At 71.2% G+C, this 109,668-nt stretch carries 118 protein-coding genes and 2 pseudogenes (1 of these 120 only partly in view); 41 read left to right on the forward strand and 79 right to left on the reverse strand.

Annotated elements, in window-relative coordinates; genetic code table 11:
* Window positions 1-210 precede the first annotated feature (210 nt).
* Window positions 211-417 (reverse strand): hypothetical protein, encoded by a 207-nt coding sequence (locus ACIA5D_RS17685; RefSeq protein WP_396031014.1) that lies wholly within the window; start codon window positions 415-417, stop codon window positions 211-213.
* A gap of 151 nt (window positions 418-568) precedes the next feature.
* On the opposite strand from ACIA5D_RS17685, the gene ACIA5D_RS17690 reads away from it, so the two are divergent.
* On the forward strand, window positions 569-883 hold the full coding sequence (locus ACIA5D_RS17690) for a phosphotransferase (RefSeq protein WP_396031015.1): 315 nt from the start codon (window positions 569-571) through the stop codon (window positions 881-883).
* On the opposite strand, the gene ACIA5D_RS17695 is transcribed toward ACIA5D_RS17690, so the two are convergent.
* Window positions 852-1,163, reverse strand: a complete 312-nt coding sequence (locus tag ACIA5D_RS17695; protein WP_396031016.1) for a hypothetical protein — start codon at window positions 1,161-1,163, stop codon at window positions 852-854. The two genes, ACIA5D_RS17690 and ACIA5D_RS17695, sit on opposite strands and share 32 nt — an antisense overlap.
* A gap of 395 nt (window positions 1,164-1,558) precedes the next feature.
* Between ACIA5D_RS17695 and ACIA5D_RS17700 the strand changes: the two genes are divergently transcribed.
* Window positions 1,559-1,687 (forward strand): hypothetical protein, encoded by a 129-nt coding sequence (locus tag ACIA5D_RS17700; RefSeq protein ID WP_396031017.1) that lies wholly within the window; start codon window positions 1,559-1,561, stop codon window positions 1,685-1,687.
* 226 nt (window positions 1,688-1,913) lie between these two features.
* On the opposite strand, the gene ACIA5D_RS17705 is transcribed toward ACIA5D_RS17700, so the two are convergent.
* Together ACIA5D_RS17705 and ACIA5D_RS17710 are read right to left on the reverse strand one after the other, a co-directional pair.
* Entirely contained in the window at window positions 1,914-2,732 is an 819-nt protein-coding gene (locus tag ACIA5D_RS17705; protein ID WP_396031018.1) for an alpha/beta hydrolase, read from the reverse strand.
* Window positions 2,729-4,024, reverse strand: coding sequence for an MFS transporter (locus ACIA5D_RS17710; RefSeq protein ID WP_396031019.1), 1,296 nt, complete (start codon window positions 4,022-4,024; stop codon window positions 2,729-2,731). The genes ACIA5D_RS17705 and ACIA5D_RS17710 overlap by 4 nt, the downstream gene beginning before the upstream one ends.
* Before the next feature lie 122 nt (window positions 4,025-4,146).
* On the opposite strand from ACIA5D_RS17710, the gene ACIA5D_RS17715 reads away from it, so the two are divergent.
* On the forward strand, window positions 4,147-5,091 hold the full coding sequence (locus ACIA5D_RS17715) for a LysR family transcriptional regulator (RefSeq protein ID WP_396031020.1): 945 nt from the start codon (window positions 4,147-4,149) through the stop codon (window positions 5,089-5,091).
* Window positions 5,092-5,233: 142 nt separating this feature from the next.
* Here the strand turns inward: ACIA5D_RS17715 and ACIA5D_RS17720 are convergent, their stop codons facing one another.
* The 32 genes from ACIA5D_RS17720 to ACIA5D_RS17875 all read right to left on the reverse strand — a co-directional run bounded on the left by ACIA5D_RS17720 (window position 5,234) and on the right by ACIA5D_RS17875 (window position 22,424).
* Window positions 5,234-5,926: a site-specific integrase gene (locus tag ACIA5D_RS17720; RefSeq protein ID WP_396031021.1), complete on the reverse strand. Its 693-nt coding sequence runs from the start codon at window positions 5,924-5,926 to the stop codon at window positions 5,234-5,236.
* A 638-nt stretch (window positions 5,927-6,564) separates the two neighbouring features.
* A complete protein-coding gene (locus tag ACIA5D_RS17725; protein WP_396031022.1) occupies window positions 6,565-8,169 on the reverse strand; it encodes an AAA family ATPase in 1,605 nt (534 codons plus the stop codon).
* A gap of 20 nt (window positions 8,170-8,189) precedes the next feature.
* Window positions 8,190-9,146 (reverse strand): hypothetical protein, encoded by a 957-nt coding sequence (locus ACIA5D_RS17730; protein WP_396031023.1) that lies wholly within the window; start codon window positions 9,144-9,146, stop codon window positions 8,190-8,192.
* Between the two features lie 34 nt (window positions 9,147-9,180).
* Window positions 9,181-9,507, reverse strand: a complete 327-nt coding sequence (locus tag ACIA5D_RS17735; protein WP_396031024.1) for a hypothetical protein — start codon at window positions 9,505-9,507, stop codon at window positions 9,181-9,183.
* Window positions 9,504-9,677: a helix-turn-helix domain-containing protein gene (locus ACIA5D_RS17740; RefSeq protein ID WP_396031025.1), complete on the reverse strand. Its 174-nt coding sequence runs from the start codon at window positions 9,675-9,677 to the stop codon at window positions 9,504-9,506. The genes ACIA5D_RS17735 and ACIA5D_RS17740 overlap by 4 nt, the downstream gene beginning before the upstream one ends.
* Window positions 9,674-10,252 carry a hypothetical protein gene (locus tag ACIA5D_RS17745; protein WP_396031026.1) on the reverse strand — a complete coding sequence of 193 codons (579 nt, stop codon included), beginning with the start codon at window positions 10,250-10,252 and terminating at the stop codon, window positions 9,674-9,676. Before ACIA5D_RS17745 ends, ACIA5D_RS17740 begins: the two co-directional genes overlap by 4 nt.
* Complete coding sequence (locus tag ACIA5D_RS17750; protein ID WP_396031027.1) at window positions 10,249-10,620, reverse strand: hypothetical protein; 372 nt, start codon at window positions 10,618-10,620, stop codon at window positions 10,249-10,251. Before ACIA5D_RS17750 ends, ACIA5D_RS17745 begins: the two co-directional genes overlap by 4 nt.
* Window positions 10,617-10,868, reverse strand: coding sequence for a hypothetical protein (locus ACIA5D_RS17755; RefSeq protein ID WP_396031028.1), 252 nt, complete (start codon window positions 10,866-10,868; stop codon window positions 10,617-10,619). The genes ACIA5D_RS17750 and ACIA5D_RS17755 overlap by 4 nt, the downstream gene beginning before the upstream one ends.
* Window positions 10,868-11,146 (reverse strand): hypothetical protein, encoded by a 279-nt coding sequence (locus ACIA5D_RS17760; protein ID WP_396031029.1) that lies wholly within the window; start codon window positions 11,144-11,146, stop codon window positions 10,868-10,870. The genes ACIA5D_RS17755 and ACIA5D_RS17760 overlap by 1 nt, the downstream gene beginning before the upstream one ends.
* Complete coding sequence (locus ACIA5D_RS17765; protein ID WP_396031030.1) at window positions 11,146-11,388, reverse strand: LexA family protein; 243 nt, start codon at window positions 11,386-11,388, stop codon at window positions 11,146-11,148. The genes ACIA5D_RS17760 and ACIA5D_RS17765 overlap by 1 nt, the downstream gene beginning before the upstream one ends.
* Before the next feature lie 13 nt (window positions 11,389-11,401).
* On the reverse strand, window positions 11,402-11,911 hold the full coding sequence (locus ACIA5D_RS17770) for a single-stranded DNA-binding protein (RefSeq protein ID WP_396031031.1): 510 nt from the start codon (window positions 11,909-11,911) through the stop codon (window positions 11,402-11,404).
* A 2-nt stretch (window positions 11,912-11,913) separates the two neighbouring features.
* Window positions 11,914-12,189 carry a hypothetical protein gene (locus ACIA5D_RS17775; RefSeq protein ID WP_396031032.1) on the reverse strand — a complete coding sequence of 92 codons (276 nt, stop codon included), beginning with the start codon at window positions 12,187-12,189 and terminating at the stop codon, window positions 11,914-11,916.
* Window positions 12,186-12,311 (reverse strand): hypothetical protein, encoded by a 126-nt coding sequence (locus tag ACIA5D_RS17780; RefSeq protein WP_396031033.1) that lies wholly within the window; start codon window positions 12,309-12,311, stop codon window positions 12,186-12,188. Before ACIA5D_RS17780 ends, ACIA5D_RS17775 begins: the two co-directional genes overlap by 4 nt.
* Window positions 12,308-13,222 carry a RusA family crossover junction endodeoxyribonuclease gene (locus ACIA5D_RS17785; protein WP_396031034.1) on the reverse strand — a complete coding sequence of 305 codons (915 nt, stop codon included), beginning with the start codon at window positions 13,220-13,222 and terminating at the stop codon, window positions 12,308-12,310. Before ACIA5D_RS17785 ends, ACIA5D_RS17780 begins: the two co-directional genes overlap by 4 nt.
* On the reverse strand, window positions 13,222-13,368 hold the full coding sequence (locus tag ACIA5D_RS17790; RefSeq protein WP_396031035.1) for a hypothetical protein: 147 nt from the start codon (window positions 13,366-13,368) through the stop codon (window positions 13,222-13,224). The genes ACIA5D_RS17785 and ACIA5D_RS17790 overlap by 1 nt, the downstream gene beginning before the upstream one ends.
* Window positions 13,365-13,640, reverse strand: a complete 276-nt coding sequence (locus ACIA5D_RS17795) for a hypothetical protein (RefSeq protein ID WP_396031036.1) — start codon at window positions 13,638-13,640, stop codon at window positions 13,365-13,367. Before ACIA5D_RS17795 ends, ACIA5D_RS17790 begins: the two co-directional genes overlap by 4 nt.
* Entirely contained in the window at window positions 13,637-13,990 is a 354-nt protein-coding gene (locus ACIA5D_RS17800; protein WP_396031037.1) for a hypothetical protein, read from the reverse strand. Before ACIA5D_RS17800 ends, ACIA5D_RS17795 begins: the two co-directional genes overlap by 4 nt.
* Window positions 13,984-14,184, reverse strand: a complete 201-nt coding sequence (locus ACIA5D_RS17805; RefSeq protein WP_396031038.1) for a hypothetical protein — start codon at window positions 14,182-14,184, stop codon at window positions 13,984-13,986. The genes ACIA5D_RS17800 and ACIA5D_RS17805 overlap by 7 nt, the downstream gene beginning before the upstream one ends.
* Window positions 14,181-14,411: a hypothetical protein gene (locus tag ACIA5D_RS17810; RefSeq protein WP_396031039.1), complete on the reverse strand. Its 231-nt coding sequence runs from the start codon at window positions 14,409-14,411 to the stop codon at window positions 14,181-14,183. The genes ACIA5D_RS17805 and ACIA5D_RS17810 overlap by 4 nt, the downstream gene beginning before the upstream one ends.
* 353 nt (window positions 14,412-14,764) lie before the next feature.
* Complete coding sequence (locus ACIA5D_RS17815) at window positions 14,765-15,166, reverse strand: hypothetical protein (protein WP_396031040.1); 402 nt, start codon at window positions 15,164-15,166, stop codon at window positions 14,765-14,767.
* Entirely contained in the window at window positions 15,163-16,347 is a 1,185-nt protein-coding gene (locus ACIA5D_RS17820; protein WP_396031042.1) for a hypothetical protein, read from the reverse strand. Before ACIA5D_RS17820 ends, ACIA5D_RS17815 begins: the two co-directional genes overlap by 4 nt.
* 11 nt (window positions 16,348-16,358) lie before the next feature.
* Window positions 16,359-17,414 carry a hypothetical protein gene (locus ACIA5D_RS17825; RefSeq protein WP_396031043.1) on the reverse strand — a complete coding sequence of 352 codons (1,056 nt, stop codon included), beginning with the start codon at window positions 17,412-17,414 and terminating at the stop codon, window positions 16,359-16,361.
* Window positions 17,414-17,653, reverse strand: a complete 240-nt coding sequence (locus ACIA5D_RS17830) for a hypothetical protein (RefSeq protein WP_396031044.1) — start codon at window positions 17,651-17,653, stop codon at window positions 17,414-17,416. Before ACIA5D_RS17830 ends, ACIA5D_RS17825 begins: the two co-directional genes overlap by 1 nt.
* Window positions 17,650-17,829 (reverse strand): hypothetical protein, encoded by a 180-nt coding sequence (locus tag ACIA5D_RS17835; protein ID WP_396031045.1) that lies wholly within the window; start codon window positions 17,827-17,829, stop codon window positions 17,650-17,652. The genes ACIA5D_RS17830 and ACIA5D_RS17835 overlap by 4 nt, the downstream gene beginning before the upstream one ends.
* 26 nt (window positions 17,830-17,855) lie before the next feature.
* Window positions 17,856-18,389, reverse strand: a complete 534-nt coding sequence (locus ACIA5D_RS17840; RefSeq protein WP_396031046.1) for a hypothetical protein — start codon at window positions 18,387-18,389, stop codon at window positions 17,856-17,858.
* Window positions 18,386-18,757, reverse strand: a complete 372-nt coding sequence (locus ACIA5D_RS17845) for a hypothetical protein (protein WP_396031047.1) — start codon at window positions 18,755-18,757, stop codon at window positions 18,386-18,388. The genes ACIA5D_RS17840 and ACIA5D_RS17845 overlap by 4 nt, the downstream gene beginning before the upstream one ends.
* Window positions 18,754-19,602, reverse strand: coding sequence for a hypothetical protein (locus tag ACIA5D_RS17850; RefSeq protein ID WP_396031048.1), 849 nt, complete (start codon window positions 19,600-19,602; stop codon window positions 18,754-18,756). Before ACIA5D_RS17850 ends, ACIA5D_RS17845 begins: the two co-directional genes overlap by 4 nt.
* A complete protein-coding gene (locus ACIA5D_RS17855; protein WP_396031049.1) occupies window positions 19,599-20,435 on the reverse strand; it encodes a hypothetical protein in 837 nt (278 codons plus the stop codon). Before ACIA5D_RS17855 ends, ACIA5D_RS17850 begins: the two co-directional genes overlap by 4 nt.
* Window positions 20,432-21,562, reverse strand: coding sequence for a hypothetical protein (locus tag ACIA5D_RS17860; protein ID WP_396031050.1), 1,131 nt, complete (start codon window positions 21,560-21,562; stop codon window positions 20,432-20,434). The genes ACIA5D_RS17855 and ACIA5D_RS17860 overlap by 4 nt, the downstream gene beginning before the upstream one ends.
* Window positions 21,563-21,784 (reverse strand): hypothetical protein, encoded by a 222-nt coding sequence (locus ACIA5D_RS17865; RefSeq protein ID WP_396031051.1) that lies wholly within the window; start codon window positions 21,782-21,784, stop codon window positions 21,563-21,565.
* Window positions 21,781-22,155, reverse strand: a complete 375-nt coding sequence (locus ACIA5D_RS17870) for a hypothetical protein (protein ID WP_396031052.1) — start codon at window positions 22,153-22,155, stop codon at window positions 21,781-21,783. Before ACIA5D_RS17870 ends, ACIA5D_RS17865 begins: the two co-directional genes overlap by 4 nt.
* On the reverse strand, window positions 22,152-22,424 hold the full coding sequence (locus ACIA5D_RS17875) for a helix-turn-helix domain-containing protein (RefSeq protein WP_396031053.1): 273 nt from the start codon (window positions 22,422-22,424) through the stop codon (window positions 22,152-22,154). The genes ACIA5D_RS17870 and ACIA5D_RS17875 overlap by 4 nt, the downstream gene beginning before the upstream one ends.
* A gap of 143 nt (window positions 22,425-22,567) precedes the next feature.
* Between ACIA5D_RS17875 and ACIA5D_RS17880 the strand changes: the two genes are divergently transcribed.
* Complete coding sequence (locus tag ACIA5D_RS17880; protein ID WP_396031054.1) at window positions 22,568-23,053, forward strand: hypothetical protein; 486 nt, start codon at window positions 22,568-22,570, stop codon at window positions 23,051-23,053.
* Here ACIA5D_RS17880 and ACIA5D_RS17885 read toward each other — a convergent pair.
* Window positions 22,977-24,374 carry a tyrosine-type recombinase/integrase gene (locus ACIA5D_RS17885; RefSeq protein ID WP_396031055.1) on the reverse strand — a complete coding sequence of 466 codons (1,398 nt, stop codon included), beginning with the start codon at window positions 24,372-24,374 and terminating at the stop codon, window positions 22,977-22,979. The two genes, ACIA5D_RS17880 and ACIA5D_RS17885, sit on opposite strands and share 77 nt — an antisense overlap.
* Before the next feature lie 156 nt (window positions 24,375-24,530).
* Between ACIA5D_RS17885 and ACIA5D_RS17890 the strand changes: the two genes are divergently transcribed.
* Window positions 24,531-25,526, forward strand: coding sequence for a TIGR03617 family F420-dependent LLM class oxidoreductase (locus ACIA5D_RS17890; protein ID WP_396031056.1), 996 nt, complete (start codon window positions 24,531-24,533; stop codon window positions 25,524-25,526).
* 321 nt (window positions 25,527-25,847) lie between these two features.
* Here ACIA5D_RS17890 and ACIA5D_RS17895 read toward each other — a convergent pair whose 3' ends face one another.
* The gene (locus ACIA5D_RS17895; RefSeq protein WP_396031057.1) at window positions 25,848-26,291 is read right to left on the reverse strand and encodes a hypothetical protein; all 444 of its coding nucleotides are present in this window, start codon (window positions 26,289-26,291) and stop codon (window positions 25,848-25,850) included.
* 183 nt (window positions 26,292-26,474) lie between these two features.
* Between ACIA5D_RS17895 and ACIA5D_RS17900 the strand changes: the two genes are divergently transcribed.
* On the forward strand, window positions 26,475-27,476 hold the full coding sequence (locus ACIA5D_RS17900; protein ID WP_396031058.1) for a sulfotransferase family protein: 1,002 nt from the start codon (window positions 26,475-26,477) through the stop codon (window positions 27,474-27,476).
* 92 nt (window positions 27,477-27,568) lie between these two features.
* Window positions 27,569-28,468 (forward strand): annotated as a pseudogene (locus ACIA5D_RS17905) (ABC transporter permease).
* Here ACIA5D_RS17905 and ACIA5D_RS17910 read toward each other — a convergent pair.
* The gene (locus ACIA5D_RS17910) at window positions 28,455-28,835 is read right to left on the reverse strand and encodes a DUF427 domain-containing protein (RefSeq protein WP_396031059.1); all 381 of its coding nucleotides are present in this window, start codon (window positions 28,833-28,835) and stop codon (window positions 28,455-28,457) included. The pseudogene ACIA5D_RS17905 and the gene ACIA5D_RS17910 overlap by 14 nt on opposite strands.
* Before the next feature lie 47 nt (window positions 28,836-28,882).
* On the opposite strand from ACIA5D_RS17910, the gene ACIA5D_RS17915 reads away from it, so the two are divergent.
* From ACIA5D_RS17915 to ACIA5D_RS17925, 3 genes are all read left to right on the forward strand, one after another.
* Window positions 28,883-29,401, forward strand: a complete 519-nt coding sequence (locus ACIA5D_RS17915) for an aminoacyl-tRNA deacylase (RefSeq protein WP_396031060.1) — start codon at window positions 28,883-28,885, stop codon at window positions 29,399-29,401.
* Between the two features lie 130 nt (window positions 29,402-29,531).
* The gene (locus ACIA5D_RS17920) at window positions 29,532-29,882 is read left to right on the forward strand and encodes a UBP-type zinc finger domain-containing protein (RefSeq protein ID WP_396031061.1); all 351 of its coding nucleotides are present in this window, start codon (window positions 29,532-29,534) and stop codon (window positions 29,880-29,882) included.
* 136 nt (window positions 29,883-30,018) lie between these two features.
* Window positions 30,019-30,489, forward strand: a complete 471-nt coding sequence (locus ACIA5D_RS17925; protein WP_396031062.1) for a hypothetical protein — start codon at window positions 30,019-30,021, stop codon at window positions 30,487-30,489.
* Here ACIA5D_RS17925 and ACIA5D_RS17930 read toward each other — a convergent pair.
* Together ACIA5D_RS17930 and ACIA5D_RS17935 are read right to left on the reverse strand one after the other, a co-directional pair.
* Entirely contained in the window at window positions 30,393-30,914 is a 522-nt protein-coding gene (locus ACIA5D_RS17930; RefSeq protein ID WP_396031063.1) for a DUF6114 domain-containing protein, read from the reverse strand. The genes ACIA5D_RS17925 and ACIA5D_RS17930 overlap by 97 nt on opposite strands.
* Window positions 30,914-31,549 (reverse strand): DUF6230 family protein, encoded by a 636-nt coding sequence (locus ACIA5D_RS17935; protein ID WP_396031064.1) that lies wholly within the window; start codon window positions 31,547-31,549, stop codon window positions 30,914-30,916. Before ACIA5D_RS17935 ends, ACIA5D_RS17930 begins: the two co-directional genes overlap by 1 nt.
* A gap of 325 nt (window positions 31,550-31,874) precedes the next feature.
* Between ACIA5D_RS17935 and ACIA5D_RS17940 the strand changes: the two genes are divergently transcribed.
* The 3 genes from ACIA5D_RS17940 to ACIA5D_RS17950 all read left to right on the forward strand — a co-directional run bounded on the left by ACIA5D_RS17940 (window position 31,875) and on the right by ACIA5D_RS17950 (window position 35,521).
* Window positions 31,875-32,552, forward strand: coding sequence for a Tat pathway signal sequence domain protein (locus ACIA5D_RS17940; protein WP_396031065.1), 678 nt, complete (start codon window positions 31,875-31,877; stop codon window positions 32,550-32,552).
* A 120-nt stretch (window positions 32,553-32,672) separates the two neighbouring features.
* Window positions 32,673-34,886, forward strand: a complete 2,214-nt coding sequence (locus tag ACIA5D_RS17945) for a glycoside hydrolase family 9 protein (RefSeq protein ID WP_396031066.1) — start codon at window positions 32,673-32,675, stop codon at window positions 34,884-34,886.
* 44 nt (window positions 34,887-34,930) lie between these two features.
* Window positions 34,931-35,521 carry a DUF2087 domain-containing protein gene (locus ACIA5D_RS17950; protein WP_396031067.1) on the forward strand — a complete coding sequence of 197 codons (591 nt, stop codon included), beginning with the start codon at window positions 34,931-34,933 and terminating at the stop codon, window positions 35,519-35,521.
* On the opposite strand, the gene ACIA5D_RS17955 is transcribed toward ACIA5D_RS17950, so the two are convergent.
* Entirely contained in the window at window positions 35,514-35,819 is a 306-nt protein-coding gene (locus ACIA5D_RS17955; RefSeq protein WP_396031068.1) for a DUF1996 domain-containing protein, read from the reverse strand. The genes ACIA5D_RS17950 and ACIA5D_RS17955 overlap by 8 nt on opposite strands.
* Between ACIA5D_RS17955 and ACIA5D_RS17960 the strand changes: the two genes are divergently transcribed.
* Both ACIA5D_RS17960 and ACIA5D_RS17965 read left to right on the forward strand, forming a co-directional pair.
* On the forward strand, window positions 35,803-36,771 hold the full coding sequence (locus tag ACIA5D_RS17960; RefSeq protein WP_396031069.1) for an ABC transporter ATP-binding protein: 969 nt from the start codon (window positions 35,803-35,805) through the stop codon (window positions 36,769-36,771). The two genes, ACIA5D_RS17955 and ACIA5D_RS17960, sit on opposite strands and share 17 nt — an antisense overlap.
* A 65-nt stretch (window positions 36,772-36,836) precedes the next feature.
* Window positions 36,837-37,631: a M15 family metallopeptidase gene (locus ACIA5D_RS17965; RefSeq protein ID WP_396031070.1), complete on the forward strand. Its 795-nt coding sequence runs from the start codon at window positions 36,837-36,839 to the stop codon at window positions 37,629-37,631.
* Here the strand turns inward: ACIA5D_RS17965 and ACIA5D_RS17970 are convergent.
* Together ACIA5D_RS17970 and ACIA5D_RS17975 are read right to left on the reverse strand one after the other, a co-directional pair.
* Window positions 37,618-38,304, reverse strand: a complete 687-nt coding sequence (locus ACIA5D_RS17970) for a tetratricopeptide repeat protein (protein WP_396031071.1) — start codon at window positions 38,302-38,304, stop codon at window positions 37,618-37,620. The two genes, ACIA5D_RS17965 and ACIA5D_RS17970, sit on opposite strands and share 14 nt — an antisense overlap.
* A gap of 24 nt (window positions 38,305-38,328) precedes the next feature.
* On the reverse strand, window positions 38,329-40,842 hold the full coding sequence (locus ACIA5D_RS17975) for a YfhO family protein (protein WP_396031072.1): 2,514 nt from the start codon (window positions 40,840-40,842) through the stop codon (window positions 38,329-38,331).
* Window positions 40,843-40,961: 119 nt separating this feature from the next.
* Between ACIA5D_RS17975 and ACIA5D_RS17980 the strand changes: the two genes are divergently transcribed.
* From ACIA5D_RS17980 to dhaK, 5 genes are read left to right on the forward strand one after another with little or no spacing between them, the layout of a single operon-like run.
* Window positions 40,962-41,954 carry a GAF domain-containing protein gene (locus ACIA5D_RS17980; protein WP_396031073.1) on the forward strand — a complete coding sequence of 331 codons (993 nt, stop codon included), beginning with the start codon at window positions 40,962-40,964 and terminating at the stop codon, window positions 41,952-41,954.
* A 19-nt stretch (window positions 41,955-41,973) separates the two neighbouring features.
* Window positions 41,974-42,834, forward strand: coding sequence for a class II fructose-bisphosphate aldolase (locus ACIA5D_RS17985; RefSeq protein WP_396031074.1), 861 nt, complete (start codon window positions 41,974-41,976; stop codon window positions 42,832-42,834).
* On the forward strand, window positions 42,828-43,601 hold the full coding sequence (locus ACIA5D_RS17990; protein WP_396031075.1) for an HAD-IA family hydrolase: 774 nt from the start codon (window positions 42,828-42,830) through the stop codon (window positions 43,599-43,601). Before ACIA5D_RS17985 ends, ACIA5D_RS17990 begins: the two co-directional genes overlap by 7 nt.
* The gene (gene dhaL, locus ACIA5D_RS17995) at window positions 43,598-44,218 is read left to right on the forward strand and encodes a dihydroxyacetone kinase subunit DhaL (RefSeq protein WP_396031076.1); all 621 of its coding nucleotides are present in this window, start codon (window positions 43,598-43,600) and stop codon (window positions 44,216-44,218) included. The genes ACIA5D_RS17990 and dhaL overlap by 4 nt, the downstream gene beginning before the upstream one ends.
* Before the next feature lie 12 nt (window positions 44,219-44,230).
* Window positions 44,231-45,226 (forward strand): dihydroxyacetone kinase subunit DhaK, encoded by a 996-nt coding sequence (gene dhaK / locus ACIA5D_RS18000; RefSeq protein ID WP_396031077.1) that lies wholly within the window; start codon window positions 44,231-44,233, stop codon window positions 45,224-45,226.
* Window positions 45,227-45,231: 5 nt separating this feature from the next.
* Here dhaK and ACIA5D_RS18005 read toward each other — a convergent pair whose 3' ends face one another.
* Entirely contained in the window at window positions 45,232-46,056 is an 825-nt protein-coding gene (locus ACIA5D_RS18005; RefSeq protein ID WP_396031078.1) for an SAM-dependent methyltransferase, read from the reverse strand.
* A gap of 128 nt (window positions 46,057-46,184) precedes the next feature.
* On the opposite strand from ACIA5D_RS18005, the gene ACIA5D_RS18010 reads away from it, so the two are divergent.
* From ACIA5D_RS18010 to ACIA5D_RS18020, 3 genes are all read left to right on the forward strand, one after another.
* Window positions 46,185-47,354: a PP2C family protein-serine/threonine phosphatase gene (locus tag ACIA5D_RS18010; protein ID WP_396031079.1), complete on the forward strand. Its 1,170-nt coding sequence runs from the start codon at window positions 46,185-46,187 to the stop codon at window positions 47,352-47,354.
* A 109-nt stretch (window positions 47,355-47,463) separates the two neighbouring features.
* Window positions 47,464-50,847 carry a galactose oxidase-like domain-containing protein gene (locus ACIA5D_RS18015; RefSeq protein ID WP_396031080.1) on the forward strand — a complete coding sequence of 1,128 codons (3,384 nt, stop codon included), beginning with the start codon at window positions 47,464-47,466 and terminating at the stop codon, window positions 50,845-50,847.
* 178 nt (window positions 50,848-51,025) lie between these two features.
* Window positions 51,026-52,219: a glycoside hydrolase family 6 protein gene (locus ACIA5D_RS18020; protein ID WP_396031679.1), complete on the forward strand. Its 1,194-nt coding sequence runs from the start codon at window positions 51,026-51,028 to the stop codon at window positions 52,217-52,219.
* Here ACIA5D_RS18020 and ACIA5D_RS18025 read toward each other — a convergent pair.
* Window positions 52,191-53,072, reverse strand: coding sequence for a sigma-70 family RNA polymerase sigma factor (locus ACIA5D_RS18025; protein ID WP_396031081.1), 882 nt, complete (start codon window positions 53,070-53,072; stop codon window positions 52,191-52,193). The genes ACIA5D_RS18020 and ACIA5D_RS18025 overlap by 29 nt on opposite strands.
* Before the next feature lie 65 nt (window positions 53,073-53,137).
* Here ACIA5D_RS18025 and ACIA5D_RS18030 point away from each other — a divergent pair, with 65 nt between their 5' ends.
* Window positions 53,138-55,885: an AAA family ATPase gene (locus ACIA5D_RS18030; protein WP_396031082.1), complete on the forward strand. Its 2,748-nt coding sequence runs from the start codon at window positions 53,138-53,140 to the stop codon at window positions 55,883-55,885.
* A gap of 35 nt (window positions 55,886-55,920) precedes the next feature.
* Here the strand turns inward: ACIA5D_RS18030 and ACIA5D_RS18035 are convergent, their stop codons facing one another.
* On the reverse strand, window positions 55,921-56,640 hold the full coding sequence (locus tag ACIA5D_RS18035) for an alpha/beta fold hydrolase (RefSeq protein WP_396031083.1): 720 nt from the start codon (window positions 56,638-56,640) through the stop codon (window positions 55,921-55,923).
* A gap of 484 nt (window positions 56,641-57,124) precedes the next feature.
* Here ACIA5D_RS18035 and ACIA5D_RS18040 point away from each other — a divergent pair, with 484 nt between their 5' ends.
* Entirely contained in the window at window positions 57,125-57,373 is a 249-nt protein-coding gene (locus tag ACIA5D_RS18040; protein ID WP_396031084.1) for a hypothetical protein, read from the forward strand.
* A 49-nt stretch (window positions 57,374-57,422) separates the two neighbouring features.
* On the opposite strand, the gene ACIA5D_RS18045 is transcribed toward ACIA5D_RS18040, so the two are convergent.
* The 5 genes and pseudogenes from ACIA5D_RS18045 to ACIA5D_RS18065 form a co-directional block, all read right to left on the reverse strand.
* A complete protein-coding gene (locus ACIA5D_RS18045) occupies window positions 57,423-58,982 on the reverse strand; it encodes a methyl-accepting chemotaxis protein (protein WP_396031085.1) in 1,560 nt (519 codons plus the stop codon).
* A 212-nt stretch (window positions 58,983-59,194) separates the two neighbouring features.
* On the reverse strand, window positions 59,195-60,268 hold the full coding sequence (locus ACIA5D_RS18050; RefSeq protein ID WP_396031086.1) for a CaiB/BaiF CoA transferase family protein: 1,074 nt from the start codon (window positions 60,266-60,268) through the stop codon (window positions 59,195-59,197).
* Window positions 60,265-62,274, reverse strand: coding sequence for a 3-hydroxyacyl-CoA dehydrogenase NAD-binding domain-containing protein (locus ACIA5D_RS18055; RefSeq protein WP_396031087.1), 2,010 nt, complete (start codon window positions 62,272-62,274; stop codon window positions 60,265-60,267). Before ACIA5D_RS18055 ends, ACIA5D_RS18050 begins: the two co-directional genes overlap by 4 nt.
* Window positions 62,274-63,488 (reverse strand): acetyl-CoA C-acetyltransferase, encoded by a 1,215-nt coding sequence (locus ACIA5D_RS18060; protein ID WP_396031088.1) that lies wholly within the window; start codon window positions 63,486-63,488, stop codon window positions 62,274-62,276. Before ACIA5D_RS18060 ends, ACIA5D_RS18055 begins: the two co-directional genes overlap by 1 nt.
* Window positions 63,478-64,594: pseudogene (locus tag ACIA5D_RS18065) on the reverse strand (acyl-CoA dehydrogenase family protein). The gene ACIA5D_RS18060 and the pseudogene ACIA5D_RS18065 overlap by 11 nt, the downstream one beginning before the upstream one ends.
* A 63-nt stretch (window positions 64,595-64,657) precedes the next feature.
* Between ACIA5D_RS18065 and ACIA5D_RS18070 the strand changes: the two are divergent.
* From ACIA5D_RS18070 to ACIA5D_RS18090, 5 genes are all read left to right on the forward strand, one after another.
* Window positions 64,658-65,260, forward strand: a complete 603-nt coding sequence (locus ACIA5D_RS18070) for a TetR/AcrR family transcriptional regulator (protein WP_396031089.1) — start codon at window positions 64,658-64,660, stop codon at window positions 65,258-65,260.
* A gap of 111 nt (window positions 65,261-65,371) precedes the next feature.
* The gene (locus tag ACIA5D_RS18075; RefSeq protein WP_396031090.1) at window positions 65,372-66,496 is read left to right on the forward strand and encodes a S8 family peptidase; all 1,125 of its coding nucleotides are present in this window, start codon (window positions 65,372-65,374) and stop codon (window positions 66,494-66,496) included.
* A 76-nt stretch (window positions 66,497-66,572) separates the two neighbouring features.
* Window positions 66,573-67,127, forward strand: coding sequence for an RNA polymerase sigma factor (locus ACIA5D_RS18080; protein WP_396031091.1), 555 nt, complete (start codon window positions 66,573-66,575; stop codon window positions 67,125-67,127).
* On the forward strand, window positions 67,124-67,576 hold the full coding sequence (locus ACIA5D_RS18085; RefSeq protein WP_396031092.1) for a hypothetical protein: 453 nt from the start codon (window positions 67,124-67,126) through the stop codon (window positions 67,574-67,576). Before ACIA5D_RS18080 ends, ACIA5D_RS18085 begins: the two co-directional genes overlap by 4 nt.
* A gap of 92 nt (window positions 67,577-67,668) precedes the next feature.
* Window positions 67,669-70,518 carry a CHAT domain-containing protein gene (locus ACIA5D_RS18090; protein WP_396031093.1) on the forward strand — a complete coding sequence of 950 codons (2,850 nt, stop codon included), beginning with the start codon at window positions 67,669-67,671 and terminating at the stop codon, window positions 70,516-70,518.
* Window positions 70,519-70,527: 9 nt separating this feature from the next.
* On the opposite strand, the gene ACIA5D_RS18095 is transcribed toward ACIA5D_RS18090, so the two are convergent.
* The 4 genes from ACIA5D_RS18095 to ACIA5D_RS18110 all read right to left on the reverse strand — a co-directional run bounded on the left by ACIA5D_RS18095 (window position 70,528) and on the right by ACIA5D_RS18110 (window position 71,848).
* A complete protein-coding gene (locus ACIA5D_RS18095; RefSeq protein ID WP_396031094.1) occupies window positions 70,528-70,734 on the reverse strand; it encodes a PilZ domain-containing protein in 207 nt (68 codons plus the stop codon).
* Window positions 70,683-70,907 (reverse strand): methyl-accepting chemotaxis protein, encoded by a 225-nt coding sequence (locus ACIA5D_RS18100; protein ID WP_396031095.1) that lies wholly within the window; start codon window positions 70,905-70,907, stop codon window positions 70,683-70,685. The genes ACIA5D_RS18095 and ACIA5D_RS18100 overlap by 52 nt, the downstream gene beginning before the upstream one ends.
* A gap of 115 nt (window positions 70,908-71,022) precedes the next feature.
* Window positions 71,023-71,208, reverse strand: coding sequence for a DUF1918 domain-containing protein (locus ACIA5D_RS18105; RefSeq protein WP_396031096.1), 186 nt, complete (start codon window positions 71,206-71,208; stop codon window positions 71,023-71,025).
* 112 nt (window positions 71,209-71,320) lie between these two features.
* Complete coding sequence (locus ACIA5D_RS18110; RefSeq protein ID WP_396031097.1) at window positions 71,321-71,848, reverse strand: hypothetical protein; 528 nt, start codon at window positions 71,846-71,848, stop codon at window positions 71,321-71,323.
* A 36-nt stretch (window positions 71,849-71,884) separates the two neighbouring features.
* On the opposite strand from ACIA5D_RS18110, the gene ACIA5D_RS18115 reads away from it, so the two are divergent.
* Both ACIA5D_RS18115 and ACIA5D_RS18120 read left to right on the forward strand, forming a co-directional pair.
* A complete protein-coding gene (locus ACIA5D_RS18115; RefSeq protein WP_396031098.1) occupies window positions 71,885-72,454 on the forward strand; it encodes a TetR/AcrR family transcriptional regulator in 570 nt (189 codons plus the stop codon).
* 49 nt (window positions 72,455-72,503) lie between these two features.
* The gene (locus ACIA5D_RS18120; protein ID WP_396031100.1) at window positions 72,504-73,898 is read left to right on the forward strand and encodes an acyl-CoA synthetase; all 1,395 of its coding nucleotides are present in this window, start codon (window positions 72,504-72,506) and stop codon (window positions 73,896-73,898) included.
* Between the two features lie 241 nt (window positions 73,899-74,139).
* Here ACIA5D_RS18120 and ACIA5D_RS18125 read toward each other — a convergent pair whose 3' ends face one another.
* The 4 genes from ACIA5D_RS18125 to ACIA5D_RS18140 form a co-directional block, all read right to left on the reverse strand.
* Window positions 74,140-75,291, reverse strand: coding sequence for an alpha/beta hydrolase-fold protein (locus ACIA5D_RS18125; RefSeq protein WP_396031101.1), 1,152 nt, complete (start codon window positions 75,289-75,291; stop codon window positions 74,140-74,142).
* A 142-nt stretch (window positions 75,292-75,433) separates the two neighbouring features.
* Entirely contained in the window at window positions 75,434-76,825 is a 1,392-nt protein-coding gene (locus ACIA5D_RS18130) for an NAD(P)(+) transhydrogenase (Re/Si-specific) subunit beta (RefSeq protein ID WP_396031102.1), read from the reverse strand.
* Entirely contained in the window at window positions 76,822-77,106 is a 285-nt protein-coding gene (locus ACIA5D_RS18135) for an NAD(P) transhydrogenase subunit alpha (protein ID WP_396031103.1), read from the reverse strand. The genes ACIA5D_RS18130 and ACIA5D_RS18135 overlap by 4 nt, the downstream gene beginning before the upstream one ends.
* Window positions 77,103-78,329 carry an NAD(P) transhydrogenase subunit alpha gene (locus tag ACIA5D_RS18140; RefSeq protein ID WP_396031104.1) on the reverse strand — a complete coding sequence of 409 codons (1,227 nt, stop codon included), beginning with the start codon at window positions 78,327-78,329 and terminating at the stop codon, window positions 77,103-77,105. Before ACIA5D_RS18140 ends, ACIA5D_RS18135 begins: the two co-directional genes overlap by 4 nt.
* Before the next feature lie 60 nt (window positions 78,330-78,389).
* On the opposite strand from ACIA5D_RS18140, the gene ACIA5D_RS18145 reads away from it, so the two are divergent.
* Together ACIA5D_RS18145 and ACIA5D_RS18150 are read left to right on the forward strand one after the other, a co-directional pair.
* Window positions 78,390-79,388 (forward strand): zinc-dependent alcohol dehydrogenase family protein, encoded by a 999-nt coding sequence (locus ACIA5D_RS18145; RefSeq protein ID WP_396031105.1) that lies wholly within the window; start codon window positions 78,390-78,392, stop codon window positions 79,386-79,388.
* A 20-nt stretch (window positions 79,389-79,408) separates the two neighbouring features.
* Window positions 79,409-80,149, forward strand: a complete 741-nt coding sequence (locus ACIA5D_RS18150) for an acetoacetate decarboxylase family protein (protein ID WP_396031106.1) — start codon at window positions 79,409-79,411, stop codon at window positions 80,147-80,149.
* Between the two features lie 69 nt (window positions 80,150-80,218).
* Here the strand turns inward: ACIA5D_RS18150 and ACIA5D_RS18155 are convergent, their stop codons facing one another.
* From ACIA5D_RS18155 to ACIA5D_RS18165, 3 genes are all read right to left on the reverse strand, one after another.
* Entirely contained in the window at window positions 80,219-80,908 is a 690-nt protein-coding gene (locus ACIA5D_RS18155) for a M15 family metallopeptidase (protein WP_396031107.1), read from the reverse strand.
* The gene (locus ACIA5D_RS18160) at window positions 80,889-81,053 is read right to left on the reverse strand and encodes a hypothetical protein (RefSeq protein ID WP_396031108.1); all 165 of its coding nucleotides are present in this window, start codon (window positions 81,051-81,053) and stop codon (window positions 80,889-80,891) included. The genes ACIA5D_RS18155 and ACIA5D_RS18160 overlap by 20 nt, the downstream gene beginning before the upstream one ends.
* 178 nt (window positions 81,054-81,231) lie before the next feature.
* On the reverse strand, window positions 81,232-84,720 hold the full coding sequence (locus tag ACIA5D_RS18165; protein WP_396031109.1) for a hypothetical protein: 3,489 nt from the start codon (window positions 84,718-84,720) through the stop codon (window positions 81,232-81,234).
* 322 nt (window positions 84,721-85,042) lie between these two features.
* Between ACIA5D_RS18165 and ACIA5D_RS18170 the strand changes: the two genes are divergently transcribed.
* Window positions 85,043-86,590, forward strand: coding sequence for a methyl-accepting chemotaxis protein (locus ACIA5D_RS18170; protein WP_396031110.1), 1,548 nt, complete (start codon window positions 85,043-85,045; stop codon window positions 86,588-86,590).
* A gap of 56 nt (window positions 86,591-86,646) precedes the next feature.
* Here ACIA5D_RS18170 and ACIA5D_RS18175 read toward each other — a convergent pair whose 3' ends face one another.
* The gene (locus ACIA5D_RS18175) at window positions 86,647-88,167 is read right to left on the reverse strand and encodes a methyl-accepting chemotaxis protein (RefSeq protein WP_396031111.1); all 1,521 of its coding nucleotides are present in this window, start codon (window positions 88,165-88,167) and stop codon (window positions 86,647-86,649) included.
* Between the two features lie 134 nt (window positions 88,168-88,301).
* On the opposite strand from ACIA5D_RS18175, the gene ACIA5D_RS18180 reads away from it, so the two are divergent.
* The gene (locus ACIA5D_RS18180; RefSeq protein ID WP_396031680.1) at window positions 88,302-90,191 is read left to right on the forward strand and encodes a propionyl-CoA synthetase; all 1,890 of its coding nucleotides are present in this window, start codon (window positions 88,302-88,304) and stop codon (window positions 90,189-90,191) included.
* A 48-nt stretch (window positions 90,192-90,239) separates the two neighbouring features.
* Here the strand turns inward: ACIA5D_RS18180 and ACIA5D_RS18185 are convergent, their stop codons facing one another.
* The 9 genes from ACIA5D_RS18185 to ACIA5D_RS18225 form a co-directional block, all read right to left on the reverse strand.
* Window positions 90,240-91,388: an RNA polymerase sigma factor gene (locus ACIA5D_RS18185; protein ID WP_396031112.1), complete on the reverse strand. Its 1,149-nt coding sequence runs from the start codon at window positions 91,386-91,388 to the stop codon at window positions 90,240-90,242.
* Complete coding sequence (locus ACIA5D_RS18190) at window positions 91,381-91,719, reverse strand: YciI family protein (protein ID WP_396031113.1); 339 nt, start codon at window positions 91,717-91,719, stop codon at window positions 91,381-91,383. Before ACIA5D_RS18190 ends, ACIA5D_RS18185 begins: the two co-directional genes overlap by 8 nt.
* Window positions 91,716-92,135 (reverse strand): VOC family protein, encoded by a 420-nt coding sequence (locus ACIA5D_RS18195; RefSeq protein WP_396031114.1) that lies wholly within the window; start codon window positions 92,133-92,135, stop codon window positions 91,716-91,718. Before ACIA5D_RS18195 ends, ACIA5D_RS18190 begins: the two co-directional genes overlap by 4 nt.
* A gap of 255 nt (window positions 92,136-92,390) precedes the next feature.
* Window positions 92,391-93,230, reverse strand: a complete 840-nt coding sequence (locus tag ACIA5D_RS18200; protein WP_396031115.1) for a hypothetical protein — start codon at window positions 93,228-93,230, stop codon at window positions 92,391-92,393.
* Between the two features lie 51 nt (window positions 93,231-93,281).
* Entirely contained in the window at window positions 93,282-94,649 is a 1,368-nt protein-coding gene (locus ACIA5D_RS18205) for a transaminase (protein WP_396031116.1), read from the reverse strand.
* 58 nt (window positions 94,650-94,707) lie between these two features.
* Window positions 94,708-95,658: a nucleoside hydrolase gene (locus ACIA5D_RS18210; protein WP_396031117.1), complete on the reverse strand. Its 951-nt coding sequence runs from the start codon at window positions 95,656-95,658 to the stop codon at window positions 94,708-94,710.
* Complete coding sequence (locus tag ACIA5D_RS18215; RefSeq protein WP_396031118.1) at window positions 95,592-97,250, reverse strand: sulfatase; 1,659 nt, start codon at window positions 97,248-97,250, stop codon at window positions 95,592-95,594. The genes ACIA5D_RS18210 and ACIA5D_RS18215 overlap by 67 nt, the downstream gene beginning before the upstream one ends.
* Window positions 97,251-97,270: 20 nt before the next feature.
* Window positions 97,271-98,542 (reverse strand): RNA polymerase sigma factor, encoded by a 1,272-nt coding sequence (locus ACIA5D_RS18220; protein WP_396031119.1) that lies wholly within the window; start codon window positions 98,540-98,542, stop codon window positions 97,271-97,273.
* A 35-nt stretch (window positions 98,543-98,577) separates the two neighbouring features.
* Window positions 98,578-99,018, reverse strand: a complete 441-nt coding sequence (locus ACIA5D_RS18225) for a YciI family protein (protein ID WP_396031120.1) — start codon at window positions 99,016-99,018, stop codon at window positions 98,578-98,580.
* Window positions 99,019-99,193: 175 nt separating this feature from the next.
* Here ACIA5D_RS18225 and ACIA5D_RS18230 point away from each other — a divergent pair, with 175 nt between their 5' ends.
* The 3 genes from ACIA5D_RS18230 to ACIA5D_RS18240 all read left to right on the forward strand — a co-directional run bounded on the left by ACIA5D_RS18230 (window position 99,194) and on the right by ACIA5D_RS18240 (window position 102,775).
* Window positions 99,194-101,551: a phosphoketolase gene (locus ACIA5D_RS18230; RefSeq protein ID WP_396031121.1), complete on the forward strand. Its 2,358-nt coding sequence runs from the start codon at window positions 99,194-99,196 to the stop codon at window positions 101,549-101,551.
* 197 nt (window positions 101,552-101,748) lie between these two features.
* Window positions 101,749-102,273, forward strand: a complete 525-nt coding sequence (locus ACIA5D_RS18235) for a pyridoxamine 5'-phosphate oxidase family protein (protein WP_396031122.1) — start codon at window positions 101,749-101,751, stop codon at window positions 102,271-102,273.
* Between the two features lie 109 nt (window positions 102,274-102,382).
* The gene (locus ACIA5D_RS18240; RefSeq protein WP_396031123.1) at window positions 102,383-102,775 is read left to right on the forward strand and encodes a hypothetical protein; all 393 of its coding nucleotides are present in this window, start codon (window positions 102,383-102,385) and stop codon (window positions 102,773-102,775) included.
* Here ACIA5D_RS18240 and ACIA5D_RS18245 read toward each other — a convergent pair.
* On the reverse strand, window positions 102,770-103,744 hold the full coding sequence (locus ACIA5D_RS18245; protein ID WP_396031124.1) for an aldo/keto reductase: 975 nt from the start codon (window positions 103,742-103,744) through the stop codon (window positions 102,770-102,772). The two genes, ACIA5D_RS18240 and ACIA5D_RS18245, sit on opposite strands and share 6 nt — an antisense overlap.
* Between ACIA5D_RS18245 and ACIA5D_RS18250 the strand changes: the two genes are divergently transcribed.
* Window positions 103,743-104,702, forward strand: a complete 960-nt coding sequence (locus tag ACIA5D_RS18250) for a LysR family transcriptional regulator (protein WP_396031125.1) — start codon at window positions 103,743-103,745, stop codon at window positions 104,700-104,702. The genes ACIA5D_RS18245 and ACIA5D_RS18250 overlap by 2 nt on opposite strands.
* A 54-nt stretch (window positions 104,703-104,756) precedes the next feature.
* Here ACIA5D_RS18250 and ACIA5D_RS18255 read toward each other — a convergent pair whose 3' ends face one another.
* The 5 genes from ACIA5D_RS18255 to ACIA5D_RS18275 all read right to left on the reverse strand — a co-directional run bounded on the left by ACIA5D_RS18255 (window position 104,757) and on the right by ACIA5D_RS18275 (window position 109,355).
* Window positions 104,757-105,803 (reverse strand): phosphotransferase, encoded by a 1,047-nt coding sequence (locus tag ACIA5D_RS18255; protein WP_396031126.1) that lies wholly within the window; start codon window positions 105,801-105,803, stop codon window positions 104,757-104,759.
* Window positions 105,804-105,895: 92 nt separating this feature from the next.
* Window positions 105,896-106,354 (reverse strand): hypothetical protein, encoded by a 459-nt coding sequence (locus ACIA5D_RS18260; protein ID WP_396031127.1) that lies wholly within the window; start codon window positions 106,352-106,354, stop codon window positions 105,896-105,898.
* A 191-nt stretch (window positions 106,355-106,545) separates the two neighbouring features.
* Window positions 106,546-107,334, reverse strand: coding sequence for a universal stress protein (locus tag ACIA5D_RS18265; protein WP_396031128.1), 789 nt, complete (start codon window positions 107,332-107,334; stop codon window positions 106,546-106,548).
* 228 nt (window positions 107,335-107,562) lie between these two features.
* Window positions 107,563-108,660: an acyl-CoA dehydrogenase family protein gene (locus tag ACIA5D_RS18270; protein ID WP_396031129.1), complete on the reverse strand. Its 1,098-nt coding sequence runs from the start codon at window positions 108,658-108,660 to the stop codon at window positions 107,563-107,565.
* Window positions 108,657-109,355 (reverse strand): alpha/beta hydrolase, encoded by a 699-nt coding sequence (locus tag ACIA5D_RS18275; protein ID WP_396031130.1) that lies wholly within the window; start codon window positions 109,353-109,355, stop codon window positions 108,657-108,659. Before ACIA5D_RS18275 ends, ACIA5D_RS18270 begins: the two co-directional genes overlap by 4 nt.
* A gap of 126 nt (window positions 109,356-109,481) precedes the next feature.
* Here ACIA5D_RS18275 and ACIA5D_RS18280 point away from each other — a divergent pair, with 126 nt between their 5' ends.
* A protein-coding gene (locus ACIA5D_RS18280) for a class I SAM-dependent methyltransferase (RefSeq protein ID WP_396031131.1) crosses the window boundary here: on the forward strand, window positions 109,482-109,668 show its 5' portion. It continues 686 nt past the right edge of the window; the window shows 187 of its 873 coding nt (coding positions 1-187); it begins with the start codon at window positions 109,482-109,484; its stop codon lies off the right edge, out of view.

Below are 109,668 nucleotides of genomic sequence, written 5' to 3' on the forward strand. Positions count from 1 at the left end.
GTCCCTCCCCCGTTTCGGGACGGCTGCGGGCAGGGAACTGTCGCAGCGTCGATCCCGGGTGTCAACCACCCATATCGCGATATGTCAGAAACGGGTTTCGTGTCGCAAGGCGCGTCAACGGGAGAGCTCCACCCGGTCGTCGCGGTGGTTCCGGATACGTAGGCGCGCTCCCCGATGCCGGCCCACGAGAGCCTGCACCAGCACGGTGGTTCAGGACAGCGGCCGTCCCTGCGCTATCTCGACGAGGGTGGGCAGCCCGATCAGCGAGTTGACCAGGGGCGCAGTGGACACTGTGCTCATCGGCGTGTCCAGCGGGAGCAACTCGTTGCGGACGAAGCCTTCCCGCGCGCCGGATCGCCGCCATCGCGCCCACCGGCCCGAGGGCCAGCCGAGCGCCCACCACGTGCCGTGCGGCACCGCGTCCAGCACCTCCAGTCGGGCGAGGGCCAGCGTCGATCAGAGCGCGGCCAGCACGCCCGTAAGATGTGGCCGGTTGGGGGGTGCACTCGGGCAGTGGGGTGAAGACGTCGCTCGCGTCGAACCGCTCGCTGGCGGAGTCGCCAACGACATGTGGAGCGTGCGCGTCAACGGGCAGCTTGCAGTCGGTCGTCTCGGTGCCAGGAGCGACGCTGATCTCGCATGGGAGACCGAGCTCCTCGTCCACCTCGACCGTGAAGGTCTGACCGTGCCGGTGCCGATCGCGACGGCGGACGGCCGGCTGTTCGCCGACGGTCTGGTGGTGATGACCTGCCTAGATGGCGGACCGCCCGAGACACCGGACGACTGGCGTCGCGTGGCCGGCGCGCTCCGCGAGCTGCATCGGTTGACGCAGGGCTGGCGGGTCCGGCCGGTCAGTTGGTGGTGGCCGGGTCTTGCTTCTTGAACCGGCTGATCCAGCCGTGCGCGGTGTAGCGGGGCACGCCGTAGTGGTCGGCGACCGCCGCGGCACTGCCGGCCTGCCGGTACACGGCGGCGAAGTCGGCGGGCATCCTGCGGTACACCCGTTCGGTGCCGGAGTCCTCCGTGGCGGTCGCTTTCTTGCGGGCCGCCTTTGCCGGTGCTGCTTTCTGGGGTGCTGGCTGTTGGCGGCTGGGGCGTGTCTTGCTCGACGGTGCGGGCGCGCTGCCCGCGATGCGGGCCGCGCGGGCGCGGCGTGCGTCCAATGCGGGCAGGCCAGCGGCCTGCCCGTTGACCGCTGCTCGCCGAGGGCCGCAGAGGCCCGCGGTCAAGGGCGGCCGGGTTGTGGCCGCCGCAACGCGGCGCGTAGCGCCCTTGACCGGGCGGGCGGCACGGACATCATGCACGCCGCCGCACGTGCTGTTCCCGCCGCGGCGGTTCTGGAAACGGCAGGCGAGGCGGATCCGGCGCGAACGACTCCAGCGGCGCGACCTGACCGCGCGGCAGGTCCAAGGACGCGATCGACGACGAGCGGGCCCGGGACCCGTACGTGTGGATCGAGTGGAAGGGACCCGACCGGCGAGGCGATGCGGGAGTGGCACGCGGACCTCACCGGCGCGAAGGCCGGCCGGGAGGCCGCGGCGTGGGCGGCGATCACGGGGTGACTGTCGAGCCAATCGTGTGGCGTCCGGGCGAGTTGGAGAAGCTGCGCTCGTCGCGGTCGAGCGGCGGCTACGGCGCGTCGAGCAGCTACTGGAGCCCGTCGGGCAGCTTCGGCACATCATTCTGAGAGCACGTCGTCGTGAGCACGTCGTCCTGAGAACGCGCCGTCCTGAGAACACGAGCCTGCGCAGCGCCCGGACGTGCGGGGCGAGCTCGAACAGTGTGAGCCCGGCGACGCCGGCGGGTTTGAACGCCAGCGTGAACACGGCGCCGTGCTCGGGGCGCAGCAGGCCGGTCCGACCGGTCGGGTGCGAACCGGCACCGCGCGCCGGCCCGCACCCCCGCCGTCCGGGCTACCGCAGCGCCGCGTGCAACGCCTCGGCGAACGCGCCCGGGTGGCCGACGAAGCCTGTGTGTTCGCCGGGGTAGTCGACCGGCGTGCCCCCGAGTCCCTCGGCCAGCGCGATGGACGTGCGGTACGTCAACAGCTTGTGCGACTCGGCACCGAGCCCGACCACGACCCGGACCGGACCGGCGGCGAGGGCCGCGACGTCCAGCCGGTAGCTCGTGGTGTGCCACAGCTCGTGGGCGAAGAATCGGGTACCGTCGGCGAGATCCTGCTGCGAGGGTTCGTATCCGCCGGCGCCCTCTTCTGTGTTCTCCTCGGGGTGCTCGTCGTGGTAACCGGCCTGCTGCATGAACCGCTGCCACGCCGCACCGAGCCCGTCGCGGTGCAACGCCGCGACCGTGTCCTCGACCGCGGCCAGTTGCGCCGTCGCGTCCGGCAGCAGCCGCAGCAGCGGCGGCTCGTGCGCCACGAGCGTCCGCAGCCGCCCCGGTTGCCGCACGGCCAGCGCGAGCCCGGTCACCGCGCCGCCGCTGGTGCCGAACATATCGGCCGTGTCGGCCTGGAGCGCGTCCAGCAGCGCGGCCACGTCGTCGGCGCGCAGGTCGGGCGTGGAGTCCTGGGTCGGGTCGTCCAGTGGGCTGCGCCCGATGCCGCGCGGGTCATGGGTGACGACGGTGTATCGGTCCGCCAGCGCGTCGGCCATCGGCGCGAACGCGTCGGCGCCCATCGGTGAGGCCGCCAGCAGCAGCAATGGTCCGCTGCCGCGCACCTCGTAGTGCAGCCGTCCACCGGGCACGGTCAGGGTTCGAGTGGTGGTGGTCATCGTGTGGATCCCTTCATGTCGATGCGGTGTTCCCGCAGGACCGGTCGGGTTTGCGGGGCTCGCTGCCGTTGTGGGTCTGGTTGGTACGGCAGGACCGGCCGGCGTGGCACGCGCGGGTGCGGCTGGTGGCCCCGCATGGTCGCGGCGAGCACGGCGGGTGCGCCGACGGCGATCGCGATCACCAGCGCGGCCGGAATGAGCAGCGCGGCCGGCAGCGATGCACGGGCGGCGACGAACCCGAGCAGCGCCGGAGCGACCAGCCCGCCGCCGTAGCTGATCGTGGTGACGGCCGATAGTTGCCGGGCCGGACCGCCGGTGGCACCGAGGGCGCTGGCGACCATCGGCCAGACGACCGCGACCCCGGCACCGGTCAGCGCCCAACCGGCCAGTGCGCAGCCGACCCGCGCCGAACCGTCGGTGTGCAGCTCGCCGGCCAGGAGTACGAGACCGAACCCGGCGGTGGCGGTGCAGCCGGCGAACCGGATCGTGCGGCCGGCGCCGAGCCGCGACCGGGCGGCGTCACCGACGAAGCGGACGGCGGTCATCGCGGCGAGGAACAGCGTGTACGCGAACGAACCGGTGGCTGCGCCGGCGCCGAGCACCCGGGTGGCGTGGAACCCGGCCCAGTCCGTGGCCGCCGCCTCGGCGACGAACGCGGCGGCACCCAGCAGGCCGAGCGCGACGAGGAGCGTCGGCCGGATGGGCACCGGATCCGCTGTTGCTGTTGCTGCCGTCGCTGTCGCCGGCGCAGGCGCGTCGACAAGTCCACGGCCGGCCGCCGCCATCCCCGTCGCCAGGGCCACCGCCCCGGCCATCAGGAACACCCGCACGCCCGCACCGGCCCACTGCCCGCCGGCCATCGCCCCGCCGCCGGCGACCGCGCCGAGCGTCCAGATCCCGTGCATCGTGGTCATCACCGGCCGGCCGGCCACGCGTTCCACCGCCGCCGCCTGCACGGTCAAGGCGACGTTGAGCACGCCGAGCAGCATGCCCAGACCGACGGCGGTGATCGCGAGCGTCGCGGCCGAGCCGGCCAGCGCCGGACCCGCCAGTGCCAGCGCCGCTGCCGGTGCGCTCAACCGCAGCAGCCGCCGCCCGGTCCACCGGTCGGCCAGCCGGCCGGCGACCGGCATGGTCACGAGCGCGCCGACGGCGAGGGCCATGAGGATCGCGCCGAGCCGGGCCGCACCGAGGTCGAGCCGGGCGTCGAATGCGGGCAACGCCGCGCCCCACAACGCGGTCAGCGTGCCCGCCGCCGCGTACTGCAACGCCACCGCGCCTCGTGCACCCATCGCGAACCACCTCGATCATCATTTGCCGATGATCCGATCGTGGCCCGGGCGGCGGTCCGAACTCCAACACCTGTTCGAGGCGCATTGACGCACTGTGGTTGTGAATGGGGTACAACGGACGTGTGCCCGAAGATCTCGACATCCGCCTGTTGCGCCACTTCATCGTGGTGGCGGAGGAACTGCACTTCAGCCGCGCCGCGCGGCGGCTGTTCCTGGCGCAGCAGGCGCTCAGCCGCGACATCCAGCGGCTGGAGGACCGGGCCGGGGTGCGCCTGCTGGACCGCACCACCCGGCGGGTCGTGCTGACCCCGGCCGGGCACACGCTGCTGCGCCGGGCGCGGGAACTGCTCGCCCTGCACGACACCACGCTGCGCGAGCTGCACCGCGAGCCTCGCTCGCTGACCGTCGACGTCGTCGGCGCCGGACTCACCCCGGCCCTCGTCCTGGCGGCCGCCCGGCACCGCGCCCCGCAGGTGGAATACTTCGCCCGCTTCCACACCGGCACCGATGACGCCGTGCCGTTACTGCTCGCCGAGCGCCTCGACGTCACCTTCGGCCGGGTCCCGCACCACACCGACTTGCTACGGCACCGGCCGGTCCGCAACGAGCCGCTCGCGGTACTGCTGCCCGCGGACCATCCGCTCACCGCACACGACGCCGTCCCCCTCCACGCGCTGCGCGGCGCCGGCGTGTGCTTCCGCGCCGGCAGCCACGCCACCCCGGGCTGGGAACACGCGATGCTGCAATTGCTCGCCCCGTTCGGCATCGAGGCGGCCGGCGCCCACCCGCACGTCCACGGCATCGACGAGCTGGCCCAGCACCTGGTCGGCCGCAGCGGCCCGATCCTGGTGATGAGTACCCAGCCCGCCGTGCCCGGCGGGGTGCTGCGCCCGATCGTCGATCCGGTCCCGCTGTTCCCCTGGGCGATGATCTGGCGCGTCGACGCCGACGATCCGGGGCTGCGCGCCCTGCACGCGGCGGTGGACGAACTGGCCCCCGGCTGGCCAGCCGTGCCGGCGGATCCGCGCACAACCTGGCTGCCGGCGCCGGAGTCCGGCTCGCCCTGACCCCGCTCGGCGCCTGTGGTGAGGGCCTCGTGCAGGATGCGATCTTGCCGGATGCGGTCGATGGTGATGCCGAGGCTGCGCATCTGCCCCTGGAGATACACGTGGCTGACCGGGGTCGTCGCGATGGCGGTTCGCTCAGAGATCAGCACGTGCCGATTCGGGCTGTTCGGCCAGGCGATCTTGCGGTGCTTGAGCCAGGCACGCAGCGCGCGTAGCGCGAGTTCGGGAGTCGTTGGGGGTGCCCGGCGAGGGTGATCCGGCGGTTAGGCAGATCGAGATCGTCGAGGGTGAGCTGCCGGATCGCCGCGGCGCGGGTGGCGTGGACGACGGCCAGTGCCACGATCAGCCGTTGTGCCGGGTTCACAGCGGCGACCTCGATTGCGTGGATCTCGTTGTCGGTCAACGGAATCAGGGCGGCCTCGACGGTGGTTGCCTTGAGGCGGGTGGTCGGGTTGACGAACACGAGACCGCGCTTCTTGGCGAACCGGAACAGCGACCGCAGCGCGGCGACCGTGCTGCTGTGCTGGTACCCGCGAAGCGGCTTGAGTACGGCGCCGACATCCTCCGCCGTGATCTCCCGAAGATGACCACGGTTGACGGCCAACTGGTCGATGGCCGGCCTGACGACCGAGAGGTAGACGTAGATGGTGCTGGGCGAGCGGCGCCGGCCGGAACCGGCGCCGGATGGGCCGTCAATTCGGCCGCGTTGCGAACGAGCAGGTCCGCGAACCAGGCCCGGCACGGCGGCTTCGAACAAGCGCCAACCGTGTGCCGCCGGCCGGTCAGCGGGTCGGTGCGACGCCGCTTCTGATCCCACGATGCCGAACGCCCGCATAATCCCTCCCGGCGCAGCATCGGCCGGCCGCACGTCGTCGACCAGCGTGATCCCCCGTCCCCGGCCGCCGTGGCCGAGTAGCGGCGCCGATCCTGGAAGAACACGTCCAGGATGCGCCTGCGCGGATGTGAGTCGCCGCGTGCCGTCCGGTCGGGTAGGAGCACGTCGTCGGTGAGGTAGTAGCGGCCGTACACGGCGTACGCGATCGGCTTGAGCGGCATCGACTCGCCGGCGGGCCACTGCGGGTCGCCCAGGTCAACGCAGCGGGCCATGCCCATGCCGACCAGCAGCAGCTCGCCCACGCAGTCGGGGTCGGCGAGCATGCCGCGGAGGCGCTTGTCGTGGGCGCGGAGCTGGGCGCCGCTTGGTGAGCTCATGTTTCCCCTTTCGAATCGTGGCGCAGGATGTGGGCAGGGGAGCGGAACGCCCGTAACGCTCCGCTCCCCGTCGGAGTCAGGCTGCGATGTTGCGACTCAGGATCGTTGTTGGCTGGGGCGGGCACTCGGCATGCCCGCAGTGGGGTGGAACCTCAAGGCGCTGGCTGTCGCGAACAGCCCACCGCCGTCCATCGGGTGTCACCTCCAGCCGGAAGCCATGCTGGACGAAGAAGTCCACGGCCAGCCAGGAATCGCACACGATCACGATGTGGCTCCCGTCGCCCGCTTCTGCCGTTGGGCGTCCTGCGGGCTCCCGAGCGCGATCTTCCAGGGCCATTTACCGGGATCACCCCAGGTGAGCCAGTTCGGCCATTCCCGCTGATCGCGCTGGCCACGCCAGTGCCGCACCTCAACGGTGCTCAGCGCGCCGCCCGACTCGGTCGTCCCGCACGGGACGATGCCGATGCCGAACTCGGGCCAGCGCATCAGCAGGGACGATCCGGTCGGCCGCACCGAGCGCTTCAGTCCCTGTTCGCCGTGGCCGGCGTGAGCCTCGATCAGCATTGCGCAGTTCGCTGCGACCCGCGCCTTGTCGAGCACCGCAACCGTCGCTCGGGCTGGACCCTCCTCGTTGATGTTGGCGTTGTGCAGCCGGTAGAACGGCCCGATGACGAGCAGGTCGGGCTGGTGTGCGGTGACGCGCTCGAGGAGCCATTCGGCGTCCTCGCGGGTGGTCAGGTCGATTCCGTCGGTGCGGTGGATAATCCGCCACATCCCGGGCTCGACCTTGAGCCCATAACCGTGGGCGATGTCCCGCAGCTCGCGGTACTTGCGACGGTTCTGCTGCTCCGAGTTCTCGCAGTCGATCACCAGCACCCGCCGCGGGGGGATGTTGATCGCATGCTTGAACGGGTGCACTCCGGCGGCGATGCAGATTGCCATCTGGCGCGCCAGGACCGACTTCCCGAGGCCTTCGAATCCCGTGAGGATGATCCGGTCCCCGCGCTCGAGCAGACCTTCGACCAGCCATTCGTACGGCTGGTCCTCGACCGCGAGGAACTCGTCGAGATCCGGGGCGAGGACCGGGGTCGCCGGCTTGTCGTTCGTCCAAGTGATCTCCACGTCATCGATGGCGAAGCCCGCTGCGAGGTGGTCGGAGGCATCCTTGCCGGCCTTGCCCTCAACGACCTCGATGAGTGCGCCGACCTCAAGCAGCGAGTCGCGAACCTTCCGCGCGTGCTCCTGACCAGGCGCATCTTTGTCGGCGAAGATCGTCACATAGGCGTCACGGAAGAACTCGGAGTATTCCGGTCGCCACTTTCCGGCGCCGCCGGGGTTGCAAGTGGCGAAGTAGCCAGCTTTGCGGATGTTCTCGACGTCCTTCTCGCCCTCGGCGATGTAGACCAAATTTCCGTCCTTGACCGCCTCGATGACCTCGGGCAGCCGGTACAGCACACGCCGCGTGTCGCCGAGACTCCAGGTCCAGCCGTCCTTGGCCGCGGGATCAGGCCGACGCTGCCGGAACTTCTTGTCGGCTGTACGCAGGACCTGGAACAGCAGGTTTCCTTGTTCGTCGGCGTAGTCGTACTGCGCCACGAAGCCACCGATGCCAAAGGGGCGGCCGTCGCGCCGGGGCTGGCGGATACGGTCGTCGACCTGGGGATCGCGGGGCCGGGTGACCGCCTCCCAGTCAAGGCCGAGTGCGGCGAGCACGTCCTCCGACTGGCAACCGGCATGGCAGTGCATGACGACCGGGTGATCTTTGCCAACGCTGAGCGAGAGGCTGGCCGAGCTGTCGTCGTGTACCGGGCACCGGGCCATGTAGCCGCCACCCGACGGCCGGACGCCGTCGAGCTTGGGCAGCACGAGTTCCGTGAGCGCGCTCATCAGTTGTTCCAGAACTCTTCGAGGTTGCGGGGTTCCTCCGGAGGTTGCGCGGTCTCCTGGTCGTAGTTCTTCCAGGACTCGGCGTTCAGCCAGGTCGCCGCGTTCTTGGTGTAGTCAGGCTTGCGCCTGGGATCGTTGCGGTACTTGGCGGCGCCGTCCACGAGATCGGCGGGGTCGGCCTTCTTGTCACGTAGCGCCCTGAGCCAGGCCTTGCGTGCCGGCGGCTTGTCGGCGGACTTCGGGTAGATCTTCCAGAAATCGATCCAGAGCGGGTCGGCGTCGATCTGCGCTTCGGTCCAGGACAGATTGGGGTGCGTGGAAGGGAGCCTCGGCTCTTCTTCGTCGACTTCGTCGGCGTTGCCGGACGGGTCGCCTTCGGTGGTCTCACCGTATTGGTCATCCGCGCTGGCCGACTCAGCGTCGCTGAAGTCGGGGTCGCCTCGATCGGCGTCAGTGTGCGAAGCGGCTCCTGCCGCGTCAGCAGTTACATGCTCCATGCTCCATGCCCCATAAAGAAGCGACATCTTCTCTGCGCGCCGCGCGGACAAGTCCGCGCGTGACTCGGACCGGCATGCGTCGATCAGCGCCCTGGGCGACAACGTCTTGGAGTCCGGCCCGCTCGGGTCGGGAAGTTTCGACGCGACCTTCTCAGTTTCCAGCCGCTGGTGCCGCGCCAAGTTGGGAAGGAACAGGTAAATGCCAGCTTCCGTTTGGTACGGAATGACCTTGCCGACCAACGCCAGCTCCGCCAGGAACATGGTCACGGCATCCACGGACAGGTCGTCGTCGTACGGGAATACCCTGCCCCTGACGAAACGCGCATCGCCGCGCAGCCGGCCGTGTTCGTCGGCGAGGTTCCACAGGCCGATGTACAGCAGGCGGGCATCCCGCGACACCTGCTCGGCAAGCTCCTGGTCGTCCCAGAACTCGGGTTTCACAGAGCGGATGCGAGCCATGGACACCTCCTCTATGTGGTGTTTCGGTGGGGGATCAGCTGTTGACGGCCAGGTTGGGCCACTGGCCGGCATCGAATTGGGCCATGAACATGGCGACCGGATCGGGCAGCGGTACGCAGACCTCATGCTCGTAGGCGTTGGACTGGCAGACGTATCCACGGCCGTTCCACGCGACCTCCGGTTCACGTACTCCGTACCTGGCCAGGAAGTTCGTGAGCGGGTTGTCCGCGGGGTTGTTGGCGATCCCGCGGCAGCCGTAGGTGCGCAGAATCTCGGCCACCGCGGCTGAGTCGTTGCCGATGGTCAGCAGCGCACCCGCGATGGTGTGGATCGCTCCGGTGGCGTCGGGTGGTGTGCTCACCGGCCGGCACCAGCCTGCCTGTGAGCCCGGTACCGCTCCACGGTCCGTACGCTTACCCGCAGCTCCCGGGCGATTTCCCCGAGCTTCCAGCCGCGTTTGGTGAGCCACGCCGCCTGCCGGCGCCGCTTGGCCACGCTGGCAGGGTGCAGGTTCTTGCCGGTGGTGCTCACGCGTCCATCTCCGCGATGATCGGCCTGATCTGCTGGTTGAACTCGGCGACGATGGCCTCGACGCAGGCCAGGGCGTGCCGGTACCGCGCCTCACCGGCCGGCGGCACCTCGGAGATCCCGGGCAGGGTGCTCTGGGACAGCTGCCAGAGCACCTGAACCTCCGTAGTCAGGTACGCCGCGCCCTCCAACTCCCGCCCGTCGACGCCTTCGTACCGGCCGGTCCAGGAGTCAAGGCTGAGGTCGCGGTACCAGCCGCCGTCCGGCGTCCGCGCGTCCGTGAGCGATCGGGGGCGGGGCGCGACGAGCCGGACGGAGCCGACCATCTGCCCGTTCCAGTCGCTGCGCAAAGCTGACGCTTCGACGACCCGCAGGTGGTGACGGACCAGTCCCGGCGCCATGATCGGGCCGTTGGCGACCCGCCAGGCGATCGCGGCGAACTCAACGGTCGGGTCGTCCGCCCAGATCTCGGCGAACGCCGCTGCTGCGTCGTCGAGGTAGTGCGCGTAGCGGGAACGGCCGTTGCTGGCGTACTCGCGGTCATAGTCCCGGTCGATCCAGAACGGGTCGGCGGTCATCGTGCTCCCGCCTCTCCCGGCCATCGCCGCGCCTTGGTGATGCTCCGGCGCCGCCTGTCGCAGGCGGCAGCCAGGAACGGGTACAGGTCGTCGGTCGAGTCGCAGTGCTCGATGACGCGCCGGAGGATTTCGGAGTCCGGCGGGATGCGGTTGTTCTTGTCGAGCGGCCCGCCGATGCCGGTGCGGCCGTCGAGGTTTCCGCTCTGGTAGCCGAGGACGTAGCCCATGACGGCGGCCTCGCGGAGGATGCGCCGCTCGTAGGAGCGAAGGGTTTCAAGCGCGGTCTGGGCGCGAGCGGCACGGCGTTGCTGCCCGGCGGCAAGCATGCGAGCAAGGCCGGCCATCAGTTCGGAGTCGACGTCGCTCATGTGATTGCGTCCTCGTCACGCCATTCGGCGACGGTGCTCACACTGTCGCTGCCCCTATGGGTGCCGCCGTGGCCGGGCGACAGACAGCACAGCCACGGCGACTCGTGGGGTTCGTCGGTCGGGCCGCGCCATTCCGAATCACAAGCCCGGCCGTCGCCGTCGTTTGGGGTCTTGGCCGGGAGTTCGTCGAGATTGCCGTCGTTGGCGGCGATGACGCAGGCTTCGTCCAGCCAGGCGTCGGAATCCATCACGCCGCCTCGAAGCGGATGTCGCCCGGGTCGCAGCCGACCACATGAGCGAGCGCGGACACGTCGTCATCCCGCCGCTGCGCGGATGCACCAGTGCGCCGGCCGAACCATTCACCGTCCGGGTCGCCGACCACCTTGGGAAAGGCGTGCCCGGCCGTTCCGTCTGGCGTCTTGACGAACCAGCCGCGCAGCCCGTCCGGGACAGCCCAGAACCGGCCGGGCAAAATCGGCCGCGGCCGCGGCGCCTGCACGAGCGGGGCGGGGAACTGGCGGGCCATCACGGGCGTCCAGTCGCCGGGTCCAGCACGACCAACGCCCGCGACCGGTTCGGCGCCCGGCGGATCCAGCCCGCCTGCCGCAGCTCGCCCAGTTGATACTGCACCGACGACGGGGCCATGCCGACCAGGTCGGCGAGTTCCCGGACGGTCGGTGCGTAGCCGTGCCAAGTGTGGAAGTCGCGGATCGCGGCGAGGATCCGGCGGCGCGGCGGGGTGAGGATCGTGGTCACAGGCGCGGTCATGACTGGGCCGCCTTTAGAACGGAGGCTCGTCGGATGTGGCGGCGGCCTGCCTGCCACCGACCCCGCGGTCCGGCTGGCCACCCTGCGTCGCCCACGGGTCGTTGAAGTTGTCTCCGCTGCCGCCGCTGGACTGCCGCGCGCCGTCCCCGCCGCTCGAGCGCTTCATGCGCTGCACCTTCGCCGTGGCGTACCGCAGCGACGGGCCGATCTCGTCGACCTCAAGCTCGTAGACGGTGCGCTTCTCTCCCTCGCGAGTCTCATAGGAGCGCTGCCGCAGCCGGCCCTGCACGATCACCCGGGCGCCGCGCTGCAGCGACTCGGCGACATGCTCGGCGGCGTCCCGCCAGATGTTGCAGGCCAGGAACAGGGGCTCTCCGTCCTTCCACTCGTTCGCCTGCTTGTCGAAGGTGCGCGGTGTGGACGCGAGACGGAACTTTGCGACCGCGGCGCCGTTCGGGGTGAATCTGAGTTCTGGATCATCGGTGAGGTTGCCGACGACGGTGATGACGGTTTCTCCGGCCATGGTCAGGCCGCCTTTCTGCTGATGGAAGCTGTAGAAATGCGCGCGATGACGGGCGCTTCGCAGACGACAGCCCGGGTTGCTCGCGTCTGCCGTTGGCGCTCGGCCGGGATGGGTTCGACCCGCATGGTCGGGGTGCCGACCACCGTCACCTGGTGCTTCTCCGGGAAGTGTGGCCAGTCGAACCAGGCGCTGGCGATCGCCTCGTCGTCGAGCATTCGGTCGTCGTGGATCGGCCACTCGACACGGAGAACATGCGTGGGGGTCGGCATGGCGGTCATGACGGCTCCGCCACGATCCGCAGCTCAAGCTCGCCGAGCCCTTTCAACGGCCCCGCCGGCACCTTGTCGCCCTCGGTGATCGCCGTCCACCGCAGATGCTCGCGTCGATCGTCGGGGATCATTCGACGCTCACCGCGATTCCCAACCGTGCTGCGGTGCTGCAACCACGGCACTTCTCGTAGGTCTTTTTGCTCGTTGGCGCGCCGCACACCGAGCACACGCCTTTCGCAGCAGCGGTGCGGTGGGCTCGCCAATACGCGACCTTGCAGGCTTCGCTGCAAAATGCTCGGCCGTACCGCACCAGAGACTTCGGCTTGGTGAACTCCTCCTCGCAGTGTTCGCAGGTCAGGGGGACGCGCATTCCGTTTGCGCGGCACGGAATCGAACAGAACTTGCGCTGCGATCCACCTTCGAACTGCTTTCCGCAGCCCTCGCAGTTGCGTAGGCGGTTGGCGGAGCGGTGCGCAGATACGCAAGCCCGAGAGCAGAAGCGCTTCGCCGCTGTTGATCGGTGCACTGGGAACTCTGCGTTGCATTGCTCGCAATGCTTGGTGGGTGCAGGATTCACCGCAACCGTCCGGTATAGGGCAATCTCGGTTCGCGGAGCAGGATCGCCACGGACGATGCGCGCGCTGATCTCAGAAACCTGCACATCGTCTTTCCATACGATCTTGTTAAGCGCGTCCAGCACTAGCTTCGTCATGTTGTCCACATCGCGGCGCTGGTAGCCGCCCGCAAAGAAGACCGCGATTACCCCGAAGTGGGAGTCACTGTCGACCTGCCACCCGGGCCGAACCCGCCTGAATTCCCAGGCAATCCGTTCCTCCGCTTGCACGGTCTTGGCCGGGGTGTACGCACGCTTCTTGCTCCCGTACCCGGTGAAGCGGGCCCGCGCCTTGGACGCGGGTTCCCCGTCCAGGCTCAATCGAGCAACAACCCAAGGGTCATAGAGTTCCCGCCCGAGTTGCCAACAGATGGACTCATCCCCGATCTCGGAGAGACGCTTCTCTGGGTGCTCGAGCACGGCGGTCATCACTCGCCCCTGCCGTACTCGTCGTCACCGGACGCGTCGTCGACGTCGTACGTCTGCGCCTCGAGCACCCGGTCGAGCACCTGCGCGGCGTCGATCTCGGCCTGCCAAAGCACCTCGTCGTCCACGAGCGGAATCAGGTCACTCATCGCGCCACCGCCTTCGCGCCGTCGTGGATGACGTTCATGTACTTGCGGTCGAGTTCCTGCACCTCGGTGGCCAGCTGGTTGAACGGCACCAGCGACCGGTGCAGCGGGTCACCGGTGTTGCGCCAGATCGACCAGGCGTCGTGCACGTCCTGCAACGTGGTGTTCTCGCCGCGGGCGAGTACTAGCAGTGCGTACAGGTCAATCAGGTCCATTTCGCAGCGGGGGAGACGGCATGCGAGATGGGCGGTCACCTGCTGGATGTAGTTGGTCATCGCGCAGCTACCTCCACGACCTCGACGTGGTAGTCGGCCAACACGGAGATCCGGGATGTCCCCCCGAATCGTGGCTCGTCGTACGCGATGACCATCTCGATGTCAGGGCCGCCGTGGCTCTGCGACCACGACGAATCAGGCCGCTCCGTGATCGCGACGATCACGCCGGTGCCCTTGGTGTATGCCTGCGGGTACTGCTGGCCGCGGTGTCGGATCCGCACGCTGAGCGTGTACTCGTTGAAGCGCTTGCGGTCGACGTAACCCCGGGCGTGGAGGCCACCAAGCATGCTCTCGACGTCGACACGCTCCTGCAGGCTCAGCTCGGCGAAGGCTTGATCAGTGGTCAGCACGACGGCACCGCCTTGTCATCGACCCACTTCTCGAGCGACCCGCCGAGCGCCAGCACGCGATCCTCCAACTCGTGCAGGTAGGCGCTGACAATCTGCTCAGCGCTCGCATCGTCATCCCACGAGTCCGGCGTGTTCTTCATCAGGTCGTTCACCCAGGCGTCATAGCCAGGCTCATCGCCGTCCCACGGGTTCACCTGGTCACCTCCGCGGTCCCGCCGTCTTCGGGGTCGAGCAGGGTGACGCCGCGCTCGGCGAACAGCGCCCGGATTACCGGGTCGTGGCGGTACCGCTCAGCCGACATCATCGGCACGCCCTCGTGGTCCATCCACGCGGCGAGCACCGCCCGCTTGGTCTTCGACCGGTTGTCGTCGAAGGCGACCAGGGAGTCGGCGATCGCCTCGAACGTGTTGGAGGTGTTCATGTGGCCTCCTCGGCTAGTTGGGTACGGATCTTGTCTTCGATGTCGGCTGGCACCCACCAGCCGACGGTCAGCGCGCCGCGGCATTCGATCGGCGACGGCAGCAGCCGCATGTTGGTGAGCCGCAGATGCCAGGCCGCGCGCTTGCCGTGCGTGCGCTCACCCCAGGGCTGGCAGCAGGGGATCGTCGAGTCCTGACTCGACCGCCCATGAAGGCGGCGACAGGTTAGGTTGCTTGCTCGCGTGGATCGCGACCTCACCGCGCCACGTAACCCGGGCGCCACGGTTCTCGACCGGCTTCATGCCGGCGGCGATCAGGCCGGCCCAGGGCTGCCTCACCGAAATTGCGCGGAGGGTCATCGTGCCCCCACGACCGAAAACGTCTGCTGGACGTTCTTCGCCAGTGCGCTCATGACCACCGACTGGGCGTTCAAGGTTCTGAGATGGTCCCGAGCCGCAGAGGTGGCCGCCTGCGCCAGCTCGTACCGCTCCCGGTCGGCCGTTGTCTGCTGCTCGATGAACGCGTCCCGGTCCGCGACCGTGTGACCGCCGCGGGCCGGCTTCGGGCAGTCCAGGTCGAAGAACGCCTTGCGCTTCTCCCGCTCGTACTCGTGCTTCGCGGTCACCTCGGCGTCGCGAGCGTCGCGCAGCGACTGCTGGGCGACGTGCATGGCCCGCAGCACCCAACGCATCACCTTCTCCGCGTCGACCGGAGTCCACGAGTCACACTCGAACGACTCCCACGGCCCGGCGGTCACGCCACCTCACCCGCCTGCACCGCGCGGAGGAACCGGGCCAGCTCGAACCCATCGGCCTCGCCTGACGACTTGCCGAGGAACTTGTCGACCCGCTGCTCGAGATCCTTCGTCGACCACTTCCTGTCGCCGGCCGACGCCTGGATCTGCCCCCACACCTCGTCGGCGTTCGGCTCCACCTCGACGTCGATCACGTCATCGACGGGCGGGGGCGTCGGGTTCTGCGCCTCGGCGGTGGGCGCCTGTGGCTTCGGCTTGCCGTCGTCCCGGGTTAGCTCAGCCACCCGTGCCGTGAGCGCCTTCTTAAGGGCGTCGGTCAGCACACCGTCGCGGCCGGCCAGTGTCCACAGCCCGCGCACGTCCTCTACCTCGATGGCGTCCGTGGCAGCCGACGCGTACTCCTCGGCGGTCAGCTTGGGGCGCTTCTCCTCGGTCTTTGCGACCTCAATCGCGTGCCGCTCCGCAGTGGCGCCTGCCAGGGCGTTACGGGCCGCCGTACCAAGCTCCCCGCCGAACGCCTGCGCCGGTGTCAGCCAGTCAAAGATCAGAACTGGGACCATGAAGACGCGCGCCTCGATCTGGTCCTTCTCCGCCCGGTCAGGGTGGAACAGGTTCTTCTCGCGCTTCTCCACCCGAAGCACAGCGGGTACCGGCTCCGGCGCCTGCTCGATTGCGTTCGCCAGCATCGGCAGCTCCGCCGCCGCGTTCCAGCCGTGCGACTCAAGCTTGAAGGTGCCCAGCGACGGGACCAGGCCGAGCATCAGCGACATGCGGGTGGTCGGCTTGCACACCTCCCGTGGACCGAACGGCTGGCCCGCCTGCACGGCGGCGGCGCACAGGCACGGCTTGTCGCGCATTTTCTCGGTCTCGCCGTCACACAGCCGGTCGCGGTAGCCGTTTCCCCAATGCTCCATATTCGGGTCGATGCGCTGCGGCGGCACCATGACCGGGATCTCGCTGACGCCGGTCACGACCTGCCACTGCGGACCGGTGTTCGAAGCCCACGGCTGCACCTGCCCGCCGTAGAGGTCGGCGACGGCTTCGACGAGCGCCCGGGAGGGGCTGGTGATACGGAAGGTTTCGAGCTTCGCCGGGTACGGCTTGTTGTTCTTGCTGATGCGCTGCTCGCCGAGCCGGATGACACCGACCAGGGTGAAACGCTTCTGAAGGTCCTTGATGGCCATGGACGGTCTCCTCACGCAGCGATGGAAGTGGCGGGGGAGGAGGCGGCCTGCTCTTTCGCGGCCTTGCGGGCGCGGGCGGCCACCGTCTCCGGAAGCACGAAAGTCCTCGACGACACGGCGGCGGGGCCGTCCTCGATGAGCCAGCGGTACAGGTTCAGGGCAGGCAGGAAACCCTGCTCGTAGGTGGCCTGGTCACAGACGACCGGCCGGACCGCGTAGTCGTGGGGGAGCAGTTGGACGATGACGCCGGCGTCGACCGGGATCATCGGCACCTCGTGATCCGAGTTCTTCACCCTGATCACCGGGAAATGCCGGTAGCCGGTCAGCTGCAGCGAGTTCTCCGGAAAGAACCTCGGTTCCTCGTCCTCGCGGGTCTTGATGTCGAACAGAACATCCAGGGTGAGTCTGCGCTTTTGCGCCTGCCTCCACTGGACCTGCGTCAGCCGGGAGACCAGCTTCGCAGCCTTCTCCGTCCGCTCCGCGTGAATACGGACGGCGCCGTCGGTCTGGCCGGCCGCCCCGATGTCGCGGTGCACAAGTAGTGCCTCGGCGAGCAGGATGTCGTCAGGGGTGATGCCGTAGTCGGCCACATATGCCTGGAAGGACTTGACGTATCCGGCGATGTCGTCGTCGTGGTCTTTGATTTCCCTGTGGTACGACCACCATTCGGCGACATCGTGCACGCGGACACCCTCGTCGGCGCGGCGCGCCCACTCCCGGTTGTGATGGTCGGCGACCCAGCGCTCCACGCACGCCCGGCAGACCTTGCAGGGGCAGCGGTCGCAGAACTCGCCGGGCTCATGACGGCAGCGGCTCCACGTGTTCCCGCACGGCTTCCGGCGGGAGGCGGCGGTCAACGTGGGCAGCTCGTCGAAGGCGAACTCGGCGGACAGGCTCGCGGCCTTCTCGACCAGGCCCCGCTTGCCGATCGACTTCATGGCCGTGGTGACGGACATGAGCCGCTGCTGGTCGATGACGTACCAGCGGCCGTCGTCCGATTCTTCGACCGAGTGGGAATGGAAGTCGCGGCGGGTCAGGTTCTTCTCCGCGGTCTCGGCGATCGGCATCAGAGGTCCACCGTTCTCGAGACGTGGAAGTCGTGGCCGGCGGTGCACGAGTCGCATTCGAAGCCTTCGCCTTCACGGCCGCAGATCACGCACCGGTCGGCGGCGTACGCGTCGAGGCGCTGCTCGTGCCGGGTCCACTCGCCTTGGCAGTGCGCCTCGAAGACGTCGAGCAGCAGGTCATCGCCGAGCAGGCCTTGGCCGTCGTCGAGGCGGGCGATCGCGTCCTGGGCGGTGGTCATTTTGCTTGCTCCGATCGCAGTTTCGACTGGAAGGCCTGATATGCGGCCCGATCCGTGCAGAACGGGCAGTTGTCGGGATCGGCGCTGGCCTCGTCGTGGCCGCATCCGCCACCCCAACGCCCGGACCCTGCTGCGCTGGCGGCGTACGCCATGCGCGCGCCGAGGATCATCGCCACGTCGCGCCAGCTCGGCGCTCTGCTACTCACGCGAACCGCCTCCGTGCCACACCGCGCACATGCGACCCGCCGACCCGCTCCGCGTAACCCGGGTAGCCATAGCCGAGCGACTTGTATTTGCCGCACGAGCAGATCGCCTTCCACCAGCTGGGGCGAACCTCCTGAAGGCGGATCTCGTGGGTGATGGCCTCGGTGGTCATGCGGCAACCGCCACGGTTCCGGCGCCCTGCTGCCCGACCGCGGCCGACAGGCACTGGGAACACCGGGCCATCTCCGCCTTCTCCGGCACGGCCAGGGTGGTCGCGCCGCAGCGGCACACACACTTCACAAAGGTTGGTGATCGGCTGCCCGGTGATCGGGTGGAACGCGGCGATCTCCCGGCCGCCCGCCTGGCGCTCCCTGAACCGGCGGACAAGCAGCAGGTCTGACGGGGCGACGAACGTCTTCGGGGCGTCGTCAGACAGGTGGCCGAGGCCGAGCCGCTCGCCGTGGGTGCCCTCGGGGATGCCGCACAGGGCGCACCCGTGCACGCAGGCGACCGTCACCAGCTCGCGGATCACGTGGTCACCACCCGCACGGTCTTGCCTCGCGCCTCGTCGCGGGCAATGAAGTCAGCTAGGTTCGTGTGGAACACCTGCCTACGCACGCCGGCCGGGGTCAGCCACTCGTCCAGCCAGGACGCGGTGAACTGAAGGCGGCCCAGGTCGTCGGGCTTACAGTCCGGCGCGTGCCAGTGCGGCCAGCGCTGCCGCAGCGCCGGCAACACCGGGTCACCGCGCCAGCCGTGAGCGAGCTCCGTCAGCCGACGGCCTGCCTCCACGCCACGCCCGTAGATGCCGAGCGCCAGCAGCACGAACAGGCCCGTGCCGAGCGCTGACGACAGCAGGAACGTCACCGTGACGAAGGCGATGATCTGCGGCGGGGTCACGCGGCCACCTCCCACAGAGGGAGAACGGCTTGCCGCGGGGCGGCAGGATCACCGAGGGAGGCCAGCGTTTCTTCCCGCCAGCGGAGCGCATACCGCAGACAGTTCGCGCAGTTCCGGTGTCCAGAGCAGTCATCCAAGCGCGCAGCGCGGCGGGCCTCGAACGACCAGGCCATCGAATCCGCCGAGCTCAGCAGATGCCCGTACAACCGCAGCCCGTGTTTCTTCACCCCGAAGCCGTGCATGGCGATGCCCCGCGACGACAGCGCCTCGAAGATCTCGCCGATCTCACCGGTGGCCTGCCGCCGGCACACCGACCCGACACCCACCAACGGGTAGCGCGACAGGTTGATCCCGGCCTCGGCGTACATGCGGGCGCAGCGCAGATAGTCCAGCAGCGTCCAGCCCTGCAGCACCGGCATGAACACGCAATGCTCGGGCATAGCGCGGAGCTCACAGCTGGGGTCGAGTCGTTGCCACCGGTCGCGCAACTCAAGGAAGTTCGCGACCGTGCGCCGCTGGTGTTCCTCGACCGTCAGGCCGGTCTTGGCCAGCATGAACGGCTCGCACATCCAGTCCTGCGGCGCCGCCCAGCCGAGCGAGCCGATCTGCTTGTCGTAGCGATGCACCGCCGCCACATACTCGCCCGGGCCCGTCCGCCACCCGCCGTAGAGGGCCAGCTCCGAGAATCCGCCCGAATCCAGCGCCCAACTGACCCGCGCCCTCGGCAGCCGCGTACGGCCGGCGAGACGGCGGTGCGAGACGAACAGGTGCACATCACGGGGCAGAGCCGGCGACTCGAGCCAATGCGGCTGGTGGGTGCCCAGGTAGAAACACAGGCCCGTCATGCTGCATCACCGACACGAGTGGGCTCAGGCAGCAACCCGCCGCGGCGAAGCACGCTGACCTTCGCGTACAGGCCCCCTTCCGTGTGGCCCAGCCTCGCGGCGATCTCCCGGTGGGGTAGACCGTGCCGCTGCAGGTCAAGGAACCGAGCGGCCCACGCCTCCCGGCCCTCCAGCCCGTCAGCCCCGTCGCACGCGGGAGCATCCAATTCGTCGTCATCCCAAGCGAGCGGCGGCAGCCAGCCCGCCGATCGAGCCATCCGCCGGGCACGAGCCGCACCCGGAGTCTCCGGGGCCGGGATCATCGACAGCTGCTCATACAAGCGGGCAACCAGGCGAGCTGTGCTCGCAGTCACCGGGTGACCGGCCTTCAGCGGGCTGTAGTTCTGCACCGTCCAGCCGACCCGAGCCGCATGCGCCGTCAACGTCCAGCCCAGGCAGCACAGCGCCTGAATGCGGCGGGCAGTGCCGGTGCCATCGACCACGGCACCCTCGGCCATCGCCGTCATGTCCGGCTCGAGCGCGAGAATCGCCGCAGCGGTCGCGGGCCGGAGCCGATCGGTCGGCGGGTTGCCGCGTCGACCACGAAGCAACCCCGTGATCGCGGTCCGGGAGACACCGGTCAACTCGTGAATGCGACGTTCACCGACTCCCGCGGACTTCAGCTTGACGAGGTGCGCGCGGACCGGACCGGCGTCCTTCCACGGCTGCCACGTACCGGCGGCGATCCGCTTCTGCCGGTTCTCCTCATACTTCGACCGAGCCCAACCGCACACGTAGCAGCGGCATCCGTCGAGCCGGTAGCGGGCGTATCCGTGCTGCCTGCTGGACGTCATGCCGAACACCCGGCGAGATCGAATAGATCGAGCTGGGTGGCCCGGCCTTCAACCGCCGGCTCGCCCGGAACAACGGCCCGCCGGCCCGCTCCGTACAGCGACCTTAGGTATCCGAGCACCGGGTCTACCCACGGCGTGTTGGTGGCCACCCCGAGCACGATCGCCCCGATGATCGGGTTCACCACGTCGGCGACCTGCAAGAACTGCTTCGTGCGGGAGCCCTGCCACGGGAAGTCGGGGGGAAAGCCGTTCAAGAGGCCGGCTTCGCCTGCGGTGAGTTCGCGAACCGGGCCGTTGGGGGCGGCCAGCTTCCACGAGCGGGTCGACCCGGTCAGGCACCACGACGGACCGTCCGCGGAGAACACGTTCCCGCCGGACGTCTTCCGGTCTCCGCGGGTAATGATCCGTGTCCCGATCGGCAGGCCAAGAACCGACGCCATCGAGTGCCGGGGGAGACCTGCCCCGTTCCAACCGGCGTCGTGGACACTGACCCTGGTCGTGTCGTAGCGGCGGCCATAGAGGAAAACCCGCGCGCGCTTCGACGGCAGCCCGAAATCGGTCGCCGACAGTTTCACCAGGTCGACGGTCTCCCAGCCAGCCGAGAACGCCTCGGCGGCGATGTCCTCCCAGATGTGCTCGACATCGGGGACCTGTTCCAGCACAAACCATTCAAGGTCCGGCGCGGTGAGGATCCAGCGCGCGGCCTCGACGACGAGCGCGGACCGCGGGTCGCGGACCCGGTGGGGGACGTGCCGCCAGTCACAGGTGCATCCCGAGCCGATACAGGTGATCGCGTCGAGGACATCCTGCATGTCCTGCAGGCCGAGCCGCTTGCCCGATTTCGAGAACGACGGGCACGGCGAGGTGACGATCGCGCCGTGCACGCTGCGGTGCCGGGCGGGCGCGAGTTCCCGCATGTCGCACTGGACCCGTTCGAACCCGGCCGCCCGGCCCGTGTCGCAGGCGTCTACGTCAAGGTCGGCGCCGACAATCCTGCAGGGCAGACTGAGAATCCGGGCGCCCAGGTTCATGCCGCCTGGGCCCGCGCCGATCGCGACCACATCGCCGGGTCCGGCGATGACTCGCCGATCGGGGATCGTCGCGCCTCGGGTCTTCGGGCTGGCCATCTACGCCGCCTCCCGGACGCGCAGGTTCCACGGGATCGAGTTGCCGGGAAAAGGACGGCAGCCGCAGTCCTCGCCGAGCAGCACCTCACCGCAGCACGGGCTCGTCGGCAGCACGTACGTGGAGCGCATCGGGCCGCACAGCGAGCAGTCCTCGACACCGCCCTCCACCTGGTGCACGTGGTCCTGGTGGACGGCAGCGCCGACCGTGTCGGCGATAGTCATGCCGCCGTTCTCCGGCGCGAGGGGCGGCTGGCGGCTCGCTGGGAGGCATGCCGGGCCTGTGTCATCTCGTCCGGCTCAGCAATTCCGAGGCCTTGCAGTCGCCGGCGCACGAGGTCGCCGCCTTCGGAGAACTGCTTCAGCAGCTTCCCGACCTGGGTGGGCGTCATGGAGCGCGCGTCGCCGTAGTGAACGTGCTCGAGCCTGCCGGCACGGCAGTCCTTGATCAGGCTGCTGAGCGCGAACCCGGTGCGACCGGAGACCTCGTCGAGGGTGTACGCGCCGTCCTCGATCGCCCCGCTGCGCCCCATGCGCGCGATCAGGTCGGCAATGAGCGAGCTGACCTCGGCGGGCGTGAAGGCGGCGGGCATCATGCCGCCGCCTTCATCCGCTGCCGGGCGGCCGGCGTGAGGATGCTGTCCCGCTGGTGGACGGGGATGTCGAGGGCGTCGCAGATGCGGGCGAAGGTGCCCGGGCTGACGCGGTCCCGGCGGCCGCGTTCAATGTGGCCCAAGTATCCGAAGGTGATGCCGCATCGTTCCGCGAACTGCGCGATGGACTCGCCGCGAAGCTTGCGCAGCTGACGAACCCTGGTGCCGTTGATCTCGACGCCGGCCGGGTCGGCTGAACAGGTAGTAGCCATACCATCGACGGTACCAAGTTAAACCAAGTTGAACAACGCGGGCTTTGCCAAGGCGACCTGCCTATACAGCCAGATACCAAATCGGGTCATCTTGTACAGCGGTAGCAGTTGGCGGCGTGCTCGAAGTCTGCCAACATGGCACCGTGACCTCGGCCGACGCAGCACCGGACAGCACCGACGCCCGCCAACGCCTCGCCGACCAAGTGCGAAGCAGGCGACTGCAACTCGGCCTCAGCGTCCGCGCCGCCGCGGAACAGGCAGGTATCGCCCGCGGCACCTGGATCGGACTCGAGGACGCCAGCCGACGCACCGCCGAAACGTCGTACGCCGGGATCGAGCGGATCCTGCAATGGGCGCCGGGCAGCGTGTCCGGCGTACTCGGCGGAGAGCAACCCGCTGACGCGTTGGTTGATCCGTCGTCAACGCCCGACAGCATGCTCGCAGCCGGGGCCGGTCACCTCACCTCGACCGCAGCAGCAGACGACATCATCATCGAGATCATGCGCCGTGAAGACCTCACCGAGCGGCAGAAAGCCCGCATCATCCGTACGCTTATCGCTGAGCAGGAACGGTTCGCGCGTGAACGCGCCGGTGAACTGATACGCGATGCGTTACAGGGCGGCGACTGACCCGAGCTGTCGGGCGATCGGAGATCTCGAAGAACGCCTCCATGCTGTCCAGTTCCGCATCGTCTCCGAGATCCAGCAGGTGCCCGTACACATCCATCGTGATCTGAAAAGTGGCATGGCCAAGACGCTTCTGGATCTTCTTGACCGGCCATCCCTGCGCAATCAGCACCGAAGCATGGGTGTGTCGGCAATCGTGGAAACGAGGACGACGAAGCAACACGCCAGCACAGCCGCACACCGAGATCTCGTCCGGGCGCAATTGGCGGGTGGCACCACGCCTGGGCGGCGGTGGTGGCATCGGCGGATGTTCCGGGCAGCGTCGGGCCGCGGCGACCGCCTTCACCCAGCGGTCGTACAGAACCTCAACGCTCCACCGGCGCCCGCCGGGCAACGAGAACACCGGCTCCGATGGACGCCGGCAGGCGACCCTCCGCCGCAGAATCTCCGCTGCCACCGCTTTCACCGTGATGTTGCGCTTACTGGTCTCCGACTTCGGCTCGCCGATGCTTCCGTCGTTCTGACGGCCCAGGCGAACCATGATCGTCGCGCCGCCGCCACGATCGAACAACACGTCGCGCGCGCGCAGCGCGATGAGTTCACCGCGCCGCATTCCCGTGCGAACGGCCACGCCGACAACATCGGCGAGGTCCGGATCGCATCGGGAGAGGATCATGGCTGTCTCGTCTGCGGTCATGAACACGGCGTCGAACTTCTGCTTCGCGGGCACACCGAGGTGGTTCTTCCGCTGACCAGCGGGGATGGCAGCGGGATTGGCGGCGATCCACGTGCCCACGGCAGCGCCAAGACATTGCGCGCCGACCGTGAAGTAGGAGCGCACGCTGTTGTCCCCGAGCTTCTTCGCCTCGCCCTTGCCGCCGCCCCCTCGTCGCGCAACGAATCGGGTGTTGTTCAACCACGCCACCCATTCCTTGACGCCATCCCGGTCAATATCGGGCAACTGCCGCTGGCCGAGAAACGGCGTGACCCGCGTGCGGAGCACCCGCTCGTACTGGTTGATCGTGCCGGGCTGAGGGCTGCCCTGTTCCCGAAGCCTCGCGATCCATTCGCGGGCCCAGGCGGCGAAGGTAGGCGCAACATCCACAGCCTCCCGGTTCGGCGCGCCGAGGATCGCCGTGTAGCACTGCTCGCGGGAGATGTTGTGGTCCCGAGCCTCCACGAGGTCCTTGGCAGCGAGCGCGAGCCGCAACCGGGCGTCGGGTGGCCCGGTGAACGTGCACGACTGCTTCGGCCCACCTCGCCTACCGCCGAGGATCCAGGTGATCCGCACCGCCTCGCCACGGTGCTCGGGATTGGACGCCACACGCCGAAGCTAGCCGAGCCCGTTTCCCCATGGGGACACCAGACGTCGCCAAATACTCGCCAATGGTCGAGTACGGCGTCGTCCGGCTCGCCCTCTGAGCAGGGGAAACCGTATTGTCCCTGCTGGACGACAACTCTACGAACACAGGATTTTCTGATGTTGGTTGACTTCGCGGCGGGCGTCGAGGCCTCGCCACTGCAGGTGGAAGCGGCGGCGGCCCGCGCCGAACGGGACGGGTACGACGGGTTCGGCGCCGCCGAGAGCAAGCACGACGTGTTCACCGCGCTCACCCTCGCCGCCCGCGCCACCCGGACGATCACGCTGCAGTCGGGGATCGCGGTGGCGTTCGCGCGCAACCCGATGAGCACGGCAGTGCTGGCCAACGACCTCCAGCTGATCTCCGAGGGGCGGTTCCAGCTCGGGCTCGGGTCGCAGGTGCAGGCCCACATCGAGCGGCGGTTCGCGATGCCGTGGGGGCGGCCGGCCGCGCGGATGGCCGAGTTCGTGGCGGCGGTGCGGGCGATCTGGGAGAGCTGGCGCACGGGGGAGCGGCTCGCGTTCCGCGGCGAGTTCTACCGGCACACGCTGATGACCGACTTCTTCAACCCGGGACCCAATCCGCACGGCAACCCGCCGATCCTGCTCGCGGCGGTGGGGGAGCGAATGACCGCGGTCGCCGGCAAGGAGGCGGACGGGCTGCTCGTGCACCCGCTGACCAGCCCGGCCTACCTGCGCGAGCGCACCCTGCCGATCCTGCGTGACGCCCGGGGGGAGCTCGACGGTTTCAGTGTCGGGCTGTCGGCGTTCGTGGTGGCCGGTGCGGACGAGAAGGCGCGGTCGAAGGCCGAGCAGGCGGTCAAGGCGCAGATCGCGTTCTACGGGTCGACACCCGCGTACCGGCCGGTGCTCGAGCTGCACGGCTGGGGCTCGCTCGCCGACGAGCTCAACGGTCTGTCCCGGAGGCAGGCCTGGGCGGAGATGGCCGGCCTGATCACCGACGACGTGCTGGACACGTTTGCGGTCACCGGCGATGTGGCGCGCGGCCTGCGGGAGCGGTTCGACGGCCTGATCGACCGGATCTCGTTCTACACGCCGTACGAGGTCGACCCGTCGCTCCTCAGCGACTTGCGCACGGGCGTTACAAGTTCGTAATTAAGGGATAAATCCGACACAGGCCCTTGAAGTGGCCGGTCGGCGAGTGCGTCTGTATGCGCGGCCATGAGGGTGCAAGTGTGCGAGCGAGGCCCTCGGCAGACGCGGCGCGCGGTTTCGCCGCCGTGCGGACTCTGCCGGACGGAGTGCTCGTGCCCGTCATCCGGCGGTTCCTGCGAAGCCCGACGGCCACACACAGCGGGCTCAGCAACACTTCACCGCGACGGAAGCGGCCGAACTCGAACGGCTGGCCGACCAGATGCGCGCCCAGGGAGGGCCCGGCAGGCGATCCCTGGACTCACCGCACAGGCGCTTGCGGAGTCAGCGGCGGCGGCCGGCGGCCAGGGCGACGAGGAACTGGCCGCCGCCCGCGTCGACGCTCGCGGTCACCGGCAGGCCGGGCGCCAGCCGGGAGAACCGGTCGACCAGCCAGTCGGCCGCCTCCTGGGCGTCTTTCCGGCTCGGGCACCGAGCGACGAGCTCGCGGCCACCCTTGCGTTCGAGCCGGTCGGCGACGGCGATCAGCGGTGCCGGCTCGACCACGTGCAGGCGGTCGGGCCAGGCGATGATCACCTTCACCGCGCCCTTGCGGGTGTTGCACGCCCGGTGCGCGAGCCGCTCGGCGACCTTGGCCTTCTTGTCGGCGGTACGGCTGTCCACGCTCGGGCCACGCGGATCGTTCACCGACATGCCGGCGTCGACCGGCTCGTCGCACACCCAGCAGCGCCAGCCGTCACGTTTCGCCACGTCCTCCAGAAGACTCATCCGGACAAGGTAGGGCGCGTCCCGTGGATCGGCCAAACGCCCCAGCCCTGGCTGACGCACCAAGACGCGTCCCCGCCTACTTCGGACGGAGTCCGGGTCAGCCTTCGTGCCGAAGCTCTTGGAGGCGGGCGAGGGGCGGGGTTGAAACACATATGTCCAGATTTATCCTTTAAGGTGTGCGTCATGCTCACAGATCGTCCTATTTTCGTGGTCGGGTGTCCCCGCTCGGGGACGACGATGTTGCAGCTCATGCTGCACGCGCACCCCCGGATCGCGCTGCCGCCGGAGAACCGCTTCGTCCTGCCGGCCTACCAGCGCCGCCACGAGCTCGGCGACCTGCGCGACCCGGCCAACCGCCGCGACCTGGCCCGATGGTTCGCCACCACCCCGCAGTTCGCCGACCTCGGGCTGGACGAGCAGCACATGATCGACGCCGTGATCGGCGCCCCGCCCACGCTCGGCTCCGCGATCGGCACCGTCTTCCGCCTGTACGCCGAGCGCTTCGGCAAGCCGCGCTGGGGCGACAAGCGGCCCGCCTACCTGCGGCACCTGCCCGAGCTGCTGCGCATGTTCCCCGACGCCCAGATCGTCAACATCATGCGCGACGGCCGCGACTGCGTGGCGTCGCTCAAGGAGGCGCCGTGGGCCCCGGCGGACTTCGGCTGCCTGGTCGACTCGTGGGCGCGGGCGGCCGACGCGTCGCTGCGGGCGGCGCGGCGCTACGGGCCCGACACCTACCACCTGGTGCGCTACGAGGACCTGGTCGAGGAGCCGGAGGCGCACCTGCGGGCGCTGTGCCGCTTCCTCGGCGAGGACTACGACGCGGCCATGGCGCGCCCTCAGGAGGTCGCGGCGCTCGCGGTTCCCGATTACAAGAGCTGGCACACGCGTACGCGTCAGAGCGTCACCACCACGCGGGTGTGCAGCTGGCGTCAGCGGCTGAGCGCGGCCGAGATCGAGCGGTGCGAGGCGGTGTTCGGCGACCGGCTCGCCCTGTTCGGCTACCGGACCATGACGGGCGCGGCGCCGACACCGGCGGATCGCGTGGCGCGTGCGCGCCTGGCCGTACGGGACCGCCTCGGCCCCATGCGCGGCGTCGCCCGGGACGCCGGCGCCGTGCTGCGGCACCGGCGGCGCGGGCCGGTGGTGCCGGCGCGGCTGACGAGCGGGCAGCTCGCGCGCTGACTGACGGCCGCATCGGATGTCTCGCCCGGCCCGTGCCGGGCTGGGCGAGGCCGGTCGTACCATCTGTCGGACGACAAGGTGGTGGCGGCACGGTGAGCTTCTTCGAGGTCATCCGATTCGCGTTGCGCGGCATCGCGGTCAACAAGCTGCGCTCGGGCCTGACCATGCTCGGCGTCCTGATCGGCGTGGCCGCCGTCATCCTGCTGGTTGCCGTCGGCAACGGCTCGGCCAAGGCGGTCGCCGACCGCATCTCGGCGCTGGGCACCAACACGCTGACCGTGATGAGCAGCAGCCGCGGCGCCACCAGCGGCGGCGGCCTCACGCTCAAGATCGCCGGCGCGCTCACCGACCCGGTCCTCGCCCCGGACGTGAAGTCGGTGTCCCCGGTGGTCAGCACCTCGACCACGATCGCGTACGGGAGCACCTCGCATTCCGTGAGCTCGTTCGTCGGCACCACCCCCAGCTACTTCACCGCCTCGAACACGCCGGTCGGCAGTGGCTCGGCGTTCAGCGAGGACGACAACACGCAGGGCCGCCGGGTCGTGGTGATCGGCCAGACCGTCGCCGGGGACCTGTTCCCCGGGGCCGACCCGGTCGGACAGCAGGTCACCGTCGGCGGCGCGCTGTTCACCGTGACCGGGGTGCTCGCCGGGAAGAGCTCGGCCACCGGCTTCCAGGACGCCAACGACGTCGCGATCGCCCCGATCGTCGCGGTCCGCCAGGTGCTCACCGGGTAAGGGCTGCCGCCGCGGACGATCCTCACGCAGTTCCTCATCGAGGCGACGCTGCTGAGCTTCCTCGGCGGCGGGCTCGGCGTGGCGGCCGCGCTGCTCGGCGCCCGCTTCACGATCGCGGGGGTGACGCCGGTGGTGGTGCCCTCCACGGTGGCACTCGCCCTCGGCGTCTCCGTCGGGATCGGGCTGTTCTTCGGCGGTCTGCCGGCCGCCCGCGCCGCCCGCCTGCGGCCGATCGATGCCCTCAGGTACGAGTGATCTCGATCGAGTCGACCCGGTTCGGGTAGAACGCGATGTGGTCCTTGATCTGCGCCACCGCGTCCCGGGGCTGCCGGTACTCCCAGATCGCGTCCACCGACTTCTCGCCGCCGGCCGGGATCGAGTAGTAGCTGGCGTCCCCCTTGTAGGGGCAGTAGCTCGTGGTCGTGGTCGGCTCGAGCAGTGTCGTGTCGACGTCCGCGAGCGGGACGTACTGCACCGCCGGATAGGTCGACTCCTGAAGAGTCAGCGCCGCCCCGGTGTCGGCCACCACCTTGCCGGCCACTGTGACCACGACGCGCCCGTCGGTCGGGGTGACGGTGATCGGGTGGTCCGGTCCCGGGTACAGCACGGGCCTGTCAGCCATGACGCCTCCTTGGAAAGGTCTTCACGTCCCAGGCTAGTGTCGATCTTATGCCGGGACCCGCCGAGACAGCCGCCGTCACATTGGGCGTCGATCACAAAATCCTGCGCCACGGGCCGGTGAACAGCGTCGCCGAGGCCGCCGCCGCGCAGGGCGTCGAGGTGCGCGACCTGGTCAAGACCATCGTGGTGCGCCGGGCCGCCGACGACTACGTGTTCGTGCTCGTCCCCGGCGACCGCCAGATCTCCTGGCCCAAGCTGCGCGCGTTGCTCGGCGTCAACCGGCTCTCGCTGCCCGACGCGGCCACCGCCAAAGAGGCGACCGGGTACGAGCGCGGCACCATCACCCCGTTCGGCTCGGCACGGCCGTGGCCGGTGATCGCCGACGAGCTCACCCGGGGCCGTACGATCAACCTGGGCGCGGGGGAGCGGGGCGTCGGCCTCCAGGTCGCCGCCGACCAGGCGGTCGCCGCGCTCGGCGGCACCTTCGCCGACGTGACCGAAGCGGTGTGGCCGGAGCGGCGTGACCGAAGCGATGTGACCGGCAACGGCGTGACCGAAGCGGCGTGACCGGCAACGGCGTGACCGAAGCGATGTGACCGGCAACGGCGTGACCGAAGCGGCGCGACCGGAAACTGCGTGACGGAGGCGACATCCGCGTGATCGACCTCGCCGCCCGGTACGGGGTACCTTCAGCGTCGTGACGAGCGACGAACCGATTCAGCCCTCCGTACCCCCGTCCGGCACCGGCTGCGTCGAGTGCCTCGACGGCGGCGGCTGGTGGTTCCACCTGCGCCGCTGCGCGCAGTGCGGGCACATCGGCTGCTGCGACAGCTCACCGGCCCAGCACGCCACCGCGCACTGGAAGGCCACCGGCCACCCGGTCATCCAGTCCTTCGAGCCCGGCGAGGACTGGTTCTGGGACTACTCGACCGACCAGGCCGGCGCGGGCCCCGCGCTCGCCCCGGCCGACAGTCACCCCGCGGACCAGCCGGCGCCCGGCCCGGCCGGCGCGGTGCCCTCCGACTGGCGCAACCACCTGCACCGATAAGCCCCACACCGATAAGCCCCGGCACCGATAAACCCGGCACCGGCGAATCCACGGCCTCGTTAATCGGCGTTCGCGTCCGGCGCCCCGTCCGGCTGTCCTAGAGTCGGCACGGGGAAGCCTGACGCGGGGGTGTGTGGTGTCCGATCCGATGCTCGACTCGATCAGAAGCCGTTCCGACTGGAGCGAGCCGGACAGCGTGCTGAGCACGTACGTGGCCCAGATGGACCGTCTGATCAAGCCGGTCGATCCGGGGGTGCCGCTGAGCCTGACCGTGCACGGCCTGCTGGTCAGCGGCGACCTGATCCCGCAGTGGCAGTGGTTCGCCGAGGTCAGCGAGATGAACGACTACGAGGACGCCTTCTACACCGGCATGGCCGAGCACATGAAGGAACAGTCCGACCTCGCCCACGACGCGGTCCGGGTGCGCGACGTCGGCGGTGAGGTGACCCACCGCCAGATGAGCGCGCTGATGGTCCCGACGAAGTACATCCACCTGCGCAACACGCGGATCTACTCGCCGGACAGCAGGCCCGACGAGGTTCGCCTGTGGCGTGGCCGGCTCTGCGACGTCTCCGGCTGGACGCCGGGCGGCGCTTCGGTCGTCTGATCACCGGTCTCTTCCGGCGGGACGGTGGGTTGCTCCCCGGGAGCCTGCGGCGCGTCGGGTACGGCCGTAGCACGGCCGTACTTGTCCGGTGACCAGGCGAACGCCAGCGCCGAGCCGACCAGCGCCAGCAGCAGGCCGACGATGAAGCCGCCCAGGTTCGATGTGATCCACGAGGCGAGCGCGAGCACGGCCGCGAGCAGCGAGTAGAAGAGGCGCTGCGCGGGGTTGAAGATCAGCAGGATCCCCAGCAGCCCGAGCACGACCGGCAGCAGGTAGCCGATGAACCCCTGCATGCCGACGTGCATCACGACCGGCAGCGGCGCCTTGACGGTCAGGAAGATCTCGAGGCCGCCGAGAAAGACCAGCAGCCCGCCCCAGAAGGGACGGGCGTGCCGCCAGCGCCAGAAGGCGGACCGGTCGCTCATCAGCAGCCGTCGCCGGTGAACGCCATCCGCAGGTGCGGCAGGGTGAAGCGGGCCGCGGTGGTGGCGTAGTTGTTCTGCCGCAGGTTGACGATGTCGACGGAGTCGGCCTGCTGGCCGAAGACGCCCTCGCCGCCCTTGATCTCCTTGCCGGTCGCCGGGTCGTGCACCTTGTCGAAGGTGCTGGCGTCCTGGCCCACGTTGATGCGGTGGAAGTCGGCGTCGCCGGAGATCAGGTCGGAGTCGACGACCAGGGCCCGGGCCGACACGTTGGTGCCGGCGTCGCCCGCCGTGATCTTCAGGTTGATGCCGCCGAGCGAGACGCTCTGGCACAGCTTGGTGAGCTCGGCCTGGTCGATCGCCGACACGATCAGCACCATCTGGCCGCCGGTGTCCCCCTCGTTGGGGCTGTTCGGGATCATGTTGTCGAGCGTCGCGAACTGCTCGAAGCCCTCGCCGTGCAGCTTGGTCGCGGTGACCGTGAACGGCATGCCGGAGATCGAGAAGTTCGCCGCCAGCACGCCGCTCGCCGTGAGGGCGACCAGCCCGGCGGTCACCGCCCCGGTGAGGGCGAGCATGCCGCCGAAACGCTTCCAGCGGACACCGCCGGCGGCGGCGTCATTCTCCGGTGTGGTCATCCGTTCCACCCTTCAATTGTGTGTCGACAACAATGAGCAAGAATCGCGTTGTAGCTCACAAACAATGGTCGAGAATATGTCGCGCGTCTATGCAGCGCACAGAAGTTACCGCTCGGTATCCCTGAGGTCAAGGGGTTCCTACCTGGGATTTCATGGCGTGAAAGGTTTCCCCGACGGTGGGTTGACTGGCCTGTCCCGGCGGGCATATACATCGACGGCGTTAACTGAGTAATGGTTGACGGAATTTCCGGTGGAGGCCCTCGCATCCCCCCGCAGGCCGGCCGCCGGGCGCATCCCGTCCTCGAAAGGCAGGGAGGAAACACCCATGCGTGTGTCCAGAACCGTCCCGATCGCGGCCGTCGTGGCCCTGGCACTGGCCCTGGTGGCCTCGCCGGCCCGGGCCGACGACCCGGCGGCGGTGCTCACCACCGGCGCGGCCGGCACCGCCGGCAGCAACGTGGCCGTCGGCGACGTGCTCAACGCCGCGGTGGCGGCCGGAACCACGGCCGACTTCACCACCGCCTCCGGCGGCACGACCGGCATCAAGTGCGCCGAGTCGGCCTTCACCGCCACGGTCACCGACAACCCGGCCGCGCCCGGCGTGGCCACCGAGTCGACGACCGGGCACACGTTCGCCTCGTGCACCGCCAACATCTTCGGCGTCACCCGGGTGAACAGCGTGACCGTGAACAACCTGCCGTTCGGCACCACGGTGGACAGCGCCACCGGGGCGGTCACGGTCAGCGGCACCGACACCGCGCCGATCCAGACGACGCTGTCGCTCGGCACGATCCTGGGCTCGGTGACCTGCGTCTTCCAGGCCACCAACGGCTCGATCAGCGGCGTCACGTCCAACACCGACAACTCGATCACCTTCACGAACCAGGAGTTCACCAAGACGTCCGGGCCGGTGACCTGCCCGGGCTCCGGGTTCTTCACCGCCACGTACGCGCCGGTGGTGGACACCGCGGTCGAGGGCGGCCCGGTGGTCTTCACGAACTGATCCCCTGAGCCGATCCCCCTATGGAGGCGCGTTCACGGCCGGGGTTCCCCCGAGCCCCGGCCGTGAACGCGCTGTTTCCGATGCGTTGACACTGTGTGAGGCCGCCATCAATATGTCTGCATGCCTCTATGGGAGCGCTCCCGAATAGTATCCGTCCTCGCCGTCGCCTCCCTGCTCACCGTCGCCGCGGCCGCACCGGCCCGCGCCGACGAGGTCGAGCAGGTCAGGAACGGCGGCTTCGACGGCACCACCGATCCCTTCTGGTCCACCGCGGGCATGCCGATGACCCTCACCGACGGTCAGGCCTGCGTGGACGTCCCCGGCGGCACGACCAACCGCTGGGACGTCGCGATCGGGCAGAACGACCTGCCCCTGGTCGCCGGCGAGTCCTACCGCTTCAGCTTCGACGCGTCCGGCACCGCGGGCCACGTGGTCCGCGCCATCGTCGGGCTCGCCGTCAGCCCCTACGACACGTACTTCGAGCAGTCGCCCGTGCTCGGCGACCTGACGCATTACTCGTACACGTTCACCGCGGGCGCCGGCACCGCGCAGGGCCAGGTCGCCTTCCAGGTCGGCGGCAGCGCCGACCCCTGGCACTTCTGCGTCGACAACGTGTCGCTCGCCGGCGGCGTGCCGCCCGAGGTGTACGTGCCCGACACCGGCCCCCGCGTGCGGGTCAACCAGGTGGCGTACCTGCCGGACGGCCCCAAGACCGCGACCGTCGTCACGGACGCGACCACCGCGCTGCCGTGGCAGCTGAACGACGCCGGGGGCAAGGTCGTCGCGCGTGGATCTTCCCTTCCGCGCGGCGTCGACGTGTCGTCCGGGCAGAACGTGCAGACGATCGACTTCGGCCGCTACACCCGAGCCGGAACCGGATTCACGATCACCGCGGACGGCGAGACCAGCCGGCCGTTCGACATCGGCGCGGGCGCGTACCGGACGCTGCGGGCCGACGCGCTGAAGTTCTACTACACCCAGCGCAGCGGCATCGCGATCGACGGCGCCCTGCGACCCGGGTACGCCCGCGCGGCCGGGCACATCGACGTGGCCCCCAACCAGGGCGACGGCAACGTTCCCTGCCAGGCCGGCGTCTGCGACTACACCCTCGACGTCCGCGGCGGCTGGTACGACGCCGGCGACCACGGCAAGTACGTCGTCAACGGCGGAATCACCACCTGGGAAATGCTCAACGAATACGAGCGCTCCCACGCCGTACGCAACGTGGGCTTGAATATCCCGGAGAGCGGCAACCGCGTGCCGGACATCCTCGACGAGGCCCGCTGGGAACTGGACTTCCTGCTCAGCATGCAGGTGCCGGCCGGCAAGCCGTACGCCGGCATGGCCCACCACAAGATCCATGATCAGAACTGGACCGGGTTGCCGCTGCTGCCCGACCAGGACCCGCAGCCGCGCGAGCTGCACCCGGTCTCGACGGCCGCGACCCTGAACCTGGCCGCCGTCGCCGCCCAGGCGGCCCGCATCTACTGCACGTACGACAAGGCCTTCGCGGCGCGCGCGCTCAAGGCCGCCCGCACCGCCTACGCCGCGGCCAAGGCCAACCCGGCGCTGTACGCGCCGGGCACCGACGGCACCGGCGGCGGCGCCTACAACGACGACAAGGTCACCGACGAGTTCTACTGGGCGGCCGCCGAGCTGTACCTGACTACGGGGGAGAAGGCGTTCGCCGGCGACATCCTTGCGTCGCCCGAGCACACCGCGGACGTCTTCGGCGCCAGCGCCTTCGACTGGGCGTCGACGGCGGCGGCCGGACGCCTGGACCTGGCGTTGCTTCCGAACAAGCTGCCCGGCCTGGCGGCCGTGCGGCAATCGGTGGTCGCGGGGGCCGAGAAGTACCTGGCCGTTCAGAAGGCACACGCGTACGGCGTGCCGTACGCGCCCGCGAACAACATGTGGGACTGGGGCTCGAACAGCATCGTCCTCAACAACATGGTGGTGCTGGCCGGCGCGCACACGCTGACCCACGCCCCGAAGTACCGCGACGCCGTGCTGACCGGCATCGACTATGTGCTCGGCCGCAACGCCCTGAACCAGTCGTACGTCACCGGCTACGGCGAGGTGAGCTCCCAGAACGAGCACAGCCGCTGGTACGCCCACCAGCTCGATCCCGCCCTGCCGAACCCGCCGGCCGGCACGCTGTCGGGCGGCGCCAACTCGTCCATCCAGGACCCGTACGCCCAGAGCAAGCTCACCGGCTGCGTGGCCCAGTTCTGCTACATCGACGACATCCAGTCGTGGTCGACGAACGAGGAGGCCATCAACTGGAACGCGGCCCTGTCCTGGGTGTCCGCGTTCGTCGCCGACCAGGCATAGAAAATCGATTCCCGACATGCCGCCGCCCTGCCTAGGGTGGCGGCATGTCCGCTTCGCCGTCCGCCGACGCCGCCCGCGCCGCCGAGATCCTGGCCCAGCTGTCCGCCCCGCCGCGCCTGGCGGCCTTCGCCGAGCTGGTGAGACGCGGCAAAGAGGGCGCCACCCTGGCCGAGCTGGCCTACGCCCTCGACGTGCCGGTGCAGCAGGCCGGCGAGGCGTGCGCCCGCCTGACCGGCGCGGGCCTCGCCACCGGCACCGGCAACGGCGTCTACCGCGCCGACCTCGACGCCGTCCGCCAGGCCGTCCACGCCGTCGACCGCATGCAGCCGGTCACCCCGCTGCTGGCGGAGTATCCGAACCTGCGGGGCTTCTTCGCCCACGGCCGGCTGACCGCGCTCCCGCCCACTCTCAGCGACCGCTACCAGCAGATCGGCGAGCTGTTCGCCCGCTTCCTGGCCCTCGACGGCCTGCACGACGAGGACGAGATCAACCGCCGCCTCTCCGCGGTGACCGACGACGTGGCCGGCGTCCGCCGCATGCTGGTCGAGACGGGCTGGCTCGAGCGCGACCGGGCCGGCACCACGTACGGCGCGGCCCGGCCGCTGCCCTCCGGTCCCGATTCGCTCGCTACTTGAGGTAGCCGTTGTTGTCGCAGGTGCGGCGCTGCAGGACGCAGTTCTTGGTCCGCTTGTTCATGGTGGTGACGTCCCAGCTGACGAACGCGTCGCCGTGCATGGAGGAGGCGCTCTTGCCGACCAGGTCCGAGGAGAGGTAGTAGCCCGCCGCGGTGCCCTTCACGCCGTACTGGATGTCGAAGGTCAGCGCGGGGATGCGGACCGGGTGGCCGGCCGGGCAACCCTTGTCGGACCCGTACGCGACGTGGTCCTTGTGGTTGGGGCTGTCGAGGTTCGGGTCGGTGCACGCGCTCGACAACCTCGACCTGTCGATCGGGGCGGGCGAGCTGATCTGCCTGCTCGGTCCCTCGGGCTGCGGCAAGACGACGGCGCTGCGGGTCCTGGCCGGGCTCGAGGACGCCGACGCGGGGCAGGTCCTCGTGGGCGGCAAGGATGTGACCGGGCTGCCCGCGAACAGGCGCGACATGGGCATGGTGTTCCAGGCCTACAGCCTGTTCCCCCATCTCACGGCGGTGCAGAACGTCGAGTTCGGCCTCAGGCTGCGCGGGCGCAAGCGGACCCCGGGCCGTGCCGCCGAGATGCTGGAGCTCGTCGGGCTGGGCGGGTTCCGGACGCGGTACCCACATCAGATGTCGGGTGGCCAGCAGCAGCGGGTCGCGCTGGCCCGGGCCCTGGCCATCGAGCCGGCGGTGCTGCTGCTCGACGAGCCGCTGTCGGCGCTCGACGCCAAGGTGCGGGTGCAACTGCGGGACGAGATCAAGCGGATCCAGACGTCGGTGGGCACCACGACGCTGTTCGTCACCCACGACCAGGAGGAGGCCCTCGCGGTCGCCGACCGGGTCGGCGTGATGCGGGCCGGGAAGCTGGAGCAGCTCGCCTCGCCGGCGGACGTCTACCAGAAGCCGGCCTCGGCGTTCGTGGCCGACTTCGTGGGGCTCAGCAACCGGCTGCCCGGGACGGTCTCCGGGGACACCATCTCGGTGCTCGGGACCTCGCTGCCCCTGGTCTCGCCGGCGCCGGCGGGATCGGCCACCGCGCTGGTGCGACCGGAGGCCGTGTCGGTAGCGCCCGCCGAGGACGGGGCGGGACGGGTGCTGACGTGCAGCTTCCTCGGGCCGACCAGCCGCGTCACGGTCGCGGTGGGTGAGACTCTCGTCGTCGCTCAGGTGCCCAGCGCTCTGGTGCCGTCGCTGGCGCCCGGCACCGCGGTTGAGGTCACGCTCACCCCCGTACCGGTAGCCTTGTCCTGAAATCCCCGTATCAATTTCGCGTTTCGGCTGCGTAGGGGACAAACCCGTTCGTACGGTCGGTAACCGTGCGTAGATTTCTCGCGTTCCTGCTCGCCGCCCTGGTCGTCCCGGTAGCGCTCCTGCCGGGACGACCGGCGCTGGCCAGGGCCGTCTGGCACGTCGTCGCGCCCGGGGAGACCATGGCGAGCATCGCCCGGGACTTCGGCCTGCGGGCCTCCGACATCGGCCGCTGGAACCAGATCGTCCCGCCCTATCCCGTGCACGTCGACGAGACCCTGCGCCTGACGCCGCCGCTCTCGCCGCTGCCGGCCTGGCAGTCGCGGATCGAGCTGGTCACCCCCGAGATGGTCGGCTGGAACCCGGCCTCGAAATGCCCGGTCCCGCCGGCCATGCTGCGCAAGGTCTGGGTCTCCTACATCGACCTGCAGGGCGCCTACCACGACGGCAGCATCATCGTGCACCGCGATGTGGCCCTGCGCGTCCAGCAGATCTTCTTCACGCTGTTCCGCTGGCGCTTCCGCATCATGGCGATGGCGCCGATGTCGGTGAACATGCCCGGCGGGACGAACATGGGCATCGTGACCGCCGGCTACCACTGCCGCCCGGTCGGCGGCACGGACGTCTGGTCGGAGCACGCCTTCGGCACCGCGGTCGACATCAACCCGCTGCAGAACCCCATGATTCGCAACGGCTCGGTCTCACCGGCCGGCGGCGCGTACTACCTGAACCGCCGCCGCTACCTGATCGGCATGGTGCACGCGGAGGGGGCGGCACGGGCCTTCACGGCGAACGGCTACTTCTGGGGCGGGCAGTGGCGAAGCCTGAAGGACTACATGCACTTCAGCGTCACGAACCGCTGACACCAGGGGCGTGGATCTCCGTTCGCGCCTGCTCGATCTGCCGCACGATGGCGTCGGCCCGGTGCGACTGCGCGATGGCAAGGGCCTCGCCGAGGGTCGCCTCCGCGTCCGCGCGGCGGTCCTGAGCAGCGGCGATGTAGGCCAGCCCGACCATGTTGGCGGCCACGCCCGGCAAGGCCCCGATCTGCCGGCGCAGCCGCGACGACTCCTCCAGCCGTTCGCGCGCCTCATCCAGCCGGCCGGCCATGTGGGCCGCGATGCCCAGGTGCCGCAGCGCCTCGGCCTGGGTCGTCTTGTCGCCGACCTGCTCCGCCAGCCGGCAGGACCGTTCCAGTTCCGGAACCGCGATCGCGTTGTCCCGGCGGATGACCTGATGCAGGCAGCCGATCCAGAACGAGGCCTCGGCCTCGCCGCGCACGTCGCCCAACGCCCGGTACACCGTGGCCGCGCGCTCGAACCACGGCAATTCGGCCGGGTCTTCGACCGGTGCCGGGCCGCCGCCGGCGCGCCCGGTCAGGAACCGCGCGTGCAGGATCCGCCCACGGGCCAGCGCCAGATCGGCCTCCACCGCGTCCAAGCCCCGCTCGGCGTCGGCCAGCCCGCCGGCATCACCGCCGAACACCGCCTGGTCATAGACCGTATTGACCCGCTCGATCCGATCTTCGGCACTCATCGCCGCCCCCGTTCTACCGTTGCCCTACGCGCTGAAGCCGCAGCCTAGCCGCGGTGCGTGCGGCCCCGTCACGCGCCGGGCACGGACGCGCCCCACGACGGCCACAGCCAGCACGATGATCAGCGCGACCCCCGTGCCCGCGAGCCCCGCCCGCAGCCCCGGCGGCTCGAACGAGCAGTGGACCCGGGTGCCGGCGCCGTCCAGCGGCACCCCGATGAAGCCGTAGTACGAGATCGGCGCCCGCCCCGCGCACGTCCACCCTTCGGTGGCCGGGATGGCCATGACCGCGACACCGGTGCTGCCGGGCGGCAGCGTCGCCGTGATGGTGTGGCCGCCGGTTTCGACGTGGGTCGCGCCGGTGGCGCGCAGCCGGTCGATCGCGGCCGTCAGCTTGCCGCGGTCGAGGCAGCCGAGGGCCTGCGACGGCAGTAATTGCGGCCGGCCCACGGCCAGGCTGATCCGGATCTTGCCGTCGGGTGGCACGGTGCCGAGATAGGTCATCGGGTTGCCGGTGATCGGCTCGACCGCGGCGGACGGGAACGTCTGCTGCTGGGTGTGGACGCGGCCAGCGAACCACCGTGCGTAGAAATAGATCTCGGCGCCGGGCGTGCAGCCGGCGGTGAACGAGGTCCACTTGCTGCCCTGCGGTGTGGGCGGGATCTGCCAGCCGCCGTCCGTGGACACGGGCGCCGGCCCGTCGTCGAAGCGCAGGGCCGGCACCTGATAGACCGTGGCGCCGAGCAGCGCCTCCTGCCGGGCGAAGACCGACGACGTCGGCGGCTGCGCGGCCGGGTGGACCGTCACCAGCGGTGCGGCCGGGCCGGCGGGCTCCAGCTGCAGGTCGGGGTTCAGAAAGGCGCTGACACCCATGAGCGCCCGGGTCACCGGGTCGGTCGGGCTGTGGATGTGGCGGCCGCTCCACGTGAACGAGACGCCGAGCGAGCGCATCGCGTCAGCGGCGACGGCCGACACGTACGTGTCGTAATAGCGTGACCCCTCGGCGCGCAGCAGGGCGGGATCGTTGTTGGCGAAGCGATGCGGTCCGGTCTCGACCCGCGCTTCCGGCCAGGTGCGCGCCCTCTGGATGGCCTGGAAGGCCGCCCGTGTCGACGCCTGCATCATCGTCGGGTGCGGGTCGAAGAACGCCTGGGCGCCGCGCACCTGATCGGTCACGTACGAGGAGTAGGTGGAGGTCAGAAAGACGCCCACGGTCAGCACCGCGAACGCGGCGGCACGCAACCACCGGACCCGCACACGCTGCACCACCAGCAGAGCGCCGACCGCCACCGGCACCCCGATCAGCACGGTCTGCCAGACCGACGGGCGCACGGCTGTCGTGTTCCGGGTGATCACCAGCAACGCCACCACCACCGCGCCACCGGCGAGCAGGGCGCCGGGGCCGGGCCGCCGGGCGAGCGACAGCCAGGCGACCATCGTGAGCATCCCGCAGAACACGAACGAGGCGCGATAGGGGCTGCCGTTCGGCATCGCCAGCCCGTGCCAGAGCAGGATCGTCGGCCGCCACAGCAGCGAGGCCAGGACCAGCGCCAGCAAACAAGACCAGACAAGCCTTTCGCGTACGGATATCGCACGGTGAAACGGGAACGCCGCCACCAGCAGCAGCCCGAGCAGGCCGATCGCGATGTTCGGGGCGGCGACCACCGACTGCCCGGCCGGCAGGAAGCGGGCCGCGAGCTCGATGGCCGGAGGGTCCCGGTAGCCGCCGCCGGGCCCGAGCGTCTGGGCGTACCGGCTGGCCAGGCCGGACACGGTCAGCACCGGCGCGGCCAGCAGCACGCCCACCAGCATCATCGAGGCGGCCCGCGGCAGGACCCGCAGCCGCGCGCCCCACGGCCGGTCGTCGAGCAGCAGCCGTACCAGCAGGATCAGCACCGCGGCGAGGGTGGCCATGGCGGCGGTGTAGAAGTTGCCCACCCAGACGACCGCCACCACCAGGGTCCCCAGCACCCAGCGCCGCCCCTGCAGGCACCAGTCGGCCGCGATGCAGATGAGCGGGAGCCCGGCGAGCCCCCACAGCCACATCGGATCGGCGAACGCGTCGTTGATGACCCATCCGCACATCCCGTACCCGACGCCCAGCAGCATCCGCAGCCAGCGCGACCCGGCCTGAAGCCGTCCGAGGAAGACGGTCATGACGGCCGCGGCCAGCCCCAGGCTCAGCAATGTCACCAGGAAGACCGGGAGGTCGAGCATCGTGCGGGGGAACAGGCCGACCAGCCACGAGAACGGATTGCCGAGGAACGAGAAAACGTCGGGCAGGAACGCCGACCCGTACCCGCTGCTCCAGCTGAAGTAGAGGTCGCCGTTCATCACCCCGTGCTCGAGGTCCCACAGCTCCGCGTGGAACGGGATGAACTGGTTGCCGAGGTCGTTGACGGCCCGCGAGGTCGGCCCGAACGGATAGGTGTGCCCCAGGCGCAGCGACAGGCAGAAGGCCCCCATGGCGAGCACCGCGGCACCTACGGCCGCCACCCACTCGCGGTCCCACCAGCGGCGCGTCGGGGAGGCAGCAGACATGGACGATCTCCGGCGGCGAGATGGAACGGCATGCAGATCCGAACCGTACGCGATCGGGCAGTCGCTCGTTGTCCCGGCGGTGGTAGACGGCCCGGCCGCTCGGCACATAAGTTCGGAGCGTGAGTGCCGGCGAGGGGCTCCGGCTGGCTGAAGCGGTGGCCGACGTCTACGGCGACCTGCGGCTGGAACCTGTCCTGCGCCACCTGCTGAGGCACACCGCCCGGCTCACCGGGGCCGCGGCCGGCAGCGTCTCACTGATCGACGCGGTGGCGGGCCGGTACACCAAGGCCGCGGAGTACGGCGCCTTCTGCCGGCTCGGGGACACCTTCCCGCTGGACGAGGGCGCCACCGGGCGCGCGTTCGGCAGCCGCCGGCCGGTGGTCATCCCCGAATACGGCCAACTGCGCGCGGGACACCTGGACGGGGCCGATCCGAGGCGGCGGGGGCCGGCGGCGGCGGTGCCCATCTGGTGGCGGGGCGAGGTGATCGCGGTCAGCGTTACCTTCGCGCCGCGAGCCGGCGCCTTCGACGCCCGCGACGTGGACGACCTGGAGGCGCTCACCCAGACGGCGGCGGCCGCGATCGTGCGGACCGGGCGGTTCGGGACCTCCCTCGCCACGGTGCTGCGCCGCGCGGGGAGCGTGGTGACGGAGGCGGGCGCCGTGCGCCCGGTGGCGCCCGAGGTGGCGCGGGTGGCGGCGGATCTGGTGGCGCCGGGAGCGCGGGTGGGGATCGTCTACCGTCCCGACGGTGTGCGGGTGATGGTGCGGGACGAGACGGACGGCCCAGGCTGGGCGGGCGAGCCGCCCCGGATCGCGGGCGGCGAGGTCACCGTCGAGCGGGTTCGCGGCTGGGGGGTCGTGCTGCGGGCCGACATCCCGTACGCGGCGCCGGCGCCGTTCACCGCGCGGGAGGCCGGCGTGCTCGAGCTGATGCGTCACGGCCTCACCTACCGGGAGATCGCGTCGCGGCTGGGGCTGTCGCCGAAGACCGTGGAGAAGCACGCCGGGGCGATCATGCGCAAGACCGGCACGTCCAACCGGACGGCCGCGGTGGTCACGGCCATGGACAACGGCTGGATGGGGGATTCGCCCCATACCGCTTTCGGGTGACCGGTGGCTGACTGGGCCCATGCCCGTCGTGTCGATGAAGGAGATCCTCGATCGCGCCCTGGCCGAGCGGTACGGGGTCGGCGCCTTCAACATCATCAATGACCTGAGCATCGAGGCGGTGCTGGCCGCGGCGGTCGAGGAGCGCGCGCCGGTCATCCTGCAGACGTCGGTCAAGACGGTCAAGCAGTACGGCCGCGTTCAGCTCTTCGACATCTTCCGGGCGCTGATGCGCGGCGTCGACGTGCCGGTCACCCTGCATCTGGACCATTGCCCCGATCGCGCGGTGATCTCGGACTGCCTGGCCGGCGGCTGGAACTCGGTGCTGTTCGACGCGCACGAGCTGGACGTCGCCGAGAACATGCGGCAGACCAGCGACGTGGTGGCGCAGGCCCGGCGGACCGGCGCGCACGTCGAAGGGGAGATCGAGGGCATCCAGGGGGTCGAGGACGACATCGGCTCCGACGAGGCGTCGAAGATCCAGTCGCTCGAGGTGGCGGTCGACTTCATCGAGAGCACCGGGGTCGACTGTTTCGCCCCGGCCATCGGCAACGCGCACGGCCAGTACAAACAGGCGCCCACGCTGGACGCGCAGCGGGTCAGCGACCTGGTCGCGGCGACCGGCGTGCCGATGGCGCTGCACGGCGGCACCGGGCTGTCCGACGAGCAGTTCACCGACCTCATCGCCCGCGGCTGCGCGAAGGTCAACATCTCCACGGCGCTCAAGGAGAGCTTCATGAAGTCGGGCCTCGAGCACCTGCGGGCGGCCCAGGAGAAGGACAAGTGGGACCCGCCGGCGCTCTTCCGGCACCAGCGGGCCGCGGTGATGGAGATGGCCCGGCGGCACATCCGGCTGTTCGGAGGATCGGGGAAGGCATGGTGACGGCCCTGGTCTTCGACTGCGACGGCGTGCTCGCCGACACCGAGCGCTACGGCCATCTGCCGGCCTTCAACGCGACGTTCGAGCGGTTCGGGCTCCCGGTCCGGTGGAGCGAGCAGGAGTACGGCGAGAAGCTGCGGATCGGCGGCGGCAAGGAGCGGATGGCCAGCCTGTTCGACGACCCCGCGTTCGCCGCGGCGGTGGGCGCGCACGACCGTACGGAAAAGCTGGTGACCTGGCACAAGGCCAAGACCGCGGCATTCCGCAAGCTCGTGGCCGACGGCCGCGTCCCGCCGCGGCCGGGCATCGACCGGATCATCGTGGCGGCGCTCGCGCAAGGGTGGACGGTCGCGGTCGCGTCGACGTCGGCCGAGGAATCGGTACGGGCGGTGCTCGAGCGCGCGATCGGCGCCGAGAACGCGAAAAGCGTCCCGGTCTTCGCCGGTGACATCGTGCCGGCCAAGAAGCCCGACCCGGCCATCTACGAGTTGACGGCCGAGCGCCTCGGTCTGGACCCCGTGGACACGCTCGTGATCGAGGACTCGCGCAACGGGCTCCTGGCCGCGGCCGGCGCCGGGCTGCGCTGCCTCGTGACGGTCAACGGATACACCCGCGACGAGGACTTCACCGGGGCCGTCGCGGTGGTCTCGGAGCTGGGCGAACCCGGCCGCCCGCCGATCGAGGTGCTGGCGAACCGGACCACGGTCCGGTTCGGTGACTTTCTCACGCTCGACGACCTGAGCGCCTGTCTCCGGGAGGAGCTTCGATGAGCATCACCGCGACGGAACAGGTGGTCCGGACGATCGCCGAGACCGCGATCGAGAACGAGAAGTACTTCGGCGACCTGGACGCGGTCGTCGGCGACGGCGACTTCGGCTACTCCCTCGCCCGCGGCTTCGAGAAGCTCCTCGAGGGCTGGGACCAGCTGGACCGGAGCAATGCGGGCGCCTTTCTCAAACGTACGGGAATGGTCATCGCCTCCAGGATCGGCGGCACTTCCGGGCCGCTCTGGGGCACCGCGTTCCTCCGCGCGGGCGCCGCGGCGGGCGACGCCGACCCCACCGGCGAGGGAGTCGTCGCCATGCTGCGCGCGGCGATCGAGGGCATCAAGGCGCGCGGTCAGTCCGATGTCGGCGACAAGACGCTGCTGGACGCGCTGGTTCCGATGACCGACCGCCTCGAGGCCTCGCTGGCCGCGGGCGCGAGCCCGGAGGAGGCGATCCGGGCCGCCGCGGCCGCCGCCCGGGACGCGGCCGACGCCACCAGCGGCATGGTCGCCAAGCGCGGGCGCGCGGCGTACACCGGCGAGCGCAGCCGGGGCTCGGTCGACGCCGGCGCCACGGCGGTGGCGGTCATCGCCGAACGGATCAGCGAGACCTGGAAATAGGGAGGCGTCGTCGTGAAGAAGTTCGTCAACGATCCGAAGAGCTACGTCCCGGAGATGCTGGAGGGCGTCGCCCTCGCCAACCCGGACACCCTCAGGTACGTCCCCGCCTACAACCTGATCATGCGGGCCGACGCGCCGTCCGACGGGAAAGTCTCCATCGTGCAGGGCTCCGGCTCCGGGCACGAGCCCGCGCACGTGATGGCGGTCGGCAAGGGCATGCTCGACGCGGCCTGCCCCGGCGACGTGTTCGCGGCGCCGCCGATGGACTACGTCTACGAGACCGCGAAGCTGCTCGCCTCGCCCAAGGGCGTCCTGCTGCTGGTGAACAACTACACCGGCGACCGGATGGCCTTCGACATGGGCAAGGAGATGGCCGAGGCGGACGGCGTGCGCTGCGAGATCCTCACCATCAACGACGACGTCGCCGTGCAGGACTCGCTCTACACCGTCGGCCGCCGCGGCGTGGCCGGCAACTTCTTCGTCATCAAGGCGGTCGGCGCGGCGTCCGAGCGCGGCGCCGACCTCGACGAGCTGCTCCGGATCGGCAAGAAGGTCAACGACGTGACCCGGACGATGGGCGTCGCGCTCACCGCGTGCACCCCGCCCGCCAAGGGCTCGCCCCTGTTCGAGCTGGGCGCCGACGAGATGGAGTTCGGCGTCGGCATCCACGGCGAGCCGGGCCGCGAGCGCCGCACGATGAAGCCCGCCGACGAGATCGTCGACGACATGCTCGAGGCGGTGGTCACCGACCTGCCGTACAACTCGGGCGACCGCGTGGCCCTGATGATCAACGGCCTGGGCGGCACCCCGGTCAGCGAGCTCTACATCTGCTACCGCCGCGCCCATCAGAAGCTCGCCGAGCGTGGCATCACGGTGGGCCGCAGCTATGTGAACGAGTACTGCACCTCGCTCGACATGGCCGGCGCCTCGCTGACGCTCGTGCGCCTCGACGACGAGATCGAAGACCTGCTCACCGCGCCCGCGGAGGTCGCCATCCGGGTGTTCTGACCGCCTTACATCTTGCGCGCTACCCCGCCGATCATGGTGTAGTAGCTGTCCGTCTGCTCGGCCGTGTCCGTCGCGTTCGGCCGCCACTCCGCCAGCGGCACCAGACCGGGCTCGATCATCTCGTAGTCGCCGAAGTACGCCTGGACCTCGGCTCGCCGCCGCCAGCGACCCGTGCCGAGAGTTTCGTTGAACATCCGCTCGGCGTCGGTCGCTTTCGCCGCGACGTCCGGCTGCTCGTCGGCCGGGTCCCAGAAATGGATGATCGCGAGGTGGCTGCCGGAGGGCAGCGCGTCCCGCAGCGTCGCGGCAACGGCGCCCGGATCCTCGTCGTCGTTCAGGTGATGCAGGATCGACAGCATGAGCAGGCCGATCGGCTGGGTGAAGTCCAGTTGACCACGCACCACCTCGTGGCCGAGGATCTGCTGGGGTGCACGGATGTCTGCCTGAACGACGACGGTGGTGTCGTTGTTGGCCAGCAGCGCGCGGCCGTGCACGAGCACCATCGGGTCGTTGTCCACGTAGACGACCCGGGCCCCGGGATCCACGGTCTGCGCGACCTGATGCACGTTGGTGTCGGTGGGCAGACCGGAGCCGAGGTCGAGGAACTGCTGGATGCCGGCCTCGGCCGCCATGTAGCGCACGGCCCGGCGCAGGAAGGCGCGGCAGGCGCGACCCGCTTCCTGAGCGTCGGGCATGATCTCGAGCGCCCGCTTCGCGACCATCCGATCGATGGCGAAGTTGTCCTTGCCGCCGACCATGTAGTCGTAGACGCGGGCGACGCTGGGCTTCGAGGTGTCGATGCCGGGAGGTGCCCACTCTTCGCGCGCCACGTCGGCGTTTCCTCTCTTGTGGACTCGGCAATGCTGCCCGCACAGGCTAGCGGGTTTCCTGGCCGGGCCATGCTCCCGTGCTGCGTCATTGTCCCGCTGGTTGCAGGATGGGGGTGATGGTCGCGTCGATGGAAGCCGTGCGCCGGCTCATGGATCTGCGGCACCGCGGACGGGCCGAGGACCTGCCGGCGGTGCTCGCGGCGGCCGCGCCGTTGCTCGACGCGCAGAGCGCGAGGGTGCTGCTCGTCGACTATGGGCAGGTCGCGCTGCATCCGTTGCGCGGCGCCACCCCCGGCACCGCGACCGGGCATGCCGTCGAGGACACCCTCGCCGGCCGCGCCTTCACCACCGCCGAGCACCAGTGGCACGACGAGGGCGACGGCGGGCTGCTCTGGCTGCCGCTGCTGCACGGCGCCGAACGGCTCGGCGTCCTGGAGCTGCGGGTCAAGGCCCAGCCGTCCGCGGCCCACCGCCTCGACCTCGAGGTGATCGCCGCCCTGGTCGCCGAGCTGATCGCGAGCCGGCGCTTCTACGGCGACGCGGTCGAGCACACCCGGCGGCGGCTGCCCATGCAACTGGCCGCCGAGATCATCTGGAACCAGCTGCCGCCGCTCACCTTCGCGGTCGACGGCACCATCGTCACGGCCGTGCTCGAGCCCTGCTACGAGGTCGGCGGGGACGCGTTCGACTACGCGGCCAACGAGGACACCCTGCACGTCGCGCTCTTCGACACGGTGGGCCACGGGATCAGCGCCAGCGCGCTGACCACGCTGACGCTGAACACGTATCGCAACGCCCGCCGGTCCGGGCTCTCCCTGACCGACACCTGCCGGTCGATCGACAAGTGGATCCGCGCGCAGTACCCGGGCGCCTTCGTCACCGCGCTGGTGGCCGAGCTGGACATGGCGACCGGCAGGTACCGGCGGATCAGCGCCGGCCATCCCGCCGAGCTGTTCCTGCGCGGCGGACGGACCTTGCCCTCGCTGCCCGCACCCAATGCGCTGCCGCTCGGCCTGGGCCACATGGTCGGCCGGCCGCCGGGGGTCGTCGAGCAGCGGCTGGAACCGGGCGACACCCTCGTCCTCTACACCGACGGCATCACCGAGGCCCGCGACGCGTCGGGCGAGCTGTTCGGAGTGGATCGGCTCAGCGAGTTCCTGCTGGACGCCCTGAACCTCGGCGCCACGGCGCCCGAGACGATGCGCCGCCTGATCCAGACGATCGTCTCCTACGAGGAGGGCGAGCTCCGCGACGACGCCACCGCCGCGATGCTCCAATGGCGCCGGCGCCAGGGTTGATGCCGGCGGTTGAAACTTCCCGACAGTTCAGCGACCGGACGGACGTGGATATCTACGCTGAACTGCGCGATCCCACGACGTACGCGTCGCCGTCAGTGAGGAGCACGCCATGTCGGGTCGATGGCACCGCCGTGATGTGTTCCTGCGGATCGAGCCGCTGGTGGGTTACAGCCCGCTGGCGCCCGTTGTCGGTAGCCGCCGCTATGGGCGCGATGCCATGCGCGGGCCCGGTCATGAGGTGGGGCGTGTCCAGCCGGACGAGATCGCGGCCGCGACGGTGGACGCGCTGGTCTACCGGGAATACCTCGACGACCACTACCTGATCCCCAATACCGCCAAGATCGTGCCGGCGGACGTCAACGAGCCGCCCTGGTATCGCCGGGTCCCGGGCGCCGTGTTGTATGCCGAACCGGGGGAGCGGTTGCACATTCATGTGCTCAATGCCGATCCGGACGATTGTCATAGCCTGCATGTCCACGGCGTGGCCTACGGCATCGATTCCGACGGCGCGTGGCCGTTCGGTATCGGGACCCGGCTCGGCCGGCGCAGCGATGAGATCCGGCCCGGCCAGAAGTGGACCTACACGTTCGACGTCACCGAGGACACCGTCGGGGTCTGGGCCTTCCATGACCACGTCCGCATGGTCCAGGCGAGCGTGAACCGTGGCCTGTTCGGGGCCCTCATCGTCCGCGACCCGGCCGCGCCGCGGGCGCTGGACGTGCCGATGATCATCCACGCGATGCAGGCGCCCTCGACAGCCGACACGTTCGAGAGCCCCACCCTGCACAAGGCGACACCGAAACAGACCTTCGAACACACCTTCACCGCCCCCGGCACCGTCGCCTACCACTGCAAGATCCACGGCCCGACGATGTCCGGCACGGTCGCCGTCGACCCCGGTGCGCCGGCCGGTGACCGCGCCGTCGACATCCGGGACAACAGCTTCGTGCCGCAGAGCGTCTCGGTACGACCCGGCAACAAGGTGGTGTGGACGCTCGCGCAGAACTTCGACCACGTCGTCATCGCCCCGGGCGGTGGCGCGCTCACGTACTGCCTGAACGGACGCGCCTTCGTCGGCAACACCCCGACGATCGAGGCCGACGCCGGGCAGCGCCTGCGCTGGCATGTGCTGAATCTCGATCTCGGCTCGATGTGGCACAACTTCCACCCGCACTCGGCGCGCTGGCAGTTGCCCGCGCCTGGTGGGGGCGCCGCCGACGTGCACGGCCTCAGCCCCGCCGAGGGGTTCACCGCGGACACGGTCGTGCCCGCGACCGTCCGGCTGCCGTGCGCGCTGGAGGAGCTGCAATGCGATCCGCCCGCGGACGCGTGCCGGGTCCGGATCAAGGGCGACTTCCTCTTCCACTGTCATCTCGAGGAACACATGATGGCCGGCCTCGCCGGGCTGGTCCGCTCCCGGGACTGGGTGTGGGTCGATCCGGAGACCGCCTGGTCGCCGGACCTGCGCCCGCTGCTGGACGACGGCCGCGACGATCTCCCCTGGGTGGATCCGGTCCGCTGCGGTCACTGCGCGCACGGCGACCACGACCCGCACGGCCACGCCCGGCCGCACAACCCCTGCTGTGGCCTCCCCGACCCGGCCGCCCATCACGAACGCCACGATGATCACGGCGATTGCGATCCGAAGCAGTGCGACCACGACCACGCGCACCCGGCGGGCGAGCCCCCCGGCCGCTGCTGTGGTCACGACCATGGGCGCACGCGGTGCTGCGGACACGACTCGGACGCCGACTGCGAGGAATGCGAGAAGCTGGGCCGTCACGACCACGGCAGCCACCATGGCCACCCGGGGGAGCGCCGGAGCTCGGCCAGGACCGCCGCCGCGGGCCTGCCCCCGGACGCGATTCCCGCGGCCATGCGCCTGACCACCCACCGCCACGACCCGTCCACGCCGGGGACGCCCACGATGCCGGGAATGCCCGGCATGCCGGGCCATGGCTCGGTGGACGTGTGCTCTCTCGCCGATATCGGGCATTGGGAGCTGCTGCCGGTGGATTCACACGTGCTGGCAGTGCACGCGGTCCTCATGCACACCGGCCAGATCTTGTTCTTCGCCGGATCGGGCAACAACGTGCCCAACTTCAACGCCCACCTGGTCAAGAGCGTCGTGTGGGACTACGAGGAGGGCACGTTCTACGATCCCGGCTGCCCGTTCGACGTGTTCTGCGCCGGGCAGACCGTCCTGGCCGATGGAAAGGTTCTCGTCGCCGGAGGCACCGACAAGTACGACAACTTCGTCGGCTCACAGGCCGCATACCTGTTCGACCCGACCCTGCGGCAATGGATCCGCGTCGACGACATGGACGAGCATCGCTGGTACCCGACGCTGGTCAGCATGGGCGACGGCCGGGCGGTCGCCAGCTCCGGGATCTCGGCGCCGAACGAGGTCTTCCACCCCGGCGCCGGCTGGAGCAAACTGCCCGCGACGACCGCGCTGCCGCTGTACCCGCACCTGCTGCTGCTCCAGGACGGCCGGCTGTTCTACACCGGAGAGCAGCTCGGCAACGCCACCGTCGAGGGGCGCGTGATCGAGCCGTGGACCGGAGCCGAGCAAACTGTCTCCGGGCTCCGCGACAAGGCCAACCGCGACCAGGGCAACAGCATCCTGCTACCGCCGGCACAGGCGCAGCGCGTCATGGTCATCGGCGGTAGCGGGTCGTCCGCGGCCACGAACCACACCGACATCATCGACCTGGCCGGCGGACCCGCGGGGGCGACGTTCCAGCCCGGCCCCGACCTCGCCAAGGCCCGCGGCCTGTGCAACTCCGTCATCCTCCCGGACCGCACCGTCCTGATCACCGGCGGCGGCCTGCACGGCGAGACCAGGAGCGATGCCGTGCATCTCGCGGAGATCTACGACCCGGCCACCAACACCGTCCGGCCGGTTGCCGAGGCCGGCGTCTCGCGGCTCTACCACTCCGTCGCTCTGCTGCTCCCCGACGGCCGGGTCGTCACCGCCGGCTCCAACCCGGACCGTGGCGACGACGAGCTACGCCTCGAGCTGTATCACCCGCCGTACCTGTTCCAGGGTCCCCGGCCCCTGCTGGAGTCGGCGCCGACCGAGTGGCACTACGGCACGACGGTCGAGGTCAGCACGCCGTCGGCGATGACACTGCGATGGGCCCAGCTGATCCGGCCGATGGCCACCACCCACGCCTACGACAGCAGCCAGCGGCTGATCGACCTGCCCATCGTCTGCCGCGACGCGTGCAGCGTCACCGTGGACGTCACCGGCAACCCCAACCTGGCGCCGCCCGGCTGGTACATGCTCGTCGTCGTCGACGACTGCGGCATTCCCTCCAGCGCGTTGTGGATCCGGCTCGACCGCCCGCCCGCATCCCCGCCCCCGGCGCCACCGCCGGAACACGACCACGGTGGGAGCCACTCGCACCAGCCCGACTTCGACATCCCCGGCCAGCCCAGCCTGCGGAGGACCCGCCCTCGCAAGACCCAGTCGGCGAAGAAGACCTGACCGGGAACGGGCACGCACCGGCGGGTAAGTCTGTGCTGTCGTTCCATTGACTTGGGCGGTGGGGACGTCGAGGCTCGATCGAGTATGGGAACGCTCCCACCGGCCGTACGATCAGGAGTCCATTGTGTCCCTATCTCGTTCCGTGCGGCGAGCGAGCACCGGGCTCGCCGCCTTAGCGGTGATCTTGGCTATCGGCCCTTCGCCCGCCGGCGCCGTCATTCCCGACGGCACCCGGTTCTACACGCCGCGGCCCGACCCCGGCGCCGTCCAGCAGATCGCCCAGCTCAACGCCGCCGGCCAGCGTGGCCTGGCGCGCAAGATCCGTACCATGGTCGAGACCCCGCAGGCCGTCTGGGTCACCGGCGGCTCCGGCCGCTCGCTGACGCAGTCGATCAAGGCGGAGGCCCGCCGGGCGGCCGCGAAGAAGGCCATGCCGGTGTTCGTCGCGTACAACATCCCGTTCCGCGATTGCTCGCAGTACTCCGCGGGCGGCGCCACCTCGGTCGCCGAGTACAAGGCCTGGATCGACGCGTTCGCCGCCGGCATCGGGGGGCAGCGGGCGGCCGTCATGCTCGAACCGGACGGGCTGGGCATCATCCCCTGGTACACCACGATCAACGGCAACCAGGAGTGGTGCCAGCCGGCCGAGGCGGACGCCGCCACGGCCGCCTCCGACCGGTTCGCGATGCTCAACTACGCGGTGAACCGCCTGACCGCCCTGCCGCGTACGAGCGTCTACCTCGACGGCACGCACAGCGCCTGGCTCGGCGTCGGCGACATCGCCGACCGCCTGGTCAAGGCGGGCGTGCGGAAGGCCGACGGGTTCTTCCTCAACGTGTCGAACTACGAGACGACCGAGCGCCAGCTCAAGTTCGGCAACTGGATCTCGAAGTGCGTCTACTACGGCACCCAGGGATCGGCCGACAACCGTGGCCACTTCGAGCGGTGTGCCAGCCAGTACTACCCGGCGAGCCCGGGCGACTTCAGCACCTGGGCGCTCAGCGACGCGTGGTACGCCGCCAACGTCGGCAACGTCTCGCCGCACCGGCTGAACCACTTCGTCGTGGACACCAGCCGCAACGGCCAGGGACCGTGGACGGCGCCCGCCGGCGTCACCTGGCCCGACCCGCAGACCTGGTGCAACCCGCCGGACCGGGGTCTGGGGCTGCGTCCGACCACGCGGACCGGCGATCCGCTGGCCGATGCCTTCCTGTGGGTCAAGACTCCCGGTCAGTCCGACGGTCAGTGCGACCGCGGCACCGGCACGGGCGTCGACCCGGCGCGCGGCAACACCGCCGACCCGGCCGCCGGCGCATGGTTCCCGCAGCAGGCCGTGGAGCTCGTCAACCTGGCGAACCCGCCGCTGCGCTGACCGGCGACACACCTCGGTGCGCCACCCGCCCTGTCTGCCGGTGGTGCGCCGAGGTGTGTGGACGTCCGGCCAGAAGCTCGACCAGACGGTCCATGTCACCGGCCCGCGTCGCGTCGCGAAACGCCTTGACCAGCCGATCTCGCGCGACCGGATCGACCGGATCGTGCCGCTCATCGAGAAGATGCCGGCGCGCCCGGTGCGCCAACTGCCGCGCGTTGGCCTCGCTGACCTCGAGTGCCCGTGCGATGTCGCGGAACGGGTAGTCGAACGCCTCGTGAAGCACATGGACGGCACATTCGACGGGGGAGAGCCGTTCCATCAGCAGTTGGACCGTTTCCTCGAGCGCGTCGCCGCTCGTCGCCTCCAGCGCCGGATCGTCGGCCGCGCGGTCGGACTTCGGTGGCCATCCGCCATCGCACACCTCGCGACGAGCGTAGGCCGAGGTCGCCGCGTTGAGCGCGAGCCGCCTCGTGGTGGTCACGAGGAACCCGATGGGCGACCGGATCCCCGTGCGGTCCGCGGTCTGCCAGCGGATCCAGGCGTCCTGCACGACGTCCTCGGCGTCGGCCGCCCGGCCCACCACCTGATAAGCGATGCCGAACAGCCGGGAACGGACGCTCTCGAAGTCCGCCACCGCCTGCACCATCGGCGGACCGCTGTCCGCTCGCCACGTGATGCGGCGGGTCAGGCCCGACGACGACTCAGCCCACCCAGCAGTTCCGATTCCGTCGACAACCACGGTATTCATCCCCCATTGCGTGCGCTTGCCCCGGGCCGGATCCGACCGGAGTTGGTGACCTGGGTCCAGACTGGCCAGTGGCGCGCGCTGTCGAGTCCGCCGGTACGCCAGCACGGGTAGCCAGTCGCGCCGGACCAGCGGATTGACGTGCTCAGAAGGCCGATATAGCGTCCGAAACGATGTTGACGAGCCCGGCGCTGCACGATCGGCACGACGAGCGCGAAATGCTGGATCGGCTCGTGGCGAGCGTGCGGTCGGGTCAGAGCCAGGTGCTGGTCGTGCGCGGTGAGCCGGGGGTCGGCAAGTCGGCCCTGCTCGACTATCTGGTGCAGACCTCGTCGGGCTGTCGCGTCGCCCGGGCCGCGGGCCACGAGTACGAGACCGAGCTCGCCTACGCCGGCCTGCACCAGTTGTGCGCCCGGTTGCTGGGCCGGCGCGACCGGCTGCCCGGCCCCCAGCGGGACGCGCTCGCGGTGGCGTTCGGCCTGAGCGCGGCACCGGCCCCGGACCGCTTCGTCGTGAGCCTCGGCGTGCTCGGGCTGCTCTCCGGCGCCGCCGAGGACCAGCCGCTCCTCTGGGTTGTCGACGACGCCCAATGGCTGGACAAGGCGTCGGCGCTGACGCTCGCGTTCGTCGCCCGCCGCCTCCTCGCGGAACCGGTCGGTCTGGTGTTCGCGGTCCGCGAGCCGGCCACCGTTCCCGAGCTGGACGGGCTTCCCGAGCTCCTGCTCGGCGGACTGGGTGACGGCGACGCCCGGGCGTTGCTCGACTCGGCGCTGCCCGGACGCCTCGACGAGCTCGTCCGGGACCGGATCGTCGCCGAGTCGCGGGGCAACCCGCTGGCCCTGCTCGAGCTGCCGCGGGGATTGACGCCGACCGAGCTGGCCGGTGGGTTCGGGGTGCTCGATGCGACGCCGCTGGCGAACCGGATCGAGCAGAGTTTCCTGCGGCGGCTCGACGCGCTCCCGGAGGAGGCTCGGCGGCTGCTGCTGGTGGCGGCGGCCGAGCCGGTGGGCGACGTGTCCCTGCTCTGGCGGGCGGCCGGGCGGCTGGGACTCGACGCCGGCGCCGCGGCGCCGGCGCAGTCGGCGGGTCTGATCGATCTGCGGGGCCGGGTGCGGTTCCGCCATCCGCTGGTGCGCTCGGCGATCTACGGGACCGCCACCCTGCCCGAACGGGAGCGGGCGCATCAGGCGCTCGCCGAGGCCACCGATCCGGCCGTCGATCCCGACCGCCGGGCCTGGCACCGGGCGCACGCGACGACCGTGCCGGACGAGGAGATCGCCGTGGAGCTGGAGCTCTCGGCGGGGCGGGCGGCCCATCGGGGCGGGATTGCCGCGGCGGCGGCGTTCCTCGAACGAGCAACCGAGCTGACCCCCGATCCGGCCGATCGTGGCCGGCGCGCTCTGACCGCCGCGGCCGCGACGTTCGAGTCGGGCGCGCCGGAGGCCGCCCACAAGCTTCTGTCGCTGGCGGGGCTGTGCCCCCTGGAGGAGGTTCAGCGCGCGCAGCTGACGCGCCTGCGGGCGCAGATCGCTTTCGCCCTCCGGCGCGGCCCCGACGCCCCGCCGTTGCTGCTCGCCGCGGCCGAGCGGCTCGCGCCGCTCGACAGTGAGCACGGGCGCGAGACGTACCTGGAGGCGCTCGAAGCCGCGATTCACGCCGGCCGTCTGAACGACCGCACCGGCCCGCGCGAGGTGGCCATGGCCGCCCGGGACGCCCCTGCGGCCGGACGGCCACCACGGCCGATCGACCGTCTCCTCGACGGCCTGGTGACGAGGTACACGCAGGGCTACGTCGCCGGCGTGGCGCCGCTGCGAACTGCCCTGAACGCGTTCGGGCGCGACGCCGTCGACGATCGGAACGACACGATGCGGTGGTTCTCGTTGCCGTGGATAGTCGCCGGCGATCTGTGGGACGACGACGCCTGGCATGAGCTGGCCACCCGGGCGGTCCGGCTCGCTCGCAACGCCGGCGCGCTCATCGCCTTGCCGCTGGCGCTGGGGCACCGCTCCGTCGTCCACCTGCACGCCGGACAGTTCGGGGCGGCTGCGTCGCTGGCCGAGGAGGCCGATGCGATCACCGCGGCGACCGGCAACGCCCCGGCGCGGTATGCCGCGGTGCTGCTCGCCGCGTGGCGCGGCGTGGAGCCCAGCGCCCAGAATGCCTTGGACCTGGGCTACCGGCAGGTGGTCACGCGGGGCGAGGGGCGAGGGATCGGCGGGCAGGGCTACGCGTCCGCGGTGCTGTCCAACGGTCTCGGCCGCTATGAGGCGGCGCTCGCGAGCGCCCGATCGGTGTGCGAGTACGACGACCTGGGCATCACCGGATTCGCCCTGGTCGAGTTGATCGAGGCGGCCGCTCGGAGCGGCGCTCACGAGGAGGCCGCGGCCGCCTTGCGGCGACTCGAGGAACGGACGAACGCGGCCGGCACCGACTGGGCGCTCGGCGTGCAGGCCTGGTCGGCCGCCCTGTTGCGCGACGGCGGGGCCGCCGAGTCCCGCTATCGCGAGGCGATCGAACGGCTCGAGCGCACTCGTATGGCCGTTCATCTCGCCCGCGCGCATCTGGTGTACGGCGAGTGGCTCCGTCGCGAGAACCGCCGGATCGACGCTCGGAAGCACCTGGGCACCGCACAGGAGATGTTCGACGGCGCCGGGGCGGAGGCGTTCGCCGAACGCGCCCGCCGCGAGCTGATGAGCACCGGCGTGACCGCGCGCAAGCGCGCCGTGGACTCGCACGACGCGCTTACGCCTCAGGAGGGGCAGATCGCGCGGCTGGCCCGCGAGGGCCTGTCCAACCCCGAGATCGGCGCCCAGCTGTTCATCAGCCCCCGGACGGTGCAGTACCACCTGGGCAAGGTCTTCGCCAAGCTCGAGATCACCTCGCGCGGCCAGCTCGGCCGGCTCCCGCAGAGCCGGTTCTGACCGGCATCGCCGCCATCGCTAAAGGCGGTGGCGGATCATTTCGTCGCGTCGACCGCGGCGAGGATCATCGTGGTGACGTCGGCCGGCCGCGTGATGAGCGTCAGGTGGCCCGCGGTGACCCGGGTGATGTGAGCGCCGGCCCGGGTGGACATCTTCTCCTGCAGGGCCGGCGGGATCACGTTGTCCTGCGTGCCGATCAGCGACCAGGACGGAATCGTCTTCCACGCCGGGGGTCCGGAGACCTCGGTGAACTGGTTCACGGCTGCGGGACGCTGGGTGGCATGCAGAACCCTCGCGTCCTTCGGTTCGACCCCGTTGGCGAAACAGTCGAGGTAGCCCGGGTACGGAGGGTTCGCCTCCCAGCGCAGGTAGAGATCCACCCCGCCGTCGTAGGGCACCGGGTTGAAGCCGCTCTCGGTCACGCACGATCCCGAGGTTCCGACGAGGGCGCCGGCGGACTCACCCTCGTCGGGTATGAAGGCGTCGATGTAGACGAGCGCCTTGATGTTCGGGTTGCCCGTGGCGGCGTTGGTCACGACGAACCCGCCGTACGAGTGGGCCACCAGGACGATCGGACCGGAGATCGTCTGCAGGTAGCTCTTGAGATAGGCGGCGTCGGCGACCGGTCCGCGCAGCAGGTTGGGCGGAGCGACCACCTGGTGGCCCGTCGCCTGCAGGCGCTCGATCACGGCGTTCCAGGACGACGCGTCGGCCCAGTCACCGTGCACGAGAACGATTGTCTGACGAGTGGACATCGAAACCTCCTCGGGATGTTGTCCCGATGACGGTCGCCCCGATCCGGCAGGTTTCGCATCGGCCGGCACGCCAGCGAGGTCGCCAGTCGCGGTGGCGGCTCGTCACGGCTCGCCGCCGGATCGGCGGCCGGTGGACTGAAAGCGACATGAGGGATCGTTCAATGCCGATCTGTCGATGCGATTGCCTACCGTCCGGGCATGGCGCGTGTTCTGTATCGCTCACTTGTGGTCGCCGTCGCGGTCGTGCTCCTGGCGGGGCCCGCCCCGGCCCGGGCGGCCCTGCCCACTCTCGCGGTCGGCGCGACGACCTCGGCGGCCGACACCGGGTCACCAACAACGGCACCGGCGGCAACTACGAGATCCAGGACTGGGATCGTCCCGCCCGCGTACGCCGACGCCTACGGGCTCGACCTGTACTGGCAGGCAGGCCAGCACCCGTGGCGGCGAGCCCGACGACCCGGTCAGCATCGGCCTGGACCCGCGCATGACCCGCTGGTACAACGCCTTCGCCGGCCTTGGCGAGCCCCTCACCCTGCCCGAATGGGGCATCGACGACGACCAGGGCGTCCAGGCGTCCCGCGGGCCGGCCATCCGCGCCTCCCGCACCTGGTTGACGACCCACAACTTCCACATCATCAGCTACTGGCAGCTGGACAACTGGTACCTGGACGTCGCCGACGACGCCGACGGCGTCGCCGCCTATCAAGAGCTTGTCGCGGCAGCCGCCCCGTAAAAAGCGCCGCCGTTCCCCAGGAAGCGGGGAACGGCGGCGCCGCGGGAGCTCAGTACTTGAAGGCGCCCACCAGGTTGCGCAGCTCCTCGGCGGTACGGGCGACCTCGTTGGACGCCTGGCGGGTCTGCTCGACGCCCTCGGCCGAGGTGGCGCCGGCCATGGAGACGTCGGAGATGTTGACGGCGATGCGGCTGGAGCCGCTGGCGACCTCGCCGATGCTGCGGCTCATCTCGCCGGTCGTGGCGGTCTGCTCCTCGATGGCCGAGGCGATCGTCGTCTGGAACTCGTTGATCTGGTTGATGACCTCGGAGATCCGGGAGATGACCTCGACGGCGCCGGCGGTGCCCTGCTGGATGGCCGCGACGCGGGCGCCGATGTCCTCGGTGGCCTTCGCGGTCTCCTGGGCAAGGTCCTTGACCTCGGACGCGACGACGGCGAAGCCCTTGCCCATCTCGCCGGCCCGGGCGGCCTCGATGGTGGCGTTGAGGGCGAGCAGGTTGGTCTGCTCGGCGATCGCGGTGATCAGCTTGATGACGTTGCCGATCTCGGCGGAGGACTCGCCGAGCTGGCGCATGGTCTCGGTGGCGCGGGCCGCCTCCTCGACGGCGATCATGGCGACCTGGGCCGACTCGCTGGTGTTGCGGGAGATCTCGCGGATCGCCAGGCCCATCTCGTCGGAGCCGGCCGCGACCGACTGCACGTTGCGGGAGATCTCGTCGGCCTCGGCGGCGGCGGAGGCGGTCTGCGCGTTGGTGTCGCCGGCCGCGTCGGCGATCGTGCCGGCCACCGCGGACAGCTCGGCGGAGGCGCTGGCCAGCATGTCGGCGTCGGCGGCGATGGTGCCCATGGACTCGCGCAGCGAGTCGAGCGAGCTGTCCAGGTGGGTGGCCATCGTGCCCAGCTCGTCCTTGCTGGTGATCTGGCTGCGGACGGTGAGGTCGCCCTTGGCCAGCGCGTCGATCACCTCGCCGAGGCGGCGCACCGGCTTGAGGATCGAGCGGACCAGCGGGATCGCGAAGGCGATCATGACGAGCAGGCCGAGGGCGGCGACGATCAGCGCGAGCAGCCGGGAGAAGGCGACCGTGGAGTCCATGTCCTTCTGCTCCTGGACCGCGGCCGCGCTGGCCTCGTCGACGAGCGAGCCGAGCTCGTCGTCGGTCTTGTGGTTGCGGTCGGCGATCTCGGCGATGTTCTTGACCGCGGCGGCGCGGTCGTTCTTGGCGGCGTTGGTGAAGTCGGTGATGAACGCGCTGAAGCTGACGAAGTCGGGGCGGACCGAGGTGAAGGTGGCCAGCATGGCGGGGGTGAGGCCGGAGGCGGCGACCGCGTCGGCGGCCTCGGTGGAGGACTGCACGTCGTCGACGACGTCCTGGGTGACGTCCTGGCCGAGCAGCGACCGGTAGGCGTCGACCTTCAGCTCGCTCTGCCGGGTGTCCAGGTGGTTCAGGGCGCCCAGGCCCTGCTGGAGACCGGTGATCGTGCGGCTCTGCTCGGCGACTTTGTGCTGGCTGTAGAGGTTGATGCAGGCCAGCGCGGCGAGAAGCACGGCCCCGGTGCTGACGATGAGGCCCAGCCGCTTCGCGACTCCGATGTCTTGCAGTCTCCGCATTGTCTCTGCCTCTGCTGGTCTGCCGCTGCTTCCGCGAAGCGGTCGTCTGTTGCCCCGCTGATCGACCGGTGAGGCTTCTCACCTGAGCGAGGCAACCGCAAAGCAACACAAAGTCCCAAAGTCTGGCGATTGGCGCGAGGCGACAGCAGCGACGGGTCATAGGTCGTCGTCGTCTCCGGCCGCATCGGCGACCGGGCCGGGCATCTGAGGCGTTACCAGCCGGCGAGCACCTCGTCGACGGTGACCGCGGCGGGCCCGGCCGGCGTGTCCGGCGGCGTGCGGGCGAACCGCGGGGCCGGCGCGGGCTGCGTCAGCCCGTCGACGTCGACGAAGGTTTTCCGGGCCTGATTGTGCGGGTGGGCCGGCGCCTCGGCGGGGGAGAGCACCGGCGCGACGCAGGCGTCGGCGCCGGCGAAGACCGCCGTCCATTCGTCACGGGTACGCGTCGCGAAGACCTCCGCGAATCGGGCGCGCAGAACGGGCCACCCGTCCCGGTCGAGTTGATCAGGCAGCCGGGCGGAGGAGAGACCGAGCCCGTCGAGCAATGCCGCGTAGAAGGCCGGCTCCAGCGCGCCCACCGCCACGAAACCGCCGTCCGCCGTCTCGTACGTGTCGTAGTACGGCGCCCCGCCGTCGAGCAGGTTCGACCCGCGCGGAAAGGGCCACGAGCCGCCCGCGATCATCCCGTGCACGAACGCCATGAGCAGCGCCGACCCGTCCACCATCGCCGCGTCGACGACCTGACCGCACCCGGAGCGCTCACGTTCGAGCAGCGCCGCGAGGATCCCGAGCGCGAGCAACATGCCGCCGCCCGCGAAGTCCCCGATCAGGTTCAGCGGCGCGTGCGGCCGTTCCCCGGCGCGTCCGATCGGCTCGAGCGCCCCGGCCACGGCGATGTAGTCGATGTCGTGCCCGGCGCGCGCCGCGAGCGGCCCCTCCTGACCCCAGCCGGTCATCCGCCCGTACACGAGCCTGGGATTGATCTTCTCGCAGTGCCGGGGCCCGAAGCCGAGGCGCTCGGCGACGCCGGGGCGGTAGCCCTCGACCAGCACGTCGGCGCGCTCGACGAGGCGCAGGAGGGCCTCGATGCCGCCGGGCGTCTTCAGGTCGAGCTGGATCACCCGGCGGCCGCGCTGCAAGGGCCCGGGCGGGGGAACCTGGCCGCCGCCGGGCCGGTCGACCAGGACGACGTCGGCGCCGAGATCGGCGAGGATCATGCAGCCGAACGGACCCGGCGCCAGCCCGGCGAGCTCGACGACCCGGACTCCGGTGAGGGGACCGCTCATGCCGGCACGAACCTCTCGCCGTAGCGGGCCGCGAGCTCGGTGGCCCGAGCGGGGAAGTCCGCGTGCTGGCGGGCGAAGCGCAGCACCCCGCCGGTCCACGCCGGGTAGCCGATGCCGAGGATCGAGCCCACGTTGCCGTCCTCCTCGGTGCGCAGCACGCCCTCGTCGAGGCACTTGCGGGCGTCGAGGGCCTCGGCGAACAGGAAACGGTCCTGCAGGTCGGCGAAGGGCACGGCGCGGCCTTCGCCGGTGGCCAGCTTGGCGAGGCCGTCCCACAGGCCGGCGCGCCTGCCGTCCGCGTACGTGTAGAAGCCCCGCCCCGCAGCGCGACCCGGCCGGTCGTGCTCGCCGACCATGGCATCGACGAGATCGTGCGACGGGAGCCGCTCGAAGGAGGCCGCCGCGGCCTCGAACTGCCGGCGGATCCGCTGGACCAGCGAGATGCTGACCTCGTCGGCGAGGGCGAGCGGCCCGGTCGGGTACCCGGCCTGCAACGCGGCCTGCTCGATCGACGCGGCCGGGACGCCCTCGGCGAGCATGCCGATCGCCTCGTCGATGAACCTGCCGATCACCCGGCTGGTGAAGAAGCCGCGCCCGTCGTTGACCACGATCGGGGTCTTGCCGATGCGCCGGCCCAGGTCGAAGGCGCGGGCCACCGCCTCGTCGCGGGTCCGCTCGCCGACGACGATCTCCAGCAGCGGCATCTTGCCGACCGGCGAGAAGAAATGCATGCCGATGAAGTCGGCCGGGCGCCCGACCGACGAGGCGAGGCCGGTGATCGGCAGCGTCGAGGTGTTGGAGGCGAGCAGCGCGCCCGGGGCGAGGACCGGCTCGACCTCAGCGAACACCTTCGCCTTGAGCGCCGGGTCCTCGAAGACGGCCTCGATCACCACGTCGCAGCCGCGCAGGTCCTCGACGTCGGCGGTGGTGACGATGCCGGGGCCGGCGGCGCGCTCGGCGAGCTCCTTCGTGACGTCCTTGACGACCACCTCGAGACCGGCGCGGGCGCAGGCCTGGGCGATCCCGGCGCCCATCATGCCGGCGCCGAGCACCGCGACCTTCGTGGCGGGCAGCATGTCGACGCGGGGGCGGGCCAGGCCGCCGTTGACCGCGCGCATGTCGAAGAACAGCGCGCCCATCATGTTCTTGGCGATCTGCCCGGTGAGCAGCGTGATCAGGTGCCGGGTCTCGATCAGCTCGGCGGTCGCGAAGTCGACCTGCGCGCCCTCGACGGCGGTCTGCAGGATCGCCTCGGGGGCCGGGAGGCGATTGCCCTTGAGCTGCTTGCGCAGCGTGGCGGCGAAGGCGGGGAGCTGGGCGGCGAGCCTGGGCGTGCTGGGCGAGCCGCCTGGCATCTTGTAGCCGGGCTTGTCCCAGGGCTGGGATGCGTCGGGGTTGGCCGCGATCCACTGGGATGCCTTGGTGATCATTTCGGCGGGCGTCGCCGCGATCTCGTCGACCAGGCCGTTGTCCACCGCGTCCTGCGGGCGCAGCCGCCTGCCGGTGAGCAGCCAGGTCGTGAGGGCATCGGCCAGACCGAGCATGCGTACGGTGCGGGTCACGCCGCCCGCGCCCGGGAGCAGGCCCAGCGTGACCTCGGGGAAGCCGAGCCGGGTGCCGGGGGCGTCCAGGGCGATCCGGTGGTGGCAGGCGAGGGCGATCTCCAGGCCGCCGCCGAGCGCGGCCCCGTTGATCGCGGCGACCACGGGACGGCCGTAGGTCTCCAGGCGGCGCAGGTCGCGCTTGATCGTGCCGAGCTGCTCTTCCAGCCGCGCCGCGTCGTCCTTGGTGGCGGTGCTCATCATGGGCACGTCGCCGCCCGCGAAGAACGTGGTCTTCGCGCTGGTCACGATCACGCCCGTGACGTCGTCGCGCTCGGCCTCGAGGCGGTCCAGCGCCGCGCCCATCGCCTCGACGTACGCGAGGGTCATCGTGTTCGCGGACTGGCCGGGGTCGTCCATGGTGAGCGTGACGACGCCGTCCGCGGCGCGCTCGTAGCGAATCATCAGAGCCTCTCGATCACGGTCGCGACGCCCATGCCGCCGCCGATGCACAGGGTGACGACGGCGCGGCGCTGGTCGCGGCGCTCCAGCTCGTCGAGGGCGGTGCCGAGCAGCATCGCGCCGGTCGCGCCGAGGGGGTGGCCGAGGGCGATCGCGCCACCGTTGACGTTGACCTTCTCGGGGTCGAGGCCGAGGTCGCGCTCGTACTTGAGCACGACGGCCGCGAAGGCTTCGTTGATCTCGAACAGGTCGATGTCCGACGTTTCCAGGCCCGCGACGGCGAGCGCCTTGCGGGTGGCCGGGATCGGCCCGGTCAGCATGATCGTCGGCTCGGCGCCGGTGACGGCGGCCGCGACAATGCGGGCGCGCGGGGTCAGACCGGCCCGTTCGCCCGCTTCCGCCGACCCGATGGCGACAATCGCCGCGCCATCCACGATTCCCGACGAATTACCGGCGTGGTGGACGTGGTCGATCCGCTCGACCCAGTGGTATTTCTGCAGCGCGACGGCGTCGAAGCCGGCCGCCTCGCCGATCGTCGCGAACGAGGCGTTGAGCTTGGCGAGGCCCTCGCGGGTGGTGTCGGGGCGCGGGTGTTCGTCGGTCGCGAGGATCGTCAGGCCGTTCGGATCGCGTACCGGAATGATGGAATTTCCGAAATGCCCGGCGGCGATGGCTTTCGCGGCCCGTTCCTGCGACCGCAGCGCGTACCCGTCGACGTCGTCGCGGGAAAAGCCCTCGATCGTGGCGATCAGGTCGGCGCTGATGCCCTGCGGGACGAACCCGGTGGCCAGCGCCGTCTCGGGGTCGAGGAACCAGGCGCCGCCGTCGGAGCCCATCGGGTTGCGCGACATCGACTCGACGCCGCCGGCCAGGATCAGGTGCTCCCAGCCCGAGCGGACGCGCGCGGCGGCCTGGTTGACCGCCTCCAGGCCCGAGCCGCAGAAGCGGTTGAGCTGCACGCCGGCCGCGGTGTCGGGCAGGCCGGCCAGCAGCGCGGCGGCGCGCGGCAGGTCGCCGCCCTGCTCGCCGATCGGGGTGACGATGCCGAGCACGAGGTCGTCGATCGCCGCCGGGTCGAGGCCCGGGTTGCGCTCCCGCAGCGCCGCGATCAGGCTGGTGACCAGCGAGATCGGCTTGACGCCGTGCAGCGCGCCGGTCGGCTTGCCGCGGCCGCGCGGGGTGCGCACCGCGTCGTACACGAAAGCCTCAGAGGACACGGGCGATCAGCTCCTTCATGATCTCGTTGGTGCCGCCGTAGATCTTCTGGACGCGCGCGTCGGCGTACATCCGGGCGATCGGGTACTCCGTGGTGTACCCGTACCCGCCGAAGATCTGCAGGCATTTGTCGACAACCTCGCACTGCCCCTCGGTGAGCCACAGCTTCGCCATCGCGGCCGTCGGCACATCGAGCTCACCACGGCAATGGCGCACGATGCAGTCATCGAGAAAGATCCGCGAAGCACGCGTACGGGTGGCGCAGTCGGCCAGCACCATGCGGGTGTTCTGGTGCCCGAGCAGGGGTTTGCCGAAGGCGGTGCGCTCCTTCGCGTACGCGACGGTCAGCTCCACGGCGCGTTGCATGGCGGCCACCGCGCCCACCCCGATGACCAGCCGCTCCTGCGGCAATTGCGCCATCATCTGGTAGAAGCCCGCGCCCTCCGTGCCCAGGAGGTTGTCCTTGCTCACCCGGAAGTCGTCGAAGAACAGCTCCGCCGTGTCGTTGGCGTGCAGCCCGATCTTGTCGAGCAGCCGGCCGCGCCGGAACCCCATCGACTTATCCGATATTTCGCAAACAAGTAGGCTAATTCCGGCGGCGCCCTGGGACGTGTCGGTCTTGACGGCGAGGATGACCAGGTCGGCGACGGCGCCGTTGGTGATGAACGTCTTCGAACCGCTGACCAGGTAGTCGTCGCCGTCGCCCACGGCCTTCGTGCGGATGGCCTGCAGGTCGGAGCCGCCGCCCGGCTCGGTCATCGCGATCGCGCCGACCAGCTCGCCGCTCGCGAGGCCGGGCAGCCAGCGCTGCTTCTGCTCCTCGGTGCCGTAGTGGCCCAGGTAGCCGGTGACGATCCCGCTGTGCACGGACAGGCCCAGGCTGCCCTCGCCGGCCATCGTCTGCTCGTGCAGTAGCACCGCTCAGCCCGAGCAGGCCCAGCTCGCCGGCGCGCCGGTAGTGCGCGCGGTCGGGGTGGCCCTGCCGCTCGAGGCGCTCGGCGTGCGGCAGGACCTCCTTGGTGAAGAAGTCGCGAGCCAGCTCGGCGAGGTCGTCGTGTTCCGGCTTCAGCCACGGCGGGGCGTACCCGTCCAGTCCGGGAGTGGGCATGGCTCCACTCTCCCGGGATTGTTGGCGGTGTGTCAACAAGCCGGTGCCGGTAAGGTCCACCTCGTGAGTGTGGACCTGGGGCAGCGCCGTCGCCTCGAACCGGACGCCCGGCGCGAGCAGATCCTGTCGGTCGCGGTAAGGCTGTTCGGAGAGCGCGGCTACGCCGACGTCGCGACCGGCGACGTGGCCCGCGGCGCCGGCGTCGCCCGCGGCTTGGTCAACCACTACTTCGGGACGAAGAAGGAGCTGTACCTCGAGGTCATCCGGGTGATGCTGACCGTCCCCGAGGCCGCCCTGACCCAGCTGCCCCCGGCCGACGACCTGTCCACCCGGGCCGACGCGATCGCCTCCTGGTTCCTCGACGTGGTCTCCCGGCACAGCACGTCCTGGCTGGGCGCGATCACCGCGGGCGGCATGGCCGGCGACACCGACGTCGACCGGGTGATCGCCGAGGCCATCGACGTGGCCGCCGACCGGGTGCTCACCGCCGTCGGCCTGCCCGGCGGCAGCCGCGCGCAGCACGCCATGGCCCGCTCGTACGTCGGCCTCGCGACCTCCACCGCCCGCGAATGGCTGCAACGCGGGGAGCTGACCCGTGCGCAGGTCCACAAGCTCCTGACCGCGACCCTGCTGACAATGGTGGACCAGGTGTTCCCCGACGCGTAGCCGTTCGGGTGACGGCGTCCGGCTCGATCGCTCGACACGATGGGTATCTGCGCGACCCGCGCGGACTCCTCATCGGTGTCCGACGCACACGCCAAGCCTGGAGGCGGATCCATGCGCATCATCGACAGCGAGGTAACCCCCAAGCTGCACACCGACCGCACGCTGCTGTTCGCGAGCAAGCCCGTCGGCCATCTGGTCGGTTCGAGCTCCAGCAAGCCCGTCGGCCATTTCGCCGACGTGCTGGCCGGCGTCGGCATGCCCGGCGTGCTCGGGACGCCGGAGCCGCTCTGCGACGGGATCGACGTGGTGCCCCTGACCGGCGACGCGATCGCCGACGACGTGCTGAGCGCGCTGGACGGCGAGGGCGAGGGCGGTCAGCTCGTGGCCGACCCCGCCTTCTACGACGGCACGTTCAAGCTCGCCGCCAGCAAGCCGGTCGGCCACGGCCTCGCGTTCGTCGAGGTCACCCTCGACCAGGAGCCGCCGTCCGCGTGGAAGCCGCCGGCGCCCACTCTGCGCCGGCCGGTGATCGCGCTGCTCGACACCGGCGTCCGCTACCACCGATGGCTGAGCGTCGGCACCGACGAGGACCCGTTCCTCATCGACGCCACCCGGCAGGCGGGGCACGAGTGGCAGCCGTTGGACACCATGCCGTCCGAGGACACGATCGTCGCGCATCTGGATTCCGGCTCGCCGTCCAAGGCCGGGCACGCCACCTTCATCGCCGGGCTGATCCGGCAGGCCGCGCCCGGAGCCCGCGTCCTCGACGTACGGGTCCTCAACGACAAGGGCTTCTCCAACGAGTCGACGGTGTGCCGGGCGCTCAAGTGGATCCTCGAGCACATCGAGCGAGGCAACCCGGTCGACGTGATCTGCATGGCGTTCGGCCGGATCCCGGGCGACGAGGGCCCCGAGCCCCTGGTCCAGCCCATGCGGTGCCTGCTGGGCAAACTCGCCGACAAGGGCGTGCAGCTCGTGGCCTCGGCCGGCAACGACCACTTCGACGGCGATGTCTACCCGGGCGCCTTCGAGACGGTCACCGCGGTCGGGGCCGGCTTCGCCGGGTACCACGCCGACTTCAGCAACTTCGGCGACTGGGTCGGCCGCTACCGCGACGGCGTCGACCTGCTCAGCACCTTCCCGGACGGCAAATGGGCCCGCTGGAGCGGCACGTCGTTCGCGGCCGCCAGCTTCGCCGCCGACCTGGCGCGTCCCCATGTCGTCGCCGTCAGTTGACGGCTTCCGGGAGCCCGCCTCGGACGCCTCCTCGGACCCCGCGGACCCTTCTTCGGATCCCTCGCCGGACCCCGATGTGGTTCTCGGCAACCTGTTGGAGCGGGCCCGTGGCGGGGACCGGGAGTCGTTGCGGGAGCTGGTGCGGGCCCTCGACCCGGTGCTGTGGCGGGTGGCGCGCAGTCAGGGGCTCGGCGCCGAGGACGCCGCCGACGTGGTGCAGACGTCCTGGCTGGAGCTGCTGCGACGACTCGACGAGATCCGTACGCCGCGGGCCGTGACCGCCTGGCTGATCACCACCACCCGGCGGGAGGCGTGGCACCGCAAGCAGAAGGCCCGCCGGGACCTGCCGGACGGGGGCGTGGCCGTGCGGACGGCCGTCGACCCCGGACCGGCGCCCGGGGAGCGGCTCATCGCCGACGAGCGCGACCGGGTGCTGTGGATCCACTTCGAACGCCTCTCCGAGCGCTGCCGCGACCTGTTGCGGATCGTGGCGCAGGTGGAACGCCCCGACTACACGGTGATCGCCTCGGCCTTCGGGATGCCGCACGGCAGCATCGGGCCGACCCGGTCCCGCTGCCTGGCGAAGCTGCGGTCCATGCTGCTCGGCGATCCCGCCTGGGGCGCGTCATGACCGACCCGCTGGACGACCTCGACCGCGAGATCCTCGCCCGGATCGCCCGCGACGACCCGCCACCGGCCGACCTCGACGAACGGGTGCTCTTCGCCCTCGCGCTGACCGACCTGGACGCCGAGGTGGCCCGCCTGGCCGCCGCCGGGCCCGCCCTGGCCCGGGCCGGCGAACAGGCACGCACGGTCACCTTCGACGCCGCCAGCCGCACCGTGATGATCACCATCGTGGAACGCGCGGACGACCTGGTCCGCATCGACGGCTGGCTCGCGCCCGGCGCGGCCCTGGTGGTCGAGCTGCGCCTGCCGGAGCCGGCCGGCGCGCGCGTGGTCACCGCCGACGCGACCGGTCGCTTCGTCTTCGACGAGGTTCCGCACGGCCTGGCCCAGCTGCTCATCCACCCACCCGACACCGGAGCGGCCCGGGTGGTGACGCCATCGCTCCTGCTCTGAACCCGCCCGTTCTGCCGGCACGGGCCGCCGACCTGTACGCGGCCGGCCTCGCGGCCAGCGAGGACGGGCGCCCCGCCTTGGCCGTCCGCCGGATGCGCGCCGCGCTGCGCCTGGCCGCCGACGCCGGCCCGGCGGCCCGCGCACGGGTGATGGTCAGCCTGGCGTGGGCCGAGTCGGAGCGAGGCCAGGTCGCCCTCGGCTACCGGCTGCTCGACGAGGCGGAAGAACTGCTGGCCGCGCCGCAGCCGTCGTCTGGGCGGGCGGCGCGGTCTTCGCCTGGGCGGGCGGTGCAGGCTTCGCCTGGGCGGGCGGCGCAGGCTTCGCCTGGGCAGGCGGCGCTCGAAGCCCAGCGGGCGGTGTTGCACGCTCAGCGGGCCGTGCTGCTGTGGCGCAACGGGCGCAATGACCTGGCGCTGGCCGAGTACGACCGGGCCGTGGCCGGGCTGACCGAGCAGGACGGCCCGCTCGACCTGGTGAAGGCCCTCAACAACCGCAGCATCCTGCGCCTGGAGGCCGGCCAGGTCGGCGCCGCCCGCGACGACCTGCTGCGCGGGCTGCGGATCGCGCTGCGGCACGACCTGGCGATGATGGCCGCCGTCTTCCGGGTGAACGTCGGCTGCCTCGAAGTGGTCGCCGGCGACCTGCCGGCCGCGCTCGGCGCGTTCGCCTCGGCCCGGCCGGCCTACGAGGCGGTGTCGCCGGGGCGGCTACCGGCGCTGGCGGTGGAGCGGGCGAGGGCGCTGATCGCGGCCGGGTTGTTCGGGGAGGCGGACCGGGAGCTCGCGGGTGCCCTGGCCCAGCTGGGGGAGCAGGGACAGGACCACAACCGGGCCGAGGCGTTGCAGACGCGGGCGGAGGCGGCGCTGCTGGCGGGGAGGCCGTCGGCGGCGGCTTCGTGGGCGGCGGCAGCGCGGTCCGACTTTCTACGGCGGGGGAACCGGCGGCGGGCGGCGCTGGCCGAGTTGATGACGCTACGCGCGGACTACGCCGCGGGCGCCGGCGAGGCCGGCAGTCACGCGGACGGCGGCCAGCCGGGCGGCGCTCACCCGGCTGGCGCCCACCCGGCTGGCGGCCATTCGGACGGTGCTCACCCAGCTGGCGCTCACCCGGCTGGCGCCCACCCGGCTGGCGCCCACCCGGCTGGCGCCCACCCGGCTGGCGCCCACCCGGCTGGCGGCCATTCGGACGGTGCTCACCCGGCTGGCGCCCACCCGGACGGTGCCAAGCCAGGCGCCGTCCCCACTTGTCCGGCAGGCGACCACAAGGCCGTGCCCGGCGATGGGCGGGCGGAGGTGGCGCGGCGGGCGGAGGTGGCGCGGCGGGCGGAGGTGGCGCGGCGGGCGGAGGTGGCGCGGCGGGCGGAGGTGGCGCGGCGGGCGCGGCTGCTCGCGGGGAAGCTTCGGGGACTGGGGCTGGCCGAGGACGCCCGGGTGGCGCTGCTGGTGGCGGCGCGCGCCTCGATGGCGGAGTCGCCGGCGATGGCGGCGCGGCTGCTGGGGCAGGCGGGGCGGCCGGGGCGGCTCGATCGGCTCGATACCCGGCTGCTGTGGCGGCTGACCCGGGCCGAGGTGGCCGCGGCCTCGGGGGCGTCGAGTGTGGCGTCGCGGGAGCTGGTGGCGGGGATGGAGACGCTGCACCGGTATCGGGGGCGGTTCGGGTGTCTCGACCTGCAGACGGGGGCCTCGGCGCTCGGACAGGATCTCGCGCGGGCGGGGATGGCGGGGGCGCTGCGAGCGGGGAGAGCGGCGGATGTCTTCCGATGGGCGGAGCGTGGCAGGGCGCAGGCGCTGCGGCTGTCGCCGGTGCGACCGCCCGAGGATCCGGCCGTGGCGGGGGCGCTCGAAGAGCTGCGGCAGACGCGGCAGGCGTTGCGGGCCGCGGAGGTGGCGGGGGAGCCGGTGGCGGGGCTGCGGTCGCGGGCCGAGCTGCTGCAGCGGCGGATCCGCGAAAGCGCGTGGGCGGTGCGCGGCGAGGCCGGTGGGGCGGCTGTGGCGTCGCTGGCGGCGGTTCGGGCTCGGCTTGCTGGGGCGGCGCTCATCGCGTACGTGAGTGATGGTTCGACCCTGCACGCGCTGGCCGTGACCGCTCAGGCCGCCACGCTCGTGGCCCTCGGGCCGATGGTGGCGGCCGAGGAGGCGGTGCTGCGGCTGCGCGCCGACCTCGACACGCAGGCGGGGCGCGCGATGCCGGAAAGGCTGGCGTCAGCGGTCGCCGCGGCCACGCGCGCGGACGCCTCGGCGTTGCAGAGCGCGGTGCTCGACCCGCTGTTGCCGCTGGTCGGCGACCGGGACCTGGTGGTGGTGCCGACGGGGCTGCTGATGACCGCGCCGTGGGGGATGCTGCCGGCGTGTGCGGGACGGCCGGTCACGGTGGCGCCCTCGGGGACGGCCTGGCTCTCGGCTCTGCGACTGCCGCGGCAGGTGGGGCATTCCGTGCTCGTGGCGGGCCCGGACACCCAGCGGGGGGTGGAGGAAGTCAACGCGATCTCGCACCTATTGCCCGGCAGCGCGACCCTCACGGGCGGCGCGGCGACCCCGGCCGCGACACTGTCCGCCCTGGATGGCGCCGACGTCGCGCACCTCGCCGCGCATGGGCGGCACGAGACGGAGAGTCCGCTGTTCTCGTCGCTCTCGCTCGCGGGCGGGCCGCTGCTCGGGTACGACCTGCTCACCGTTGCGCGGCCGCCGCGGGTGGTGGTGCTGGCCGCCTGCGAGCTGGGGCTGACCGAGGTGCGGCCGGGAGACGAGAGCTTCGGGATGGCATCGGCGCTTCTCGCGGCCGGGACGGCAACCGTCGTGGCGAGCGTGGGCCGGGTGGCCGACGCCGCCGCCACCGATGTGATGATCGGTTTGCATCGTGGTCTCGCCGCCGGGCTGGCGCCCGCCACCGCCCTGGCGCGGGCCGCGACGGGAACCGGGTTCGTCTGCCTCGGGGCATCCTGACCCGGCCTCTCAGAGGCTTTCGAACGCCCGGTTGATGTGGGCCTCGATGTGGCGCTGCGCCTCGGGAGAGACGTCGGCCAGCTCCAGGCCCAGCTCGCTCCCGTCGGCCAGTTCGCGGCGGCGCACCACCCGGGCGCTCACGGTGATCGGCGCGCCCTCCACCGTCATCGCGGCCTGCACCGCGTCGCCCACCGAGATCGGCGTGCGGCCGGGCACCGTGCAGCCGAGGCCGCCGCGCCGGCCCGGGCCGCCTCGATCGTGGCGTTGAGCGCCAGCATCCGCGTCTGCGACGCGATTTCGGAGATCACGCCGGCGATGCCCGCGACCTGGTGCAGGCTGTCGTTGAGGGCGGTGACGGCCTCGTCGGCGCTGCGCGCCCGGCGCACCATCGCGGCGGCGGCCTCGCTGGTGTGCGCGACCCGCTCGTGGGTGGCGGTGTCTGACGATGCCCTACGAGGTACTGATCGGCGTTTTCGCCGACTCCGTCAGGCGCCGCCGCCCGGCTCAGGCCCGCTCGACGTGCGCCTCCGGCCCCGGGAAGATCAGCCCTTCGTGTCCGTCGTCGAGCCATTTGACCTGGTAGGGCGGAGTGCCGTCCGGATGCCGCAACGCCATCACCACCGCGACCCGGGTGGCGTCGCCGACATGGACGCCCTTGACCACGATCCGGTCGCCCACCTGTGCCTTCATCCTTCACCTCCGGCGTGTGTCAGGCTCCCATCGCAGCATGCCCCGGCTTGCCGACCTGGTCCAGGAACCGATCCGCCCTCTGCCTCTCCGCGGAACTTTCCGCCGGTCGCCGTCACCGACGGCGGGGAAACAACGTGTAGCTGAACGAGATCATGAAGTCGATGACCAGGACCAGCGTCCACACACCCAGCACCGACCATAGCGGCCGCACCCGGTCGAGGTCGCCGGCCAGCGCCGTGAAGACGCCGAGCACCGCGGCGCCGATCACGTAGGCCAGCAGGTGCCGCGTCCACTGGCGGCGCTCGCGGGCGGCGTGCTCGGGGCCGGTCCGGGGTGGCTTGACCGGGGGCGGGCCGCCGGCGAAGCGGTGGGCGAAGCGCTGGTCGGCCCAGCCGATCATCTGCGCGCCGAAGGCCACCGACGTCCCGATGTACACCGCGGCCAGGCCGTGCGCGGGGTCGGCCTCGCCGCCGTTGAGCAGGTCGATCAGCGCCACGGCCAGCAGCACGACGTCGACCGCCGGCACCGCCAAGAGGAGCGCGGTGCTGACTCGGCGGGCGCGCAGGACATACCGGGCGGCCAGGCCCGCCACGAGCAGAACCCAGAATCCGATCTCACAGGCGATTATCACGGCTACCATGACTCGGTTATAACACGGTCGTGCTATAAAAATGTCGTGCCCAAAGTCGTCGATCACCAGCAGCGCCGCCGAGAGCTGGCCGGCGCCGTCTGGCGGGTCATCACGCGCGACGGCGTCGCCGACGTGTCGATCCGGGCGGTCGCCGCCGAGTCGGGCTGGTCGACCGGGGCGTTGCGGCATTACTTCGCGACCCGCGCCGAGCTGCTGGCGTTCGCCTGCGAGGAGGTGATCGCGCAGGTCACCACCCGCCTCACCGGCATGGCGGTGCCACCCGACCCGCGGGCGGCCGGCACCGTCGTGCTCCTGGAGACCATGCCGGTCGATGAACGGCGCCGCACCGAGGCGGAGATCGCGTTCGCCTTCCTCGCCCTCGGCCTTCAGGATGCCGCGCTCGCCCGGGTCCAGCGGCTGCACTTCAGCAGCATGTTCGAGCTGTGCCTGCGCCTGGTCACGCAACTGGCGCCCGGCCTGAGCAACCCCCGCGGGGCCGCCCGGCGCCTGCACGCCGTCGTGGACGGCCTGACCGTTCACGTGCTGGCCGGCCACCTCACCCCGGCCGAGATGGTCGCCGAGCTCGGCGCGCACCTGGACACGGTGCCGGGGTGAGCACACCCCGATCCCGCTGCCCGGTGGCCGATGACGGGAGAATGCGGGGATGCCGCTGCTGTCCGCCCTCCTCGCCTCCGACGATCTCGATGCCGCGCTGACCACGCCCGAGGGAACCTTCACCCGGCACGACCTGCTCGGCTGGGCGGCCTCGGTGGCGTCCGACCTGGACGGCGCGCCGATCGTCGCGGTGCACGCCGTGCCGGGCGCGGCGACCGTCGCGGCGATCACCGGCGCGCTGCTCGCGGGGGTGCCGATCGTGCCGGTCCCGCCCGATGCCGGGCGCCTCGAACGTGATCACCTGCTCCGGGACTCGGGCGCGGCGCTGCTGCTGTCGGACGATCCGGCCGCTGCCGGCGAGAGCGGCCTGCCCGTCGTACGCGTCTCTCGTGTCGCCCGAGCGACCACCCTCCCACCGGAACCGGCGGACGGCGCCCCCGCGCTCGTGCTGTACACCAGCGGCACGACGGGCGCGCCGAAGGGTGTGGTGATCTCGCGCGCGGCGATCGCCGCCGATCTGGACGCGCTCGCCGAGGCCTGGCAATGGACGCCGGCCGACACGCTCGTCCACGGCCTGCCCCTGTACCACGTGCACGGCCTCGTTCTCGGAGCTCTGGGGCCGCTCCGGCTGGGCGGCCGGCTCACGCACACCGGGCGTCCTTCTCCTGACGCGTACGCGGAAAGCGCCGGCACCATGTATTTCGGCGTCCCCACCGTCTGGTCCCGGATCGCCGCCCGCCCGGACGCGGCCCGCCGGTTGTCGGCGGCGCGGTTGCTCGTCTCCGGCAGCGCCCCGCTGCCCGGCACGGTCTTTCACGCGCTGCGCGAGCTGACCGGCCAGGCCCCCGTGGAGCGCTACGGCATGACCGAAACCCTGATCACGGTGAGCGCCCGCGCCGACGGCGACCGGCGTGCCGGCCAGGTGGGGCTCCCGCTCGCCGGCATCGGCACGCGGATCGTCGACGAGCAGGGCGAACCGGTCGCGCATGACGGCGCCACGATCGGCCATCTGCAGGTGCAGGGGCCGACGCTGTTCGACGGCTATCTGCGCGGCGGCAGCATCCAGTCGTGGGGAGACGGCTGGTACGCGACGGGGGATGTGGCCACGATCGCCCCCGACGGCTGGCACCGCATCGTCGGGCGGGCGTCGACCGACCTGATCAAGACGGGTGGCTACCGGGTGGGCGCGGGGGAGGTCGAGGACGTGCTGCTCCTGCATCCGGCCGTTCGTGAATGTGCGGTGGTCGGCCTGCCGGATCCCGACCTGGGGGAGCGCATCACGGCGTTCGTCGTGGGTGACGCCGTCGCCGAGGCCGACCTGATCGCGTTCGTGGCGGAGCGGCTGGCCGCCCACAAGCGACCCCGGAAGGTGCTGCGGGTGGAGGAGCTTCCGCGCAACGCGATGGGCAAGGTGCAGAAGGCGCGGCTCAAGGCCGAGGACTAGACACCTCTTGGGATGGCGGTCACGCCGTAACCGGCCGCACCTGAAGCCGGGTGGGCCATGGCACCCCGGACTGGACGCCACAGCCGAGCCCGACCAGCCGCGGCAACCGCAACCGGCAACCCCCACCGTGAGCGACGAGAGATGCAGCACCACTGGGGGGCAGGGCACTGGATGGGGACAACCGGGAATGACAACCGAGACCACAACCCATCTCTGTCTCGAGACGGGGACTGATCAGGTGTCAGGGCGCGGCGACCGCGAGGAGGCCGTCGGCGAAGGTGCGGCGCCAATTGACGTAGTCGTGGCCGCCCATGAACTCGGTGTAGGTGACCTCGTACCCGTGCCCGACCAGGGAGTCCCGCATCTGGCGCACCACCGTGAGCTGGTCGGGGGCGCCGTCGGGGCCGGTCATCGTCTCGCGGACGCCGACGTCGAGGTAGAAGCGGACGTCCACCCGCGGATACTTCGTCACCTGCCGCATCAGCCAGCCCGGGGAGCCTTCGAGCGGGCTCGGCCACCAGAAGCTCCCGGACTGCGCGATCACCCCGCCGAACAGCTCGTGCGCGCACATCCCCACGTACGCGGCGGCCAGGCCGCCGCGGGAGACGCCGGCGATCACGTTGCCGCGGCGGGACAGGCCGGCGCCGAGCGAGCCGCGGGCCCACGGGATCAGCTCGTGCTCGACGAACTCGTGGATCGGCCGGGTCGGCTGGAGGTCGCGTTCGCGGCTGGCCTCGAAGCTGCTCACGAACAGCGCCACGGTGGGCGGGATCGCGCCGGCGGCGATCATGTTGTCGAGGATGGTGGGGACGCGCAGGACGTGGCGGGCGATGTAGCCGTCGAAGACGACCAGAACCGGCAGGCCCTCGGTGGGGGTGCCGGCGGGCCGGTAGACCGTCACGGGGCGGGGGCCGCCGAGGGCCGCGCCGGGCATGGTCACCTCGGTGAGGGTGCCGGCGGGCACGCCGGGGCGTGGCTCGGTCCAGGGTTCGGGCGGGGCGTCGGGCAGCTCGAGGATCGACAGCCAGCTGTCGCGGTCGTCGGGGTCGACCGGGTCGGCGGGGAACAGCAGGCGCCACGGGTTGCCCGCGTCGACGTGGGTGCCGCCGGCGCCCGAGTCGTCGGCGGGCGCCTCCTCGGCGCCGTCGTGGGCCAGGCAGTAGATCGTGCGCAGCGACGACGGCATGCGCTGGGTGCCGTGCCACAGGTCGGTCCCGGGCGCCCGCGACATCGGCACGTCCACGCCCCACCACGCCCGCGTCGTGGACGCCTCGCCCCGCCACAGGAACGTCACGAGCAGCGACTCGTCGTCGCAGGGCTCGACCAGCGGGGTGCCCCGCTCGGTGGTGGAGGCCCAGAAGTCCTCTAGGGATGACGGGGATAAGTCGGACAACAGTCGGCTGATGCTGGAACTTTGCAAAGCGTCGACCCCCGTGCCCCGGCGTGACGATTCCGCAACCGAGCGTTCCAAGTTGATCATTAGGTGTCAAGTGACCAAAGTCGATAAGCATGCCCTCCAAAGCAAAACCAAAACCTCACCTCGCGTACGCGTGGAGCCCGCTCAACAGCGCAGCCAGGCCCGCCTTGGCATCGGCGAAGAGCATCGCCGTTCGCGGGTCCGTATAAAGCTCGTTGTCGATGCCCGCGTAGCCGTGCCCCAGTGACCGTTTGAGCACGATGACCGAGCGCGCCTTGTCGACGTCGAGGATCGGCATCCCGGACACGGGGTTGCCGGGCCGCCGCGCCGCCGGATTGGTCACGTCGTTCGCCCCCACCACGAGCACCACGTCGGTGCGGGCGAACTCGGGATTGCTCTCCTCGAGGTCGCGCAGCTGCGGATAGGGCGCGTTGGCCTCGGCGAGCAGTACGTTCATGTGCCCCGGCATCCGCCCCGCCACCGGGTGGATCGCGTAGGTCACCTCGACCCCGCGCTCGGTGAGCGCCTCGGCGAGCGCGACCGCCTCGTGCTGGGCCTGCGCGGCGGCCAGCCCGTAGCCGGGCACGATCACCACCTTGCCCGCGTACGCGAGCTGGATCGCCGCATCGTCGGCGGTGATCTCGCGTACGGGAGCCGAACCTGACCCGGCGGCGACCGCGACCGCGTCACCGGTGCCGTAACCACCCGCGATGATCGCGGCGATCGGCCTGTTCATGGCGTCGGCCATGAGCTTGGTGAGGATCGCGCCCGCCGCGCCCACCAGGCCGCCCGCGATGATCAGCGGCGTGCTCTCGAGGACGAAGCCGGCCATCGCCACCGCGGTGCCCGTGCAGGCGTTGAGAAGCGAGATCACCACCGGCATGTCGGCGCCGCCGATCGGCAAGGTGAGCAGCACACCCGCGACCAGCGCCGCCACCGCCACCGCGGCCAGCAACCACGGCTGCGAGTCGCCGGCCACGAAGGCGATGCCCAGAGCCACCGCGATCACGGCGAGCCCCGCGGAGATCCACCGCCCGGACGGCACGGTGATCGGCCGGCCCGGGATGCGCCCGGCGAGCTTGCCGGAGGCGACCAGCGAGCCGGTGAACGTGACCGCGCCGATCGCCACATCGAGCACCCCGGTGACCGCGGCCTGCGCCGACGCCGCCCGGTCGCCCAGCGCGATCAGCGCCGCCGCGCCGCCGCCGACCGCGTTGAACAGGCTCACCAGCTGCGGCATCGCGGTCATCTTCACCCGCCGCGCCGCGACCAGGCCCGCCGCGCCGCCGGCCAGCGACCCGATCACCAGGGCGAGCACCGCCGGCGACGAGACGCCGCCGTCGTGGACGAGCACCACCGCCGTGGTCAGGATGGCGAGGGCCATGCCGGCCGCGGAGATGCGGTTGCCGCGGCGGGCGGTCGCGGGCGCGTTCATCAGGTGCAGGCCCACCACGAAGCCGGTCGCGCAGGCGAGGTAGACCAGGTGGACGATCGTGTCGAAGGCGCTCATGACCGGCTCCGGAACATCGCGAGCATGCGGTCGGTCACCACGTAGCCGCCGGCCACGTTCATCGCGGCGCAGAACGCGGCGACGGCCAGCAGCACGTAGCCGCCCACGCCGGTCACCGTCGCGGCCAGGAGCATCACGCCGACGATCACCACGCCGTGGATCGCGTTCGCACCCGACATCAGCGGCGTGTGCAGCGTCGCCGGCACCTTGCTGATCACCTCGAAGCCGACCAGCAGCGCGAGCGTGAAAACCGTCAGATCTGCCAGCAGCAGAGGGCTCATGAGCGGATCTCCCGTTCGAAGAGGGCCTTGACGCGCGGGTGCACGACCCGCCCGCCGTGCGTGACGACCACGGCCTGCTGGATCTCGTCGTCGAGGTCGAGGACGACCTCTCCGCCGGGCATCAGCGAGGCGAGCAGGGCAACCAGATTTCTTCCGTACGCCGTGGACGCGGCGCCCGGAACGGTGGCGGCGAGGTTCGCGGCCCCGATCACCGTGACGCCGGCGTCGGTGACCGTCCGGGTGTCCGGAACCGATCCCTCGACGTTGCCGCCCTCGGCCGTGGACGCCAGGTCGATGACCACCGAGCCGGGCCGCATCCCGGCGAGCGCGCCGGCGGTGACCAGCAGCGGCGGCGCCCCGCCCGGCACCTGCGCGGTGGTGATCACCACGTCGAACCGGGGGACCGCCCGGGCCAGGCCGTGCAGCTGGGCCTGCGACTCGTCGTCGGTGAGGCCGCGCGCGTACCCGCCCTCGGCCTCGGCGCTCGGCGTGCGCAGGTCGAGCACGGCGGCCCCGGTCGAGGCGAGATCGGCGCGGGCCGCCTCGCGCACGTCGTACCCGGTGACCTGCGCGCCGAGCCGGCGCGCGGTGGCGATCGCCTGCAGGCCGGCGACGCCGGCGCCGAGGACCAGGACCTGGGCGGGCCGCGTGGTGCCGGCGGCGGTCATCAGCATCGGGAAGAAGCCGGGGTACGCCTCGGCGGCCAGCAGCGCGGCCTTGTAGCCGGCCACGTTGGCCTGGGAGGTCAGCGCGTCCATCGCCTGCGCCCGGCTCAGGGTGCGGGGCAGCAGGTCGAGGCTGACCGCCGTGACCCCGGTGGCCGCGAGCCGTTGTGCCAGGCCGGGGTCGTGCAGCACCCCGAGCAGTCCGATCAGCAGCTGACCGGGGCGGCAGTTGTCGGCGTCCTCCGGCGGATGCAGGCAGAGCAGGACATCGCTCTCGGCGTACACCTGCTGCCTGCTGCCGACCGCGCAGCCGGCGCCGGAATATCCCACGTCCTCGAACCAGGCCCGATGGCCGGCACCGGATTCCACCAGCACTTCGACGTCCTGTTTGCGCAGCCGCTCGGCCCCGTCCGGGGTGAGAGCGACCCGCCGCTCCCGCCCCGCCGTCTCCAGCAGCACACCGACCGTTGCCATGTCCACCTCGTTGTAGATCTCGACCCCGTCGCCTTCGATGCTGTCCCAGAACAGCGCTCGTGACCACCTACCGCGGTATGTCATACCCCGGTCCGAGGCGCTTGCGGGCCGGCGAGGCCAAGATGGAGGCCGGAGGTGACGGGAATGCAGGCATGGCAGGTGCAGCACCCGGGACCGGACGTGTCGCGGGCCCTGCGGCGGGTCGAGATGCCGGTGCCGCGACCGGGGCCGGGTGAGCTGCTGGTCGAGGTCGACGCGTGCGGTGTGTGCCGCACAGATCTGCACGTCACGATGGGCGAGCTGCCACAGCACCGGCCCTCGGTGGTGCCGGGCCACGAGGTGGTCGGGCACGTGGCCGGGCTGGGCGACGGGGTCGCCGAGTTCCGCGAGGGCGACAAGGTCGGCGTCGCGTGGTTGCGCTCCACGTGCGGCCGATGCCGGTTCTGCCTTTCCGGGCGTGAGAACCTCTGCCCGAGATCGCTCTACACCGGGTGGGACGCCGACGGCGGCTACGCGCAGTACACAACCGTCCGGGCCGATTTCGCCTACCGGCTCCCGACGGGGTACACCAACGAGGAGCTCGCGCCGCTGCTCTGCGCGGGAATCATCGGTTACCGGGCGCTGACCCGGGCCGACCTGCCGCCGGGCGGCCGGCTCGGCGTCTACGGCTTCGGCGGCTCGGCGCACCTCACCGCGCAGGTCGCGATCGCCTCGGGCGCCGAGGTGCACGTGTTCACCCGCAGTCCCCGGGCGCAGAAGCTGGCGCTCGATCTCGGGGCGGCCTCGGCCGGCGGCTCCGACCAGGCGCCGCCGGGCTCGCTCGACTCGGCGATCATCTTCGCGCCGAGCGGCGACCTCGTGCCGATGGCGCTGCGCGCGCTCGACCGGGGCGGAACGCTCGCCGTGGCCGGCATCTACCTGACCGACATCCCGTCGCTGAACTACGACCGCGAGCTGTTCCAGGAGCGGACGCTGCGCAGCGTCACCTCCAACACCCGCGAGGACGGGCGGCGACTGCTCGACTTCGCCGCCCGGCATCGGCTGCGGGTGTCCGTCGATCCGTACCCGATGGAACGGGCCGCCCAGGCGCTCGCCGATCTGCAGGCCGGAAGGGTCGACGGCGCCGCTGTTCTGGCGCCTTAGCGCGCGATAAGGTCGGGCGCATGGCGGAGCGGGTCGGGCCCGGAACCTGGTCGATCCAGGGCGAGACGGTCACCCTGCCAGTGACCATCACCGATGCGCGCATCACCGCGGCGGTCTTCACCGCGCCCGTGGCCGGCGCGCGGCAGGTGCTGGCGGGGGTGCCGCTCGAGCCACTGGTGCTGTTCGGCCGGGCGATCACGCTGCTCATGACCATCCACTACGGACCGTGGGCGCTGAAGACGTACGACGAGGTCGGCATCGGGCTGCTGGTGCGCGGGCCGCGCGGCCGGCCCGGGCTGCACATCGTCGACCTGCCGGTGACCGGGGCGTTCACGCGCGAGGCCGGGCAAGATTTCTGGGCGCTGCCGAAGTGGCTGATGGAGGCCGACCTGACCTTCGGCGCGACCGCGACCGAGGTGACGGTGCGCGACGACGGGGCCGAGGTGCTGCACGCGGCGATCCGCAACGGGAAGGTGCGCCTGCCGTTCCCGACCCGGCTGTCGCTGCCCTCCTGGTCCTATCTCGATCACGGCGCGCAGGCGGGACGCCTGCTGCGCGGCAAGCTTCCGATGCGGCTGTCGGGCGCGCGGCTGGGTCGCGGCGGTCTCGACGTACGGCTGGGGGAGCACCCGATGACGCGGAAGATGCGGGCGCTCGGCATGCTCGGGCGGCCGTGGCTCACCGTGACCGGGGCCCGGCTGACCGGGCCGCTGGGGGAGTTCCGCGAGGCAGGCACGGCGCACCCGGCGCGGCAGGGCTGACGCTGCTGCTCATCGTGATGCGGTGTCGGGCCGGCCCCGCCGTGCTGGCTGGGCCGGCCCGCGTCCGGTTCACGGGAGGGTCAGGACCATCCCTGGCTTGATCTTGTCGGGGTCGGGGCCGATCACGGCCTTGTTGCGCTGGTAGATGGCGTTCCAGCCGCCGCCCACCTTCAGATTGTCGGCGATCGACGAGAGGTTGTCGCCGCTCTTCACCGTGTACTTCCGCGCCGTGGGCGGCTGCGGTTTCACCTGCTGCGGGACCGGGTTGCGCTTCAGGATCTCGCGGCGCGCCTTGGCCAGCATGTCGTCGGCGTCCGCGGGCGCGCCCATGAACTCGAAATGCATCGGGTCCTTGTGCCGGCCGCGGTAATGACCGCCCCACGCGAATCCGTACCTATTCCACAGCGGGACCATCCACGCCGGGAAATCGGTCTTGAGAACGCCGTGGAAATTCTCGGGATTGCGATCCCAGTTCAGGTCGACGGCCAGCCCCCAGGAATGGTTGCTCGGCCGCGAGGTGCCCTTGATGGCACGATTGACGTATCCGCCGCACGACTTCGGGTTGAACCGGTACCCGCGCCGCTCCGACTCGTCGAGCAGGATGTCGACGAGCGCGGCGATCCGCTTGTGCACGTTGACCTTGGTACCGGACCGGTCGGCCCGCACCCGGGCCTGATCCTTCGACCGGTCGGCCGACCAGCCCTGACCCCAGCCCTTGGCCCGCGGCCCGGTCTTGTAGTCACTCATCGAGAACCGCATCGGGCACCTCCTCGGGCTCGGGCTGGTCGGTCCCCTCGGTCTCGACCTCGGTCTCGAACGCGGCGTCGAGGTCGGGCGGAGTCGGCAGTGATTCGTCCCATTCGGCGAGCCTGCGGTCGTCGCCGATATTGACGGTGTCGCTCATGGTCGCTCTCCTTTCTTCTTGAAAGAATGGAAAGCGAATGGCGCGCGGTCAATTGCTCCGTCTTGTTCGGGACGCAATGTATCTGGGCGCAGTTCCGCGCCCCCTACTCCTTTTGACGCGATGCTTTCCGGTCACCTCGCACGGCCACCGACGACAGCGCGGTAGGGCTCGCTTGCACTCAGCGAACGGCCTCGGCCAAACGGACGGCCTCGGCGTGAAGGCGAGTGTCGTCCGCCCGCGCAGCGGCCTCGGCGAGCCCCGGCAGTTCGGCCCGCGCTCCGGTAGCGGTGGCGGCCTCCGTCGCGACGGCAAGGAGTTCGGTCAGCCCGGTCGGCGCGGGGTCGAGCCGCAAGAGGGCGGGAAGCATCGCATAGGCGATCGCCCACACCACGTGCCAGGCGCCGCCCCGCCCCAGCCGGGACAACGCTCCCGCCGCGCCGCCTGCTGTGTCGCCGGGCGTGCCTGCCCCCGAGGCGACCAGCAGCCGCAGCTCTCGCCCGAGCAACGCTGCGTCCAGCCCGCCGTCGCCGGCCAGATGCTGCACGGCGTCGATCGCATCGTGCCGCCGCGCTTCCTGGGAGTTGACCAGCCCTCGCGCCAGCGCCAGGGCCATCGCCGGCCCGAACGGACCTGCCGCCCGGGCCAGCCCGGCCAGCACCTCCCGCCCGGCATCCTCGGCCGGCTCTGCGCCCGCTGCCTCCTTGCTGATCGGCAACGGCGTCCCGGCCTTGGCAGTCCCACCGCTGGCTGCGTCCGTGCCGGTTGCGTCCGTGCTGGCCGCGTCCGTGCCGGCTGCGGCCGTCTCGGCGTCTGCGAGATACGGGAGGCAATGGGTCGCGATGATCTCGCGGTGACTGGGCAGCACCCATGGCCAGCAGCGCATGTCGAGCGCGATCGCGCCCTCCGCGTTCGGGGGCCCACCGCGGGTCGTGTGCTGCTCGCCGCCGGGCAGGGGCGGCCCGCTGAGCAGGGCGGCCAGCACCTCCGCCGCCCGGCCGTGGGTGTCGGCAGCCGGAGGGTCGATGCGGGCGAACGTCACCGCCCGGCGACCCGGGTCTCCGGGCGTGGCCGTCGCCGTCGTGGCCGGATCGGGCAGGCCCCCCGCACGCAGCCAGGCGGCATAACGCCTGCCGGCCGGTGAGGCCAACCGCGCGGCCGCCTCCGTCACGCTGGGGTCGACGTGCCTGGGCAGGCGCAGCAGCGCCTGTGTCAGGTCGACCGGCCCCGGCTGCCAGCCGTCGCGTTCGGCTTCGAGCAGGCGGAACAGCAGCCGTGACGGACTCACATGCCCGTCGACCGTGGCCGGCGTCGCGAGCAGCGTCGGCGGGCCGACCGACCGCGCGTCATCCGCTGCCCGCCCGGCGTCGGCTGCCCGCCCGGCGTTGGCTGCCCGCCCGGCGTCGGCTGCCCGCCCGGCGTCGGCTGCCCGCCCGGCGTTGGCTGCCCGCCCGGCGTCGGCAGCCCGCCCGGCGTCGGCTGACCCCGCGCCATCGGCCAACTGGTCGGCCAGCTCGTGGATCCGCGCCAGCACCATCGCCTGCGGGGCTGCTGCCTCAGCCCGCCACCTGACTCGCTTCTGGACGGTGTTTGTCTCCCACGCAGTACGGTACCGAGCCGGGCCCGCGAGGGCATCGGACCCAGGTATGACATCCTCGCGGCCGATCACCAACGCGCGGATCAGCACGTCGAGCGGCGTCGGGGTCTCGTCGAGCAGCGGGGTCAGAGCGGCCGTTGTCGCCGCCCGGTCGGTTCGGGCGAAGGCCGACAGGCCGGCCAGGAGGCGCTCGAGACCCATCGGATCCCACGGGTCCGCCCGGCGTGCGTCCATCTCCGCGGCGAGCTCGCCCACCGAAGCGATCGGTGGAGGCATCGGGTCTACCGACCGTGGCGCGGGTGCGGCCGGAAAAGCGCGGAGCGGTCGGGGCAACGGGGATGGTGAGGACGCCTGGATCGGGCTCGGAGAAGGCTCAGCGTTCTGCGGGGACTCGGTGAGCGGGGGTGTCCGAGCGGGTTCGGGGGCCGCGGCCGGCTCGGAGGTAACGGCCGGTTCGGGGGCCGCGGCTTGTTCGTGAGTCGCGGCCGATTCAGGGGCCGCCACCGCTTCGGAAGCCGCGGCCGGTTCGGGGGTCGCAGCCTGCGGCAAAGCCGGCCGTACCCCCATCAACTCGCCGGCCGGAGTCTCCAGTGCCAGCGACAGGCTCGGCGCGGCCTCGCCCACGAACTCCCAGCCACGGGGATGACCCGCCAGCAACCTCAGCGCCCAGCCGGCGATCGCCTCCGACGGGTTGGTCAGGGCGGTCGCCACGGTTTCCAGCAGCGGCCCGGCGCTTGCGGGCCGCCGCTCCAGCTCTCGGGAGATCCAGGCCAGCTGGGCGCGTGCCAGCTTCTTCTCGGTACGGCGGAAGACCGCCTGCCCGGCGGCGGCCACGGTGCCGACGTCGGCACGGCCGGCTTCCTCCAGCGTGAGCAGCGCCTGCTGGGCTGCGGCGGCCACCGAGGCGTGCGGACCCGCCAGAAGGCGAAGATATTCGGCCCGATGCTTGGCGATCGATTCCGCGGTGAGGGCGAGCAGATCGTGGAGGGCCACCACCATGCGCAGCGAACCGGCATGCGCAGGCTCACCCATCCGCCGCAGCGCCAACCGGTGCAGCGATGCCCGGCCGAGCCTGCCGCTCTCGGCCAGTTCGGCGATGGCGGGGGCCCAGTGAAGGCCGGGGACGACACCCGCCGGTGGGAAGAAGACGCGTGGCAGCAGGCGATCCAGCCAGGGATCGGTGGCGAGCCGCTCGGCCAGGCCGTCGCCGAGAGCGCCGCGTTCGCGGATCCAGCGGCGGGCCAAGGCGTCCGTCCCGGGTGGGGGCACGCCAGCGGCCTCGAGGAGGGCCTCGGTCACTGCCCATTCGCCCGGCCAGGCGGCGCGGGCGTCGAGCTGACGCGCCAGGCCGGTGGCCACGGTGGTGATCCGAGGACGGCCGGTCGCCGCGAGCACCCGGACCATTGCCTCGAGCGTCTCGGTCGACGGGACGTGCCGGAAGCGCCGCGAGCGCAGCCAGGCGACCACCTTGTCGGCGCCGGTCAGGCATCCGGCCCCCGCCACCAGCAGGACACCCTCCCGGCGAGGGGCGGGATCCTCGGTGATCGGCGCGGCGCGGACCAGGCCGCTCAGGGCTTTCCGCCCGCGTTCGTCAAGCATGAGGAGCACGTCGGCCATGTCCTCGGGCGTGCCCTGCTCGACCAGCGCGCAGAACTCTTCCTCGCCGACCCGGCGCTCCGGCGGCCGCCCGCGTCGTGTCCCTGGCGCGCGTCCGCGTCCCGTCGCCGCGGGCGCGCTTCCTCGCTTCGCTGCGGCGCCACCTCGGGTTGCGGCGGGCGCGCCGCTTCGGGTCGCGGCGGCCGTGCCACCTCGGGTTGCGGCGGGCGCGCCGCTTCGGGTGGCGGCGGCCGTGCCGCCTCGGGTCGCGGTGCCGTCTCGGGTCGCGGTGCCGTCTCGGGTCGCGGTGCCGCCTCGGGTCGCGGTGCCGCCTCGGGCGGCGGTGCTGCCTCGGGTTGCCGCGGACGTGCCGCGACGGGTCGCGGCGGGCGTGCCGCGGGTGGTCTTCGGCGCCAGCCGGCCGCCGTCGGGGTGGGAGGAGAGCTGGTAGCCGACGGTTTTCGAAACCGCAGCCATGATCGCGACCGTACCGGTCACCCGCGCCGTCCGTGGCGTTTCGCCCGGAGTCGGATCCCTCGAGGACAGATGCCTAGCCTCCTAGGAAGCTCAAGGCCGGGCGGCTGGGCGCGGGGAGCGTGTCGATCACAGGCACACGCTACGGCCATACCAGGAGACAAGCGGGCGGAACGGATGTCCGACATTAGTAGGGATAAGTCGGTCAATACAAGAACTTCCGCCGCTGTTGCTCATCCCAGGGCGGTTCGGTGCCGATCTTCAGTACGACGGCGTGACGGGAGGCACAGGTATGGGGCTGGCTAGAGCGTTCGACAACTTATCGTTGCGAACCAAGATCGGGACGGCGGTGCTGACCGCCACGGTCAGCGGCCTGATCGTCGGTGGCGTCGCCATCGGCACACTGCGCCAACAGAACTCGGACGCGGCCGCGGCACAGCGCAAGACCATCGCGGTCGAGGCGGCTGCCGGCACGTTCGCCAAGAACATCGAGGCGTACGCCGGGAACCGGTCGGCTCTTCAGCTGTACCCGAGCCTGGCCGACCTGATCAAAAAGAACATCGAGGGCAACACGACCGCGGTGACCGGCGCGCTCGCCAGCCTCGAGACGAGCCTGGCCGACGACCCGGCGGGCGCCGGGCTGGTGGTCCAGGCGAAGAAGGACTGGCAGGCCTACCTGGACTTCAACAGCCGGGACTTCACCAAGCTGTCGGCCGCCGAGCTGTCCAAGATCGCCGATGAGTACAACGCGATCTACGGTGCGCTGGTGACCGACGAGGGTAACCTCCAGGCCCGGGCGCAGTCGTTGTCCGACGAGAGCATCGCCAAGGGTGAGAAGGCCGGGCGCACGGCGACCTGGACGGTCTCCGGCCTGCTCGCCCTGGGTGTGCTGCTGAGCCTTCTCATCGGCTTCCGGGTGGCGGGCCGGGTGCGCACCGCGGTCCGCGGCGTCTCGCACGTGGCCGAGGGCCTCGCCGAGGGCGACCTGACGCGTACGTCGGGGGTCGACACCAACGACGAGGTGGGCCGCATGGCGGCCGCCATGGACCGGGGCCTGAGCCGCCTGCGCGAGGACCTGGTGCAGCTGGCCGGCAACGCCGGCACGCTGAACTCGGCCGCCGGCCAGCTGACCGCGGTCTCCGGCCAGGTCGACGCGGCCGCGACCGAGGCGTCGGCGCAGGCCGGCTCGGTGGCCGCCGCGGCCGACGAGGTCTCCAACAACCTGCAGGTGGTCTCGGCCGGCTCGGAGGAGATGGGCTCGGCCATCAGGGACATCAGCGTCTCCACGACCGAGGCCTCCGAGGTCGCGGTGCAGGCCGTCGAGGTGGCCGCGCAGACCAACGCGATCGTGGCCCGGCTGGGCGAGTCGTCCAGCGAGATCGCCACGGTGGTCAAGACGATCACCGCGATCGCCGAGCAGACCAACCTGCTGGCCCTGAACGCCACCATCGAGGCGGCCCGGGCGGGCGAGTCGGGCAAGGGCTTCGCGGTCGTCGCCGGCGAGGTCAAGGACCTGGCGCAGGAGACCGCGAAGGCGACCGAGGACATCTCCCGCCGGGTGCAGGCGATTCAGATGGACACCGACGGCGCGGTCACGGCGATCGGCGAGATCTCGGCGATCATCGAGCGGATCAACGGCATCCAGCTGGCCATCGCCTCGGCGGTGGAGGAGCAGACCGCGACCACGCAGGAGATGAACCGCACACTGTCGGAGGCGGCGGCCGGCGCCGGCAACATCGCCTCGACGATCGGCACGGTCTCGGACGCGACCCGGCGTACGTCGGGCGCGGTCGGCGACACCCGGGCGGCCGCGGACGAGCTCGCCCTCACGGCGACCCAGCTGCAGCAGCTGGTGGCCCGCTTCCGGTACTGACCCAACGCACGAAGAACGGCCGCTGCGAAATGCAGCGGCCGTTCTGTTTCACAAGCTCAGCGCTCGAACGCGTGGGCCATGGTGGCCTGCTCCTCGAGCACCTCGCCGATCCGGGCCTGCACCGCGTCCATCTGCCCGATGGTGTCGCTGGTGGTGCGGATGCCCCCGGCGACCGACTCGGCGCTGGACTGCAGGGCCGCGATCTGCTCGGAGACCCGCTTGGTCGCCTCGGCGGTCTCCCGGGCGAGCTCCTTGACCTCGCCGGCGACGACCGCGAACCCCTTGCCGATCTCGCCGGCCCGCGCCGCCTCGATGGTGGCGTTCAGCGCAAGCAGATTGGTCTGGTCGGCGATCGAGGTGATCACCTTGATGACGTCGCCGATCGAGTTCGAGGCCTCGCCGAGTGCGGTCACGTCCCCGGTCATGTCCGAGGCCCGCGCCACCGCCTCATCGGCCACCCGGGCGGCGTCGCTGGTGGCCTGGCGCAGCCGGTCGACCGTGTCGAGCAGGTCGCGGGCGTTCTGGGCCGAGATCTCGGCGCCGCGGACGATGTCGAGGCGCTGCGAGACCAACTGCTGAACGTTGCGCAGCGACGAGGCCCGCGAGTCGCTGAGCTCGATGAACTCGGTGGTGAAGAAGTCCATGGTGCCGACGATGCGGTCCATGCTGACGATCGGGAAGCAGACCCCGGAGCGGACCCCGGCGCGGGTGGCGGCCGGCGCCCGGACGCAGTCGGTGAGGTCGCCGATGTTGCGGACGAAGACGAGGTCGCGCTGCCGCCAGGCGCGCCCGGAGAGCCCGACCCCCTCGGCGAAGGTCGCGGCCAGGGTGACCTTGCGGAACTCGTCGCCGGCCGAGCCCGATTCGACCTTGAACTTGAGCAGGCCCTCGGTCTCGTCGATCTCCCAGTAGGAGCCGTACGCCCAGCCGAACGCGGTGCGGACCGCGTCGAGGGCGGACTTGAGGGCGCGGGCGGAGTCGCTGGTGTGCCCGAGGGCGCTGACCACGTTGGTGACCGCGAGCCGGTCGTCGGCGAGCTGCCGGGTGGTGAAGCCGGCGAGCGCCGCCTCCCGGGCCTGCTCGGCGACCCGCATGATCGCGCCCCATTTGCTGATGAGGGCGCTGTCCACGGCGACCTCGGTGCGGCCGTAGAACTCCATGACGGCGGTGACCTGTCCGTGCACGCAGACCGGCAGCGCCAGCGCGGCGCGGCAGCCGGTCCGGATCGCGGCGGAGAGCCGCGAGTCGCCGTCGCGGGAGCTGTCGTCGGCGTAGATCGGCTCGCGCTTGCGGATCGCCTGCTGGACGAGGCCGGGGCCGGACGCGGTGCCGCCGAGCGAGGAGACGATCCGGCCGAGCTCGTACTCGAGGCGGGGGTGGCCGTTCTCGACGATCCAGGCCGCGCCGTACTCCATGTCGTAGAACTCGACGTACGTCGACGCGAAGATCCGCCAGGTGCTCGCCTCGTCGGTGGCGCTCTCGAGGTTCGCGATGAACTCCTCGAGCGCCTCGATGTCGCGCGGGTTGCGGCGTGGCGTCGCGGGCCGGTCGACGGCCCGGCTTCCGAACAGACCCATGAAATCAGGCTACGGAGTGAAATCCCGGTTTTTTCGGTAATCGGGAGGTTGCAACCGGCCGGTTCGGCGCAAACGTCGCACCGTTCGGCGCAATTGCCTGGACGCGACGACGGCCCCGGGTGCTGACTGACCCTATGGGCGAATACCAGCGGCAGTACGAGCGGAGCGTGACCGATCCCGAGGGCTTCTGGCGGGACGCGGCCGCCCTGATCGACTGGGTGACGCCGCCGGGCCGGATCCTCGACGACGACCGCCCGCCGTTCTACCGCTGGTTCCCCGGCGCCGGGCTGAACACCTGCTTCAACGCGCTCGACCGGCACGTCGAGGCGGGTTTCGGCGCCCGGGTGGCCCTGGTGCACGACAGCCCGGTGACCGGCGTGCTCACCTCGTACACGTATGCCGGTCTGCGCGACGAAGTCGCTGTTTTCGCGGGCGCGCTGGAAAGGCTGGGCGTCACCAAGGGCGACCGGGTCGTGATCTACATGGCGATGATCCCGGAGACCGTGGTCGCCATGCTCGCCTGCGCCCGGCTCGGCGCGGTGCACTCGGTGGTGTTCGGCGGCTTCGGCGCGAAAGAGTTGGCCGCGCGCATCGACGACGCGCAGCCGAAAGTTGTCGTGGCCGCGTCGTGCGGGGTGGAGGCCGGGCGGGTCGTGCCGTACCTGCCGATGCTCGACGCGGCGCTGGAGGCCGCCGCCCATCGGCCCGCCCGCTGCGTGATCTTCCAGCGTCCGCAGCATCCCGGCTCGTTGCGTCCGGGGCGCGATCTGAGCTGGGCCGAAGCGGTCGACGGCGCCTCGCCCGCGCCGTGTGTGCCGGTGGCGGCGACCGACCCGCTGTACATCCTGTACACCAGCGGCACCACCGGGAAACCCAAGGGCGTCGTACGCGACAACGGCGGTCACGCGGTCGCGCTGCGCTGGTCGATGAAGGCGGTCTTCGACACCGGGCCGGGCGACGTGTTCTGGGCGGCGTCCGACGTCGGCTGGGTGGTGGGCCACTCCTACATCGTGTACGCGCCGCTGCTCACCGGCGCGACGACGATCCTCTACGAGGGCAAGCCGGTCGGCACCCCCGACGCCGGCGCGTTCTGGCGGGTCGCGTCGCAGCATCGGGTCACCACCATGTTCACCGCGCCCACCGCGATCCGCGCCATCAAGAAGGAGGACCCCGCCGGCGTCCTGCTCCGCGGGCGAAACTTGAGCTCGCTGCGATTGCTCTTTCTCGCCGGCGAAAGACTCGATCCCCAGACGTACGAGTGGGCAGGCGACCTCCTGCGTGTCCCGGTGATCGACAACTGGTGGCAGACCGAGACCGGCTGGCCGATCGCGGCGAGCCCCCGCGGCATCGAGAAGCTGCCCACCAAGGCCGGTTCGCCGTCGTTCCCGGTGCCGGGCTATCGCGTGCGGGTCGTGGATGCCGCCGGCGCCGACGCGAAGGCGGGCGAGGACGGCTCGATCCTGCTGGAGCTGCCCCTGCCGCCCGGCTGCCTGCCCACGCTCTGGGGCGATGACGAGCGATACGTGCGGTCGTATCTTTCGGCGTACCCCGGAAACTATCTGACCGGCGACGGGGGCCGTTTCGACGACGAGGGCTATCTGTACGTCATGGGCCGCACCGACGACGTGATCAACGTGGCCGGTCACCGGCTGTCCACGGGCGCGATGGAGGAGGTCCTGGCCGGGCATCCCGCGGTCGCCGAATGCGCGGTGATCGGGGTGGCCGACCCGCTCAAGGGGCAGCTGCCACGCGGCTTCGTGGTGCTCAAGAGCGGCGTCGCGGTCGACCCCATCGGGCTCGAGGAGGAGCTCGTCGCCATGGTGCGCGCGCAGATCGGGCCGGTCGCCTCGCTGCGCCGCGTCGACGTGGTGGCCGGGCTCCCGAAGACGCGCTCGGGGAAGATCCTGCGGCGGACGATGCGCGGCATCGCGGACGGGCAGGAGGAGCCGCCACCGTCCACGATCGACGATCCCGCCGTCCTCGATCGACTGCGCCCGATCCTCACCGACCGCCGGCCCGGCTGAGCCGGCACCCGGCCGCGGCAGACCGTCGCGGTGAGCATGGTCGAGCCGTCAGAGCCGTCGCTGCAGAAGTGACCGCTCGGCCGGGTCGGTCGTCCGCGCGAGCGCCTGCTCGTCGGCCCGCCTCGCCTCGTCATGGCGGCCGAGGTCGCGCAGCAGCTCGGCCCGGGTGGCGTGCAGCAGGTGATAGCCGTCGAGAGCGTCGCGCAGACCGTCGGCCGAAGCCAGGGCGGCGGCCGGGCCTTCGGCGTAGCGCAGGGCGATGGCCCGGTGCAGGCGGGTCACCGGGGACGGCGCCAGGTAGAGCAGCATGTCGTACAGGGTGAGGATCTGCGGCCAGTCGGTGTCGGCCCAGGTGGGCGCCTCGGCGTGACAGGCGACGATGGCGGCCTGCAACTGGTAGGGGCCCGGGCGCCTGTGGGCGGCGGCGCGGGCGATCAGGCGGCCGGCGTCGGCGATCGCCTCGTGGTCCCAGGCCGACCGGTCCTGATCGGGCAGCGGGACGATCTCGCCGTGCTCGTCGAAGCGGGTCCGGCGGGCGCGGTGCAGGCGGATCAGCGCGAGCAGGCCCGTCACCTCGGGTTCGGCGGGCATCAGCGTGTGCAGCATGCTCGCCAGGAAGTGGGCGTCGTCGGCCAGGAGGTCCTGGTTGCGGTAGCCCTCGTTGAAGAGCAGGTAGACGACCGCGAGGACCTCGCGCAGCCGCGCCGCGAGATCTTCCGGTGCGGGTATCCGGTACGCGATCCCGGCGTACGCGATCTTGCGCTTTGCCCTGGTGATGCGCTGGGCGATGGTGCTTTCCGGCACGAGGAACGCCGAGCCGATCTGCGCGGTGGTCAGGCCGCAGACGACGCGCAGGGTCAGCGCCACCTGGGCCGCGCGCGGCAGTGCCGGATGACAGCAGGTGAAGATCAGCCGGAGACGGTCGTCGGGGCGCGCCTCGACCGGCCACGGCGGGATCGGCATGCGGCTGCGCCGGCGGATAGCGTCGAGGCCGCGGCGGCGGGCGACGGTGTAGAGCCACGCGTCCGGGCGCTCCGGGATGCCCTCGGCGGGCCAGTGCCGCAGCGCGGCCTCGACGGCGTCGGCGACCAGATCCTCGGCGGCGCTGAAGTCCCCGATCAGCGGCACCAGCGACGCGGCGAGCCGGCCCGCGTGGTCGCGGACCACCCGGGCCAGCTCGGCCTCTTCCTCATGCAACGGGGCGGATCTCGACGAGCGGGCAGGCCGGCCAGGTGCGGGCCACGCGCAGCGCCTCGTCGAGGTCGGCCACGTCGATCTCGGCGAACCCGCTGACCACCTCCTTGCCCTCGACGAACGGGCCGTCGGTGACCAGCGGGTCGTCCCGGTCGACGCGGATCGTGGTCGCGGTGTCGGCGGGCATCAGATGGGTGTGGTGCAAGATCTTGTCCTGGTGGTCGGCGAACCACTGCATGACCCGGTCGTAGGACTTCTTCCGCTCGTCGTCGTCCATCGCGGCCAGCGCCGCGGCGAACTCCTCGGTCTCGACGAACATCAGGACGTATTTCATGCCGGGGTCCCTTCGAGGTGCGTGCCGATGACCCATCCGTGCCCGTACGGGTCGATGACGAACGCGTCCCGATCACCGTAGAACTGATTCTGGGGCGCGCGCTTGACGATTGCGCCCCGCGCCCCGGCCTCGGCGACGACGGCATCGACATCCTCGACGTAGAGGTAATGGAACACGGACGCCCCATCGGTGGCGTCGGCGGGCGGCGCGGTGGTGCCGCGGCCCGGGTCCTCGTCCTCGACCATCAGCACCGAGTCGCCGATCTCCATCTCGGCGTGCGCGACCGAGCCGTCCGGCGCGGCCATCCGCATGCGCTCCTTCCCGCCGAAGACGTCGGCGTAGAAGCGCAGGGCCGCGTCCGCCCCGCGCACGACCAGGCAGGGGGTGATCCGGCGGTAGTTGTCGGGTATCGGCATGTGCTCTCTCCTTCGTTGCTCCTACCCTTCAGACGACCGGCGGCCACCCGGATACGACACTTGGCCACCGGAACTTTGGTCGACCACGACCGGCGGCTGCGGATCACCGAGGCGGGGCAGGGGGCGCGGGGACGGCTGACGGCTCATGCGCCGGCGGTGCGGGGCGGCCATTCACGACGGGATCGACGACGCCGACTATGTGAACACGCTGAAGGTGCTGTTGCGGATGATTCGCAACGTCGGCGGGTAGGGCGGTCAGAACAGGATTCGGGCCCTGGCCTTGTAGCCGTCCAGCAAGTCGGTGGCTCGGGCGCGCGCCTGCCGGCCCGGCTCGGTGTCCGACGCGACGAGGTGGTTGTACGTTGCCTGGATCGCGTCCTGGGCCACGGCGTCGTCCTCGTCGCGGTAGTGGGCGATGGCCTCCGCGAGCGGCTTGCCCTCGGCGATCTTCGTCAGCGCCCACATCGTGCCGACCGCGCTCGTCAGCCGGTCGTCGACGGCCTTGCCGCTGTCGTCGGCCTCGGCCCAGGTCCAGAGGCGTACGGGACGGATGTTGTCGACGTCGGAGCCGATCGACTCGGTCAGCGAGTTCAGGGCGTCCATGAGCTTCACGTAGCTCTCGACGTCGAACGAGCCGAACTTCGGCAGTTGCTTGGCGGCGCCCGGCCCGACGTAGCCCTCGATCCGCAGGGCGGCCGATGCTTCCAGGCGGTTGAACTGGGCCTCGGCGGCGATGAACGGCAGTGTCATGTTCGCCTTGGCGTCGAAGTTGCTGACCTTCACGATCAGCCGGGCCGCGGTGCCGTAGCGCAGTTGCCCCTCGGGACGCATGACGCTCTTCGAGCGGGAGAACTCGGCGACCAGGACACGCGACTTGTACGACGCCTCGCCGCTGCCGCCCACGGTGAGGCCGAGCTTCGCGGCCACGTCGGCCTTCAACTCGTACTGGTCCCAGGTCCAGAGGTCGAGGTCGGCCGCCTGGGGGACGTCGGCGTCGGCCAGGTTGGGCACGGCCGCGACCGTCAGCCTCACCGGCGCGACCGACAGGGTCTCTTCCTTGATGTTCGCCTCGGCGGCGATGGGATACCACGGCATGGCGCAACCGTAGTCACGCGGGCGCGGGACCTCAGTCGGATCACCGACGAGTCAGGCCAGCAGCTCCGCGAGGGCCGCGCCGAAGACCTCGTGGTGGCGGCCGACGTCGTCCACTGTGGTCACCGGCGACATCAGCGCCATGTTGTGGAACGGCGTCAGCAGGATGCCGCGGTTCGCCAGATAGAGGTGCAGGAAATCCTCCAGCGATGGGTCGGCCGAGGCCGCCGACTCGGTGCCGTTGAGCGGGGCGGGGTTCGCGAAGCGGTACTCGACGCGCGCGCCCAGCTGGGCGACGGACCACGGCAGGCCCTGGCCGTCGATCAGCTTGCGGACGCCGTCCGCGAACGCGGTGGCCGTGGCGATCATCCCCGCGAAGGCGTCCGGCGTGAGGACCTCCATGAGCGTCGCCCGGGTGGCGGCCATCGACACCGGGTTGCCGGCCAGGGTGCCGCCGACGCCGCCCATGTCGACCAGGTCGAGATCGCCACGGCTCGAGAGGGAATCGGCGAGCGAAGCCGACAGGCCGTACGCCCCGACCGGAATGCCGCCCCCGATGGCCTTGCCGATCGTCAGGACGTCGGGTTGCAGGTCCCAGGCGGCGGTCGCGCCGCCGGGTCCGGCCGAGAACGTGTGGGTCTCGTCGTTGATCAGGTAGGTGCCGTACCTGCGGGTCAGCGCGCGGACGCCGGCCAGGTAGCCGGGCGTGGGCAGGACGATGCCGATGTTGGTGAGCGCCGGCTCCATCAGCACGGCCGCGACGTCGCCGTGGGCCAGTTCGCGCTCGAGGCCCTCGAGGTCGTTGAACTCGGCCACCCGCGAGGTGGTCGTGACGTCGGTGGGCGCGCCGACGTTGCCCTCGCGGCTGAGGCCACCGCCGTCGGGGCCGACGACGATCAGCGACTCGTCGACCGAGCCGTGGTAGCAGTAGCTGTTCACCAGGATCTTCGAGCGGCCCGACACGGCGCGCAGCAGGCGGATGGCCCAGCGGTTGGCGTCGGTCGCGGTCAGCGCGAAGCTCCAGTACGGCAGGCCGAAGCGCCGGGCCAGTTCGTCGCCGACAACCGCCGCGTCCTCGGTCGGCAGCATGGTGCTCGCGCCGCCGAGATCGGCCAGGCGGCGCGTCACGGCCTCGACGACGGGTGCGGGGGAGTGGCCGGCCATCGCGCCGGTGTCCCCCAGGCAGAAGTCGACGTACTCGTGGCCGTCGACATCGGTCACGCGGGCGCCGCGGGCGCGGCCGACATACACGGGGAAGCCGCCGGCGGTCTTGTTCATCCAGGTCATCGGGACGCGGCCGAAAAGATGACCGGCATTCGCGTACGCGGCGGCGGAGCGTGGATGCCGCTGCTCGTAGGTGGCCCGTTCCCGGGCTGCGAGCGAGGCTAGGCGGGCGCGATCGACTCCGGAATCCGTCGGCATGGCGCGACGCTACCAACGATCACGGCATCACGGGAGGGGCTGGGCTACTGATTCCGTGTCAGGCGATGCCCAGGATGCGGCGCAGGATCGCGGGGCCGCCGGGCGCGCCGAGCGCCAGCACCACCCGTACGCGAGAAGGCGCCGAAGCGTCCTCACGCACCGCGCCCTCGAGATCGACTCGCAGCGGCAGCTGCGGGGCGTCGGACGGCGTCAGATCGCCGACGGCGATGGCGGCGGCCAGCGGATCGTGCAGGGGGATCTCGCGGACGCCGAGCTCGGGCTCGTAGAAATCGAAGTAGACCGGCACCATGTCGGCCAGGGCCTCGTGCAGACCGGTCCCGCCGGCCCGCAGCGCCGCGCGGTCGCCCTCGGTCCAGCGGTGCCGCATGGTCACGTCGAGGGGGACCAGGGTGACCGGCCAGCCGGCGGCCAGGACGGCGGCCGCCGCGGTGGGATCGTCGTGGATGTTGGCCTCGGCGTGCGGGGTGACATTGCCGGGAATCCGCACCGCGCCGCCCATGACGGTCACGCTCGCCACCATGTCCGTTATCTCTGGCATTTCCGTCAGGGCGGCCGCGAGGTTGGTGCAGGGCCCGGTGACGAGGACGTGCAGTTCGCCCGGGTTCGCCCGCGCGAGATCCTTGAGCAGCTCCACCGCGGACCGGGGATCGGCCGCACCGCCGTCGGGAAGCGCCACACCCCCGACACCGTTGTCTCCGTGCACCGTCTCGGCGCCTCGCCGGAAAGCCCCTTCACCGATCGAAACCGGTATATCCGGTCTGCCGGCCAGCGAAAGCAGACCCAGCGTGTTGCGAGCGGCCTGGACGGCGGACGTGTTCCCGTTGCAGGTTCCGATGCCGAGCAGCGAGACCGACGGCGTGGCCAGCAGATAGGCCAGGGCGAGGGCGTCGTCGACCCCCGTGTCGCAATCCAGGTAGAGCTTCAGGACGCCGCCGCCTTCGTGCCGAACGCCTGGAAGAACCGATCGCGGAACGCGTTCATCGGCCACACCGGCGTATCTCCCAGGGGCCGCAGCCCCTCCGCCCACTGCCAATCGGTGATCCGCTCGAGCACAGCCTTGTCTTTCGTCACGATCGTGATCGGGACGTCGTGGCTCGCGCCCGCGCCCGAGGCGATCGGCGACGGCTGGTGGTCGCCCAGGAACACCATCACCAGGTTGTCGTCACCGTACTTGACGATCCAGTTCACCAGCGACGTCACCGAATAGACGATGGATTTCCCATACTCCGGGCGTACCTGCTTGGGGTCGGCCCACAACGCCTTCGGCTTCTTGGCGTCGGCGACCATCGACTGGTAGACCGAGCCGTCGCCGATCGAGTCCCAGTCGTCGATGTAGCCGGGGATCGGCGCCCACGGCGTGTGGCTCGACACCAGCGGCATCTCGACCATCAGGCTCTTGCGGTTCGTCTTCTTGTACTCGATGGTGTTGAACTGCTTGAGCGTGTACTGGTCGGGCATCGGCGCCCAGCTGAACTTCGGGCCGTTGTACCCCAGGTTCCGCGAGTCCCACACCTGGTCGTACCCGTAGAAGCTGCCTTCCGGCCAGGCGCGCGTGGCCCCGGGCATGACGCTGACCGTGCGCCAGTCGCCGGTGTGGAACGCCCTGGTCAGCGTCAGCCGGTCGCTGGCGACCAGGTTGCGGTAGCGCTGCTCGTTGTTGATCCACAGCCCGGACTCGAAGGTGGAGTGCGCGAGCCAGGACCCGCCGCCGAAGGTCGGGGAGGTCAGCCAGCCGCTGCGCGCGGTGAAGCCTTTTTCGCCGAGCAGCCGGGTGCCCTGGTCGAGCACCGGGTCGACCATCGGGGCGAGGGCCGGGTGCTCGATGGCGCTGCGGCCATAGCTCTCGACGAACGTGAAAACCACGTCCTTGCCCTTGAGAGCGGTCAGCATCTGGTCGGGCGGCACATTCGCGTACGGGTCCTGCTTGACCTCCTTCGCGAACTGCGCCTCGTCTTTCAGACCGGCCCGGGCCTGGTGGGCGCGATCCCAGGCGTACGTGGCGGTGCTTCTCGCCGCAATTGGCACCGCGCCGGTGAACGATGCGCCCAGGGCGAAAGTGGCCGCCCAGGCCACCGCGACGCCGCCCGCCGTGATCAGCGAGCGCCGCTGATGGTTGCCGACCAGGCGGCCGACGCGCAGGACCGCCCACGTGGTCAGCGAGAGCACGGCGGCGACCAGCGCGAGGATCCCGATCGCCGCCCCGATCGCGGCGCCCTTGCCGTAGGAGTCGACCACGAAGCTGTAGGCGTCGTCGAAGAGCACCCAGTCCAGGACCGGGTCGAAGGGCCGGTTCAGCTCGGAGAAGAACCCCATGTCCAGGCATTTCTCAATCACCAGCAGACCGATTAGTACGCCCAGAGCGGTCCCCAGGATGCGCCGCGGCTTCGGGGGCACCAGGAGAAGCGCGATCAGGAACGCGCCCTCCACCGGGATGCGCAGGAAGCCCAGCGGGGTCAGGCGCGACAGGATGTTCGGGAAGATCAGAGCGGCGAAAACGATCAAACCGGCCAGAACGGTGAGACCTTGGGCGACGATCGGCCGGGCTTTTGGTGGTAGGTGGAGCTGCACGACGTGGGACACGGATCCCGGCCGGCAACGGTTCAAGGGCGCGCCGGCTGATCACAGGCGGCGGCGCGGCCCAGCAGCAGGGTCCGCTCCCGCTCGTTGCGGGTCAGCGACGCCGCCCGCTCGAACTCGGCCCGGGCCTCGGCATGCCGGCCCAGCTTGGCCAGGAAATCGCCGCGCACGCTGGGCAGCAGGTGATAGTTCCGCAGGGCTGGGAAGGCCATCAGCTGGTCCAGCAGCGCCAGCCCGGTCTCCGGCCCGTACGCCATGGTCAGCGCCACCGCGCGGTTCAGCTCGACCACCGGGGACGGCATTGCCTGGGCCAGCTGCTCGTAGAGGCGGGCGATGCGCTCCCAGTCGGTGTCGGGGAAGTGGCGTGCCCGGGCGTGGCAGGCGGCGATGGCCGCCTGGAGCACGTACGGGCCGGGCTGCGCGTGGCCGAGCAGGGCCTCGGCCCGCTCCAGCGCGGCCAGGCCGCGGCGGATCAGCAGTTGGTCCCAGCGGGACCGGTTCTGGTCGGCGAGCAGGATCGGCGCGCCGCCCGGGCCGGTGCGGGCCGGCGTTCGGGAGGCCTGGATCTCCATCAGCGCCACCAGGCCGTGCACCTCGGGCTCGCGCGGGGTCAGCCGGGCCAGGATCCGGCCCAGCCGCATGGCTTCCTCGCACAGGGCCGGCCGCATCCAGTCGTCGCCGGCGGTGGCCGAGTAGCCCTCATTGAAGATCAGATAGACGACCTCGAGCACCGAGCCGAGCCGGGCCGCCAGCTCGCCGCCCTGCGGCACCTCGAACGGCACCCGGGCGTTGGACAGGGTCTTCTTGGCCCGCACGATCCGTTGCGCCATGGTCGGCTCCGGCACCAGGAAGGCCCGGGCGATCTCGTCGGTGGTCAGGCCGCCGAGCAGCCGCAGGGTCAGCGCGGCGCGGCCCTCCGCCGACAGCACCGGGTGGCAGGCCACGAACACCAGCCGCAGCAGGTCGTCGCCGATGCCGTCGTCCTCGGCGACCAGCACGCCGATGTCGGGGGCGGACTCCTCGAGGTCCCGGCCGACCTCCGCGATCTTGCGCCGGAAGGTCTCGTTGCGCCGGATCTGGTCGATGGCCCGGCGCTTGCCGGCGGTCATCAGCCACGCGCCCGGATTGCGCGGCACGCCGTCGGCCGGCCACTGCTCCAGCGCCGCGACCAGCGCGTCCTGCGCCAGCTCCTCGGCCACGCCGACGTCGCGGACGAGCCCGGTCAGTCCGGCGATGAGCCGCGGCGCCTCGATCCGCCAGACGGCCTCGATCGCGCGGTGGGTGTCAGTGGCCACGGGCCCCGTCTACCGCACCGCGCGATCAGGCGCAACTATGCCGATCGGAAACCCGGGGCGGCCTGCGCCTCCCGCTTCTCCACGGCCTCCCGCAGCTCGGGGGTGAACGCCTCGCCGAGGTCCTCGAACTGGACGACCCGCCGGATCTCGATGTTGGTCGTTTCCCCGCCGTGCCGCTGGACCGGGCAGCGCTTGAACCACTCGACGCACTCCTCGAGCGACTTCATCTCGACCAGGTAGAAGCCGCCGACGAGCTCCTTCGTCTCGGCGAACGGCCCGTCCACCACGGTCTTGGCGTCGCCGTCGAAGTAGATCCGGGCGCCCTTGTCGCTGGGGTGCAGGCCGTCGGCGGCCAGCAGCACGCCGGCGTCGACCATCTCCTGGATGAAGTTCCCCATCGTCTCGATGTCCTCGGTCGTCGCGTGCCGGCCGGATTCGCTCTCCGCGGTGGCCTTGGTGATCACCATGAACCGCATTGCTGTCTCCTCATGTCAGGGTGCGTTTTCACCTACGCGTCGAGCGGCGGTCGTTCCTTTCGACACCCTGCCAGAAGTTTCTTCCGCGTAATCCGCAGGGTCGAAAGACCCTTACGTGGCCGGTACCGGGGAACCGTAGGTTGGTGTTAGCCGACGACCGCGAAAGGACACTGCCGTGAGTCTCGATCTCGCCCGCACCCTGGCGGAGCCCGACCAGGCCGACCTGGACAGGCTCGACGCCTGGTGGCGTGCCGCGAACTACCTGACCATCGGCCAGATCTACCTCCAAGCGAACCCGTTGCTGCGCGAGCCGCTCGCCGCGGAGCACATAAAGCCGCGACTGCTGGGGCACTGGGGCACCAGCCCCGGCCTGTCGTTCATCTACGCGCACGTCTCCCGGCTGATCCGGCACACCGGGCAGCAGGCCATCTACCTGGCCGGCCCCGGCCACGGGGGCCCCGCGCTGGTGGCGGCCGGCTACCTCGAGGGCACCTACACCGAGGTCTACCCGAAGGTGACGCAGAACGAAGAGGGGATGAACCGGCTGTTCCGCCAGTTCTCCAGCCCCGGCGGCATCCCCAGCCACGTCTCCGTGACCACGCCCGGCTCGATCCACGAGGGCGGCGAGCTCGGGTACGTGCTGGTCCACGCGTTCGGCTCGGTGATGGACAACCCCGATCTGCTGACGATCGCCGTGGTCGGCGACGGCGAGGCCGAGACCGGCCCGCTCGAGGGCTCGTGGAAGGGCATCTCGTTCCTCAACCCGGCCCGCGACGGCGCGGTCCTGCCGATCCTGCACCTCAACGACGCCAAGATCTCCGGGCCCACGGTGCTCGGCCGCAAGGACCCGGCGCTGGTCCGCGCGATCTTCCAGGGTCACGGCTACCACGTGATCGAGGTCGAGGGTCACGACCTGCCCGGCATGCACCACCGGTTCGCGGCGGCGCTGGCCGACGCGTACCAGCGCATCCAGAACAAGAAGGCCGGCAGCGACGAGCCCTGGCCGATGATCGTGCTGCGGTCGCCGAAGGGGTGGACCGGGCCGCACGAGGTCGACGGCGTCGTGGTCGAGGGCACGTGGCGGGCCCACCAGGTGCCGCTGTCCGGCGTACGCGACAACCCCGCCCACCTGCGCATGCTCGAGGAATGGCTGCGGTCGTACCGCCCCGCCGAGCTCTTCGACCCCGCCGGCGCCCCGATCTCGCTCATCCGTGAGCAGGCGCCGGCCGGCGAGCTGCGGATGAGCGCGTCGCCGCACGCCAACGGCGGCCTGATCACCCGCGACCTCGACATGCCCGACTTCCGGTCCTACCAGATCGAGGTGAAGTCGCCGGGCGCCGAGCGGGCCGAGTCGACCCGCAAGCTGGGCGAGCTGATGCGCGACATCTACCGCTCCAGCCCCGACCGGTTCCGGCTGTTCTGCCCCGACGAGACCAACAGCAACCGGCTCGGCGCCGTCTTCGAGGCCTCCGACCGGGCCTTCATGGAACACCTGGTGCCCGGCGACGTCTCCATCGGGCCCGACGGCCGGGTGATGGAGGTGCTCAGCGAGCACAACTGCCACGGCTGGCTCGAGGGGTACACGCTGACCGGCCGGCACGGGATGTTCGCGACCTACGAGGCGTTCGCGATGGTCAGCGCGTCGCAGACGGTGCAGCACGGCAAGTGGCTGCAGGAAGCCGACCATCTGAGCTGGCGGGCAAAAGTGCCGAGCCTCAACATCCTGCTGACCTCCACGGCGTGGCGCAATGACCACAACGGCTTCTCCCACCAGGGCCCCGGCCTGATCCAGGTGGTGCTCAACCAGCGCGGCACGGTGGCCCGCGTCTACCTGCCGCCCGACGCGAACTGCCTGCTGTCGGTGGCCGACCACTGCCTGCGGTCGCGCTCCTACGTCAACCTGATCGTCCAGGACAAGCAGCCGCAACTGCAGTACCTGACGATCGACGAGGCGATCGAGCACTGCACCCGCGGCGCGAGCGTGTGGGAATGGGCCGGTACCGACGACGGCGGCACCGACCCCGACATCGTGCTGGCCGGCGCCGGCGACATCGTGACCATGGAAACGGTCGCGGCCGCCCAGATCCTGCGCGAGCGGTTGCCCGGGTTCCGCGTCCGGGTCGTCAACGTGGTCGACCTGATGACGCTGATCCGCCCCAAGGACCACCCGCACGGCATGGGCGACACCCTGTTCACCGAGCTGTTCACCGACACGGTCGACGTGGTCTTCGCCTTCCACGGCTACCCCGGCGCGATCCACCAGCTGGTGCACGGCCGGCCCGACGCCGACCGCTTCCGGGTGCGCGGCTTCATCGAGCAGGGCACGACCACGACCCCGTTCGACATGACGGTCCGCAACAAGGCGTCGCGCTACCACCTGGTCATGGACGCCATCAACAACGCCAAGCGCCTCCCGCGCGGGGCGGCCGAGCTCAAGGCCTGGTGCGAGTCGCAGCTGGCCCGCCATGAGACGTACGTGGTCGAGCACCTTGAGGACATGCCCGAGGTGCGGGACTGGTCGCTCTCCTCCTGACGGGCCGAACGGGCACGGACCGGGTCGTGGTGGCCCGGCCCGTGCCGACGGTGCTCGATGTCCCAGTCCTCCATGACCCCCCGCTCGCCCACGTGCCCGGGGCATCGTCATGCCGGTCGGCGACCGGGGGTGTTCGTTGGGCGCTTGCCCGTCCAGCGGGCGATGACCCGGCGCGGTGGCCGGGCTACGTTGTGGTCATGCTGGAGAACGCCGAAGAGATCGCCGCGCTGCAGCTTCTGCTCGACCGGTCGCACGCGGGGGCCACCAACCATCTGCGCAACATCGTGCACGCCGGACGGACCCTCACCGCCGAGGATCTGGCCGCGCTGCTCACCGGCATGAAGGTGCTCAGCGTCGCCACAGTGACGGGCCGCGGCGAGCCGCGGATCAGCGCGCTGGACGGCCACTTCCTCCACGCCACCTGGACCTTCAGCACGTCAGGGACCGCCGCCAAGGCCCGCCACCTGGAACGCCGGCCGGCCGTCAGCGTGGCGCACATCGACGGCGAGGAGCTGGCCGTTTTCAGCCACGGCCGGGCCGAACAGATGTACCCCGCCGACGACGACTGGAAGGAGACCCTCGAACACTGGACGAACCACTACGACTCGTCGCCGCTGAGCTGGGGCGAGGACGTCCGCATGTACCGCCTGCGCCCGCACTGGATGGTCGGCTACGCCTCCGACCGCCTCGAGGTCCTGTCCCGGCGCGGGGTCACGCCCTGACCATGAGCACGCCCCCGGTCACGCCCTGATCAAGAACGGGCCGGGATGATGGACGGTCGTTGATCTCGTGAAGTATGGTCCGCTCGCCTGTCGATCTGGGGGAGCGGAGATGGCGGAGCGGGTCAACCTGCTGGTGCCGGCCGAGGTGGTGCCTCGGCTGTCCATGTCGGACAGCGCGGTGGGCGTGGCCGCCCAGGTGCGGGGCGGCGGGCTCTATCTACGGGACGTCCCGGCGGCCGTCGCCGAGGAGTGGATCGCGCAGAATCCGGGCGTCCGGCCCGTGCGGCGGCGTCCGGCCGTCCGGCATTTCCGGGCGCGTGTCTACACGTACGCGTCGGTGTTGTGTCTTGTCGCGGCGGCGCAGGTGGTGATCGTCCTGGCGGTGGACGGCGCCAAGAATCCGCTCTGGCTGTGGGTGACCGGGCCGCTGGCGCTCGCCGGGGCCGGGATCACGCTCGCCTACAAGTCGATCCCGTTCGAGCACGTGCGGTTCGCCTCATAGCGAGCGCGTCGTCCCGTGCGCCGCGAACGACCGCCGATCCCCGCTCCAGGCCGCCCGGGGCGCGACCGCCTCCAGCGCCTCGATGTCCTGCGGCGAGAGCACGATCCCCGCGGCCGCGGCGTTCTCGATGACCCGGGCCTTGGTGCGCGTGCCGGGGATCGGCACCACGTCCGGCCCGCGGGCGAGCAGCCAGGCGAGCGCCAGCTGCCCGGTGGAGACCTCCCGCTCCGCGGCGAGCCGGTTCAGCTCCGCGACCAGGGCGAGGTTGCGGTCGAGCGCCTCCCCGCCGAACCGCGGATCGGCGGCCCGGAAGTCACCCGCCTCGAACGGCCCCGACGGCAACTTCCCGGTGAGCAGCCCCCGGCCCAGCGGACTGTAGGGCACCAGCCCGGCGCCGGCCCGGCGCGCCGCCGGCACCACGTCGTCCTCCGGCTCCCGCCACGACAGCGACCATTCGAACTCGACCGCCGCAATCGGATGCACCGCCGCGGCCGCGGCGATCTGCGCCGGGCTCACCTCCGACAGCCCGAGAAACCGCACCTTCCCCGCCGCCACCAGCCGCGCCATCGCCGCGACGGTCTCCTCGATCGGCACGGCCGGATCGACCCGGTGCAGGTAGTACAGGTCGATCACGTCGACGCCCAGCCGCCGCAGCGACTCCTCGCAGTACTGCTCCACGCGCGCCGGGTGCGCGTCGAGGCGCACGCTGTTCTCACCCCGCACGATCCCGAATTTCGTCGCCAGCGCCACCTCGTCGCGCCGGCCGTCGATCGCGCGTCCGACCAGCCGCTCGTTGTGCCCCGCCCCGTAGCTCATCGCCGTGTCGAGCAGCGTCACACCCGCGTCGATCGCCGCGCGGATCGCCGCCACCGACGCGTCGTCGTCGGCCGGCCCGTAAGCCTGCGACAGCCCCATGCACCCGAAGCCGACCGCCGAGCACCGCAAACCACCAAGATTCCGTAGTTCCATGCCCTCCAGCCTCACCGCCACGCCCCGTCAATTCCAAGAGCATTTCGCGTACGGATTCAGCGCGGTGCACGATGAATGGGTGGAATTACGCCAGCTGGAGACCTTCGCCGCAGTGGCCCGCCAGGGCGGCTTCACCCGGGCCGCCGAACACCTTCGGCTGGCCCAGTCCGCCGTCTCGGCCCAGGTGCGCGCGCTGGAGGCCGAGCTCGGCGTGCCCCTGTTCACCCGCACGACCCGCCGCGTGACGCTCACCGAGGCCGGCGAGATCCTGCTGTCGCGCCACGACCGCATCCAGGCCGAGCTCGCCGCCACCCGCACCGACCTGACCGACCTCACCACGGTCCTGCGGGGCCGCGTGACGCTCGGCGCGACCGCCGTGCTGGGCCCGTTCTCCCTGCCGCGGGCGCTGGTCTCCTTCCACGACCGCTACCCCGGCGTCGACCTTTCGCTGCGCTCGGACCTGATAGCGGGCCTGCTGGCCGCCCTGGACGCCGGCGAGACCGACCTGGTGATCGGCCCGCGCCACGCCGACCTGGCCACCCGCTTCGTCGCGCGCCGCCTGGCCGCGGAGCACCTGGTCCTGGCCCTCCCGCCCGGCCACCCGCCGGTCACGTCGCTGGCCGGCCTGCGCAAGGAGCCGTTCGTGTGCCTGCCCGCCGGCAGCGGCCTGCACCAGATCCTGGTGGCCGCGGCCCGCCGGGCCGGTTTCGCCCCGCGCATCCCCTTCGAGACCCACAGCGCCGCCAGCATCCGCGACCTGGTCTCGGCCGGGCTGGGAGTGGCCATCCTGGCTCGCTCGGCCGCGACGGCTCCCGGCCCGCCCATCGCGGTCCAGGCCGCGCAGCCGGCCATCCCGCACCCGCCGATCGCCGTCATCCACCGCCGGGACCGCCCGCTGTCCCCGGCTGCCCGGGCCTGCCGGCACCACGTGATGGAGCAGGCTCAACTGGCCGGCTGACCGCGGCGCGGCCGTATCTGGACGGGGTGTCGCTCACTATGTGGCTGCCAGTGCTCAGCCCTCGAGGTGGCCGAGCAGGTAGCCCAGTGCTTCCTCGGCGTCGCCGCCCTCGGCGTGCGGGCGGTGAAGATCCTGCGCGTACTCGGCGACGTCGGCGACGGTCCACCTGAGCTGGTAGAACGCGAGCGCGGTCGCCGAGACACGATGGCCGGTGGCGCCGGCGTAGCGGGCGAGCGCCACGTCGTCCGCGCCGAGGCGGGCGGCGAACGGGTCCTCGGTGACCAGCCAGAGGTCGCGCTCGGGCGGGGCGAGGCGCACGGTGTCCCAGTCGATCAGGCGTGGGCCGGACGCGGTGTGCAGGACGTTGCCGGGGTGCGGCTCGCCGTGCGTCACCACCCGGGCCGGGCCGATCTCGGCGGCGAGGGCATCCAGGTCGGACAGCCATCGCCCGATCTTCCCCGCGTGGGTGGCCAGCAGGTCCTGGGCCGCGGCCGCGTAGGGGCCGGCCGTCCAGGGAGGATCGCTCGGCGCGGCCGTCAGGAACTCGCGGCCCGGGAGCCACACGCTGGGCTGGGGTCGCGCGCTGGGCTGGGGTCGGGTGCTGGGCTCGGGTCGGGCGTCGGGCCGGGGTCGCGCGGCGGCGGATGGTTGCGGGTCGACCGGCGGGTCGAGGTCGGATGGCGGTGCGATGCCGGCCACGGCTGGGGTGGCGCGGTGCAGAGCGACCAGCATGTCGACGACCCGGTCGTGGCCGGCCGGGTGCGGTCCGAAGTCGCCGGTCGTCCCCTCGACCAGGGGGAACACCGACAGGTTGTGATGGCTCGGCAGCGGCCACAACGGTGCGCCGCCGAGGGTCGGCTCGGCGGCCAGGACGAAGTCCAGCTCTGAGCCACGGCGTAACGCCAGGGCCGTGCGGAGGGCGCGCTCAAGCCGATCGAAATCGTCCGAAGTGACCGTGAGGAACCACTCGCCGTCGACGGACCAGTGGTATCCGCCCGCGCCCACCGGGAGATAGCCGATCTCCCGCGCTTCGATGCCCCAACCGGCTCGGAGGGCCGCGACGAGGTCAGCGTCGGTCACGCCCGCCGGAATGTCCTGCACGGTCCTGGATTCTGTCGCCCCGTCGCCCGCGGCTCCACTCGATTTCCGCGGACGAGTGTCGAGGCCGGCTGGGCGACGGGCTTCGGCGGTAGTCAGGCTGGGCGGTAGCAGGGCGACGCGATGTTCAGGCGCAGGCCGATCGGCTCGAGGGCGGTCAGGTCGAGGCGGTAGGCGTCGGTGGCGGTCGCGCTCAGGCTGGTGGGCGTGGTGGTGGACGCCAGGGTGAAGCCGTTGCGCTGCCACAGGTCGCGGACCTTGCCGACCGTCGCGGTCAGCTGGTCGGCGGGGACCGGCAGCGAGTAGATGCCCTGGACGTAGAAGGCATCGTCCGGATCCGCGAGCGAGCGGCCGTTGTCGCGAGGGCAGCCGGTGACGTTGGCGGCGGAATCCAGGAACGCGGCCATGCCCGAGGCGGCCAAGGTCTGGCCGGCGTAGCGCTCGACCTGCTGTTTCACGCCGGTCTGGGGCATCGCCGCCAGGTCGTCGCCGCCGTATCCGCATGCGGTCAGGGCCAGCAGGATCAGGGCGGCCGGCAGTCGTCGGTGGCTCATCGGGCCAGCATCCGTCCCCGGGGGCGACGCCGCCTCGCCCGCGGCAGATGAGACGGTGCTGATGAGACGGGGCAGATGAGACGGGGCAGATGAGACGGGCAGATGAGACGGGGCAGATGAGACGGGCAGATGAGACGGGGCAGATGAGACGGGGCAGATGAGACGGGGCAGATGAGAGACGAAGCCGTGGGTCAGCGGGCTATCAGCACCGGGCACTCGGCGCGACGGAGCAACCCGGTGCCGATGGCGCCCAGCATGACGCCCTCGTAGCCGTGCCGGCGGGGGCCCACGACCACCAGCTGCGCCTGCTGGCACCGCTGCACCAGAACCTTGTCGGGGCGGCCGGGCGCGTACTCGTGCTCGGCCTGAACCGACGGATATTTCGAACGCCACGGGTCGAGATGAGGGTTCAGGTCGGCGCCCAGCGACTCCATGGCGGTCGTGGACGGCGTGCCACCGTTCGGCTGGGCCGTCACGGCCAGCAGGGATGCCTGGCGCAGCGCGGCCTCCTCGAAGGCGCGGCCGATGATCGTCGACGCCGTGGGGCCGTCGTCGACGCCCACCACGACCGGACCGTCGACGGGATGGCCGCGTACCACCACCACCGAGGCCTTGGCGTGGGTGGCCACTTGGCTTCCGACCGAGCCGAGCGGCTGGCCGGGGAGGGTGCCCCGGCGCCGGTCGCCCACCACCAGCAGCGCGGCCTCCTCGGCGGCGTGCAGGAGCAGCGGGGCGGCGTAGCCGGCGAGGGCCATCCCGCGGACCTCGACGTCGGGGGCGACCGTTCTCGCCTGCACGACCGCGTCGTGGACCACGGCGGCCGCGCCGTCGTCGCCGTGCTGGTGGGGATCTCGGCGGTGGTAGGCGGTGAGCACCCGCAACTCCGCCCCGCGGAGCATGGCCTCGGCCGCGGCCCAGCGGACCGCCGCGATCGAGCCGGCGGAACCGTCGGCGCCTACCACTATGCGCAGCTTGAGCATGGCCGCCTCCTCAGTAGCCGGCGCAACCCCAGCCTTGCTCGCCGCGGTGCCGGTTGGCAACACTGATTCGGGCGGTCAGCTCAGAAGATTGAGGACCTCGCCGGTGGGGCGGACGTCGCCGTACGTGCGGTAGATCGTGTAGAGGGTGGCGTTGTTGGTGTACGCGTGCCGGCGGCCGCGCCGCTCCTCCTGCCGCCGGTACTCGCGTTCCTCGATTCGCCAGGCGTGTCATGCCGGCATCAAATCGCCTTTGCCGATCGCCTGGAGGGCGACATCTTCCTGCGGCGCGTGCACCGGGGCGGACTGCACGTCGCGGAACTGGCGTTCCAGGGGGCTGTCGCGGCTCAGGCCGGGATTGCCGAGCAGGCGTGTCGCGAGGGTGACCGCGGCGACCGCGTGCCGGGTGGCGACGACGCGGGCGGCCCCCGCATCGGGGACCGGGAGACCGGCGTCGAAGCGTGCGGCGACGTCGAGCAGGAGCCGCTCGGCGGTGTCCAGCAGCACCGAGATCTCGCCGGCCGCCGCCCGGAAGCGTTCGGTGGTGGCGACCGGCCGGCCGAGGTTGGACGGCACCCGGGACCGGGCGAACTCGCGGAAATGGTCCTGCGCGGCCCGGCCGACGCCGACGTAGATCGCGGTCAGCGGGAGGTGGAGAGCCTCGGCGGGCGCGGCCGCGGCCAGGAAGTTGTCCGAGGGGATCGCGACGTCGGTGAGAACCACGTCGTGGCTGCCGCTCGCGCGCAGCCCCAGCTGGTTCCAGGTGGGCTCGATCGTGATGCCGGGCGCGCCGGCGGGCACGACGAAGTTGCCGACCCGCGGCGCCGGGCCGTCGGTCGCGGCGTAGATCAGCATCCAGTCGAGCCCTGCGGCGCCCGTGGAGAAGCGCTTCCGGCCGGTCAGCGACCAGCCGTCCGCGGTCCGGCGGGCGACGGTCGCGGGCAGGCCGCCCCGGCTGGGGGAGCCCAGGTCGGGCTCCACCCGCAGCGTGTTCAGCAGGCCGAGCCCGCCGGAGGCGAGGACCCGCTCGTAGAGGGCGGACGGCCAGGCCGGCTGGTGCGCCTGCAGCAGGTGCACCAACTGTGTCATCGAGGCGATCAACGCGACCGACGGGTCGCCGCGGCCGAGGGCGAGCAGGATGCGGGTCAGGTCGGCCGCGCCGTGGCCGGGCCCGCCGTGCGACCGGCCCACCGTGGCGGTGAGCAGGCCCGCCTCGTGGACGACCTCCAGGCTCTGACGCGGGAACTCGCCGCTCTCGTCGTACGTGCGCGCCTTCGAGGCCAACGCCCGCGTGACCGGCGGCAGTTGCGTGAGATCGACGGGTTTCACTGAGTGGCGGCGATGACCGGGAGGTCGGCGCCGAGCCGGAGGCGCTCGAGGAACAGCACGACGGTCGCGGCGACCGTGCGGTGACTGACGTCGTTGAGCACGTCGTGGCGGCCGCCGGCGATGGCGACGAGCGTGCCGGGGTAGTGCGGCCGGGCCTCGTCGAGCGGGCTGATCGTGTCGGCGTCGCCGTGCAGGCCCAGCGTCGGTAGGCACACGTTGCCCGCATGGCCGATCAACGCAGGAGGAATGGGGGCCGCGAAGAGCGCCCCCGGGGTCGCGGCGCCCTCGCCCAGGACGCGCTGGTGGTTGGGGCAGGCGGTGCGGGCGGTGACCTCGTCGTCCCAGCCGAGCAGGTTGATCCCGCCGGGGCGGGCGATCGGCAGCCCGGCCACGATCAGAGCGTCCAGGCCGGGCGCCCTGCGGGCGGCGAGGGCCAGGCCGAAGAGCGCGCCGGTGTCCGAGCCCGCGATGACCTTGGGGCCGGGCAGGGCGTCGTCGACCAGCAGCTTCTCGGCGGCGGCGAACGAGGCGCCCAGGTCGGCGGTCACGTCGGGCAGCACCCGCACCCGGTAGCCGTCGGCGGAGATCCGGCGGCCGAACCGGACGTAGGCGCCGGCCGTCTCGCCGCGCCCCGCCGCCACCAGCACCGTTCCGCGGGCGGCGATCCCGGCCGGCTCGTCATACGCGTCAGTCATGCCGATCAGCATCCCGGCCGCCGCGCGATCATGTCCAACGACGATCCCCGATCGGAAATGAGTAGCCGCGCTAATCAATCGGGCCGGACCTAGAAAAATGGGCGTTCGTTCATCTAAAGTCGCGGCATGCGGAACAAGGCAAGCCGCACCGCCGAGCAGGTGGCGCTCTTCCGGGCGCTCGAGACGGCGCGCGGCCACGACCGGGTCTTCGACGACCCGCTGGCGGTTCGTTTCCTGCACGGCGGCTACCGCGGGCTGGCGCGGGCCGCCCAGATCCGGTTCATCGGGCAACGGCTCGAGAAATACATCGACC

It is taken from the genome of Actinoplanes sp. NPDC051513 (assembly GCF_044454685.1).
Classification (GTDB): domain Bacteria; phylum Actinomycetota; class Actinomycetes; order Mycobacteriales; family Micromonosporaceae; genus Actinoplanes.

Bases quoted from the DNA above. Each gene is read 5' to 3' on its own strand.
- ACIA5D_RS17690 (WP_396031015.1), top strand. From the start codon at position 569: ATGTGGAGCGTGCGCGTCAACGGGCAGCTTGCAGTCGGTCGTCTCGGT.
- ACIA5D_RS17705 (WP_396031018.1), bottom strand. From the start codon at position 2,732: ATGACCACCACCACTCGAACCCTGACCGTGCCCGGTGGACGGCTGCAC.
- ACIA5D_RS17710 (WP_396031019.1), bottom strand. From the start codon at position 4,024: ATGGGTGCACGAGGCGCGGTGGCGTTGCAGTACGCGGCGGCGGGCACG.
- ACIA5D_RS17720 (WP_396031021.1), bottom strand. From the start codon at position 5,926: ATGCGGGCGTTCGGCATCGTGGGATCAGAAGCGGCGTCGCACCGACCC.
- ACIA5D_RS17730 (WP_396031023.1), bottom strand. From the start codon at position 9,146: ATGGCTCGCATCCGCTCTGTGAAACCCGAGTTCTGGGACGACCAGGAG.
- ACIA5D_RS17745 (WP_396031026.1), bottom strand. From the start codon at position 10,252: ATGACCGCCGACCCGTTCTGGATCGACCGGGACTATGACCGCGAGTAC.
- ACIA5D_RS17750 (WP_396031027.1), bottom strand. From the start codon at position 10,620: ATGAGCGACGTCGACTCCGAACTGATGGCCGGCCTTGCTCGCATGCTT.
- ACIA5D_RS17755 (WP_396031028.1), bottom strand. From the start codon at position 10,868: ATGGATTCCGACGCCTGGCTGGACGAAGCCTGCGTCATCGCCGCCAAC.
- ACIA5D_RS17760 (WP_396031029.1), bottom strand. From the start codon at position 11,146: ATGGCCCGCCAGTTCCCCGCCCCGCTCGTGCAGGCGCCGCGGCCGCGG.
- ACIA5D_RS17765 (WP_396031030.1), bottom strand. From the start codon at position 11,388: ATGACCGCGCCTGTGACCACGATCCTCACCCCGCCGCGCCGCCGGATC.
- ACIA5D_RS17770 (WP_396031031.1), bottom strand. From the start codon at position 11,911: ATGGCCGGAGAAACCGTCATCACCGTCGTCGGCAACCTCACCGATGAT.
- ACIA5D_RS17775 (WP_396031032.1), bottom strand. From the start codon at position 12,189: ATGACCGCCATGCCGACCCCCACGCATGTTCTCCGTGTCGAGTGGCCG.
- ACIA5D_RS17780 (WP_396031033.1), bottom strand. From the start codon at position 12,311: ATGATCCCCGACGATCGACGCGAGCATCTGCGGTGGACGGCGATCACC.
- ACIA5D_RS17785 (WP_396031034.1), bottom strand. From the start codon at position 13,222: ATGACCGCCGTGCTCGAGCACCCAGAGAAGCGTCTCTCCGAGATCGGG.
- ACIA5D_RS17790 (WP_396031035.1), bottom strand. From the start codon at position 13,368: ATGAGTGACCTGATTCCGCTCGTGGACGACGAGGTGCTTTGGCAGGCC.
- ACIA5D_RS17795 (WP_396031036.1), bottom strand. From the start codon at position 13,640: ATGACCAACTACATCCAGCAGGTGACCGCCCATCTCGCATGCCGTCTC.
- ACIA5D_RS17810 (WP_396031039.1), bottom strand. From the start codon at position 14,411: ATGAACACCTCCAACACGTTCGAGGCGATCGCCGACTCCCTGGTCGCC.
- ACIA5D_RS17820 (WP_396031042.1), bottom strand. From the start codon at position 16,347: ATGGCCATCAAGGACCTTCAGAAGCGTTTCACCCTGGTCGGTGTCATC.
- ACIA5D_RS17825 (WP_396031043.1), bottom strand. From the start codon at position 17,414: ATGCCGATCGCCGAGACCGCGGAGAAGAACCTGACCCGCCGCGACTTC.
- ACIA5D_RS17830 (WP_396031044.1), bottom strand. From the start codon at position 17,653: ATGACCACCGCCCAGGACGCGATCGCCCGCCTCGACGACGGCCAAGGC.
- ACIA5D_RS17850 (WP_396031048.1), bottom strand. From the start codon at position 19,602: ATGACGGGCCTGTGTTTCTACCTGGGCACCCACCAGCCGCATTGGCTC.
- ACIA5D_RS17855 (WP_396031049.1), bottom strand. From the start codon at position 20,435: ATGACGTCCAGCAGGCAGCACGGATACGCCCGCTACCGGCTCGACGGA.
- ACIA5D_RS17860 (WP_396031050.1), bottom strand. From the start codon at position 21,562: ATGGCCAGCCCGAAGACCCGAGGCGCGACGATCCCCGATCGGCGAGTC.
- ACIA5D_RS17865 (WP_396031051.1), bottom strand. From the start codon at position 21,784: ATGACTATCGCCGACACGGTCGGCGCTGCCGTCCACCAGGACCACGTG.
- ACIA5D_RS17870 (WP_396031052.1), bottom strand. From the start codon at position 22,155: ATGATGCCCGCCGCCTTCACGCCCGCCGAGGTCAGCTCGCTCATTGCC.
- ACIA5D_RS17875 (WP_396031053.1), bottom strand. From the start codon at position 22,424: ATGGCTACTACCTGTTCAGCCGACCCGGCCGGCGTCGAGATCAACGGC.
- ACIA5D_RS17890 (WP_396031056.1), top strand. From the start codon at position 24,531: ATGTTGGTTGACTTCGCGGCGGGCGTCGAGGCCTCGCCACTGCAGGTG.
- ACIA5D_RS17895 (WP_396031057.1), bottom strand. From the start codon at position 26,291: ATGAGTCTTCTGGAGGACGTGGCGAAACGTGACGGCTGGCGCTGCTGG.
- ACIA5D_RS17900 (WP_396031058.1), top strand. From the start codon at position 26,475: ATGCTCACAGATCGTCCTATTTTCGTGGTCGGGTGTCCCCGCTCGGGG.
- ACIA5D_RS17910 (WP_396031059.1), bottom strand. From the start codon at position 28,835: ATGGCTGACAGGCCCGTGCTGTACCCGGGACCGGACCACCCGATCACC.
- ACIA5D_RS17915 (WP_396031060.1), top strand. From the start codon at position 28,883: ATGCCGGGACCCGCCGAGACAGCCGCCGTCACATTGGGCGTCGATCAC.
- ACIA5D_RS17930 (WP_396031063.1), bottom strand. From the start codon at position 30,914: ATGAGCGACCGGTCCGCCTTCTGGCGCTGGCGGCACGCCCGTCCCTTC.
- ACIA5D_RS17935 (WP_396031064.1), bottom strand. From the start codon at position 31,549: ATGACCACACCGGAGAATGACGCCGCCGCCGGCGGTGTCCGCTGGAAG.
- ACIA5D_RS17940 (WP_396031065.1), top strand. From the start codon at position 31,875: ATGCGTGTGTCCAGAACCGTCCCGATCGCGGCCGTCGTGGCCCTGGCA.
- ACIA5D_RS17945 (WP_396031066.1), top strand. From the start codon at position 32,673: ATGCCTCTATGGGAGCGCTCCCGAATAGTATCCGTCCTCGCCGTCGCC.
- ACIA5D_RS17950 (WP_396031067.1), top strand. From the start codon at position 34,931: ATGTCCGCTTCGCCGTCCGCCGACGCCGCCCGCGCCGCCGAGATCCTG.
- ACIA5D_RS17970 (WP_396031071.1), bottom strand. From the start codon at position 38,304: ATGAGTGCCGAAGATCGGATCGAGCGGGTCAATACGGTCTATGACCAG.
- ACIA5D_RS17975 (WP_396031072.1), bottom strand. From the start codon at position 40,842: ATGTCTGCTGCCTCCCCGACGCGCCGCTGGTGGGACCGCGAGTGGGTG.
- ACIA5D_RS17985 (WP_396031074.1), top strand. From the start codon at position 41,974: ATGCCCGTCGTGTCGATGAAGGAGATCCTCGATCGCGCCCTGGCCGAG.
- ACIA5D_RS17990 (WP_396031075.1), top strand. From the start codon at position 42,828: ATGGTGACGGCCCTGGTCTTCGACTGCGACGGCGTGCTCGCCGACACC.
- dhaL (WP_396031076.1), top strand. From the start codon at position 43,598: ATGAGCATCACCGCGACGGAACAGGTGGTCCGGACGATCGCCGAGACC.
- ACIA5D_RS18010 (WP_396031079.1), top strand. From the start codon at position 46,185: ATGGAAGCCGTGCGCCGGCTCATGGATCTGCGGCACCGCGGACGGGCC.
- ACIA5D_RS18015 (WP_396031080.1), top strand. From the start codon at position 47,464: ATGTCGGGTCGATGGCACCGCCGTGATGTGTTCCTGCGGATCGAGCCG.
- ACIA5D_RS18030 (WP_396031082.1), top strand. From the start codon at position 53,138: ATGTTGACGAGCCCGGCGCTGCACGATCGGCACGACGAGCGCGAAATG.
- ACIA5D_RS18035 (WP_396031083.1), bottom strand. From the start codon at position 56,640: ATGTCCACTCGTCAGACAATCGTTCTCGTGCACGGTGACTGGGCCGAC.
- ACIA5D_RS18040 (WP_396031084.1), top strand. From the start codon at position 57,125: ATGACCCGCTGGTACAACGCCTTCGCCGGCCTTGGCGAGCCCCTCACC.
- ACIA5D_RS18045 (WP_396031085.1), bottom strand. From the start codon at position 58,982: ATGCGGAGACTGCAAGACATCGGAGTCGCGAAGCGGCTGGGCCTCATC.
- ACIA5D_RS18050 (WP_396031086.1), bottom strand. From the start codon at position 60,268: ATGAGCGGTCCCCTCACCGGAGTCCGGGTCGTCGAGCTCGCCGGGCTG.
- ACIA5D_RS18055 (WP_396031087.1), bottom strand. From the start codon at position 62,274: ATGATTCGCTACGAGCGCGCCGCGGACGGCGTCGTCACGCTCACCATG.
- ACIA5D_RS18075 (WP_396031090.1), top strand. From the start codon at position 65,372: ATGCGCATCATCGACAGCGAGGTAACCCCCAAGCTGCACACCGACCGC.
- ACIA5D_RS18085 (WP_396031092.1), top strand. From the start codon at position 67,124: ATGACCGACCCGCTGGACGACCTCGACCGCGAGATCCTCGCCCGGATC.
- ACIA5D_RS18090 (WP_396031093.1), top strand. From the start codon at position 67,669: ATGCGCGCCGCGCTGCGCCTGGCCGCCGACGCCGGCCCGGCGGCCCGC.
- ACIA5D_RS18100 (WP_396031095.1), bottom strand. From the start codon at position 70,907: ATGGTGCGCCGGGCGCGCAGCGCCGACGAGGCCGTCACCGCCCTCAAC.
- ACIA5D_RS18105 (WP_396031096.1), bottom strand. From the start codon at position 71,208: ATGAAGGCACAGGTGGGCGACCGGATCGTGGTCAAGGGCGTCCATGTC.
- ACIA5D_RS18110 (WP_396031097.1), bottom strand. From the start codon at position 71,848: ATGGTAGCCGTGATAATCGCCTGTGAGATCGGATTCTGGGTTCTGCTC.
- ACIA5D_RS18120 (WP_396031100.1), top strand. From the start codon at position 72,504: ATGCCGCTGCTGTCCGCCCTCCTCGCCTCCGACGATCTCGATGCCGCG.
- ACIA5D_RS18130 (WP_396031102.1), bottom strand. From the start codon at position 76,825: ATGAGCGCCTTCGACACGATCGTCCACCTGGTCTACCTCGCCTGCGCG.
- ACIA5D_RS18135 (WP_396031103.1), bottom strand. From the start codon at position 77,106: ATGAGCCCTCTGCTGCTGGCAGATCTGACGGTTTTCACGCTCGCGCTG.
- ACIA5D_RS18140 (WP_396031104.1), bottom strand. From the start codon at position 78,329: ATGACATACCGCGGTAGGTGGTCACGAGCGCTGTTCTGGGACAGCATC.
- ACIA5D_RS18145 (WP_396031105.1), top strand. From the start codon at position 78,390: ATGCAGGCATGGCAGGTGCAGCACCCGGGACCGGACGTGTCGCGGGCC.
- ACIA5D_RS18150 (WP_396031106.1), top strand. From the start codon at position 79,409: ATGGCGGAGCGGGTCGGGCCCGGAACCTGGTCGATCCAGGGCGAGACG.
- ACIA5D_RS18155 (WP_396031107.1), bottom strand. From the start codon at position 80,908: ATGCGGTTCTCGATGAGTGACTACAAGACCGGGCCGCGGGCCAAGGGC.
- ACIA5D_RS18160 (WP_396031108.1), bottom strand. From the start codon at position 81,053: ATGAGCGACACCGTCAATATCGGCGACGACCGCAGGCTCGCCGAATGG.
- ACIA5D_RS18165 (WP_396031109.1), bottom strand. From the start codon at position 84,720: ATGGCTGCGGTTTCGAAAACCGTCGGCTACCAGCTCTCCTCCCACCCC.
- ACIA5D_RS18175 (WP_396031111.1), bottom strand. From the start codon at position 88,167: ATGGGTCTGTTCGGAAGCCGGGCCGTCGACCGGCCCGCGACGCCACGC.
- ACIA5D_RS18180 (WP_396031680.1), top strand. From the start codon at position 88,302: ATGGGCGAATACCAGCGGCAGTACGAGCGGAGCGTGACCGATCCCGAG.
- ACIA5D_RS18190 (WP_396031113.1), bottom strand. From the start codon at position 91,719: ATGAAATACGTCCTGATGTTCGTCGAGACCGAGGAGTTCGCCGCGGCG.
- ACIA5D_RS18195 (WP_396031114.1), bottom strand. From the start codon at position 92,135: ATGCCGATACCCGACAACTACCGCCGGATCACCCCCTGCCTGGTCGTG.
- ACIA5D_RS18200 (WP_396031115.1), bottom strand. From the start codon at position 93,230: ATGCCGTGGTATCCCATCGCCGCCGAGGCGAACATCAAGGAAGAGACC.
- ACIA5D_RS18205 (WP_396031116.1), bottom strand. From the start codon at position 94,649: ATGCCGACGGATTCCGGAGTCGATCGCGCCCGCCTAGCCTCGCTCGCA.
- ACIA5D_RS18225 (WP_396031120.1), bottom strand. From the start codon at position 99,018: ATGCGGTTCATGGTGATCACCAAGGCCACCGCGGAGAGCGAATCCGGC.
- ACIA5D_RS18235 (WP_396031122.1), top strand. From the start codon at position 101,749: ATGCTGGAGAACGCCGAAGAGATCGCCGCGCTGCAGCTTCTGCTCGAC.
- ACIA5D_RS18240 (WP_396031123.1), top strand. From the start codon at position 102,383: ATGGCGGAGCGGGTCAACCTGCTGGTGCCGGCCGAGGTGGTGCCTCGG.
- ACIA5D_RS18250 (WP_396031125.1), top strand. From the start codon at position 103,743: ATGCCCTCCAGCCTCACCGCCACGCCCCGTCAATTCCAAGAGCATTTC.
- ACIA5D_RS18245 (WP_396031124.1), bottom strand. From the start codon at position 103,744: ATGGAACTACGGAATCTTGGTGGTTTGCGGTGCTCGGCGGTCGGCTTC.
- ACIA5D_RS18260 (WP_396031127.1), bottom strand. From the start codon at position 106,354: ATGAGCCACCGACGACTGCCGGCCGCCCTGATCCTGCTGGCCCTGACC.
- ACIA5D_RS18265 (WP_396031128.1), bottom strand. From the start codon at position 107,334: ATGCTCAAGCTGCGCATAGTGGTAGGCGCCGACGGTTCCGCCGGCTCG.
- ACIA5D_RS18275 (WP_396031130.1), bottom strand. From the start codon at position 109,355: ATGACTGACGCGTATGACGAGCCGGCCGGGATCGCCGCCCGCGGAACG.